We start from the raw sequence: 111,760 nt of genomic DNA, 5'->3' as shown, positions 1-111,760 counted from the left end.
GCGCCTCGTCTCCGATCTCGGCTCGCGGCTGCCCGCGCACTGCAGCGCACTGGGCAAGGCGCTGCTCGCCAGCCTTCCCGATGAAGAGGTCAACGCGATCCTGCCGCGCCAGCTTCCCGCAGTGACCGCCAACACCATCACGCGCAAGCAGGACCTGCTCGCGGCGCTCGCCGCGATACGCCGCTCTGGCCTCGCGCACGAGCGGGAAGAAGTGACGGCGGGGATTGCGTGCTTCGCGGCGTTCGTGGGCGTGACGGCGCTCGGCAAGCGCGTGGCGGTCAGCGCGAGCCTGCCGCTGGAGCGGCTGGATGCGCGCCGCGAGAAGCGCCTCGCCATCGCAGTGGTCGAGATGGCGCAGCGCATCGCCAAGGGACTTTGACGACGCTAATGCCGTCGCGCATTCGCGTGCTCAAGCGCTTTCGCGCGGCACGACTGTGTACTGAATGCGCGTTTTCACGGGATGCTGCGCGCTCGCGCCGTCCGCTACCGCGAGGGCGGCGACGATCGCCTCGCCCGTGCGCTGGCCAATGCCGTAGGCATCGACCGAAATCGTGGTGATCGCCGGATAGCAGCACGCCGCGACCTCGAAGTTGCCGAAGCCCGCAACCGCCATGTCGCGAGGCACGCTCAGGCCGCGCCGCTGGCACTCCATGATCGCGCCGAACGCCGACATGTCGCTCACGCACATCACGGCCTCTGTGTCGGGCCAACGCTCGAGCAACTCGGCCATGGCGGGCGCGCCGTGGCTCATCGTGACCGGCGAGTCGCCCAGTTGCACGACGCGATGCCTGTCGAGCCCGAGCGCCTTCATCTCCATCTGATAGCCCTTGAGACGGTCGAGGCCGCGCCGGTCCAGATCGCCCGCGCCACCAAGAAAACCGATGCGGCGATGGCCCTTGTCCGCGAGATAGCGCACCATCTCGCGCGCTGCGCTCACGTTGGAAAAGCCCACGGCCATGTCGATCGGCTCCGCGGGCAAGTCCCACATCTCGACGACCGGCACGCCCGAGCGCTGCAGCAGCGCGCGCGTGGCGTCCGTATGCTGCGCCCCCGTGAGCGCGATGCAGCGCGGCTGGTGGCGCAGCATCTGGCGCACGAGGCGCTCCTCGCGGTCGAGGAAGTAGTCGGTGTCGCCGATCAGCAATTCGAGCCCTTGCGGCTCGAGCACAGCCGTGAGGCCGCTCACGGTGTCAGAGAAGTTCGAGCTGGAAAGCGATGGCACGAGCACGGCGACGAACGACGAGCGCCCCGAGGAGAGCGCACCGGCCGCCGCGTCGGCCACGTAACCCAGTTCGTCGATGGCGCGCTGCACACGCTCGCGTGTCGCCTCCGACGCGCTGCGCCCCGCCATCACGCGGGACACCGTCATCTTCGAAACGCCCGCGAGACGAGCGACATCGGACATGCGGGGCGGCGTGGCTTTCGGAGCGCTGGTTTTGGACATCGCGGCTGGAAGGCAAAATAAAAAGAACGCATATCATAACGGCTGCGCCCTTCTTTTCCTCGTTTCGAGCCGTCGAATGCGATCGCCTTCGTAGGCATTCATTTAATTCGCCATCCTTATCTTTACGCGAAATCGCTGCGCACGCGCGTCCCGCTCGATTCGAGAATCCGCGAATTCGGTCACAATCGAAGATCGGCGCTACAGGATGCGCATTCCCGCGCGAACGCCCGCCGCCCACCCACGAGCCAGGAGGAGACTTGCCATGTCAGGACCCGCCCGCACCATTGCCGAGAAACGCGCCGAGTTTCGCGCGCTGCACGCCGCCGGTTGCTTCGTGCTGCCGAACCCGTGGGACGTGGGCAGCGCGCGCTATCTCCAGGGCCTCGGGTTCAAGGCGCTCGCGACCACCAGCTCCGGGTTCGCATGGTCACGCGGCCATGCCGACAACACCTTGCCGCGCGACGCGATCCTCGCGCACCTGCGCGAGATCGTCGCGGCCACCGACCTGCCCGTGAACGCCGACTTCGAAAGCGGCTTCGGCGCGGATCCCGCAGGCGTCGAAGCAAGCGTGGGCCTCGCGGTCGAGACCGGGGTCGCCGGGCTTTCCGTGGAAGATTCGACCGGCGACGAGGCAGCGCCGCTGCTGCCGATCGAGGTGGCCGTCGAGCGCATGCGCGCCGCTCGCCGCGCGATCGACGCGCGCGGCGGCGACACCGTGCTCGTTGGCCGAGCCGAGAACTTCATAGCGGGCGTGCCCAACCTCGACGACGCCATCGCGCGCTTGCAGGCGTATGCGCAGGCGGGCGCGGATTGCCTCTACGCGCCGGGCATCCAGACACGCGAGCAGATCGTGGCCGTCGTGACCGCTGTCGCGCCGAAGCCAGTGAACGTGCTGATTGGCGCGCAGTCTGCCTTCACGCTGGACGATCTCGCCGCACTCGGGGTGCGCCGCGTGAGCGTAGGCGGCGCGCTCGCCCGCACCGCATGGGGCGGCTTCATGCAAGCGGCGCAACAACTCGCCGAAGGGCGTTTCGACGGCTTCGGAGGCGCGGCGTCCGGCGCGACGCTCAACGCCGCTTTCCGTAGCGAGACCTAACTACGCGGCGTGCGTGATGCGCGCGGCTTGCGCGGAGAACGACGAACGCGAGGTGACGCCGGCGCCCCCGCCCCGGCGCCGTTGCCAGCCTCGCCAAAGCACGCCAGCGCCCACGCCACGAACGCGCGCTGCTTGGGCGCCTGCGCGCGGCGATCCGCGTAAAGCAGATGCATGGGCCGCACCGGCGCGGCATACGCCTCGAGCAGCGGCACGAGCCGCCCCGCCGCCACCGACGGCGCCAGGTTCGGCTCGCCCGCGAGCACGATCCCCACACCCGCTTCCGCGGCCGCGATCAGCGCGCGCGTGTCGTTGCTGCGCAGTTGGCCGCGCGGCTCGACTTCGATCTGCGTGTCGTCGTCCTTGAAGATCCACGTTTGGGGCGCCGGAAAGCTGTCGAATGCGTAATCGAGGCACACGTGCTGCGAAAGTTCGCGCGGATGCGCCGGCGTTCCATGCGCGGCGAGATAGGCCGGCGCGGCGCACGGCACGAGCCGATAGGGCGCGAGCGCTCGCGCGACCAGTTGCGAGTCGGGCAGCGCGCCGATGCGAAACGCGACATCGAAACCGTCCTGCAAGAGGTCGAACTGCCGGTCGCTCAGCACGAGATCGATTTTCACGTCCGGGCAATCCGCGAGAAAGGCCTTGATTTCATGCGCAAGCCGAAAGGCTCCGAACGCAACGGGCGCCGTCACGCGCAGCGTGCCTTGCGGGTGGGCGGTTTGCGCGAGCGCGACGGCATCCGCCGCAGCCGCCTCTTCGAGCACGCGCCGGCAGGCTTCGAAATAGGCGCGGCCCGCTTCCGTGAGTGCGTGCTTGCGCGTCGAGCGCTGGAGCAGGCGCACGCCGAGCGTCTTTTCCAGCGCGTCGACGTGCTTGCCCGCCATCTGCGGCGTCATTGCGAGCATGCGCGCCGCCGCCGTGAACGAACCGGATTCCGCTGTCTTCACGAACACGGTCATGCTGGTCAATTTGTCCACGATTAGAAACTCGTCATTTCAAGTGTTTCACTGGGATGACCGATTATCGCATGGGAGTTTCGGCGCTACGCTGAGGTCTCCATTACGAAACACGGGGATTCACATGAACGAAGATCGCGGACATCGATTGGCTGTCGGTATTCTCGGCGCGGGCGAGATCGGTTCGACGTTGGGCAAGCTTCTCGCGCAGGCGGGGCATGAGGTCATGCTCTCGTCGCGTCATCCCGAGGCGCGCGCGAGCGAGGCGGCGGCGCTGGGCTGCGGGATCGGCACGCTGGAGGAAGCCGCTGCGTTCGGCGAGATTGTGATCGTGGCGCTGCCGCTGTCCGCGCTCGGCGAAATACCGGTCGAAACACTCGCCGGCAAAGTCGTCATCGACACCATGAATTACTACCCGGCGCGCGACGGCGCCATCGCCGCGTTCGACGAATACCGCGCCGCCACGAGCGAGCGCGTTGCGCAACAGCTGAGTGGCGCACGCGTGGTCAAGGCGTTCAATGCGATTCTCGCGTACGACCTGCCGCGCGAAGAACGGCCGCCTGTCGAGGGCGGGCGGCGCGCGCTACCCGTCGCTGGAGACGATGAAGAGGCGAAGGCGCTCGTGGCCGCGTTGCATGCACAGCTCGATTTCGACGTGCTCGACGCGGGTCCGCTCGCCGATAGCTGGCGCTTCGAGCGCGCAAAACCGGCCTATTGCGTTCCACTGAACCACACGCAACTGCACGCCGCGCTCACCGCCGCCGAGCGCGATAAGGAGCTGCCGCATGGCTCATGGCGACGCAAACCGCGCCCGGATTGACTCTCATCGAAACCCGGACGATTGCCTGGCATACCGAATCAAACGGCGCGAATCAAACGGCGCGAACGCGTCATGACCCGGCACGCGGATCACGTCAAGCTCGAGGAGAGAGGAAGTGACGCGCGGGCCAGAACGGCCCGGCGAGCGCTGCCGCATGCGGCAGCGCGAAACAACGAGGCGCAGCGGCGCGTGGCCGCTGCGCCTTGCAAGCTGTGCTTAGTCGTAATGACGGTGCTTGTGGTGCTTGCCGTGATAGCCGCGCGAATAGTCGTCGGCGTAGGAGTTCGAACGCGAGACGTTGCCGCCGAGCGCCGAACCTGCGCCGCCGCCCACCGCCGCGCCGATCAGGCCGCCCGTGCGGCCGCCCATGGCGTTGCCCGCCGCGGTGCCTGCGCCGCCGCCGAGCGCGCCGCCGATGATGGCGCCCGTGCGCTCGCGACGATTCGAGGTGACCGCGCCACCCGCGCCGCCGCCCACCGCGCCGCCGATCACGGCACCGGTGCTACCGCCCACTGCGCCACCCAGAGCCGCGCCGGCGACGCCGCCGAGCGCGCCACCCAGTGCGTTGTTCATATCGCCGGCCAGCGCCGGCAGCGAGGCCGCAGCAGTCAGCGCAGCAACGGCAACCATCTGGATGAGTTTCTTCGACATAGTTGTTCTCTTACGTTTTTGAGACGGGACCGAGTATAGCGGCCAAAGTGAAAGCTCTTTGTAACGCCACAGGCCGCGCACCGTAAGAGGTGTAACAAAATGGTCTGACAGAACGGCTGCCGCTCACGTCTCGGGGTCACGCCCTAAAAATGCGACGCGATATGACACTCAATCCAGCCTGAACACCTTGACCGCGCTGGCGAGCAGTTCCGTCTGGTGATGCTGCTGCTTGACCTGCTCGACCGTGTCGGCGACGTGCGCCGCGTTTTCGCGTATCGCCGCGTCGATGCCCGCGATGTTCTCGCCCATCTGGTCGATGCCCGCGCGCTGCGCGCCGGCGGCAGTCGCCATCTCGTGAACGATGGCCGACAGGCGCGCGACGCCCTCGAGCACCTCGCCGACCGTGTTGCCCGCGCTTTCGACGAGACCATTGCCCGTGCGTGCGCGCTCGACCGACTCCCCGATTAGCGCCCGGATCTCCTTCGCGGCGGCGGCACTGCGCTGAGCCAGCGTACGGACCTCCTCCGCCACCACCCCGAACCCCCGTCCCTGATCGCCCGCGCGCGCAGCCTCGACCGAAGCGTTGAGCGCGAGAATGTTGGTCTGGAACGCGATGCCATCGATCACGCCGATGATGTCGGTAATGCGTTCGCACGAGCGATAAATCTCGCCCATCGTATCGATCACCGCCTTGATCGCGCCGCGCCCCTGGGTCGCGACCTCGCTCGCCGAGCCTGCCAGCGCGCTGGCCGCCATGGCGTGATCGACGCTCTCGTGCACGCTTTGCTTGAGTTGCTCCATGGCCGCGACCATGCCTTCGAGCGAACGGCGCTGCTGTTCGGTCCGATCCGAAAGGACGGCGTTGCGCGCGCTGGTGCCGGCTACCGACTCCGAAACCTCACCCACGCTGTCACGCACCTGCAGGAGCGTTTTGCGCACGGCCGCGAGCGTGGCGTGAAATGCGCTGGCCACGTCGCTCGCCGGCTGGCTCGCTTGCTCGCCCAGCGTGATGTAACCCGAAGCCTGCCCGATCCCCTCCGACATGGCTGCGAGTTCGCCTGCGATATTTGCGTCGCGCTCCTGGCGCGCCGAAATCGCCGCGATAAACAACGTCTGAAGCCAGAGAAACGCCCAGTGCTGCGCCACGACGTCGAAGCCCGTTTGCGAAAAGACTCTGACAGGCCAGCCCCACGCCTGAAAATAGTTGAACGCGAGTTGCTGAACGGAGATGAAAACGGTAGCGAGCAGCACGACCTGCACGTCGCGATAGGCGAGCAATAGCGAAAGCAGGATGAACACCACGAAGTGAAACTCGTCCTGTCCGCCTCCCACGTCGATCAACAGGGCCGCGCCGCCCATGAAGGTGAGCGCGGAACCCATTCTGGTGATCTTGAGCCCTGGCAAGGCCAGCGCGAGCACCGTGGAAACGAGCGCGAGAGGCAGCCCGACGACGAGCACGGGTGTCAGTGCGTCGAAATGCCAGCCGATCCCCAAAGCGCCCGCCAGAAGAATCCAGTTGACCAGCGCGCAAGCGCGATCGGCGCGTTTGCGCGCATTCGTGAGCGGGCTCTCGGCAACCGCCGCCCGGCGCGCACTGGCCGGGGCGTGCGCCCCGCCAAACGGGACTTCTACGAAACTGCTGGACATGGAATTCCCGACTCCTGATTGACAATGCAACTTATGGCTGGGGCGCAGCAGTGAGATCGAATCACACCTCGCAGTTATCGGCAGGCTAAACAGTGTCTACATAAGGGAAATCCACTGAATAATTATGGTTGACTTATCATCCAATATCATCTTGACGACCGCCGTTGTAACGGGGCCTGACAAAACCGCACTGGCCAGCGATGCTCTACAGCAGCGTTTTTGTGGCAGGCTTGGTTAATTCGACCTCTAAAAGGCCCCGACCATGTCCCGAACCCCGCACTCCGTTTCTGCGCTGTCCGTCACGGGTTCCACATACAGTCTGACGCTGCGCGTGCTGCACTGGCTGACCGCGCTATGCATGTTCGTAGTGATCCCGGTCGCGTGGTACATGACGACGATGGACCGTCATGCCCCGTCGCGCGGCAGTTGGGTGAACTTCCACAAATCGATTGGCCTGACCGTCCTGCTGCTCACGCTGATCCGCGTGGTGACGCGGCTTTCGGGCACTGCGCCGCCGCTGCCGCAACGTATTCCGGCCTTCGAGCAGACGCTCGCGCATATCGGTCATGGCTTGCTGTATCTGATTCTCTTTGCCATGCCGATCAGTGGATATATCAACTCGTATGGCGGCGGCCACCCAGTGAACTGGTTCTGGCTGTTTCAGGTGCCCGCCGTCGTGCCGGCAGACAAGGCGCTGGGCCATCTCGGCTCGAAGGTCCACTACTGGCTGGCGTACCTGACGTACGTCCTGATCGCCGGGCACGTGCTCGCGGTGATCTACCATCAACTGGTGCAGCGCGTGGACATCCTGGGACGCATGACGGGGCGCGCCGGAAAACGCTGAGGCGCCGGGTCGTCACAACACGCGTTCGATCGCCACGATCAGCGCCCTCAACACACCTTCGATCGGGCGCGAAAGCCGCCGCGCGCGCATCGTCATCACACACAGGTTGCGCTGGTTGAGCGTCGGTTCGTCGAAGCGCTTCGACACGAGCGAAAGATCGTCCGCGAGGCCCGAAAGCGAGAGCCGGCTGCCGAGCGTGATCGCGCCGGCCAGCGCGGCATCGACGTGACCGTATTCGGCGGCTTCACGCCCGCCATCGTCACGTGGATGCTGAGCGCGCCGCCCTACTGGCGGATCGCCACCGCCATGATCAGTTTGTCCGCGCTGGCGTACGTGAGCCGCGTGAAGGTCGCGGCCACGGTTACACAGCGGGCGACGGCGTAGATTGAACGCAGCCAGTGCGCCCCTGATCGATTTGCACGCCGGGCGCGCCGGTGACGATCGGCGGCAGCGCGATGTTGCCGCCGAACCAAAGCGTGAAGAGATCGCGCGAAAAGCACTGACAACCCTATTGAAAAGAGTGCCATCGCCCATATCGTATAATTCCGATATATGATTCGGACAGTTACGATGCAACCGCGATGAAGAACCCCACAACGCCTCCACCTCTGGACGTCGACGCGATCTGCAAGGCGCTCTCGAATCCCGTGCGCCGCGAGATCCTCGCGAGCCTGCGCGAGCCGCAGGTGCATTTCGGCGACCAGGCGCTGCCGCTCGAAAACGGCGTGTGCGCAGGCAAGATCGACGCGCATTGCGCGCTTTCGCAATCCACGGTGTCCGCGCATCTGGCCGTCTTGCAGAAGGCCGGACTCGTCACGTCCAAACGCGTGGGGCAATGGGTGTTCTTCAAGCGCAACGAGCCGGTCATCGAGGCGTTTATCGCCCATATGAACGCGCAGTTGTGATCCCTCAGCGACGAAACATCCGCTGAATACGCATCGTCCGTTTCGATTCCAGTATCGCTTTTCAGCCCGCGGGCCGTGCCCGCAGACAAGGTGACCCTACATGGCAACGCTTTTCGACCCCATCCAGATCGGCGACCTCACGCTGCCGAACCGCATCATCATGGCTCCGCTCACGCGTCAACGCGCGGGTGAAGTGCGCGTGCCCAACGCACTCATGGCGAAGTACTACGCCGAGCGCGCGACGGCCGGCCTCATCATCAGCGAAGCGACCTCGGTGACGCCGCAAGGCGTCGGCTATGCCGAAACGCCAGGCATCTGGTCGCAAGAGCAGGTGGAAGGCTGGAAGATCGTGACCGACGCGGTGCACGCCGCGGGCGGCCGCATCTTCATGCAACTGTGGCACGTGGGCCGCGTGTCCGACCCCGTGTTCCTGAACGGCGATCTGCCCGTCGCGCCCAGCGCCATTGCGCCGCAAGGCAATGTGAGCCTCGTGCGTCCGCAACGCGGCTTCGTCACGCCGCGCGCGCTCGACACCGAAGAAATCGCCGGCGTGATCGCCGCGTTCCGCCAGGGCGCGGTCTACGCGAAGGCCGCCGGTTTCGACGGCGTGGAGATTCACGGCGCGAACGGCTATCTGCTCGACCAGTTCCTGCAGGACAGCACCAACCAGCGCACGGACGCGTATGGCGGCTCGATCGAAAATCGCGCGCGCCTGCTGCTTGAAATCACCGACGCGTGTATCGACGTGTGGGGCGCGAATCGCGTGGGCATGCATATCGCACCGCGCGGCGACGCGCACACGATGGGCGATTCGAATCCGGCTGCGACGTTCAGCTACGTGGCGCGCGAGCTCGGCAAGCGCAAGATCGCGTTCCTCTTCGCGCGCGAATCGCTTGGCGATAACCGTCTCGGGCCGCAGTTGAAAGCCGAATTCGGCGGTCCGTTCATCGCGAACGAAAAGTTTTCGCTGGAATCCGCCCAGGCCGTGCTCGGTGCAGGCGAAGCCGACGCGGTCGCGTGGGGCCAGCTCTTCATCGCGAACCCCGATCTGCCGCGCCGTTTCGAATTGAACGCGCCGCTCAACGCACCGAATCCCACGACGTATTACGCGCGTGGCGAAACGGGCTACACGGACTATCCGTCGCTCGAAAGCGCGGCGTAAAAATTGCATGCGTGCGGCTCATGGCCGCACGGCAAATGGCGGCCGCGGCGCAGGCATTCTGCCTCGCCGTGGCCGCTTTTCGCTGGAAGGCCAGAAAATACAGGGGCGCGCGCGAGCGGCCGGTAGCGCTCAGACAGATCCCTCAGTCGACACAGCCGCGACGATATCGCTCGATAGGCGGATTCTATTGGTATCCCGGGCCCGGATATCCTTGAATTCAAACCCTGCCTGCCAACCCCCTCCTCGCTGACCGGAGCCAAGTCATGACGAAGACCGACGTTGCTGCGATCGTCCATACGATCGCCGAAGAAACCAACACGCCGGAAGAAACGGTCGCGCGCATCTACGCCGACACACTCGATGAATATCGCGCGCAAGCACGCATCCAGGACTATCTGCCGCTTTTCGCCGCGCGCAAGACGCGTGCGACGCTGCGGCAAAATGGCACGAAGCCGCACTAGTCGCCGTCTGTCAGGTTATTCAGGTTAGCTTCGCGCCGGCCGAGCAGGGCCGGCCGCTCCACTCGCCGCGTCTTGAGCGGTGTGCGCCCACACCGGGCGCGCGCCGCTACACCCATTGGGCCACTCGGCCGCACTCGCGCACACGCCGCCGAACTCCCTCTCTTAAGGTTGGTTTAATTCTTTGCTGCAACCATAGGCTCAACCCCTGTTGAGCCGCCGGAAGATCGGCGGCGTTTTTTTGCGCGGCAAGCTTAGGAGGAGCGAGGTCATGGTTGAAGACGATGTACTGGTGCACCTGCAGTCCCTGCTGCGCGACGGCGCGGCTTCGACGGTCGCGTCATGCCGGGTCTCCACGCCACTCCAGCACCCTTGGGGCCGCGCCTACCGGCTCGTCGAATGGACGACGCCGCTCGACGACAGCGCGCGACGCCAGGTCGTGCCCGCCGAGAGCACGGCGCTCGACATCGCCCGCCTCGTCGCGCAGCACGTGCCCGGCCGCCGCATTCTGCTGAACGGCGAACCCGCCGCAGTCGAACGCCCGCGCGCACGCCGCCGTCGTGCATCGAGCGCCGTGAACGCACGCGCGGCGCGCTAGAAGCGCCGCTTTCGGGCGGCGCGCACGCCGCATCTCATCCCGCCACGCCGCCTTCGCGCACGGACATCGTCAAACCACGAGCCGCGCCAGCGACGCCTCCAGTTCACCGCTCACGCGCGTCATCGGCGCACGCAGTTCATTGCGGATCAACCCCCACGCTGCAAGCCCCGCCTTCACCGGCCCCGGATTCGGCTCCGCGAACGCCGCGCGCACGAGCGGCACAAGCGTGTGCCAGATCGCGCGCGCATCGGCGAGACGCCCTTCCTGCAACGCGCGCGCCATCGCGACGAAACGCTCCGGCCGCCAATGCGCCGACGCCGCAATCGCCCCACTCGCGCCCGCGCACATCGCGCCAAACATGTCGATGTCCTCGCCGCAGAGCACCTGCAAACGACCGTCGAGAATCAGCGCGAGCGTCTTGTCGAGCGAGCCGCCGCAGTCCTTCACCGCGACGATGCGCTCGTGCGCGGCGAGTTCGAGCAGACTCGGCAATTCGATGCGCACGCCCGTGCGCGCGGGGATGTCATAGACGATCAGCGGCTTGCGGCTCGCATCGGCGAGCGCCGCGAAGTGGCCGATCACGCCCGCCTGCGCAGGATGGATGTAATAAGGCGCAGCCGCCAGCACGCCCGCGATGGGCCGCTCATTGAGCGCCGCGATGCGCTCGCAGACCTCCGCCGTGTGATTGCCGCTCACGCCCGCCACGACCGGCAGGCCGCCGGCCGACGCCAGCACGGTGGCGAGCACGTTGTCCGCTTCCTCGTCGCTTAGCGCGGCGGGCTCCCCGGTCGTACCGAGCGCGACGAAGCCAGCCACACCGGCCTCGACGTAACGGCGCACGAGCGCGTCGAGCGCAGCATGATCGACCGCGCCGGCATTGAACGGCGTGATGAGCGGAATCCAGATACCCGAAAATTCAGACATGACTTTCCTTTGAACTCGACCGTATGGAAGGTCCGTTCAGCGGTGCGCAGGAGGGAAGCAAGCCGGGGAATAACGCTGAGGGCAAGGAGCCGTCGACTGGCTGTTCCGTCGCACATCTGACGGAACAGCAGACTCCGGTCAGATGAGCGGCTGTTTTTTGGCTTTGGCTTTCACCCACACCGAAGCGGCCTGCGCGAGCGACGACACCGCGCGCGTGGCGGCGGTGGCATTCGGCAGATCGTGGCGGAGCGGGTTACTTGGCATGTCGCGCAGTGTAACCGAGATCGCGCATTTGCGGACCCGCGCCAGCAGGCGGCGTGCACCGCGCGCGGTACGCGCTCACTCGCGCGGCAGCACCTCGAGATGAGGCGGATCGAGCGGGGGGCTCTGAGCATCGCCGCTATTGCCGGGGTCGCGCCTCGTGAGCTTGCCGTCCACCGAAGCGCCGCAGTCCATCTGCAATTGCTGGTAGTAGATGTTGCCGATCACGTGCGCGTTCGACTGCAGTTCGACGAAGTGATCGGCGATCACGTCGCCCTGTATGCGCCCGTTCACCACGATGTCGTAGCCGTGCACGTTGCCCTCGATCGCGCCGCGCTCGCTCAGCACGAGCAGCGTTTTTGCGCCGTGCTTGCTGGCGACGTTGCCATGCACGCGGCCGTCGAGGCGCAGCCCGTCTGCGTATTCCAGGTCGCCCGTGATCGTGATGTCCTGCGCGACGAGCGTCGCCAGCTTGGTTTGCTCGATGCCGGGTTGTGGCTTTTTCTTGTTGCTGAACATGGAAAGCTACCGTGTGGTGTGAATGTCGATGAAGATGTGTGGCGCTCGTCGAGGCTCAGCGCGAACCGGCGCCATGGTTTCGCAGGAACAGGAGTTCGGCCTGCAGCTTCGCGATGGTGGTCTGCGCGCCTTCCACCGTGGTTTGCAGCGTGGCGCGCGCGGCGCGCTCCTGTTCGAGCCGCAATTGCATGTCGCTGAGTTCGCGGCTCAGGGCGTCGGGCGCGACCACGGGACAGCTCGCCTCGCCTTGCGGCTTGAGCAGCCACGCGGTCATGCCAGCGCCGGCCGTCGCGGCAAGTACGGCCCATAGCGTCGCGCAACCCACGCGCCACGCGAGCGAGCGCACCGGTTGCAGTTCGTAAGCGCGATCGGCATTCGTATGCGCGCGCGGGGTACGTCGCGGATCAGCCATTGACGGGCGCAGCAAAGAGCGCGAGATAGTCGGCGGGATTGACGGGCTGCCCGTTCACGAGCACTTCGAAGTGCAGATGCGGGCCGGTCGCGCGGCCGGTCGCGCCCACGTCGGCGATAGGCTCCTCGGGCATCACGATCTGGCCCACCCGCACGTCGATCTTCGAGGCATGGCCGTAACGCGTGACGAAGCCGTTGCCGTGGTCGATCTCGACTGCATTGCCGTAGCCCGCCTTCAGACCCGCGAAGATCACGCGGCCGCCTGCCGCGGCAAGGATGGGCGTGCCAGTCGGTGCAACCAGGTCCATGCCCGGATGAAAGCTCAGGCGCTGCGTGAACGGATCGATGCGATTGCCGAACGGCGAGCCGTTGCGCCCCCCTACGAGCGGGCGGCGCCCCGGGAACGCGTCCCACGCCGCCTCGTGCTCGGCGGTGGCCTGCTCGAGTGCGGAGAGCGTCGCGGCCATGCAGTCGATTGCGCCGCTGACGGCCCTCGCGTTCGCCGGCGCGGCGGACGCCTCCACGCAGCGCCGCGGCGCGAGTGCGGGGCCGCCCTCGCCGTCGTCGTCGTTGCCTTCATCGCCCGAGCGCGCGGGCGCGGCTGGCGTCACGGCGCCGCGCGCCGGTTGCGCACGCAGCCGCTGGTCGAACTGGCGCAATTGCGCGAGTTCCGCCGCGAGCCGCTCGATGCGCGGATCGAGCAAGGCGATGGAGGCGTCCATGCGCCCGATTTCGCCAACCACGTAGTGATGCTGATTCGCCCCGGCGGAACCGGAAACGGCCGGAGCGCGCGTGAAATGGCCGATCGCCACGCCGCCGGCGAGTGCAAGCACGGCCGCCGCGCACGCCGACGCAATCGCGGCGCGCCGCGCCGTCTCGTGCGTGACGAAGCGGACGTCGCCCTTGGTCAGGTCACGGGCAGAGCTGGACCATGGCAATTTCATGGCTGGCTCCGTGAGGACGGTGCGGGCTGCACGCTCGCACAGCGGGAGCGCAAAGAGGGAGATAAAGCGGACATCTTCGGCTGCCACGGCCGACGAGCGCCGGCCTGGAAAAATTCAAAGCGCCGATTATCGTGGCGTCGCAAAAAGCGCTATCCCAAATTAAGGGTCGCATAGCACACGCCAGCGCGCCCGGCCGTCGCACTCATGCGGCGACGTCTCTCGAGCACGCTTCCGACAAAAGAACTTGACTTCTCGCGCCGTCGAACTAATATACGCACCGCGTACATTAACCAGAAATCACGGGTGCCAGTATGAGCGTTCCGCAACAAGCCTTCCTCCGTGACGCCATGCGGCGTCTGAACATGACCCGCGATGCATTCGCAAGCCGCATCGGCGTGTCGCGTCGTGCGCTCGACACGTGGCTGCTGCCCGAGGAGTCGCAGGAATCGCGCGCCATGCCGGAGATCGTCGAGCGCTTCGTTTCGGAAATCGTCGGCAATGGCGAGCCGCGCGAAGACTATACGCAAAGCGTAGATTCGCGTTCGCTCGCCAGCCAGATGCAGTTCGAGGGCAAGCCGCAGTTGCTTTCCGTAGACCAGTTCTCGCGCGACTCCGTCGAAGCCCTGTTCCGCGTGGCCGACATCATGCAGCCCATTGCGCACCGCCGGAAAATCTCGCGCGTGCTAGAAGGTGCGGTGCTCGGCAACCTGTTCTTCGAAGCCAGCACGCGCACGCGCGTGAGCTTTGGCGCCGCGTTCTGCCGCCTGGGCGGTTCGGTGTGCGACACGACTGGCTTCACGTTCTCCTCGATGGCCAAGGGCGAATCGATCTACGACACGAGCCGCGTGATGGCCGGCTACGTGGATGCGATGGTGATTCGGCATCCTGATCAAGGCTCGGTGGCCGAATTTGCGCGCGCCGTGAATATTCCCGTGATCAATGGCGGCGACGGTCCCGGCGAGCACCCGAGCCAGGCGCTGCTCGACCTCTACACCATCCAGCGCGAGTTCTCGCGCCTCGGCAAGATCGTCGACGGCGCGCATATCGCGCTCGTGGGCGACCTGAAATACGGCCGCACGGTGCACTCGCTCGTGAAGCTGCTCGCACTGTATCGCGGCATCAAGTTCACGCTCATTTCGCCGCCGCAGCTCGAAATGCCGGCGTACATCGTCGACAAGATCTCGACCAACGGCCACGTGGTCGAGCAAACGCACGACCTGCGCGCAGGTCTGCGCGGCGCGGACGTGGTGTACGCCACGCGCATCCAGAAGGAGCGCTTCGCCGACGAATCGTTCGAAGGCTACACGCCCGAATTCCAGATCAACCAGGCAACGATGGACGAGTGCTGCAGCGCCGAAACGCTCGTGATGCACCCGCTGCCGCGCGACAGCCGCCCGGGCGCCAACGATCTCTCGACCGATCTGAACCACGATCCGCGCCTCGCGATCTTCCGCCAGACCGACAACGGCATTCCGGTGCGCATGGCGATCTTCGCGGTGCTGCTCGGCGTGGAGAACCTCGTGCAGCACTCGATGCGCGACGCCGTGTGGCGCCCGCCCGCATACCTCGGCCCGGACGACGCTGTGTTCCACGGCATCGACTAAACCCTTGTTGCGTTCGCAACGAAATCGGCCCGCAAGCGTCAGTCACGCTTGCGGGCCGATTGGCTTATGGAGCGTTCGCGCGCTTTACGACGTGCACACCGCAACGCACGTCAGCCCCTCGGCCTTTTCCGCCGCGTCGATCGCGGTCTCCAGCGCATCGAAGGCGTGGCGCTCGACTTCGATCGCATCGAGCGGCAACTGGCCCGACTGCACGAGCGCGATCAGCGCGCGGTAGTCCGCGTTGCTGTACATGAAGTGGCCCATCAACTCCCAATTGTTGATAAGCATCTCCCCATACCTGATTGGCAAATCCACCTCCATGCTGCCCATGAGCACCATGCGGCCGTTGCGTCGCAGGCTGCGCAGCGCGCTGAGCGTGGCGAGCGGGTCGGTGGCGTGGCCGACCATGTCGAAGGCGAGATCGGCCCCGCCATTCGCCGCGGCGCGGATGGCCTCCACGTCGCGCGCCATCTCGCCGCTGAGCGCCACGGTCACCACTCGGCCGCCGAGCTTCGCGAGCGGCGCCAGCGCGGCCGCGCGCCGGCCGAGCGCCACAACACGGCCCGCGCCGAGTGCTAGCGCATCGAGCACCGCCGCCGAGCCAAACGCGCCGGCTGCGCCGTTCACCACCACGGTTTCGCCTGCCGCAAGCCGGCCGCGCCGCAGGCCGCCGAACGGCACCACGAGCTTGCCGAGCGCCGCGAGCTGCGCCGAGGCCATGTGGTCGAGGCCGTCGAGCGGGAACACCGTCGAGGCCGGAAACTCGACCGCCTCGCGCAGCGTGCCGTGCGGGAAATCGCCGAGCATGGGCGCGCTGTCCGGGCTGATCGCGGTGAGCCCGATCAGCGCCTGGGCGGGCTCGCGCAGCGCCTCGTCGGCGATCCAGTAGGGGCTCAGCGCCACGCGCTGGCCGACGCGATAGCCATACACGCCTTCGCCGAGCGCAAGTACCCGGCCGATGCCGTTGGTCCCCGGCGAAAACGGACCCTGCGGGTAGCCGTAGGGCAGCTTGCCCTGCACGTACTGGCGCGTGTAGCTCAAGAGCGGCACGGCCTCCACGCTCACCAGCAACGCGCCGCGGCGCGGTTCGGGTTGCGCAACGTCGCGCAGCGCGAGCGGCTGGCCGGGTTGATCGAGCATCCAGGCTTTCATGACTTCTCCTAGTGGAAAGGGCTTTCACGGTTCATCTGATGGATTGAACTCTAGGCGAGCGAGACGTATTCTTGAAATCAATCACCGCCATTCCACCTATCACCGTGATTGATCTCTCCGGTATCGATCTGAACCTGCTCGTGTCGCTCGACGCCCTGCTGGCCGAATCGAACGTGACGCGCGCCGCCGCGCGCCTGAACCTCACGCAGCCGGCCGTTTCGGCACAGCTCGCGCGGCTGCGCCAGCTCTTTGACGACCCGCTGCTGATTCCCGCCGCCAATGGCCGCGGCATGACGCCCACGGCGCGCGCGCTCGAACTGATGGACCCGCTGCATGCGGCGCTCAAGACGCTAGAAACCGTGGTGCGCCGCGAACCCGTGTTCGATCCGCTCACCGGCACGCGGCGCTTTGTGGTCGCCGCGAGCGACCAGTGCGTGGCGGTGCTGGGCCTGCCGCTGATGATCGAGTGGCCTCGCCTCGCCGGGCCTGGGCTGCAGCTGGCGTTCATCGCCATTGAATCGGGCTCGCTCGCGGAGCGCTTCGAGCGCGGCGAAATCGATTTGCTGCTCGGCTCCGCGCAGCAGGTGCCCCCAACGCTGAAGGCCAGAAAGCTCTACAACGAACGCTTCGTCGTGGCGCAACGCAAAGGGCACCCGCGCGGCGCCGCCGCGTTCGACCTGGACAGCTATTGCGCGCTCGAGCACGTGCTCGTTTCGACCAGCGGCGCGAGCTTCTTCGGTTTCATGGACGAGCATCTCGAAGCGCTTGGCCGCCGTCGCCGCGTGGCGCACTCGGTGCAGCATTTCACGCTCGTGCCCGAGGTGCTCGCGCGCACGAACTACGTGGCGACGCTGCCTTACCGGCTCATCGCGCGCTACCAGGACCGCGTGGACCTGTTCGAGCTGCCGTTCGAGGCACGCGGATTTTCGATGCACGCGGCATGGCATCCACGCAATCACGCAGACCCCGCGCTCGTGTGGCTGCGCGAGACCGTGGCTGCGTTGACTACCGGCGACATGGTTAGCGATCCTCTCGATTAACGCTCGTGCGCAATTCATCAGTCAATTGACTCGCTGTACGACCAGGAAACCGTCTACACGCGCGCCAGCTATACTGCATCAGACGTTCCAAAAATGGCCGCGCCGCAACATAAGAGCACGGTCCCCGCGCCGCTGTCCCATCGTCGTTTCCTGCCTGCCCGCTATTTGCGAAGCCATGCTGACCCCAGACGAAATCCGCGCGGTCCCGCTTTTCTCCACGCTCCCCGAAGCCGAACTCGAACGCCTCGTCCAAACCTCCGCGGATCTGCATCTGAATCCTGGTGAATACGCCGTGCATGAAGGCGGCGAGCGAGCGCTGTATGCCGTGCTGTCCGGCAAGATGGAGGTCGTGAAGCTGCTCGACGGCATCGAGCGCACGCTTGGATGGCGCTTGCCCGGCACGATCTTCGGCGAAGTGCCGCTCGCGCTGAGCTCGCCCTTTCCGGGCGCGTATCGCGCGGCCCTTCCCTCGCGCGTCATGCGCGTGGACGCGCAGCACTACTACGCGCTCGCCGCCGCCTCGTCCGACGTCGCCACTCGCATGGGCGCGCTCGCGCGCGAACGCATAGGCGGCTTGCAGGGTCTCTCCGCGGAACCGCCGAAAGCGCGCGTCGCCCTCGTTGGCGCGCGCTGGGACCCGGCCTGCGCGAATCTGCGCCAGTTCCTCGCGCGCAACCAGATCAGCTGCGAGTGGATGACGCCCGATGCGCCCGAACTCAAAACGCGCTGGAGCGGGCCGTGCCCCGAAGAACAGGACTGCCCCGCTTTGCGCCTCGCCGATGGCACGTTGCTAAGCCGCCCCGCGACGCGCGACGTCGCGGAGCGCGTCGGGCTGCAAACTCAACCGCGTCTCACGGAATACGACACGTTGATCATCGGCGGCGGCCCGGCCGGGCTTGCCGCCGCTGTCTATGGCGCGTCTGAAGGACTCCGTACCATCGTGGTGGAGCGTGAAGCGCCGGGCGGCCAGGCCGGCACCTCATCGCGGATCGAAAATTATCTGGGCTTTCCTGGCGGCATTTCCGGCGACGAACTGGCGAGCCGCGCGTTGCAGCAGGCAAGGCGTCTCGGCGCGGAGATCCTCGTCACGCGCGCCGTCGCGCGTGTCGATACCGCCGCGCGCGAAGTCCATCTCGACGGCGGCGACATGGTGCGCGCGCACACGCTCATTCTCGCGACGGGTGTCACGTGGCGGCGCCTCGCGATCGAAGGCTTCGACCGCTTCATCGGCAAAGGCATCTATTACGGCGCGGCGCGCAGCGAAGCAAGCGGCACACACGGACTCGACGTGTATCTGATCGGCGGCGGCAATTCGTCAGGGCAAGCCGCGCTGTACTTCGCGAATCATGCGCGCGCCGTCACGCTCATCGTGCGCGGCGAATCGCTCGAGAACAAGATGTCGCGCTATCTCGTCGAACAGCTGACCGGGAAGGAGAATGTGCGCGTCGAACTGAATTCCGAAGTGGTCGGCGTGTACGGAGACACGCATCTCGACGCCATCGACGTGTTCAATACGGCCAACGAAAGCGTGAGCCGCCGCGAGTGCGGCGGCCTGTTCGTGTTCATTGGCGCAGACGCGGAAACGGGCTGGCTGCCGCCGGAGATCGCCTGCGACAAACGCGGCTACGTCCTGACCGGCGACGATGCCGTAAAAGCCGGGCGCTGGTCGCACCGGCGCGATCCGTACCTGCTCGAATCTAGCGTGCCCGGCGTCTTTGCCTGCGGCGACGTGCGTCTGAGCCCGGTCAAGCGGGTGGCTTCAGCCGTTGGTGAAGGCAGTATGGCGATCGCCTTCGTGCATCGTTATCTGCAGGAAGATCGCGCATAACGTTGCACCAAACAACTCGCCGCGCGCGATCTTTCAATCCGCTTTTTCCTCTTGCTGCATTGCCTTTCTGTCCACTGCGCCAGCTTCACGCCGGACTGGCGCCAGCCATGCGACAGCGTTGCGCCATCAAGCACTATGCAGCGAAAAATTCACACGTAAGCACTTTACTTTCGTGTTCGAGAAGTGCAATTTGCAGTTCTGCAATGCGTGGCCGAGCGAGCGCGGCATCGGAATTGCTTCACGAAAGTGGCGCCCCGCTGCGCGCCGATGCCCTGCGCAACCCCGCGCGGCCAGCGCGTGAAGTCCCGGCTTACGTTCTTTACGTTCCGTCTTCATCCTGGAGTCCGCAGATCGCCATGTCCAACGAACGTCCCCTCGATGCGCCGTGCGATTGCGACGACGCCTCCCAGGCTTCCCCCTCACGCGCGCCCGCCGACGTCGCGCGCCGCCGCTTCCTGCAATCGGCCGCTGCCGCCGCGGCACTGAGCGCAACGCCTCATCTGCATGCGCAGAACGCGCCGCCGGCCACCGCTCCAGCTGAAGCACCGCCGCCCGCACCCGCACAACCGGTCAGGCTCGATATCAACGGCCGCGAATATGCGCTGCATATCGAACCACGCGTCACGCTGCTCGATGCGCTGCGCGACTATGCAGGTCTCACTGGCACGAAGAAAGGTTGCGACCGCGGCCAATGCGGCGCATGCACGGTGCTCGTGGAAGGACGGCGCATCAACAGTTGCCTCACGCTCGCGGTGATGCACGAAGGCCAGCGCATCACTACGGTCGAAGGGCTCGCGAGCGCGGCCACGTTGAGCCCCGTGCAGCGTGCCTTTATCGAGCGCGACGCCTTCCAGTGCGGCTTCTGCACGCCGGGCCAGTTGTGTTCGGCAACGGCATGCCTGAGCGAATTCTCGGCAGGCACAGCGAGCGCCGCCACGCCCGACGTGCGCACGCGCCCCGCGCAACTGAGCGACGCCGAAATACGCGAGCGCATGAGCGGCAACATCTGCCGCTGCGGCGCCTATGTCAACATCGTGGCCGCTGTGCGCGACGCGCACACGGCCAGCGCATGAGTACGGAGGCACGAACATGGATGCCATCTCGTACCAGCGCGCCGCCGACGTGAACGGCGCGATCGCCGCCGCGCAGCGACCCGGAGCGGTGTTCATCGGCGGCGGCACGAATCTTCTCGATCTCATGAAAGGCGGCGTCGCGCATCCGGTGATGCTCATCGACATCACGCGCATCGAAACGCTCGATCAAGTCGAAACGCTGCCCAATGGCGGCCTGCGTATTGGCGCGCTCGTGCGCAACAGCGACGCGGCCAATCACACGCTCGTGCGCACGCGCTACCCGCTGCTCTCGCAGGCGCTGCTCGCAGGCGCTTCGCCGCAACTGCGCAACATGGCGACCGTGGGCGGCAATCTCATGCAACGCACACGCTGCCCGTACTTTTACGACACCGCTTTCACCCAATGCAACAAGCGCGCGCCCGGCAGCGGCTGTGCGGCGGTCGGCGGCTTCAACCGCATGCATGCGATCCTCGGCGCAAGCGCGCAATGCGTGGCCGTCAATCCATCCGATATGAGCGTCGCGCTCGCGGCGCTCGACGCCACCGTGCAGGTGAGCGGGCCGCGTGGCGCGCGTTCGATTCCGTTCGCGTCGTTTCATCGGCTGCCCGGCGATCGGCCCGAGCTCGACACGACACTTCAGTCAGGTGAACTGATCACCTCGGTCGACCTGCCTCCACCCTTGTTCAGCGAGCACTCGCACTATCTCAAGATCCGCGACCGCGCGAGCTATGCATTCGCGCTCGTCTCAGTAGCAAGCGCGCTGCAACTCGACGGTCACCGCATACGCACGGCGCGCATCGCGCTGGGCGGCATCGCGCATCGGCCCTGGCGCGCGAGCGTGGCGGAGCAGCATCTCGCAGGAAAAACGCTCAACGAGTCGACGCTACGCGAGGCCGCAGCGGCGGAACTCGCGCAGGCGAGACCGCTGAGCGGCAACGCCTTCAAGGTCGGGCTCGCGCAGCGCGCGATCATTCGTTCGACGATGCTCGCCGCCGCCGGCACGCAAGGTCAAACCACCGGAGAGGTTGCATGAGCACGCTGACCGGACAACCGATGGACCGCATCGATGGCATGCTCAAGGTCACAGGCGGCGCCCTCTACGCGAGCGATTTCCCCGAAACGCGGCTTGCCCATGCCGTGCTGGTCACCAGCACGATTGCGAGCGGCACGATCACATCGATCGACGCGAGCCGCGCGCAGTCCATGCCTGGCGTGCTGCTCGTCATGACGTACCAGAGCGCGATGCGCCTGCCCAACGGCGGCCGCTCGCCGCTCAAGCCGCCCGCAGGACGGCACCTCACGCTGCTGCAGGACAACGTCGTGCGCTACAGCAACGAGCCCGTCGCGGTCGTCGTGGCCGACACGCTCGAACACGCGACGGATGCCGCGCGCCACATCAACATCGCCTACGCGCCGACGCAGGCCACGCTCGACTTCAACCGTGCGAAGGGCGATGCGCACGCGCCGCCAAGCCCGATGGGCCGCCCGGTCGAATCGACGCGCGGCAACGTCGAGGCCGGCATGAACGAGGGTACGGTACGCCTCGACGCGGTCTACACGACGCCCACGCAGTTCCACAATCCGATGGAGCCGCACGCGACGATGGCCCGCTGGGACGGCCCCGACCTCACGCTCTACGACGCCACCCAGGGCGTGAGCGGCGCGCGCAACGCAGTGGCGGCTGTGTTCGGCATCCCGCCCGACAACGTGCGCGTGATCTCGCCGTTCCTCGGCGGCGGCTTCGGCTGCAAGGGGTCGTCGTGGTCGCACGTGAGCCTGTGCGCGATGGCCGCGAAGCAGACGGGACGTCCCGTGCGCCTCGCGCTCGCACGCCCGCAGATGTTCGGGTCGGTCGGCTCGCGCCCGCACACGGAGCAGCATCTCTCACTCGCCGCGCGCGCGGACGGCACGCTCACGGGCTTGCGCCACGACACGCTCGCCCACACGTCCTCGTTCGAAGACTGGCTCGAGATGTCTGGCCTCGTCACGCGCATGATGTACGCGGTTCCCAATTGCAGCACGAGCCATCGTGTCGTACCCCTGAATGTCGGCACACCGACATTCATGCGCGCGCCCGGAGAAACCACCGGCTCGTTCGCGCTCGAATCGGCAATGGACGAACTGGCGTGGCAACTGAAGATGGACCCGGTTGCGCTGCGCCTGAAGAACTACGCCGAAAGCGAGCCCCAGGACGGCAAGCCGTGGTCGTCGAAAGCGCTGCGCCAATGTTATGAAGCGGGCGCGCAACGCTTCAACTGGTCGCGGCGCATCGCCACGCCGCGCGCCATGCGCAACGGCAACACCCTCATCGGCCTTGGCATGGCAAGCGCGACGTACCCCGCGAATCGCAGCGAAGCCGCCGCCGTGGCGCGCATCCTGCCCGACGGCACCGCGATGGTCGCGTCGGGCACTCAGGACATCGGCACCGGCACCTACACCGTGATGACCCAGGTGGCCGCCGACGCGCTTGGCTTCCCACCCAATCGCATCCACTTTGCACTGGGCGATTCGACCTTGCCGCAAGCACCGGTTTCGGGCGGCTCACAGTCGGCGGCAAGCGTGTCGCCCGCCGTGCACGCCGCGTGCACAGCCGTGCGCGACAAGCTCGTCGCGCTCGCGCGCGCCGATCGCGGCTCGCCCGTCTACGGACTCGCCGACGACGACGTGACCGTGCAGGACGGCTGGGTGGTGAGCCGCAGCGACAACTCGCGCCGCGATCCAGCCGCCGCCGTCATCGCACGGGCGGGCGGCCAGCCGGTCGAGGCACAAGTCGCGACCAGGCCTGGCGCGGAAAAGCAGCAGTATGCGTTTCACTCATTCGGCGCGGTGTTCGCCGAGGTGCACGTCGATGCCGACACGGGAACGATCCGCGTGGCGCACATCGTCGGCGCGTACGACGTAGGACGCGTGCTCAACGAAAAGACGGCGCACAGCCAGTTGATGGGCGGCATGGTGTGGGGCGTGGGCACGGCCCTGCACGAAGAGGGACTTTTCGACACGCGCATGGGCCGCATTGCGAACAACAATCTCGCGGAATATCACGTGCCAGTGAACGCGGACATCGGCGAGCTGGACGTGCTGTTCGTGGGCGAGCCGGATCTGCGCTTCAATCCGCTCGGTGTGCGCGGCATCGGCGAGATCGGCATTACCGGTGTGCCGGCGGCCATTGCGAACGCCGTGTATCACGCCACCGGTGTGCGGGTGCGCGATTTGCCGATCACGCTCGACAAGGTGGTTCCGCAGATGAATTCGCTTGCGTGATCGGCACTGTGCGGCCTGCAACGGAGGTCCTGCACCCGCATAGTGCATGAGCGCTCGATCAATGCAGCGCCAAGCCTGCAAATAGCGCGCGCGGGGCTTGCCTCACGCGCGCTTGCGCCGCACAATCACTGCTCACCCTCTTCGCGGGCGTTCACACCCATGGCCTATGCTTCGTTCGCCACCGGCGTGTTGCTCGCCGCCGGCACCGGCTCGCGCTTCGATCCCAACGGTCTGCGCAACAAACTCCTCGCTCCCCTCCCGGAAGGCACGTGCGTCGCGCGCGAGTCTGCGCAACGGTTGCTGCGTGTCGTACCCAAAGTAATCGCCGTGGTGCGTCCTGGGGCGGAAACGCTCGCGCACGTGCTCAACGACGCGGGCTGCGACGTGGTGTTCGCGCCCGACGCCGCGCGCGGCATGGGCGCGAGCCTCGCTGCGGGCGTCGAAACCGATCATGAAGCGGAAAGCTGGATCGTCGCGCTGGCCGATATGCCCTGCATTGCCGTCGAATCGATCGAAGCCGTGGCGCGTGCGCTGGACGGCGGGGCATCGCTCGTCGCACCGTTTTATCGAGGGCAGCGCGGACATCCAGTGGGCTTCGGCTACCCGCATCGCGCAGAGCTCATCGCGCTCGATGGAGACGCGGGCGCACGCGCCCTGCTGAATTCGCACCCGCTCACGCGCGTAGAAGTCGACGATCCCGGCATTCTGCGCGACGTCGACACGCCAGCCGACCTCAACGGGCTTTGACTCCCGCGCTCCACGCGCAGCGATTATTCAATTGCGAGTGCCAGGCATGCAATCGATCGCCTAGGCTATAAGCTGACGCGCACCATTCAGCCACACGCACGGCCATACGCTTTAGCGCAAGAGGACCTCGCGATGATCTGCTCGCACACGAATCCGCTCCCCGATCCGCTCGCCGATCCGACGCGGGACCCCGAACGCGACCCGCTGAGCCCGCCGGCACCGGGCCATCACAACGACGAACCGCAGCAGCCCGAGGGGCCGCCGGACAAGGACCCCGTCTGATGGCACGCCCGGTCGCCACGGCCGGGTAACGCATCTCACGGCCGTAGGGGCGCCCGCGACGACAGTTCGCAAGCGCCGCGGCTCCCTTCTGCTCGCCCGCGCTCCTTCCGCCCCCCAAATCCCTGCCTTTCGCAAAGCTTGCGCCTTCGACGGTCGATCCGTAGAATGCAAACGATTCCTATTTGCAGTATTTTTCAAGATTGCCGTGAGCCCAATCGTCATCGCGTTCGCCCCCGCACGCCGGCCGGCGAGCCGAGGTCTCGCATGAGACCGCTGCTGGTCCGCCTGCACCGCTGGTTCGGTCTTGGCACCGCGGCCTTCCTGTTCCTCGCTGGACTCACCGGCGCGGTGATCGCGTGGGACCACGAACTCGACGCGCTACTCAACCCATCGTTCTTCCGTAGCGCGACGCCGGGCGCGCCGCTGCCCGCGCTCGAACTCGCGAAGCGCCTCGAGGCCGAGGAACCGCACGCGGTCGTGACCTACATGCCGCTTTCCGTCGAGCCCGGCCATACCTGGATCGCGATGGTGGCGCCGCGACTCGATCCCGCAAGCCAGGCGCCCTACGCGCTCGACTTCAACCAGGTCGCGCTCGACCCCGTAACGGGCGACGAGCAAGGCCGCCGCATGTGGGGCAAGGCATCGCTTGCGCGCCAGAACCTGATTCCCTTCCTCTACCAGCTCCACTACACGCTATTCATGCCGACGAAGATGGGCATCGACTTCGGCGTATGGACCATGGGCGTGGTGGGGATGGTATGGCTTCTCGATGGCTTTATCGCGATCGTGCTCGCGTTCCCGAACCTGAAAAGCTGGCGCAAGTCGCTCGCGTTTCGCGTGAAGCGCGGCGGCTACGCGCTCACGTTCGACCTGCACCGCTCGGGCGGCGTGTGGCTCTGGGGACTCCTGATCGTGGTGGCCGTCACCTCCATTTCGATGAACCTCGGCGCGCAGGTCGTGCGCCCTGTGGTCTCGGTTTTCTCGACGCTCGCGCCGGACCCCTTCCGCGTCGTCGCGCCGGGCTCCGCGCTCACGCCCGCGCAAGCCACGGCCGCGCGTGAACGTATCGTGGCCGAAGCCGCCGACGTGGGCCGCCGCGAAGGCATCGCGGCGCCGCCGGGCGGACTCTTCGGGCTGCCCACATCGGGCGTGTATGGCGTGGGCTATTACGCGGCAGGCAAGGATCACGGCGACGCGGGCCTCGGCAATGCGTGGCTCATGATGAACGCGCGCACGGGCGAAGTGCTCGGCAGGCAGATTCCCGGCAAGGGCAGCGCGGGCGACATCTTCATTCAGGCGCAGTTTCCGTTGCATTCGGGACGCATCGCCGGGCTACCGGGACGCATCGCTATCAGCTTTACCGGGCTCGTCGTGGCGATACTCAGCGTGACCGGCGTGCTCATCTGGCTGAAGAAAGCGCGTGCGCGGCGCAAGCCCGCGAAACAAACCAGGACGGCCAGCACAATCGGCACGCGCGAGCGCGCCACGAACTGACCCGCTGACGAACGCGCGTGCCAAAACAAAAGGCCTTGCAACGATCACTCGCTGCAAGGCCTTTTTCGTGGACGGGCTCGAAACCGCAGACCCGTCATGCTTACGTTCAACGCGTCACTTCATCGAATGCCGCCAGCAAGCGCTCGACATCGGCGGCGTGAATGTCGCCCATCGTCGAAATACGGAACAGTTCCACCGACAAGCCGCCCTGACCCGCATAGATCACGAAGCCGCTCGCCTTGAGCGCGTCATGCAGCAACGGATAATCGACGCCCGCGGGCAGGCGGAACGCGCGCAGCACCACCGACGATTCGTCCTTCGGCAGCACGCTCTCCATGCCGCGCGCGGCGAGCCCTGCGCGCACCTGCTCCGAAAGCGCCGCATAGCGCGCGTGACGCGCCTGCCAGCCGCCTTCATCGGCGAGTTCGCGCAGCGCCTCGACGAGCGCGTAATACGCGTGCACGGAAGGCGTAAACGGCGTGTTGCGCTGATCCTGCAGCGTGGCAAGCCGCTTGAGGTCGAGATAGTACGTGCGGCTATGCGCCGCTTCGAGCGCGGCGCGGCGCACCACCACGAAGGCCGCGCCCGGCACGCCGTGCAGGCACTTGTTCGCCGTCGCGGCCACCGCCGCGATGCTCGCGTCGCCGAAATCGATCGCTTCGGAACCGAAGCTGCTCACGCCGTCCACGAGCATTTGCACGCCGCGTGCGCGGCACGCTTCGCCGAGCGCGCGCAAATCGTTCAGGCGGCCCGTGGTCGTTTCGTGATGGATGATCGCAACGTGCGTGATCGACTTGTCGGCATCGAGCGCAGCCGTAATGCGCGCGAGGTCCGGTGCCTGCATCCAGTCGTGCTTTACGACCTCATGCGCGATGCCATACTGCTTCGCGATCGCGGTGATGCGCTCGCCATACACGCCGTTCTCGACGATCAGCAGCTTGCCGGTCGCAGGGACGAGCGTCGAGATCATGCTTTCGACCGCAGCCGTGCCGGAGCCCGTCATGAGCACGGCCTGCCACTGCGTGGGGTCGAGATCGTAGACGCCCACGAGACGCGTGCGCGCCTCTTCCTGCACGTCGAAGAACTCGCTTTCGCGATGGCACAGGTCTTCCTGGAGGAGGCTCTGGCGCACGCGTTCAGTCAGCGTGACCGGGCCGGGATTGAGCAGCAGCATCGGGAGTTCCTTATTAAGCGAGCGCACCGATGTGGCGCATGAGGCGCGTCTTCACATCGGGCGGCGTGATCGTGGGGCGCGGCAGGCCGTCCGGCGTGCCGCGGCGAATCATAAGGCATACGAAACGTGTGCCTTCGACACCCGAAGCGCCCTGCGCGCGTTCGCGCGCGGCGGCGAGCACGCTGTCGAGCGTGGCGAGATCGTCGCCTTCCACGGCGTCCGCGTAACCGCACGCAGCAGCCACGTTCGCGAACGACACCTGCCCCGACACGGTGGCCTGGCCACCCGTCGAATCGTGCGCGCCGTTGTCGAGCAGCACGTGCGTGAGGTTCGCGGGGCCATAGGCGCCGAGCGTGGCGAACACGCCCATGCGCATGAGCGCCGCGCCGTCGCCGTCGAGCGCGACCACGTTCAGGTCGGGGCGCGCAAGCGCGAGACCGAGCGCAAACGGCGTGACGCAGCCCATCGAGCCCACCATGTAGAGCTGGTTCGAGCGGTCGTCGAGCGCGTAGAGTTCGCGCCCGCAAAAACCCGTCGAGGCGACGACCACCGTCGACTCGGCAGGCGTGGCGGCGATCACGCGCTCGAGCGCCTGCGCGCGCGTGGGCAGTTCATCAGGAGTCCGTCCGGTCCATTTGAGCTGCGCGACGGGAAGCGCGTGCTTTGCCGGCATCGCGCCGCCGCCCTTGAGTTCGTATGGCGCGACACTCCCTTTTTGCATCACGAGCGCGTACGGACGGCCCGTTTCGTCCATATGCTTGATGGCGCGATCGAGCGCCGCAGCGATCTGGTCGGCTTCCGTTGGGAACGTCTCCCACGGAATTTCCATCGTTTCCAGCATTTGCGGCGTGACGGGGCCCATCAGCGCGTGCTGCGGCTCGTCGCTTACACCCGGCTGGCCGCGCCACGTCACGATCAGCAGTTGCGGCAGACGGAACGTCCACGTGAGCGAAGTGAGCGGACTCACGGCGTTACCGAGGCCCGAGTTCTGCATCATCGTGATGCCACGCTTGCCCGCGAGCGCCACGCCCGCGATGACCGCGACCGCGTCACCTTCGTTGGCCGCGCTCACGTAGTGCAGCGAGTCGTCTTGCAGCACATAGTTGATGAACGGCGTGAGGTACGAACACGGCACGCCCGCATACCACTCGAAGCCGCGCGAACGCGCCGCTCCGACGAACTGTGCAGCTTCGATCATGCCTGGCCCTCCGCGCCGAGCGGCGTTTGCGCGTGCGCGAAATCGCCAGCGCGACGGAAGTCTTCGAGGTCGTTCACACCGCGCCAGTGGCCATGCACGTATTGCACTTCGATTTTCTCGCCGTCCGCGATCAGCGCGTTCAGCAGCGCCGGCATGGCGAGCGTATCGAAGTCGGCGCGCGTTTGCAGTTGCGCGAGCTTCTTCGCGAGCTTTGCGCGGCCTGCGCCGCGCACGTTCACGAGACCGATCCAGCGGCCGTGCGCAGCCGCGCCATTCGCGGCGGCCTCGCTCGCCACGCGCTCGAGGAACACCTTGCTGCCGAACAGATCGCGCTCGTCGGCGGCCGAGCACCATGCGAAGTCGCGCGTGCTGCTGTTCTCCGAGTCAGGCGACGAATCCACCACCACGCTGAAGTCCGCTTCGCTTTCCACGAGATCGCGCAGGATGTAGCTGCGGAACACCAGGTCGCCGTACGAGATCACCGTGTCGTTGTCGAGCGCGCCAACCGCGCACGCGAGCGACGCGAGTTCGTTCGTCTGCGCGAATCGCTCGTTGCGCACGAGCTTGATGCCCGCCGTGTCGATAGCTTCGGCCTTGTAGCCGCCCACCACGGTGATGTCGTTGACCGACTGCTTCTTGAACGCGTCGACGAGCCAGCGCAGGAGCGGCTTGCCCGCCACGGGCAGCATGACCTTGGGCTTGTCTTCCGTGTAGGCGTCGAGGCCCGAGCCGCGGCTCGCGGCCAGCACGATCGCGGAGCCCGCGCCGCGCGACGAAGCGGAAAGGTAGCGGTCCTCGGCTTCGGAGTATTCGTCGGCGTCCTGCAGGCGGAAAATTTCGTTGACCGTAGCAATACGGTCTTCGACATCGACGAGCGTCTGCGTTTCGTAAATCGTCCGGGTCACGGCCTGCATGGCCGAAACGGCCGCGCGGATCTGATGGTTCGCCCAGATCACCGTGCTGATGCCCGCCTTGCGGAACACCTCGGTCGGCGTGCTGTAGTACTTGGTCGGCACGATCACGAGCGGGCCGCGGCCCGCCCACTCGCGCGCGAACGTGAGGATCTCGTCAGGCTTGGAGAGCTTGCTGTGGATGAGGATCGCATCCGCGCCGGCCAGGCGATACGCCTCGGCGCGCTTGAGCGCTTCGTCCATGCCCCAGCCCGCGATCAGCGCCTCGACGCGCGCGACGATCGAGAAGTGCTCGTCGGTTTGCGAGTCCTTGCCGGCCTTGATCTTGCCGCAGAACTCGTCCATGTCGGCGAGCGGTTGCGCCTCGCCCTTGATGAAGCTGTTGGTCTTCGGGAACTGCTTGTCTTCGATACACACGCCCGCAATGCCGCGCTGCTCCAGCTTGCGCACGAGACGGCGCACGTTGTTGAAGTTGCCGTAGCCGGTGTCGCCGTCGAGCAGGATGGGCAGGTCGCTCGCGTCGGCCATGAACTCGAGGTTGTCGACCACCTGGGTCCAGCTCGCCTCGTTGTTGTCGCGCACGCCGAACTGCGCGGAGATCGAGAGCCCCGAGCCCCAGATCGCCTTGAAGCCCGCCTCGCGCGCAATGCGTGCGGAAAGGCCGTTGTGCGCTTCCATCAGGAATTCGAGTTCGTTGCTGGTCAGCATCTGGCGCAGCCGTGCGCTGCGCGATGTGGCAATAGCGGCGGGGACCAGGGCGGGTTCGCGTGCGTTCATTCTTGTTACTCCAGTGGACGTCACGAGGGCGGCAGCGGGGGCTGCGCCGTGCGCGTCGCATCGTTGGGAAAAGTCCTTCGTCCCGGCGTCATCGCGGGCCTCGAAGACAGGCCGGCCGGGGGCAAAGTCGCGACTATATCGGAAATGATTCCTATCCGCAGTCGATCAACGCAAAGAGTGGCAAATCATGGAGTTACAGTGAAATTTGTGGCTTTTACCGGCGGGTTCGCGTGTGTTTCAGCGCCGCGTCATATGAGCCAGGTCAAAGATCTTTGTTTTGTATGAGGAAATCCTGCCTAAGCAGGGTTCCCCCTGGGTCTCGCGCACGTTTGCGGAGGCCGTAAACACACTCTGGCGGCAACGTATCGCCACGCTCCTGACCTGTGAATACCCGACCGACCATGCAGAACATGACCCTCAACAAGAAGCTCCGCTCGATGATCGCGATCCTCTGGATCGGCCTGCTGTTGATCGTCGCCTTTGGCGCCTGGCAAAGCCGCGAGTCGATGATCCGCGAGCGGCGCGCGCAGCTCACCACGCTCGTCGAAGAAGCGATGAGCGTCACGAACTATTACTACGGCCTCTCGCAACGCAACGCCCTGACCGAAGCCGACGCGCAGAAGCAGGCGCTCGCCGTGATCGGTTCGATCCGCTACGGCACGGACGGCTATCTGAGCATCAACGACTCGAATGCGGTCATGCTGATGCACCCGATCAAGCCCGAGCTGAACGGCAAGAAGCTCACGGACTTCACCGACCCCGCGGGCACCCATGTATTCACCGAACTCGTGAACGCAGCGAGCGGGCCGAATGGCGGCTTCCTCGACTACCTGTGGGCCAAGCCCGGCCATAGCGAGCCGGTGCCCAAGACGAGCTACGGCCGCCGCTTCGCACCGTGGGACTGGGTGATCGTGACGGGCATGTACATGGACGACGTGCGCGCCGAGTTCTACGGCAGCCTGCTGCGCTGGCTCGGCGTGACCTTCCTGCTGGGCGCCGCCGCCACCACCGTGATGGTGCTCGTGGTGCGCAGCGTGCGCAGCAGCATCGGCGGCGAGCTCGAAGGCGCCGTGGACGCAGCCAACCGCATCGCCGAGGGCGACCTCACCCTGCGCCTGCAGGTGCAGGGCACGAACGAGAGCAGCCTGATGCGTGCGCTCGCAACGATGCAGACGGCGCTCGTGCAAACCGTCTCGCGCGTGCGCAGCGGCGCGGAGAACATCAACGTGGGCGCGAACGAGATTGCGGCGGGCAACACGGATCTCTCGCAGCGCACCGAGGAACAGGCGGCGGCGCTCGTGCAGACCGCATCGAGCATGGATCAGATGACGGCGAACGTGCGCCAGAGCGCGGACAGCGCCCAGCATGCGGCGTCGCTCGCGAGCCAGGCTGCCGACGTCGCCACGCGCGGCAGCGCCGTCGTCGACGACGTGGTGCGCACCATGGGCGACATCACGACGAGCTCGCAGCAGATTGGCGACATCATCGGCGTGATCGACGGCATTGCGTTCCAGACCAACATCCTCGCCTTGAACGCGGCCGTGGAAGCGGCGCGCGCGGGCGAACAGGGCCGCGGCTTCGCGGTCGTGGCCGCCGAAGTGCGCAGCCTCGCGCAGCGCTCCGCCACCGCCGCCAAGGAGATCAAGGCGCTGATCGAAAAGTCGACTGGCACCGTGACCGAAGGCCAGCATCTCGTGACCAACGCGGGCTCGACGATGACGGAGATCGTGCAGTCGGTGCGACGCGTGCACGAGATCCTCGAAGAGATCAGCAACGCGTCGCGCGAGCAGAGCGCCGGCATCGAGCAGGTCAACCGCGCCGTGGGCGAGATGGATCAGGTGACGCAGCAGAATGCGGCGCTCGTGGAACAGGCTGCTGCCGCCGCCCATTCGCTCAAGGATCAGGTAAGCGTGCTGCGCGAGTCGATCGCGAGCTTCCGCTTGCCGGCGCACGCTTAAACCAGGGCGGCGCACCGCGGCGCGACTTCGCCGCCGGAGTATTCCCCTTCCCACCGGGCCGCTTTCGCGGCCCGGTTCGCTTGACGCCCCTCCCGTTCCCGCGCTCCCCCGCACCGTTCGCGCCGCATGACGGCGCGCAAGGCACGCCCAGTCGGCTCGCGGCCGCGCGCACCTATTATTTCAATTAAATTACATCATGTTTACAATATAGCTCTGCCAAGCCACCCCGCCTTGCCGATGATCCGTTCCAGGAAAGCGCCGCGCGACCCGCACGCCGCCGCGACGCGTCACCCAATGCTCGCGCCGCGCCTGCCCGCGTGGCGCTCGAAGTTCATCGTGTTCATCACGTTCGCGGCATTCGCTGCGCTGGCGGGGCGCGCGTTCTGGATTCAAATCGCGAATCACGGCTTTTACGTGAAGCAGGGCCAAAAACGCTACCAGCGCACGTTGGAGCTCGACGCCATACGCGGGCGCATTGTCGATCGCAACGGCGCGCTGCTGGCCGTGAGCCTCGCGACCTTCGAAGTCTGGGTGAATCCGCGGCTGCTCGACGCCGCCGCGCACGCGCCGCTCGCGCGCCTGCTCGACATGCCGCTCGCGGAACTGGACCGGCGCGTTGCCGGCGACCGATCCTTCGTGCTGCTCAAGCGCCAGGTGGACACCAACACCGCCGAGCACATCGACGAGATGGGCATGGGCGGCATCACCCTGATCGCCGACTCCAAGCGCTATTACCCCGAAGGCGAATCGGCTGCGCACGTGGTGGGCTTCACCGATATCGAAGACGCCGGCCAGGAAGGCGTCGAGCTTGCCGCGAACGCACGCCTGCGCGGCACGCCGGGCCAGCGCGAGGTGATCCGCGACCGGCTCGGGCGCGTCATCTCCGAGCCGAGCGAGCGCGTGCAGCCACGCAATGGCGATACCGTGCAGCTCACCATCGACCGCCGCGTCCAGCAGCTCGCGTACACGCAGCTCAAGGCCGCCGTGGCAAAAAACCATGCGGAAGCAGGCAGCGTCGTCGTGCTCGACGCGCAGAACGGCGAGATCCTCGCGCTCGCGAACTGGCCGTCGTTCGACCCGAACGACCGCGCGCGTCTCACGGGCAAGCAGTTGCGCAACCGCGCCGTGGTCGACACGTTCGAGCCCGGCTCGACGATCAAGCCCGTGGTCGTTTCGCTGGCCATGGACCTGCGCAAGGTCAACGCGAACACGCTCATCGACACCTCGCCGGGCACGTACCGCATCGGCCCCGCGACGATCCACGACACGTCTAATCACGGCCGCATGACCGTGGCCGAAGCGATCCAGAAGTCGAGCAACATCGCGCTCGCCAAGCTCGCACTGAATCTTCCCGCACAGACCATCTGGGACAAGTATCAGGAGTACGGACTCGGGCAGAAGCCCGGCGTCACGTTCCCGGGCGTGGCGCCTGGCCGCGTGCGGCCGTGGGCGCGCTGGCGCCCCATCGAGCAGGCGACGATGGCGTATGGCTACGGTCTTTCCACTTCGCTCCTGCAGATGGCGCAGATCTACACGGCCTACGCCGGCGACGGCACGCTGCATCCGGTCACACTGCTGCGCGATGCGGGCGGTTCAACTGCGTTGGCCACGCGCGCGGTCACGACACCGGCCACGGCCGCCGCCATGCGCGGGATGCTGGAAATGGCGACGAGCGACGGTGGCACGGGGCGCGCCGCGAATGTGGATGGCTATCGGGTAGGCGGCAAGACGGGCACCGCGCGCAAGCAGATCGGCGCGGGCTACGCGAAGAACCGCTATCGCGCGCTGTTCGTGGGCATGGCGCCGATGAGTGCGCCGCGCGTGATCGTCGCGGTGATGATCGACGATCCGGCGGGCAAGGCGTTCTATGGCGGCACGGTCGCGGGGCCGGTGTTCTCCGGTGTGACGGCCGGCACGCTCCAGTTGCTTGGCGTGCCACCCGATGTCGCGGCCGGACCCGAGAGTGCCAAGGGCACCAGCGGCACCAGCCGCACCAACGTTGGCTCAGGGCGCGGTTAGCGTCGCAATCAGTGGTGGCGATAAGCGGGCGGCGGCTCGCTGCCTGACACGGCGGCGGGCGCGCCGGCTTCGCCGTTCTGCGCAGGCGGCGCGCCGTAACCCGACTGCGCGACCTGCTCCTGCGCGAGGCGCGCTTCGTTGGCGCGTTTTTCGGCAAGCCTGTGCATGGCTCTCTGCACATCCTCCGGATAAGTGACGTCATTCGCCGAAGCCGGGTTGTACCCCACCGACTCCAGATCGATCAATTCCTGAAGCACCTGGGCGCGCGTCACCGGGCCGTTTTGCGGGCTATTGGCCTGGGCAAAAGACAGCGCCGGAACGATCGCAATCATCGAAACCAGCGCCGCGCGTAGCATTGCGTTTTTCACCTTGCTCTCCGTATGAACTCGATGAGCAAAGTCTACGCAGCGCGGCCACGCTTAAAAACCGGCTCGCGGGGGAGAGAGTTTTCTATTCCTCGCAAGATTGATAAGGACTTCTGCGGTCCTCAAATCTGGTCGCGGCCGAACGCGCGCAGCCCGTCTAGATCGAGCACGTCCACGCGGTTATAGGAGAGCGCGACGAGCCCCTGGCGCTCGAGCGTCTGCAGGGCCTGGTTGATCCGTTGCCTCGACGCGCCCGCCAGCATGCCGATCTCCTCCTGTGAGATGTCGAGCGCGCGCCCCGTCTCGGGGTAGAGATCGGGATTGAACATCTGCGCGAGCGACTGCGCAACGCGCGCATCCACGTCGAGCAAGCGGCTGTTCTGGATCAGCGCGATGAACTCGCCCATGCGGTTGTTGAGCTGATGGATCACGAAGCGGTTGAACGGCAGGCTGCAGTCCATAAGCCGATGGAAGGTCTCGGTGGCGACAGCCATGACGAGCGACGGCTGCAGCGCGATCACGTCGTACTTGCGCGGCTCGCGCTTGATGACGCTCCCCTCGCCGAACCAGCCGCCATGCGGCACGCCCGAAAATGTGCAGCCGCGCCCCGAAGCATTGAAAATCGCCAGCTTCACGAGGCCCGAACTCACGCCGAGCCACCAGTCGGAGGGGGCTTCGCGCGCGGCGACGATCGCGCCCGCGGCATAGCCCTGCGCATGCGAGGACGCCAGCACCCACTCGCGATGCTCGGGCGCAAGTGCGCGAAACCACACGCAGCGCTCGAACAGGGAGGCGAGGCGCGCGATGTTTGTGGCGTCGATGCGCTCGCCTTCGCGCCATGAATCGCGGGCAGGCGGTATCCCGGCCGGGGGCATAATGGATTGCGACATAGCGCTTTCCTGGAGTTAAGTCAAACTTTGGGTCGATCTTGTCGAGCGGATCGTGCTTCGCGGTCCGCTCTGTCGCGCCGGCGACAGACTGGCGTGCGCGGCCCTGCTACGGTAGCGCGAATCATACCTACAAACCTGCGACCGACCGATGCACGGCTCTGGGCCGGCATCGGCAATCGACACCGGAGACACCGCCATGTTGCACCCGTACGAAGAAGGGCTCGCGCAACGCGAAGCCAACTATGTGCCGCTCACGCCGATCGATTTCATCGCCCGCGCGGCCGAAGTCTATGGCGAGCGCCTCGCCGTCGTCCACGGCGACGTCCGCCGCACCTGGCGCGAAACGTACGCGCGCACGCGGCGGCTCGCGAGCGCGCTCACGCAGGCGGGCATCGGCCGCGGCGACACGGTGGCGGCCCTGCTGCCCAACATTCCCGCGATGGTCGAGGCGCATTTCGGCGTGCCCATGCTCGGCGCGGTGCTCAACACGCTCAACACGCGGCTCGACGTCGCAACCATGCTGTTCATGCTGCGCCATGGCGATGCGAAGGCGTTGATCGTCGATACCGAATTCGCGGCGCTCGCGCAGCGCGCCGCGCTCGAGTTCCCCAACCTCAAGATCATCAGCGTGGCCGACATCGCGGCCGCCGACCCCGAATTCTTCCCGCGCGCAACCGACTACGAGGCGTTCCTCGAACAGGGCGATCCCGAGTTCGCCTGGGCGCCGCCGCGCGACGAATGGGACGCCATTGCGCTGAACTACACCTCGGGCACGACGGGCGACCCCAAGGGCGTCGTCTATCACCATCGCGGCGCGTACCTCAACGCGGTGAGCAACATCCTCGAATGGGATATGCCGAAGCACGCCGTGTACCTCTGGACGCTGCCGCTCTTTCACTGCAACGGCTGGTGCTTTGCGTGGACCGTCGCCGCGCGCGCGGGCGTCAACGTGTGCCTGCGCAAGTTCGACGCGAAGCTCGTGTTCGACCTCATTCGTAGCGAGCACATCACACACTATTGCGGCGCGCCCATCGTGCAGGGCGCGCTCGCCGACGCCCCCGCCGAGTATCGCGAGGGCATCACGCACACCGTGCGCACGATGGTCGCCGGCGCGCCGCCCGCGCCGGCCGTGATCGCGAAGATGAAGGCGATCGGCATCGAGCTCACGCATGTCTATGGTCTGACCGAGGTGTACGGCCCCGCTGCCGTGTGTGCGGTGCAGGAGCGCTGGCAGACGCTGCCCGAAGAGGAGCAGGCGCGCCTGGCCGCTCGCCAGGGCGTGCGCTATCACCTGCAAAGCGGCGTGAGCGTGCGCAATGCGCAGACGATGGAGCCCGTGCCCGCCGACGGCGAAACGCTCGGCGAGATCATGTTCCGCGGCAACATCTGCATGAAGGGCTACTTGAAGAACGAGCGCGCGACCGAAGAGGCGTTCCGCGGCGGCTGGTTCCATACGGGCGACCTCGGCGTGATGACGCCCGACGGCTACGTGCGCATTACCGACCGCAGCAAGGACATCATCATCTCGGGCGGCGAAAACATCTCGAGCATCGAAGTCGAGGACACACTGTATCGTCACCCGGCCGTCGCACTCGCCGCCGTCGTAGCGATGCCCGACCCGAAGTGGGGAGAAGTGCCCTGTGCGTTCGTCGAACTGCGACCCGGCGCAAGTGCCACGGCCGAGGAAATCATCGCGCACTGCCGGCTCTTTCTCGCGCACTTCAAGGTGCCGCGCGCCGTGCGGTTCGGCGAGCTGCCGCGCACAGCCACGGGCAAGATCCAGAAATATGAGTTGCGCGCGCTACTAGGTTCGCAAAGCGCAATCGATCTGTCCGGCACGCAAGGCGCGCCGAAAACATCTCGGTAAGAACGACACCGGGACCCGCTGGCCGGTACAGATGACGCATTCGGGCGGCCCTCGCCGCCCGAATGTAACGCCAGTTGACAACCTGACCCTCCGGGGCTTGTTCCCGATTGTCAGGCACGGCGCTTAATCCTTTCTGCATCAAGGGCCAACCGTCAAAACAGCCCTTCGCTCATAAAGAATCGTACGAAACGAAACCTTACAAGTCGTCACGTATTCCTCCGCCTCGGACCGATAAGCTTTGAATCGTGGTCGCAACACAAAGGCATCCCGATGCCGCGTGACTGACGACGCAACCAAAGAGGAGGTAACTCATGAATACGAAGAACTGGAAGACCCCCGCCCGCGCCATCGCCGCAGCACTGATCGCCGGCGGCGCATTGATGGGCGCATCGAGCGCCTTCGCTCAATCCGCACCGTATGGGCTGCGTGCCGAGTCGGCGCCGCAATATGGCCAACCGCACATGATGCCGGTGGACGCGCATGTTTCGATTGGCTGGCACGATGACCGTTATTGGGACGGCCACCGTTATTGGGCACACGACGAGTGGATGCACCATCACCCGCACGATGCGGGTCCCCCGCACTACCGTGACGACGACCGTCGCCCGCCGCCGCCGCGTTACTGATCCACATGAAGTACGCGTGATCGACGGGCCGCCTTCTCTGGCGGCGCCGGAGGTGGCACACCGAGGCCGGTCTCCCGCTGGGGAGATCGGCCTCGGCGCATTTCAGCGCCTTACATCGCCATGTGCGTACCCTCGCGCAAAGATTATTCGGAATGCGAAACAATGTCACCACAATGCCCACTACACGCCGGTTCCGGCTTGCCACGCCGCGCACCGGGCGCAGCCAGAAAGGCATACGTCAGTAATTGCAGGTAATGCGCAAGTGTTGCCGGTAGCACGCCCCACGAGTAACGTTGTCGGGCGTTTCGTTCCCCGGAGCGCACGGTGTATTCTCATTGCCCGGCCAGAGATGGCCGGGATTTTTTTTGGTCACTCGTGAGAACACTAGCGCGCGTCGGACGCCACACGCACCAGGTTTTTTTTCCGATTGCGGACACAATTTTGCGGACGTAATCTGGAATTGCCTCTTGAGAACAGGCGAGCCTTATGACCCCCGGTCGTGACACAGTCCGACCGGGGATTTTTTTGGCTTCTGGGCGCTTGGGGAATCGCGTCGGCCGGAATGGCGCCGCGAGAGAAAGGACTATGACGGATCACCGAATGAGGAGTTCGGCTTCGCTCCAGCCAGAGCTAGATCCGTCATGCCGTGCATTATCCGGCCTGCAAGCCAGGGCGTCACTAGCCTCTGGCGCAAAGAACCATTACACAAACTGGCAAGATATAGGGACGGACATCGAAATCCGGCCAGTGCGCATCGGCTAACATGGTGGTTTCGCCTGCCGTGCCAACCCGCCTGTGCCAACTTTCACCCTCGCCCATCCCGTCACCGCGGAACTCGAGATCCGCAAGAGCCGCTTCATCGCGCACGCCATTCCCGTTGCCGACCGCGAAGCGGCCATGGCCGAAATCCGCCGTCTGCGCGACGAACACCCCACCGCCACGCACGTTTGCTGGGCCCTGCTCGCGGGCGGCCAGTCCGGCATGTCCGACGACGGCGAACCCTCCGGCACCGCCGGGCGCCCGATCCTCGAAGTGCTGCGCCACCACGACCTCGACGGCGTGCTCGCGGCCGTGGTGCGCTACTACGGCGGCGTGAAGCTCGGCGCGGGCGGCCTCGTGCGCGCCTATACCGACGCCATCGCCAGCACCCTGCAGGGAGCCGAGCGCGTCGAGCGCATCGCGCAGGCGCGCCTCACGGTCGAACTCGGCTACCCCGACGAAGCTCGTGTGCGCCACTGGATCGACCAGGAGCAGTTCACGCTCGTGGAGAGCCGATACGCCATGACAGTCCGCCTCACGATCCAGTTGCCCGCCACCGCCGTGGAAACCGCGCGCAACACGCTAACGGACCTCACGCAAGGCCGCTCCGGGTTTCCCGAGCACGTCTGAAGCGGGCGGCAGCCGCCGCGAGGACGAGGCACGAACTTTTCAAATTCTTTTCGATTCTTTCATAAAGTTTCATGAAAGCTTGCCGTAATGAAAGCATGACCGCGCATTCGCGCGTTCCGTCGACTCGACGCACCAGAACGAACGGACTTCTTTCATGGCAAGCACGATCACGAACACCACCGCCAGCGCGAACAGCGCGCTGAGCGACGCCGCCCAGTCGATCATCAGCGGCGCGACCAACTCCGCGCTCGACGTCAACCAGCTCGTCAAGGCGCTCGTCAACGCGAAGATCGCCGGGCCAAACGCCATCCTCAGTGCGAAGCAAACGGCCAGCAACACGACGCTCTCAGCGCTCGGCACGCTGAAGTCGGCGCTCGCTTCGCTCCAAACCGCACTCGAGCCGTTCAAGGACGGCGCCGCGCTGCAACGCTTCACGGTCACGACGAGCGAAAAGGACAAAGGCCTGAGCGCGGTGGCCGGCAAGAACGCGGTGGCGAGCAGTTTCACGGTCGAGGTCGATCACCTCGCGACGGCGCACAAGGTCACCTCGGATAGCTTCGACACAGGCGAGAAACTCGGGGAGGGCAGCCTCGACATTTCGATGGGCGGCAAGTCCATGCATCTGACGATCGCCGCGGGCAGCAACAAGCTCACCGATGTCGTCGCGGCGATCAACCGGGCGAAGGACAACCCCGGCGTCACGGCGTCGATCGTCAACGGCGCCGACGGTCAGCACCTCGTGCTGAGCGCGAACAAAACCGGCGCGGCCAACGCGATCGACGTGCAGGCGGGCCCGGGCGTCGATACACGTCTTGCCTCCTCGCAAATGCGCGAAGTCGAGGCAGCCGGCGACGCCGAACTGCGCATAGACGGTACGCGCGTCACGAGCGCGAGCAACTCGCTCGAAGGCGTGGTGAGCGACATCACGATCAAGCTCGAAAGCGCCTCGGTGGGCACGAAGCAAACACTCACCATCGCCCCCGACACCGAAGCGACGGGTACGTCCATCCGCGACTTCGTGAAGGCGTACAACAGCTACGTGGATGCCCTGAACGGGCTGACCTCCTACACGGCCGCCACGGGTTCGACCGGCGCACAAGCGGGCGCGCTGCTCGGCGACTCGATTGCGCGCACACTCGCATCGAGTTTGCCGGCAGTCATTTCGGCGGGCGTAAAGGGCAACGACGGCGTGACCCACTCGCTGGGCGAGATCGGCATCAAGCTCGACAAGAGCGGGAAGCTGGAAATCGACGACGATACGTTCAAGAAGGCGCTGCAACCGGGCAATAGTGCGATTGCGGCGCTGTTCGGCAGCGGCGGCATGAGCGCGAAACTCAATAGCGCCATCACGCCCTACGTGCAATCGAGCGGCATCATCGAGCGGCGCAGCACCGCCATCAACAAGGAGCTTGACGACATCAAGAAGCAGTCGTCGATGCTCGATGTGCGCGCAACCCAACTCACTGCGAAATTCAACCGCCAGTTCACCGCGCTCAATAACCTCATGTCGATCATGAACAACAACCAGCAATATCTGACGCAGCTGTTCGGCGGCGCAAACAGTGCGGGCGCCCTCGCGACCAATCACAAATAAGGCTTGAATGCGCGCGGCTCGACGCTAGCAAACGTCGAGTGCAGACAAAAAAAAAGGCCGCCGAAAGAATCGGCGGCCAACAGGGGACGTGAAGAACAACCGCGAATCGAACTATCAAATCGACCCGACCGCTCCATCATGGCGAGCCAAAATTAAGGCAAACTTAAACGCGCGCAAAAAACGATCAGACATTCCGGCGCGATAGCGCGCAGGCGAATGAAAGAACGCGTAATAATGGGCTGGCTATACTTCAACTGGTCAGGCTCGCTCATTCAACCGCGCCCGCATGACCGACTTCTACCCAACCCGGAAGAGCCGCCATGTTTGATCGACTGCATCGGTTTATGGAAGGCGCAGGTCCCGAGCGGCGCCATCGCGTCTGGAGCAAGGTGCGCATTTTCGTGGCCGCAATGGGCACGCTCGGCTCTGCCGCCGGCATCGCCATCGCGGTGATCGGTCTCATCAACTTCGACCACCAGAAGGTGATTACCGGCGTGGCCGTCATCATCGTCTGCACGGCGATCTACGTCTCGATCCTCGTGCGCGACCGCAATCGCGTGGACTAGCGCCTGGCACGCCGCCCACGGGTCAGTGCGTCACTGCAGGCCCTGACCGTCGCGCGTGACCTGTATCGCCGTCGCGCCCACATAGTCGGCGCGAATGCTGTCGCCCACCTTGATCGATTCGAGCGGCACGTCCGGCGGCGCGACGACCACGACCGTGCGACGCGGTCCGCGCAATGCGACCTTGCGGCTCTTGCGGTCGATCTTCTCCACCGTCGCAATCACCTGAACGCTACGCGCAGTAGACGCCACGCCACCGGAAGCGGGCGTGGTAACGACCGTATCGACGCGCGAGCGTATGCCCCTCGTCGCCACCTTTTCGGCACGCAGCAGCAGCGCCTCCTTGTAGAGGATATTCACGTGATCGCCAGGCTTGAGCTTGCTCACGTCGCCGATGGTGGGATCGACCGCGACCGTCACCAGGTTGCGCCGCGCGCCGCGCAGCGTGACCGAATTGGTCGCCGCGTCGATGCTCACCACCGTGGCCGTAGTCTGTACCTCGCCAATCTCCAGCGTGGCGTTAGGGGCGCTTTCAGGCGCGGCATCGGACGCCGTCTGCGCCCGCAGTGGCACGTGCGGCGACACACCGAGGGCAAGCACGAGAACAGCGCCGAGCAGCGGCGCAGAAGAACGATAGCGCGTGGACATGTGGCAACTCCTTCTGAGGATCGTCAATGGCAAGAGAACGACACTGCACCGCTCGCGCGCATCACGCGCCGTTCATGCAGGCTTCTTCGGCAGCACAGCGCACATAGTGGGCATACACACGCTCGCGTTCCTCGCTCGCGAGCTGACGCTTTTCGACAAGCCGCAGCATCCGATGCCGGTCCGCACCCAGCGTCGCGTAGTAACGCTCGGCATGCAGGCGCTTGAAGCGCGTATAAAAGTCCGGCCCGGGCAGGCCCGAATCGGTCGAGAGCAGCGACGCATAGTCGGCCTCGCGCGGCTCGCATAACGCAGCCGCGGCCGTCTCGAGCTTTTCATAACGCTCGCGCAACGGCACGTCGCCCGCGAACAGGGCGTGAAATGCGGCATACGGCACGAGCGAGCGGCGGCTCGCGGCACGACGCAACAACCGACCTACCTTTTCATCAAGTTCTTTATTCATCCGCAGCGGCCAGAAAGCGGGCCGCCACCCATGCCGCGCGTCGTTTGACGAAAAGCGCAAAGGCATTTGGCGGCCCGACAGGATTCAAGGATCCGTTTCGCTACGCGACACGTTGCGTGGCGAATCCGGCATTCTGCATTCGTTCATTCGAATCCAATCCACATTCGAATCGATTCGAAATGTTTGCGAAAAACATTCTGCACAAAAAAATCAAATCACTCCCCGAAATTGCCCCATCGTCATCGTCACCCTTGCTGAGCGGAGATTTTTACCGGGCAGTCGCCAGAAACGCTAACAAACATCTAAAGATCCAACTTCGCGATTTAATCCATATTGGATAGGGCCGATCCGGCGCAATATCCGCTGAACGGTGAATTAGTCATACAAAAACAATGCATAGCGTTGCTTTTCAATGATTGAGCAAATAAGTCAGGTTATCGGGCTGCAATGGGAGCAAACTTCGCATTGCGGGATTGATGCGAAATGGCAGCGCCCATTGTTGACCAAGGCGAACCGGTTGTTTTTCCCACTAGCTCAGGAATATCCACAAGTCAAGCAGACTATTTTTCCGCTAGCTATACACATTCCCTACAAAAACAATTATTAATATCCGCTGCGGAACACCGAGGCGTTTCGCAACAAGCGCCCTTCACCGGGCGTTGATTTCGCCGTCCGTCATGGCTCTCGCGTCACCGCACCGGCGCAAGGTCCATGGCAAGCGACAAGACCCGCTTGCAGGAAGGGTTACAGGAGCGGCACATCCGCAATGCCGCGTGTCCGGAATCTTTCGTCGACGAGTGAACACATGCTTACCCGAACCGAAAACCTGCCGAGCGTCGCGAGAAGAATGGCCGCCGGCCAGATGTTGATGGAAGGCGCGACCGTGAATAGCGTCGCCGACTCACTCCACCTTTCCGCCCAGACGGTGAGGCGCTACAAGTCCATCGTCGAGGACGGCGGGCTCGCCGCGCTCCAGCAGATGAGCGTGGGCGGCCGGCCTTCGGTGCTCGATCAGGCCGCGCTAGGCTGGATCGCGAGCGCCCTGCACGGCTCCGCGCGCGACCACGGCTTTCCAAGCGATGCGTGGACCAACAGCCGCGTGCGCGAGTTGATCGGCCGGCAGTTTGGCGTGCACTATTCGCGCGTCTATACCTGGCAGATCGTCTCGAACCTGGGCCTCGGCCACCGGCTGTCGAAATCCGCGCGCTGACCGGCATGGAGGGCGTCGCGCGCCGCGCGAGAAACCGGCGCGCCTCAGCCTCGAGTTGCGGGCGCATCGCGGCCTCGGGTTCCGTCTTCGGAATCCACCAGCGGCTGCGCCCCCTCTCCCGTCCATTGCTGCGACCGGACCTGATTGCGGCCGGCATCCTTGGCCTCGTACAGCAAGCGGTCGGCGGCGGCCAGCAGTTTAGCGGCGCTGCCGCCCACCGGTGGATTGCAGCTCGCACACCCCGCGCTCACCGTCACGCACCCGTCGTGCGTACCACTTAGCGTGAGATTGTCCGACTCGATGCGTTTGCGGATCTTCTCCGCAACGCGCGTTGCGGCGTCGAGCGCCGTGCCCGGCAGCACCACCGCGAACTCTTCGCCGCCAAAGCGCGCGGCGAGGTCGGTTGCGCGCCGCGATCCCGAAGCGATGCGTCCGGCCACGAAGGCCAGCACTTCGTCGCCGGCGGCGTGCCCGTAGGTATCGTTGAAGAGCTTGAAGTGGTCGATATCGAAAAACAGCACGGAAAGCGGCGTGCGCTCGCGCACCGCGTGATGCCATTCCGCCGCGAGACGGCTGTCGAGCGCGCGGCGATTCGCTAGCCCCGTGAGCGGGTCGGTAACAGCCAGGCGCATGAGCTCGCCCTCGGCCACCACCTTGTCGCGCAGCGCGAACGCGAGCACCCACGACACCAGCACCCACGCGCCACCGAACACCGTGGTCACCACCAGCGCAATATAGCTGCGCCGCCGCCAGCCGGCGAGCACATCCTCCACGGCGGGCGCCACGACGACGATGAACGGCGAGTTGACCACGTGCGAAAACGTGTAGATGCGCTCCACGCCGTCGAGCGCCGACTGCAGCGTATAGCTGCCGACGGCGCGGCGGGAAAAGATCGCGAAATTCGGCAGGTCCGCATAATTCGCCCCCGCGCCGCGCAGCGACGGCGGCTGGCTCGCGAGCAGCGTGCCGTCGCGCATCAATATGAAGAGGCGGCTGCCCTGCCCCAGATCGATACGCTCCAGAAGCTGCTGAAAGTAGTCGAGACGCACGCCGAGCAGCGCGACACCCGCGAATGTGCCGTCGGGCGCATTGATGCGGCGCGTGAGGCCGATGGTGAGCACGCCGCCGCGCAGGCGCGAACGGTACGGCTTCGAAAAGAAAAGGCCCGCTTGCGGGTCGCGCTGCTGCGCGATGAAGTAGTCGCGGTCGGCGAATGAAATGCTGGCGTCCGTTGCCTCGAGAGCGCTGCTGTGCGCGGCTTTCACATGGCCCGTGGCGTCGATCACATAAGCGCCGCCGAGCCTCGACGCCGCCGTCGCCCGGTCGAACAACACGCGCTGGCGCAGCGCCTCGGGCAGGCTCCAGGTCTGCGGCTGCTGCGCGGCCGTGACCACGGCCTGCAGCGACAGGTCGTAAATCTCGACGTTGCGGGCGATGTCGTTGCTGATGAGTTGCACGAGGTTGCGCGAGTTCTCCTGGGCGTGCCGCAACTCTTCGGCGCGACCTTCGTAGAGCGCCGCGTAGGTCAGGATTGCCATGACCGTCGCGACGAGCGTGCCGGAGAGACCCGCGAAAAAGGGATACTTGCCGATCAGGCGCGTCGCCGCCTTCGCCCGCGCGAAGGCCCAGCGGCGGACCAGGAGACGCAGCGAAAGAACCCGTTTTTGCATCTGCGCAATCCTCTTACTGATGGCGCGTGTCGATCGGGCGCCGACTTATCGGGAATGCATCAGGCATGGCTGGCACAAATCTGTCATCAAATGGACACCGGGGCGGTTCAGCATCGAAGGCGAAACCTCTGCCCACTCCCTCCCCTGGAGCCCGCCTGCCATGCCAGAATTTTCCCTGTCACCGCAACCGGGCGCTGCCCCCGCGCGCGGGCGTAATGTCAGCCTGCTCGCCTTCCTCATCGTCATCGCCATAGGCGCGGTGTACGTGGGGATGCATCTCGCCGACGACCTCTCGTCAGTGCGCGAAAGCTCGGCGATGCCTTGGCTCCTGCTCGGCATCGCGCTCATCATCGCGCTCGGTTTCGAGTTCGTGAACGGCTTCCACGATACCGCGAATGCGGTCGCGACCGTCATCTATACGCACTCGCTTTCGCCCAATATCGCCGTGATGTGGTCGGGCGCCTGGAATTTTCTCGGCGTGCTCACCTCCACCGGCGCGGTGGCCTTCGGCATCCTGCAACTGCTGCCGGTTGAACTGATCCTGCAGGTGGGCAGCAGCGCTGGCTTCGCCATGGTGTTCGCGCTGCTCATTGCCGCGATCATCTGGAACCTGGGCACGTGGTACTTCGGCCTGCCTTCGTCGAGCTCGCATACGCTGATCGGCTCGATCATCGGCGTGGGTCTCATGAACCAGCTCATGCACGGCGCCAACGGCACGAGCGGCGTGGACTGGAGCCAGGCGCTCGGCGTGGGCAAGTCGCTCCTCTTTTCGCCGATCGTCGGCTTTTTGCTGGCGGGCCTGTTGCTGCTCATCCTCAAGGCCGTCGTGCGCGTACCCGCGCTCTACTCGGAGCCGAAGGGCAAGGAGCCGCCGCCGTTCTGGATCCGCTCGCTGCTCATTCTCACCTGCACGGGTGTGTCGTTCGCGCATGGCTCCAACGACGGCCAGAAGGGCATGGGCCTCATCATGCTGATCCTGATCGGCACGGTGCCCACCGCCTACGCGCTGAACCGCGCCGTGACGGTCGAGCAGACGCAGACCTTCATCGCCGTCGCGCACGACGCCACGCGCGCGCTCGAGCGCTACACGAACGGCGTGGCCGCGCCCGCCGAGCCGCGCGTCGAAGTGGAGCGCTTCATCGGCAGCCGCACGATGTCGAGCACGACGGTGCCCGCGCTCGCCGCGCTGTCGAACCAGGTGGCCGACCAGGTGCACGGCTATGGCTCGCTCGCGGCGGTGCCTCAATCGGTCGTCGATAACGTGCGCAACAACATGTATGTGATTTCCGAAGCGATCCGCCTGCTCGAAAAGCAGAAGGCCGTGACCTTCTCAGCCGACGACGCGAAGGCCATCAGCAATTTCCGCAGCCAGATCGACCACGCCACGAAATTCATCCCGACGTGGGTGAAGGTGGCGGTGGCGATCGCGCTGGGTCTCGGCACGATGGTGGGCTGGAAGCGCATCGTGGTAACGGTGGGCGAGCGCATCGGCAAGCAGCACCTGACCTACGGCCAGGGCGGCTGCGCGGAAGTCGTGGCGATGGTGACGATCGGCGCGGCGGATGTGTACGGGCTGCCGGTCTCGACCACGCACGTGCTCTCCTCGGGCGTGGCGGGCACGATGGCCGCAAACGGCTCGGGGCTGCAATGGAACACCGTGCGCAGCCTCGTTATGGCCTGGGTGCTCACGCTGCCCGTTTCGATCGTGCTGGCGGGGGGGCTTTATTGGGTGTTCAGGCACCTGTTCTGAACACGGACGGACAAAAAAGCCGCGCTCCCCCGGAGGGGAGCGCGGCTTGCTCGCAATGTCTGGATTCAGACGATCGAGATTTTCAGCGTCTTGCCGCACGCCTGCGCGTATTTGCGCAATGTGTCGATAGAAGGCGAGTGCTCGCCTGATGCCAGCGCCCGTTCGAGACGCGTAATTGCCGGCGCTTTCGTGCCCATGCGCTCGGCGACCTGCGCCTGACTCAGTCCTGCTTTATGGCGGGCAGCCAACATCTGATCGAGCAGCGCAAACTCCTCCCGATTCAACCGGTCGTATTCCGCCCGCGCCTCGGGATCAGCGAGGACTCGGATAGCTCGTCAATAAATCTCCGGAATGATGATGTCCTCTGGCACCGGCTGTCGAATGTAATCCGGATGATGCACACGCGCAGGCAGCGTGACGTGCGGATGCTCGATTTCCTGATACGGCACCTGGCTCAGCAAATGGTGGATGCAGTTCAGGCGCGCGCGCTTTTTGTCCACGCCCTGCACCACCCACCACGGCGCCTCGGGGATGTGCGAGCGCTGCAGCATCACTTCTTTCACGTGCGTGTAAGCCTCCCAGCGGCGGCGGCTTTCGAGGTCCATCGGCGAGAGCTTCCACTGTTTGAGCGGATCTTCGATACGGCTCTGGAAGCGCACTTCCTGTTCGTCGTCGGTGATCGAGAACCAGTACTTGACGATCTGGATGCCGCTCCTCACGAGCATCTTTTCGAACTCGGGCACCGAGCGGAAGAATTCTTCGTATTCGTCGTCGGTGCAGAAGTTCATCACGCGCTCCACACCCGCGCGGTTGTACCAACTGCGGTCGAACAGCACCATCTCGCCGCCCGCCGGCAAATGCTGCACGTAGCGCTGGAAATACCATTGCGTGCGCTCGCGGTTGTTCGGCGCGGGCAACGCGGCTACACGGCACATGCGCGGGTTCAGGCGCTGCGTGATGCGCTTGATGACGCCGCCCTTGCCCGCCGCGTCACGCCCCTCGAAGATCACGACGAGCCGGTGCCCCGTGCTCACGATCCAGTCCTGCAGCTTCACGAGTTCGCCCTGCAGGCGGATCAGCTCGCGGAAATAGACGCGGCGCAGCGCGCGCGCCTCGTCGCTGATCTGCAGGCCGCTTTCCTGCAACCGGTCGTCGACTTCCATTTCGAGCTCTTCGTCGTAGGCGTCGATGAGCTCTTCATCCAGACGCCGGCGGCGATGCCGTTCGGCTTCCTGCAGTTCGGCTTCCTGCGGCTCCGCATCCCTTTGTTCGGTGTCCATCGTGCGGTCGAATTCATTCATGGCGACTCTCTCCTTGGTCGATATGCTGGCAACTCGCGCCACTATCGGCGCAGCGAGTGTCACGAATATTTCAAATGCATGGCTGCGGCTCAAGTGAGCGGCTTTGCGAAGCTCAGCTCGTGGCCGTCCGGATCGACGAGATGGAAATAGCGCTCGCCCCACGGCGCGTCGCGCGGCGCGAATTCGGGCTTCGCGCCGGCCGCGAGTGCGTGGGCGTAGAACGCGTCTACGTCGGCGACGTAAAGGATCACGCGGCCCCACCCGCTCACCGCGCCGTGCGGCCCCTCCAGCAGATTCAGATAGCAGACGCCCGCCGCACCGCCCAGCTCGAACGATGCGAAGCCAGGTATTGCGGGCCCGGCTTTCTGCACGAAGCCCAGCGCCTCATAAAAGGGCACCGACCGCGCAATATCGCTGACGGTCAGCGTCACGGCGCTCAATGCCACGATTTGCGCGGTGCGCTCGTCCATCGGTTCCTCCAGCTCTTGTGGCTATGCACTGCGCGCGGCCCGTGATGGGGTTCATCGATCCGATCAACCGACTTTAGCAGCGTTCGCCCGCCTCGCGCGAGCCGCTGGCTTTTGTTCCACGCTGCCCGGCGCCTTGCGAGCGGTTTTGCGCAGGATCTTACCCGCCTGCGCGGCCACCGGTGCGGCGCGCACAACATCGTCACCGGTTGGACCACTTTCCGGCCAGCCGATCTCGTCTCCCACCCGCGTGCGCACGAAGTCGATGTGCGTCTGCATCGCCGTGCGGGCCTCCTCGGGACGCCGCGCGACGATCGCATCGCAAAGCGTTCGATGCTGCAGCAGCAACTGATCCGGCGCGTCCTCGTTCTGCACGCGCAGCCCCGTGCCGTTGATCGTAATGTGCTCGCGCAGCACGCCCAGCACGCTCGTATGCAGATGCAGGAACATCGCGTTGTGGGACGCCTGAGCGATCACTTCGTGCAGCTTCGCGTCGGTGTCGGCCTCCGCGGCCTTGTCGTCCACTTCGCGCGTGCGCTCCAGTTCCTGCATCAGCGCGCGAATGCGCGCGAGGTCCTCGTCGCTCGCGCGCAGCGCCGCGAAATACGCTGTCGCCCCTTCAAGCACACGGCGAAACTCGAGGATGTCTTCGCGCAAGGCCGGATGATCGGCCACGAGTTGCCCCCAAGGCGACGCAAAGCCCGTGCGCAGCTGGTCGGTGACGAACACGCCCGCTCCCGGCCTGCTTTGCACGAGGCCGCGCGCGGCCAGGCGCTGGATCGCCTCGCGCACCGTGTTGCGCGCCACGTCGTATTCCAGCGCGAGCACACGCTCGGATGGCAGCTTCGCTCCCGCGCGCCAGGTGCCGTCAAGCAGCGACGTCTCCATCTGACGCATCACGGTTTCCACACGTCCGCGCGTCCCTGCCCTGTCCCTCATAGCCATCCCCGCGCCATCCCGAGTCTCGTTGTCGCTTGCAGCGGGTGGTCCAACCAGTTTGAACCGTTCGCCCGAAGCGGGAATTATGCGCCCAAACCCGCGCTTGTCTTCAACCTCCACGGCCATCCGGGCCAGCGGGGGCCGAACGCGAAAGCGCGCCAAGACACCGAGCGAGACATGAAGCCACGGCAATACCCCACCGAGCGCCCCACCGACGTCTATTTGTTCGCCACCTGCCTCGTCGACCTGTTCGTGCCGCAAGCCGGCCTCGACGCGGTGAAGCTGCTCGAACGCGAGGGCCTCACGGTCCACTTCCCGCGCAGCCAGAGTTGCTGCGGCCAGCCCGCGTATAGCAGCGGCAACCCGCGCCAGGCGCGCGAGGTCGCGCTCGCGCAGCTCGGCCTCTTCGACAAGCCGTGGCCCGTGATCGTGCCTTCGGGTTCGTGCGCGGGCATGATGCGCCACCACTGGCCCGCGCTGTTCGACGACGATGCCGCGAACGCCGCGCGCGCCCAGGGACTCTCGGAGCGCGTGTACGAACTCACGGAATTCCTCGTGCGCGTGCTGAACGTCGATTTCAATGCGTACGCAGCGAAGGGGTCCGTCCAGCAGCCCGAAGAGCGTGTCGTGCTGCATACCTCATGCGGCGCGCGGCGCGAGATGGGTACGCGCGTGCACGGTGTCGAAGTCGTCGATGCGCTGCCGGGCGTCACGCGCATCGACCACGAGCGCGAATCGGAATGCTGCGGCTTTGGCGGCACGTTCTCGCTGAAGCACCCCGACATTTCCGGCGCGATGGTCGCCGACAAGATCGCCTCGGCCTGCGCCACGGGCTGCGAGCGCCTCGTTTCAGCCGACTGCGGGTGCCTGCTCAACATCGGCCACGCGGCGGCGCACAAGGGCGCGCCGCTCGCCGTGGAGCACCTGGCCTCCTTCCTCTGGCGCCGTACCGGCGGGGAGGCCGCATGAGCGTCGATTCGATGAGCGCGCGTACGCGCATGCTGGAACGCCTGCGCGGCCATGCCCCTGCCGCGCCCGCCACGACGGTCGAAGCGCTCGATGCCCGCATCGACGCGCATTTCGCCGAGCGCCGGGCACACGCGCCGCTTGCACTGAACGACCGCATCGCGCAGTTCCGGAGCATGCTCGAAGCCGCGCACGCCGAGGTGATCTGCGCGAGCACCGCAACGTGGGCCGCCGATCTCGCCAGGCGGCTGGCCGCAGCCGGCGTGCGCAACCTGCTGCTCGACAGCACATGCGCCGAAGGGCAAGCGCTCATGGCAGCGCTCCCGGCCGCCGTACAGGCGCGCAGCTATGCGCAGCCGATCGAGCAGTGGAAGAGCGAACTCTTCGACACTATCGACGCTGGCTTTACGGTCGCGCGCTCGGGTCTCGCGGCGACGGGGACGCTCGTGGTCGTGCCCGACGCGAACGCGCCGCGCACGGTCTCGCTCGTGCCGCCGCTGCACGTGGCGCTGATCCACGCGTGCACCCTGCACGCCGACCTGCACGCCGCCGTGGCCGCGGAGCGCTGGCGTGATGGCATGCCCACCAATCTCGTGATGATTTCGGGCCCTTCCAAGACCTCGGACATTCAGCAGACCACCGCGTATGGCGCGCACGGCCCGCGCGCGCTGTGGGTCGTTGTCGTGACTGATGAGGATCACGAAACGAGTGCGCAGCACGGAGACGCCCAATGAGCACGGCCACGCAGACACCCCAGGAAAACACGCTCCACTTCGTCCCGAGCGCGGAATTCCGCCAGCGCGCACGCACGGCGCTCGACGACCCGCAGTTGCGCAAGAGCTTTCGCGGCGCGATGGACTTCCTGCAAGGCAAGCGCGCTGCGCAGTTCCCCGAGGCGGACGAACTCGAAGCCCTGCGCGATCTCGGCGAAGCCGTGCGCCAGCACGCGCTCTCGCGCCTGCCGGAATTGCTCGAGCAACTGGAAGCGAAACTGCGCGCGAACGGCATTCAGGTGCATTGGGCCGAGACCGCCGACGAAGCCAACCGCATCGTCCACGCTATCGCGCAGCGGCACGCGGCTACGCGAGTGATCAAGGGAAAGTCGATGGCGAGCGAGGAAATCGAGCTCAACCATTACCTTGCGGCACGCGGGGTCGACTGCATCGAATCGGACATGGGCGAGTACATCGTGCAGCTCGCGGGCGAGAAACCTTCGCACATCGTGATGCCCGCGATCCACAAAACGAAGGGCGACATCGGGCACTTGTTCGAAGCGCACATTCCCGATACGCCCTTTACCGAGGACGTGGACACGCTCATTCAAACGGGCCGCCGCGCGCTGCGCCGCGCCTTCGTGGATGCGCAGATCGGCCTCTCCGGCGTGAACTTCGCCGCCGCCGACACGGGCACACTCTGGCTCGTGGAAAACGAAGGCAACGGCCGCCTGTCCACCACGGTGCCCGACGTGCATATCGCGATCATGGGCATGGAGAAGGTGGTGGCGAAGCTCGAGCACATCGTGCCGCTTTCGAGCCTGCTCACGCGATCCGCCACAGGCCAGCCCATCACGACGTATTTCAACCTGATCAGCAGCCCGCGCCGCGAAGGCGAGAAAGACGGCCCGCGCGAAGTGCATCTCGTGCTGCTCGACAACGGCCGCAGCCAGGCTTACGCCGACGAGCAATTGCGCGCCACGTTGCAATGCATTCGCTGCGGCGCGTGCATGAACCACTGCCCGGTGTACACGCGCATCGGCGGGCATGCGTATGGCACGACGTACCCAGGGCCGATCGGCAAGATCATTTCTCCGCATCTGCTCGGTCTCGACGCGACCGCCGAGCTGCCCACGGCTTCCAGCCTGTGCGGCGCGTGTGGCGAAGTCTGCCCGGTGCGCATTCCGATTCCGCAACTGCTCGTGCGCCTGCGCACCGAAGCGAACCGCGACCCCGAGGAAAACGTCGCCCATCCACTGCGCGGCCAGGGCGCGAATCACAGCAGAAGCGAGCAATTCATCTGGCGCTTCTGGAGCGGCGCATTCGCGCATCCGCGTGCGTACCGCGCGCTGCGCTGGGCCGTGACGCGGCTGCGTGGGCTCGCGCCCTCGCAGCAAATGGGCTGGACCCAGCATCGCACGCCGCTCAAGCCCGCACCGCGCAGCCTGCACGACCTGCTGCGCGAACGCGGTCAGCCGCAATAGCGCTCATGTCGTCAGGCATGCGAAATAACTCGCAAAAGCGTGTCTGACGAATTTACAAAAATTTTCTAACCGCATCATCGGAGGAGACCGTAGTGCAACCCTGGTATCAGATCTACACACCGCTCGGCAGTTTGTGGCTATCCGCGCTCGTCGCCGCCATTCCCATTCTGTTCTTCTTCGTCGCGCTCGCCGGCCTGCGCATGAAAGGCCACGTCGCCGCCGCGATCACCCTACTGCTCGCGCTCGCCGTGGCGATCTTCGAGTACGGCATGCCCGTGCGCCAGGCGCTCGTTTCCGCGGGCTTCGGCTTTGCCTACGGCATCTGGCCGATCGCGTGGATCATCGTCACCGCGGTATTCCTCTACAAGATCGTCGTGAAGACGGGGCAATTCGAAATCATCCGCGCCTCGGTGCTCTCGATCACCGACGACCAGCGCCTGCAACTGCTGCTGATCGGCTTCTCGTTCGGCGCATTCCTCGAAGGCGCGGCGGGCTTCGGCGCACCGGTGGCGATCACCTCGGCACTGCTCGTCGGCCTCGGTTTCGAGCCGCTCTACGCCGCGGGTCTGTGCCTCATCGCCAATACCGCGCCGGTCGCGTTCGGCGCGATGGGCATCCCCATCATCGTCGCGGGCCAGGTAACGGGCATCGATCCGTTCCTGATCGGCGCGATGGCCGGCCGCCAGTTGCCGCTGCTCTCGCTGTTCGTGCCGTTCTGGCTTGTCTTCATCATGGACGGCAAGCGCGGCGTGAAGGAAACATGGCCTGCCGCGCTCGTGGCAGGCGGCAGCTTCGCTGTTACGCAGTACTTCACGTCGAACCACATTGGGCCTGAACTGCCGGACATCACCTCTGCGCTCGTAAGTCTCGTTGCGCTCGCCGCGTTTCTCAATGTGTGGCAGCCGCGTCGGGCAACGCAGGGCACAAGCGTAAAGGTGAGTGGCGGTGCAGCTACGCTGGGCGGTTTTGGCGGCGGCGCAGGTGGTTCAAACGCGGCCGCTTCGAGCCGCAAGGCTTCGCCGTATGGCATCGCGCAAACCGTGCGCGCGTGGTCGCCGTTCATTCTGCTCACGGCCATCGTGACTGTGTGGAGCGTAAAGCCGTTCAAGGCGCTCTTCGTGGCGAAGGGTCCGCTCGCGGGCACGATTCTGAGCCTGCACGTGCCGGGTCTCGATCAACTCGTCGTGCGCACGGCGCCGATCGTCGCCTCGCCCAAGCCCTATGAGGCCGTATTCAAGCTCGACTGGCTCTCCGCCGTGGGCACCGCGATCATGATCACGGCAATCCTTTCCGCAATCCTGCTGCGCATGAAGCCGCGCGCCGCCGTGGCCGCGTTCTTCGAGACGCTCGGCGAACTGCGCCGCCCCGTGCTTTCCATCGGCCTCGTGCTCGCCTTCGCGTTCGTCGCAAACTACTCGGGGATGTCGTCCACGCTCGCCCTCGCGCTTGCGGGCACCGGCGCCGCGTTCCCGTTCTTCTCGCCGTTCCTCGGCTGGCTCGGCGTGTTTCTCACGGGCTCCGATACGTCGTCGAACGCGCTGTTCTGCTCGCTGCAGCACACCACGGCGCATCAGATCAACGTGTCGGACACGCTGCTCGTCGCGGCCAACACCTCGGGCGGCGTAAGCGGCAAGATGATCTCGCCGCAATCGATCGCGGTGGCCTGCGCGGCAACGGGTCTCGTCGGCAAGGAGTCGTCGCTGTTCCGCTTCACTCTGCGTCACAGCCTGTTCTTCGCCGCTGTGGTGGGCGTGGTGACACTGATTCAGGCCTATGTGCTGACGGGCATGATTCCGCAGTGATTGCGCAGTCGCGGTCGCAACGCGCCGCGATGAAGTCATGAAGTCATGAAGGCCGTTTCCCGCCGCGCGCGGGCAACGGCCTTCTTTGCATCCACGCGCGAAAAGCACCGGCTTTAAGCGGTTTTTAAGCCGGCCTGCCTACGCTCGATTCGTCCGGTCAACGAATCGATGGAGGTGGAAAATGAAAGCACGCTCAACTCCGTGCATTGGCGCGGCGCTCGCGCTCGCCGTGATGTTCGGCGCGCCGGCCGCGTGGGCGGCAACCCCGGCAGCAGCCAATGCAGATGTCACGACCGCGACGGCTGGTGTCCTGCCGGCCGCCCAGCACAAGGGCGACATTGCGTATCTATCCGGCGGCATCGGCAGCGACCAGTCGGCGGCGTTCAAGTCGGCGATGCATCGATATCCGCTCTCACTCGAATTCGCGCGGCAATCGGCCGGCGGCAACGAGTATCTGGCGAACGTACCGGTGAAGATCGCCGACATGCACGGCACGCCGCTCCTTTCCACGCGCACGCGCGGCCCGTTCATGCTCGTTTCGATTCCGGACGGGCACTATGTGATTACCGCGAGTCACGGCGGCAATATCGAGCGGCGCACCGTGGACATCGGCAAAACGACACGCGCTCACGAGACCTTTGTCTGGCCGATGTGAAGATCATCGACGAGCTTGACGAGCCGCCAGGCCAGAGGACCTGACGCACGTTTCTTTCGCATGACACCCCGCGGCCGCATTCATGCCACATGAATGAACTCCGTCCCCGTTTGCGGCTATGATCGTGAACTGCGGCGCGCCGGCTCGGCGCCCTGCCGGATTCACGGGGAGTGTCGAATGGCAATGGGGTGGCTCGTCGTATTACCGTTCGTCGCCGCGGCGCTCGTCGCGTTCGCGAGGCGTCACGCGCCCGCCGCAGCCACGTGGGTCGCCTTCGCAGCCGCGATCTTCGGCCTCGGGCTGCTGGCCAGCGAACGCGTGGGCATGGCCACCCATGGTGTGCTGCACTGGCAAGCCGAGTGGATCCCCCAGCTCGGCCTCGCGTTCGCGCTGCGACTGGACGGCCTCTCGTTCATGTTCGCACTGCTCGTGCTCGCGATCGGCCTGCTCGTTTTCATTTACGCGCGCTACTATCTCGCGGGCAGCGAGTCGCTGCCCCGCCTTTACGCGCTGCTGCTGCTCTTCATGGGCGCGATGCTCGGCGTCGTGCTCTCGGACAACCTGCTGTTGCTCGTGATCTTCTGGGAACTCACGAGCATCGTGTCGTTTCTGCTGATCGGCTTCTGGCCTTCGCGCCCCGAAGCGCGGCGCGGCGCGCGCATGGCGCTTACGATCACGGGCGCGGGCGGTCTGTCGCTATTGGCGGCCGTGCTGCTGCTTGGCCACGTTTGCGGCAGCTATGACCTCGACGTCGTGCTCGCGCATGCGGGCCAGGTGCAGCGCAACCCGCTGTATCCCGCCATTCTCCTGCTCGTTCTTTTCGCGGCCTGCACGAAGTCGGCGCAGTTCCCGTTCCACTTCTGGCTGCCGCATGCCATGTCGGCGCCCACGCCCGTTTCCGCGTACCTGCATTCGGCGACCATGGTGAAGGCGGGCATTTTCCTTATCGCGCGCTTTTACCCCGTGCTCGAAGGCACCGACTGGTTCTTCTACGTGACGAGCCTGATCGGCCTCGTGACGCTCACCGGCGGCGCGGCCATGGCGCTCGTGCAGCGCGATCTCAAGGGGTTGCTCGCGTACTCCACCATCAGCCATCTCGGGCTCATCGTGCTGCTGTTCGGCCTCGACACGCAGCTCTCCACCGTCGCCGCGCTCTTTCACACCTTCAATCACGCAGTATTCAAGGCCTCGCTCTTCATGGCCGCGGGCATCATCGACCATGAAACGGGCACGCGCGATCTCGGCCGCTTGCGCGGCCTGCGCCGCTTCATGCCGCATACCGCCGCGCTAGCCACCGTGGCGTCGCTCGCCATGGCGGGCGTACCGCTCCTCAACGGCTTCCTCTCGAAGGAAATGTTTTTCGGCGAAACGCTTGCGCAAGGACTGCTCGGCGACTTCAACTGGATCATTCCCGGGCTGGCCGTTGTTGCGGCGGGGCTCTCGGTGGCGTACTCGCTGCGCTTCGTGTGGGGCGTGTTCTTCGACGGCGAGACGCCGCACGACCTTCCGCACTACCCGCCGCACGAGCCACCGCGCTTTATGAGGCTGCCCGTCGAGATTCTCGTCGTGATCTGTCTGCTCGTGGGGCTCGTGCCGCAGCAGACCATTGGCAAGATGCTCGAATCGGCGGCGTGGTTCGCACTGGGCGGCGTCGTGCCCACTTACAGCCTGAGCTTGTGGCACGGCATTAACCTGCCGCTACTGATGAGCTGCGTGTCGTTCGCGGGCGGCGCCGTGCTGTTCATCTATCGCCGGGACGCATTCCGCCATCATCGTTCGATGCTTTCCGAAATGAACGCGAGCGAAGGCTTCGACCGGTTCGTGCAGCAACTCGAAAAAGCCGCGGGCTTCGTGGTGAATCTCTTCGAAACGCGTTCGCTGCCGTCGTATCTCGCGTGGATGATCGCGGCGATGCTGATCGTGCCCGGCGCAGCGCTGCTCGCACTGCCGTCGCTGGACGGCGCGTATCGCTCGGCGCCGCTGGACGCGATGACGCTCGTCGGCCTCGTGCTGATGGCGCTGATGGCGGCGGGTGTCGTGCTCGTGCGCGCGAATACGCTCTATGCACTCGTGCTGCTGAGCACCTGCGGGCTGCTCGTCACGCTCGCGTTCGTGCGTTTTTCCGCGCCGGACCTCGCGCTCACGCAGATCTCCGTGGAAGTAGTCACGGTGCTGCTGCTCGTGCTCGCCATCTACTTTCTGCCTGTCGTGCAGCGCGCGGAACAACCTCCCGTCGCGCGGACGCGCAATGCGGTACTCGCACTCGCGGGCGGCGCGCTGATCGGCGGCGTGGCGTATGCGGTGATGACGCGTGCACCCGTCGATGGCGTCGGCCAGTTCTTTCTCGCGAACGCGCTGCCGGGTAGCGGCGGCCACAACGTCGTGAACGTGATCCTCGTGGATTTTCGGGGCTTCGACACGATGGTCGAGATCAGCGTGCTCGTGGTCGCCGGACTCGCCGTGAAGGCGCTGCTGCGCGGCCTGCGCCTGAAGTCGCCCGACACGGGGCCGGGCGGCCTGCCGTGGTCGTCGCAATCGCATCCGCTGCTGCTCGCCATTCTTGCGCGCCTCATGCTGCCGCTTACCGTACTCGTTGCCGTGTTCATCTTTTTGCGCGGCCATAATTTACCGGGCGGCGGCTTCATCGCCTCGCTCGTGATATCCATTGCGCTCCTGCTGCAATACGTGGCGAGCGGTGTGCTGTGGACCGAGTCGCGCATCCGCATCAACTACCGTGCGCTCGCGGGTCTCGGCATTCTCGTTGCGGCCGCAACGGGTGTGGGCGCGATCGTGCTCGGCCAGCCCTTCCTCACTAGCGCGTTCGGCCATCTGCATGTGCCGCTGATCGGCGAAATCGAATTGAGCACGGCCATGCTGTTCGACCTCGGCGTGCTCGGCGCCGTGGTCGGCACGACGCTCACGATCGTCTCGCACCTCGGCGTGCGCGACAAGGACATGCAATCCGTGGAGAAAAGCTGATGGAAGCCGCCTTCGCCATTACGCTCGGTGTGCTCTGCGCGAGCGGCATCTACCTGCTGCTGAGCGCGCGCGTGCTGCCGGTGATACTCGGCATCACGCTCTTCTCCTACGCGATCAACCTGTTCCTGCTCGGCATGGGCCGTCTCTCCACCGGCAAGCCGCCCGTGATCGCGCCGGGCGCCCACTATGCGGACCCCGTGCCGCAGGCGCTCGTGCTGACCGCCATCGTGATCGGCTTCGCCATGACCGCCTTCACGGTCGTGCTCGCGCTGCGCGCGCTCGCGATAGACGGCACCGACCACGTCGACGGCGACAACCCACACCTCAACGGCCTGGAGACGCGCGGCGAATGAACCACGCTCTCATCTTCCCGATCCTCATTCCGCTTTTCGCGGCTGGCGCGATCGTTGCGCTGCCGCTGCGCGCGAAGCGATTGCAGCGTGCGATCAACGTGATCGCCACGCTCGCGCTGCTGCCGATAGCGGTAGCGCTCGCCGAATTCGCGGCGCAGGGGCAGATTGCGAGCTATGCGCTCGGCGCGTGGCCCGCGCCATTCGGCATCGTGCTGCAGATCGACCGGCTCGGCGCGCTCATGCTCGTGCTGACCGCGCTGCTCGCATGCTGCTGCCTGCTCGGCACCACGAGCGCCGACGCGCGGCGCGGGCGCTACTATCGCGCGCTCGTGCAGTTCGAGCTGATGGGCCTGAACGGCGCGTTCCTCGCGGGCGATCTCTTCAACCTGTTCGTATTCTTCGAACTGCTGCTGATCGCCTCCTATGCGCTCCTGCTGCACGGCGGCGGACGCCGCCGCGTGCGCAACGGCCTTCACTACATGCTGCTGAACCTCGTGGGCTCGTCGTTCTTCCTGATCGCGCTGGGCGTGCTCTATGGCCTCACGGGCACGCTCAACATGGCCGACATGGGCGAGCGGCTCGCGCATCTGGACGCCGCGTCGCTGCCGCTCGCGCAGTTCGCGGGCGCGACGCTCATGCTTGTATTCGGCCTCAAGGCTGCCGTGTTCCCCATGTCATTCTGGTTGCCGCAGGCTTATCGCAGTGCAATCGGTCCGGTCGCCGCGCTGTTCGCGATCATGACCAAGGTGGGCATCTACGCGATGCTCCGTTGCGACGCGCTCGTGTTCGGCGCGTCGGGCGGCGTGCTCGACGCGTTCCTGCATCAATGGGCGTGGTGGCTAGCCATCGCGACGATTATTTACGGCGCGCTCGGCGCGCTTGCGGTATCGAGCCTCAAGACCACGACGGGCTTTCTCGTGCTGGTCTCGGTCGGACTGCTGATCGCCGCCGTCACGCTGCAAACCGTACTCGCGTGGAGCGCGCTGCTGTACTACCTCATCAGCACGACGCTATGCACGGGCGCACTGTTCATACTCGCCGATACACTGGAGTCCGAAACAACTGAATCAGCGGCCGCGCCCACTGCACCCGAGACACGCGAGCCCGCCTCGCTCGAATCGCTCGACGACGCCACCGCGCCCGCCATCACACCCGAGGCGGACGGCGAACCGGTCGCATCGCCTTCCAGGGTGGAGGCGCCTGAAAGGCTTCCCGCGCCCTGGCCCTCGAACATCGCCGGTGTGCTTTATCTAGCGGCAGCCGTGGGCGCGGTTGGACTGCCACCGCTCTCGGGCTTTCTCGGCAAGGCCATGGTGCTCGCCGCCACACCGCTTTCGCAAGCCGTCGTGCTCTGGCCCGCCGTACTGATCTCGGGGTTGCTGTCGATCGTCGCCTTGAGCCGCGCGGGCACGCGTCTGCTGTGGGCGATTCCCGCTGCACGGGCCTACGGCAGCGCGCCAACCGCCGCGCCGCGCGGCAGCCGCGCCAAGCTCGCTGCGTGCGCGCTGCTGCTGGCGGGCGTCGTGGCCGCGACGGTCTTTGCGGGCCCGCTCAAACAGTATCTCGACGCCACCGCCGCGCAGTTGCTCGATCGCGAAGCCTACGTTCATGCGATCCTGCCCGCGCAGGCACCGCAAAGGTCGCAGGGCGGAGGAAGCTGACATGCTCAAGAGGCTCTTTCCGCACCCCTGGCTCACGATCGTGCTGCTCATCTGCTGGGTATTGCTGATGAACGACGCAACGCCTGGCAACTTGCTGCTTGGCTTCGTACTCGGCGCCGTCATCGCCTTCGCCGTAGGCGAAGGGCTGTGGCTCACACCCGTGCGCTTCGGCAAACCGTGGCTGCTCGTGCGGCTCTTCGGGCACGTGCTCTACGACATCCTCGTGGCGAATCTCGAAGTCGCGCTGCTCGTGCTCGGCCCGACGCAACGCCTGCGCCCTGCCTTCATCGAGGTGCCGCTCGACAGCACGCACGAAATCGCGCTTTCGGCGCTCATCAGCATCGTCTCGCTGAGTCCCGGCACGCTGTGCGCCGAACTCTCCGACGATCGCACGCGCCTTGTCGTGCACGTGCTCGATCTCGAAGACGAAGACGCGCTCGTCGCGTTGATCAAGTCCCGTTACGAAGCCCCGCTCATGGAGATCTTCGCATGCTAGCCATCGTCATTCCGGTGTCCTTCGCGATCCTCGGGCTCGCGTTCCTGCTCACGCTCGTGCGCCTCGTGCGCGGCCCTTCACTGCCCGACCGACTCGTGGCGCTCGACACGCTGAATATCAATGCGATCGCGCTCATCGTCGTCTACGGCATCATGCTGCGCTCGACGGTTTTCTTCGAAATCGCGCTGCTCATCGCGGTGATGGGGTTCGTGGCGACCGTCGCGTTCACGAAGTACCTGCAGCGCGGCGACATCATCGAACTGAACTAGGGCGAGTTCGTCATGCAAACCGTCATCGAAGCGATTGTCTGTGTACTGCTCCTGCTCGGCAGCGCGTTCACGCTGATCGGCGCGATAGGCCTCGCACGCCTGCCCGACTTCTACATGCGCCTGCACGGACCCACCAAGTCGACCACGCTCGGCGTGGGCGGCGTCGTACTCGCATCCGTCGTCTACTTCAGCGCGCACAACAATTTCGCGAGCCTGCACGAAGTGCTGATTCCGGCGTTCCTATTTCTCACCGCGCCCATCAGCGCACATATGCTCACCAAGGCCGGTATCCAGCAACGCGTTTCGGTTTCATCCGTTACTCGCGGACGACCCGACGCCACCGTCGCCCGTGCAAGCGGCGAGAGTGCGCAAGACGCGGACCCGGACAACAACGCCGCACAGGACTCTTGAATATCGGCGTGGTCTTTCACGCCAGTAAAAGCTGCCATCGAACGTTGCAAAGGTCGCCCGCGTCGAGCTTCACATCGGCGCCCAATCGCATCACGCTCAGCCTCTCCTCATCCCGTTGCACGCGCAATCACCGCGTGGCTCGCCACGCGCGGCACACCAATTGCTGATCGTGCTCGCCCCCAAATGGAACATCGCGTCGCCGTCACGGCTCGCGAACGGGCGCAATAACAATGCGCGGCCGCAATCGAGGCCGTACACCGTGCAGCCTGAATGAAACAGATGAGGTGAACAATGAAGACGATACGCACTTTGCTCGCATTTGCGAGCGCAGCGGCCCTGCTCACGGCATGCGGCGGCGGCAGCAGCAGCAACGATGTCGGCAAGGAAATCGGCGTGCAGAACCCCGAAATCCATTTCGTGCATGCCCTGCCGGGCGGTCCGAACGTCGATTTCCTGGTCAACGGCAGCCCCCTGCAGACGAACATCGCGTACAAGCAGGTGACGAACTTCGCCAACATCAACACCGGCAACACGAACGTCTCGTATGCGAGCACCGGTACGACCACGGCGATCGCGAGCGGCAACTTCCCCGACGTGGCGAAGGGCCACGAGTACACCGTGCTCGCGTTGCCCGCGCTCACGGGCGGCGACATCGGCCTGATCGACGACCCGTTCGACAAGGGCCTGCTTTCCAGCAGCGCACGCCTACGCGCATTCAACGCCACCGTCAACGCGCAGAACCTCGACATTTACATTGTCGCGCCCGGCACGGATATCAACACCGTGCAGCCGACGTTGTCGGCCGTGGGATTCAAGAACGCCGTGCCCGCGAGCGGCCAGGACTCGATCTACATGAACGGTGGCAACTACGTGGCGATCGTGACGACAGCGGGCAGCAAGACGGCGATCTACGAGTCGGCTTCGTTCAACCTCGCGAACAACGCGGACTGGCTCATTACGACGGTGCCGATTTCGGGTACGCTCTCGCAACTCCTGCCGGGGCAGATTCACCTGCTCGTCGCACAGGGCGGCAACACCTCGCAGCCGGCCGTGGAGTACAGCAACACGCTCACGGGCCAATAGTTCGTTGCGCGTGCAACCGGTGCGGCGACTGAAGGGGTGCTCTACATACGATATGCGCCTCTTACGCGTGCTCGCCGCGCCCGGTCTTGCGTGCCTCGGCCAATACGTAATCGATGAATGTGGACGCCGCCCGCGTGTGATGCCGGTTCGGCATGTAGAGCATGTACATGTGCGTGCCGAAAATGCTCAAGCGCCAGGTATCGAGCGACGTGACGGCGGCGCCCTGGCGAATGTCGTCGTGCATCACGTAGTCGGGCACGATTCCTACGCCGAGTCCCGCCAGAATCGACTGCCGCAAAAATAGAAAGTTTTCCGAAATGATCGAAGGCTCGAGCAACACCTCGTGCCGGTCCTCGTTCAGATAGCCCGCAAGGCGCAATTGCCGCCCCACCACCGTTGCCGTGATGACGGGCGCGCGCGCCAGGTCTTCCAGCGTTTGCGGCATGCCGTGCCTTTCAGCCCACTCTGTACATGCGCACGCGATGTACTTCACCGGGCCCATGTCGCGCGCCACGAGATTCTGCGGCGGCTCGTGCATCACGCGCACGGCAATATCCACTTCGTCGCGCAGCAGGTCTTCCACGCGATTTTCGAACATCACGTCGAGCACGATGCCGGGGTACATGCGCTTGAACTGGATGAGCCAGTCCGACATGACGAGTTGCCCGTAGCCGCTCGGCACCGAAAGCCGCACGCGCCCCTGCAAGCTCTGGCCGAGGGTGGAGACCGACTCGCGCGCGGCGAGCAGCGCCTTCTGGATCGCGCGGCCGTGCTCGTAAAGCTTCAGGCCGATTTCAGTCGGTTCGACACGGCGCGTGGTGCGGCGCACGAGTTGCAGGCCGATCGACTTCTCCAGATGGTTGAGGTGGTAGCTGACGTTCGCGCGGCTCATCTTGAGCCGGCGCGCCGCTTCGCTCAGGTTGCCCGCGTCGAGAATCTCGACGAGCAGGGTCAGCGCATTGACGTCCATGGCACTTCCACTGTCAAAGATATTTTGACAGTCTGTCAACGACCCATGGGATTGTCAATTGCCCTTGACGCGCCGAGAATCGACGCGAACATGAAACATTGGCGTCTGGCCCACCAGCCCGGCCCTCATTATGGAGACAGCACCCCCATGGCATCCGATCCCGTGAACGCCTCCCCCGTCACTCACGAACTGCGCGGCAAGGTGCTGCTCGTTACCGTCGACAATCCGCCCGTCAACGCGCTGGGCGTGGACGTGCGCCGCGGCCTCGCTGCCGCCATCGAGCATGCCGAAGCGAATGACGCCGTGCAGGCCGTGCTGATCGTCGGCGCGGGGCGCAATTTCATCGCCGGCGCGGACATTCGCGAGTTCGGCAAGCCGCCGCAGCCGCCCGCGCTGCCCGACGTGTGCAACCGCATCGAGGCCTGCCACAAGCCGGTGATCGCCGCCATTCACGGCGCGGCGCTCGGCGGCGGCCTCGAAGTGGCGCTCGCGGCGCATTACCGGCTTGCCGTGGCCGGCGCGAAGCTCGGCCTGCCCGAAGTGCAACTGGGCCTGCTGCCGGGCGCAGGCGGCACGCAACGCACGCCGCGGCTGATCGGCGCCGAAGCCGCGCTCGCGCTCATGCTGAGCGGCCGTCACGCGAGCGCGCAGGAAGCGCACAAGCTCGGCCTGGTCGATCGCGTGGGCGCGAGCGACGACATTCTCGCCGAAGGCCTCGCCTACGCGCAGGAACTGCTCGCGGGCCATGCGCACGTGCGCCGCACGCGCGACGCCCAGGCGCTCGCGGACCGCACGCAAGCGCAGGCTGCGATCGATGCCGCGCGCGCCGACACCGCGAAGAAGTCGCGCGGTCTCTTTTCGCCGCTGAAGATCGTCGATTGCGTGCAGGCCGCGCTCGATCTTTCGTTCGATGAAGGCCTGCGCTTCGAGCGCAAGCAGTTCCTCGAATGCCTCGAAAGCCCGCAGCGCGCGGGCCTCGTGCACGCCTTCTTCGCCGAACGCGAAGTGCAGAAAGCCCCTGAAACGAAGAGCGCGAAGCCGCGCGCGATCGAAACCGTCGGCGTGATCGGCGGCGGCACGATGGGCGCGGGCATTGCCGTGGCCGTGCTCGACGCGGGCCTGCCCGTAACGATGATCGAGCGTGACGACGCCTCGCTCGCCCGCGGCCGCGCGCATGTGGAAAAGGTCTACGACGGCCTCATCGCCAAAGGCCGCATGAAGCCCGAAGCGAAAGCGCAGATCCTCGCGCGCTTCGACGGCAGCACCTCGTACGATGCGCTCGCGAACACCGATCTCGTGATCGAAGCCGTGTTCGAGGACATGGCCGTGAAGCAGGCCGTGTTCGCCGAACTCGACCGCGTCTGCAAACCCGGCGCCGTGCTCGCCACCAACACCTCGTACCTCGACATCGACGCCATCGCGGCCAGCATCAAGCGAGCGCAGGACGTGGTGGGCCTGCACTTCTTCTCGCCCGCCAACATCATGAAGCTGCTCGAAATCGTGGTGCCGAAGCAGGTGAGCGCCGATGTGGTCGCCACCGCATTCGAGCTGGCGAAGAAGCTGCGCAAAGTTCCGGTGCGCGCGGGTGTGTGCGACGGCTTCATCGGCAACCGCATTCTCGCCGTGTTCCGCACCGCTGCGGATCATCTGATGGAAGACGGCGCGTCGCCGTATCAGATCGACAAGGCTGTACGCGACTTCGGCTTTCCGATGGGCCCGTACCAGGTGGTCGATCTCGCGGGCGGCGACATTGGCTGGGCCACGCGCAAGCGCCGCGCCGCCACGCGCGACCCGAAGGCGCGCTACGTGCAGATCGCCGACCGCATTTGCGAGCGCGGCTGGTTCGGCCAGAAGACGGGCCGCGGCTTCTACCTCTACCCCGAAGGCGCACGCACCGGCACACCCGACCCCGAAGTCGAATCCATCATCCGCACTGAGCGCGAGCGCGCCGGCATCGAGCCGCGCAGTTTCAGCGACGAAGAGATCATGCGCCGCTACATGGCAGCGATGGTGAACGAAGGCGCGAACGTCGTGTTCGAGAAGATCGCGCTGCGCCCCCTCGACGTGGATGTCACGCTGCTCTACGGCTACGGCTTCCCGCGCTATCGCGGCGGCCCGATGAAATACGCCGATACCGTGGGCCTCGCCAACGTGCTCGCCGATATCCGCGAGTACGCGAAGGAAGATCCGCTGTTCTGGCGCCCTTCGCCGCTGCTCGTCGAACTCGTGGAGCGCGGCGAGAACTTCGCGAGCCTCAATCAATCGGCCTGATGGTGCAATAAGGAGCTTTTCACACATGGACCTCAAATTCACCGCCGAAGAAGAGGCGTTTCGCAGCGAAGTGCTCGCGTTCCTGAAGGAGCGCCTGCCGCAGCGCCTCGCGAACAAGGTGAGCAACGGCCGGCACCTCACGCGCGACGACATGGCGCAATGGCACGCCATCCTCCACGAAAAAGGCTGGCTCGCGAATCACTGGCCGAAGGAATACGGCGGCCCGGGCTGGACCGCCGTACAGAAGTTCATCTTCGAGAACGAATGCGCGATTGCCGGTGCGCCCCGCATCGTGCCGTTTGGCGTAAACATGCTCGGGCCCGTGCTCATCAAGTACGGCAGCGAGGCGCAAAAGCGCTACTGGCTGCCGCGCATTCTGGACGGCTCGGACTGGTGGTGCCAGGGCTATTCAGAACCGGGCGCAGGCTCGGACCTCGCCTCGGTGCGTACCACGGCAGTTCGCGACGGCGACCACTACGTGGTGAACGGCCAGAAAACGTGGACCACGCTCGGCCACTACGCGAACATGATCTTCTGCCTCGTGCGCACCGCCACCGACGTGCGCAAACAGGAAGGCATCAGCTTCTTGCTGATCGACATGAACACGCCGGGCATCGAAGTGCGCCCCATCGTCACGCTCGACGGCGAACATGAGGTGAACGAAGTGTTCTTCACCGACGTGCGCGTACCGGTGGCAAATCTCGTTGGCGAAGAAAACAAGGGCTGGACCTACGCGAAATATCTGCTCACGTACGAGCGTACGAATATTGCTGGCGTCGGATTTTCGGTGGCGGCGCTCGCGCGCCTGAAGCACGCCGCGCAAAAAATCACGCGCAACGGCAAGCCGCTCGCGCAAGACCCGCAGTTCGCCGCGCGTCTTGCGAAGGTCGAGATCGATCTGGAGAACATGAAGACGACGAACCTGCGCGTGATCGCAGCCGTCGCGGGCGGCGGCGTGCCCGGTGCGGAGAGCTCGATGCTGAAGATTCGCGGCACCGAAATTCGCCAGGAGATTTCCTCCCTGCTGCGTCGCGCGATGGGGCCGTATGCGGCGCCGTTCGTCGAGGAAGCGCTCGAGGAAGGCTACGCGGGCGAGGCAATCGGTCCTGATGAAGCCGCCAGCGCCGCCGCGCAATACTTTAACAACCGCAAGCTGTCGATTTTCGGCGGCTCCAACGAAATTCAGAAAAACATCATCTCCAAGATGATTCTCGGTCTTTGAGAGGCACGCCATGGACTTCCAGCACACAGAAGACCGCCGCATGCTTGCGGATACGCTCAACCGCTTCATTACGGAGCAGTACGGTTTCAATACGCGCGATACAATCGCGCGCTCCACGGAAGGCTTTAGCGCAGAGATGTGGCAGCGCTTCGCCGAACTCGGCGTGATCGGCGCGCTGTTCGACGAGGCCGATGGCGGCTTTGGCGGCGCGGGCTTCGATGTCGCGGTGGTGTTCGAAGCGCTCGGGCGCGGCCTCGTGGTCGAGCCGTTTCTCGATACGCTGATCGTCGGCCGCGCGCTCGCCCATGCGGGCAGCGAGGCGCAGCGCGCGCGCATTGCGTCGTTCATCGACGGTTCCCAAATCGCCGTGCTCGCGCACGACGAGCCGGGTTCGCACTATGAGGATGCGCGCGTGACGACCCGCGCAGAGAAAAGCGGAGAAGGTTGGGTGCTGCAAGGCGCGAAGGGCGTCGTGCAACATGCGGAACATGCCGATGCGCTGCTCGTTTCGGCGCGTACCGCGATTGACAAACCCGGCAATGAATTCGACGAAGCGGGCATCTCCCTCTTCCTCGTGCCGCGCGATGCAGCGGGCGTGAGCGTGCGTGGCTACCGCAAGATCGACGGCGGCCGCGCAGCGGAAGTGACGCTCGACAACGTGAAGGTGAATGCCGACGCGCTGATCGGCAGGCAAGGCGGCGGCTTCGCGACGCTCGAACACGCACGCGGCTACGGCATCGTGGCGCTCGCGTCGGAAGCAGTGGGCGCGATGGATATCGCACGCGACTTCACGCTCGAATACCTGCGCACGCGCAAGCAGTTCGGCGCACCCATCGGCAGTTTTCAGGCGTTGCAGCACCGCATGGCGGACGTCCTGCTCGAAATCGAGCAGGCGCGCTCGGCGGTCATCAACGCGGCAGCGGCAATCGACGCACCGCGCGCGCAACGCGAGCGCGCGCTTTCGGCGGCGAAGTACACGATCGGGCGCATTGGCGCGCGCGTGGCCGAAGAGGCGATCCAGCTGCATGGCGGCATTGGCATGACGTGGGAATTGCCGCTCGCGCACTACGCAAAGCGACTCGTCATGATCGATCATCAGCTTGGCGACGAAGATCATCATCTCGCGCGCTACATCGCATTGGGGCGTGAGGCGGCGTGAGCCATGAAGGAGGGCGACTGCGAACGGTTGCCCCAACAACGAACCAGGAGTGCCTGTCGATGCAGACGGACAAAAGCAGCTTGCCTCTATCGGGCGTGCGCGTACTCGATCTTTCGCGCGTGCTGGCCGGGCCGTGGAGCGCGATGGTGCTCGGCGACCTCGGCGCGGAAGTCATCAAGATAGAGCATCCCGACCGCGGCGACGACACGCGCGACTGGGGCGTGCGAGTCGGCAAGACCGAGACTGCGTATTTCAACAGCGTGAATCGCAACAAGCGTTCGATCACGCTCGATCTGCAAACGCCCGAAGGCCAGCAGATCGTGCGCGAGCTGGCGAAGAACAGCGACATCGTCGTTCAGAACTTCAAGTTCGGCGGCGTGGAGAAGCTCGGGCTCGGCTATGAGCAGTTGAGCGCGGAGAACCCGCGTCTCATCTATTGCTCGATTTCGGGCTACGACCGCACTGGACCCGAAGCAAAACGCCCCGGCTATGACCTCGTCGTGCAGGGTGAAACGGGCCTGATGGCAATGAACGGCGAAGCCCACCAGCCGCCGCTCAAATTCGGCGTGGCGGCCGTGGATCTCTTCACGGGCATGTATTCCGCCCAAGCGATGCTCGCCGCGCTATACGAGCGCGAGCGCACGGGACGCGGGCGCCATATCGAAATGGCGCTGTTCGACTGCGGCCTCATGATTACCGCTTACTACGGTCTCGAAGCGCTGCTGATCGGCGAAGACCCGCCGCGCTACGGCAACGCGCACCCGTCGATCGTGCCGTATGGCGTGTTCGATGCGGCCGATGGTCCGCTCGTCATCACCGTGGGCAACAACGCGCAGTTCGAGCGCTTTTGCCGCGAAGTGATCGAGCGCGCCGACCTCGCCGACGACGCGCGCTACAAAACCAACATCCTGCGCGGACAGAACCGCGAAACGCTCGTGCCGGAACTCACACGCGAGCTGGGCCGCCGTGAGCGCAAGCTCTTGCTCGAACGCCTCGCGCGCGCGGGCATTCCGTGCGGCGAAGTGGCGGGCTTGCGCGAGGCGCTGCTCTCGCCGCGCGCCACGCTTGGCGGGCTCGTCACGCAGCAGCCGCATCCGCATACCGAAAGCGGCACGACGCCCGTGCTCGCGCCGCCGTGGCGCTTCGACGGCGAACGCATGCCCGTGCGGCACGCGCCGCCGCAACTGGGCGAAGGCACGCAGGATGTCTTGCAGTCGCTGCTCGGCTATTCGGCGGAACAACTGGCCGGGTTGAAGGAAAAAGGCGTTATCTAGTCTAATCACGCTCATGCTCGAACTCGCTGGCGCAATCGGCTAACACGCCGCCAGTCAGCCGCCGGCCCTCCGCGTCGCCGCCGCGCGACGCGGCCCCGCCTTCGCCACCCCGCTCCGCGCCCCGCCCGGCCTCGCGTCGCACGTAGTTGCGCGCGCCCGGTTATATTGCGCCTGATGGTCCCGCACGCCGCTTGCACCCACTCGCGGACGGCCGGTCACGGACGGCCGGTTGCGGACGGCCGGTCACGGACGGCCGGTTGCGGACGGCCGGTCGCGGACCGGCACCCGCCCGATCTCGCGCCCTTCGCGCGAGCCCCAGTGAACGAACCCGCCCCGCTCATGGAGCACGCCTACGATCATCTGCTGCACCTGCTCGCCGCGCACGCGACGTGGACGCTTGCCTTTGTCGTGGTCGCCGCTTTCCTCGAATCGCTCGCGTTCATCGGCACGTTCATTCCCGGCAGCACGGCGATGTTCATTGCAGGCGCGTTCGCGGCCACGGGCACGATCAACCTTGGCTGGCTCTTCGTCTGCGCCATTGTGGGCGCCGTGGCCGGCGACGGCGTGAGCTTCTGGATCGGCCATCGCTATCGCGCCTCGCTTGGCCAGATGTGGCCGTTCAGCCGCCACCCCGGCATTCTCGAACGCGCGCAGGCCTACTTCGTGAGCCACGGCACGCGCAGCGTGATCCTCGCGCGCTTCATCGCGCCGCTGCGCGCCGTGGTGCCGATCGTCGCGGGCATGGCCGGCATGAAGCCCATGCGCTTCTTCATGATGAACGTGATCTCCGCGCTCATCTGGGCGCCCGCGCATATCGTGCCGGGCGTGGTGTTCGGCGCCTCGCTCCAGCTCGCGGGCGCGGTGTCGTTCCGGCTCGTGGTCGTCATCGGCATCGTTGCGTTCGCGCTCTGGCTCATCTGGCGCTTCGTACGCATGCTGCTCCTGCACATCGACAACTGGGCCGGTGCGTCGCGGCGCAGCGCGGCGCAGTGGGCGGCGCAGCATCCCGGGCGCGCCTCGAAGCGCATCGCCCGCCTGCTCGATCCGGCGCAGCCCGCGCTCGGCCCCATCATCGTGATCACGGGCCTCGTGCCGGTATGCGCGGCCGTGTTTTCCTATGTGCTCGGCAACGTGCTGCGCGGCGCGCCGCTCGTGCAGCTCGACCAGTCCGTGCGCCAGTTCCTGCAGTCGATCCGCACCACATGGGCCGACGCGACGCTCGCGCGCGTCGAAACGCTCGGCAGCACCTGGACACTGGCGGCGCTCATCGCGACGATGGGCGTATGGATGGTGCTGGAGCGGCGTTGGCGCACCATCGCTTACTGGATGATGGCGGGGGCCGTTTCGCAGCTGCTCATCCTCATCCTGCGCTTCGTGATCCACCACACGGCGCCGGGCGGCGGCCAGGCCGTCGAAGCCTATGTGTTCCCGAGCGACCGCGTGTCGTCGATGGTGATCGTCTACGGCTTCGTGATGTTCCTGCTCGTGCGCCGCGCGAGCATGCTGGAGGCCGCGCTCGTCGCCGCGCTCGGCAACGGGATTATCGTGGCCGTGGCGTTCGCGGGGCTCTACTTCGACCGCTTCCTGTTCTCGGACGCCATCGGCGGCGCAGCCTTCGCGGCGATCTGGGTGGCGATCGTCGTGCTCACCTCGCTCTGGCGCTACCCCAAGCGGCCGCCGCAACGCGCGTACGTGCCGCCCATCGTGCTCGTCGTGCTGGTCTGCGCCGTTCTCCTGCAGACGGTGCTGCCAGGGCGCGCACCCGCGCCGCCCACGACCGCCACGGCGGCGGCGCCCGTCGTCATCACGCAACTGCAGTGGAGCGACTCGCTGTGGAGGACGTTTGCGTGCTATCGCTTCGACATGAAAGGCGCGCGCCGCGAGCCGATGACGATCCAGTGGGCCGCAAGCGCCGACGACCTGCGCACGGCGCTGCGCGACGCGGGCTGGGCCGAGGGGCCGCAGATTTCGGTGAGAAGCGTGTTATCGCTCGTCGCACCGAACGTGGACGTGCTGTCGCTGCCGCTGCTACCGAAGCTGAACAACGGCCTGCCCTCCCCGCTCGTGTTCGCTCGCGCGCGCCTCGTAGAGAAGCCGGGAGACGCGGGCGAGCCGGGTAGCCGCCGCGACGTGCTGCGGTTCTGGCCTACCGGCTACGCGCTCGCGCCACGGCATGCTGGAAACGGCGACGGCAAGGCAGACGGCGGCGAGCCCACGCCGATCTGGGTCGGCTCGCTCGTGCACGAGCGGCTGCGCCGCGGGTCGTGGCCGTTCAACGTGGTCGCGAGCTACCCCGACGATGCCTCGGACCTCAGCGCCCCCGGCCAGCCGGCCGGCTGGCGCACGCTCACGCTGCCGGGCGAGGTGGGCTGCGAGGGGCGGGCGGTGAAGCTGGTCGTGCAGGGCGGCCGCTGAAAGGCGGATTGAAAGCTCAGGCCGTGCTCTCACCCCAGCTTCCCGTGGCATGGAAGCGGTCGATGCGCTTGCGCGCGTCCGCGTAGGCGGCGTCGAGCGCGGCGTTGGGGCCCGTGTAATTGCGCATCATGTCGTGAAAACGCACGCTGCGTCCTTCGACATGGGCGTCGGCGCCGTGGCGGCAGATGTAGCCGCTGTAGTGGAACAGCGGCTCGGGCGCGCGCGGCCCGAACGCCGGAATCGGCAGCACCCAGATCTCGAAGCCTTCATGCTCGGTGTGGTCCCACATGGTGTGTCTCCACTATGGCCATGATGCTCACTATCCTCGCACGGTCGGCCTCTCGCCTGCAAACCGCTCTTTTTTGCGACATTGGCTAAACTATGCGGGCACAGCGAAACTAACCCGACTTCCAGGCGATACCCCACACCATGACGCCGGCCTCTCTCACGCAGGAACCGCAGTCCGTCTCCAGCGCCGTCACGCGCAATGCCTTCTTCATCGTGGCCACCGTCAACGAAGACGCCGCGAGCCGCGCCACCGTACGCGCCTGGTGCGCCGACGTCGCCAACCTCGTGCGCGCGGTGGGCAAGCGCGTGCCGGCTGGCAATCTCTCGTGCGTGGTGGGCTTTTCGTCCGACGCATGGGACAAGCTGTTCGGCGAGCCGCGCCCGGCCGGCCTGCATCCGTTCCGCGAATTCGGCACGGGCGAGCGCAAGGCTATCGCCACGCCGGGCGACATCCTGCTGCACATCCGCGCCGACGAAACCGACCTGTGCTTCGAACTGGCCACCCAGCTCATGACGCGCCTGGAAGGCGCGGTCACGACCGTGGACGAAGTGCACGGCTTTCGCAACTTCGACATGCGCGCGATGATCGGCTTCGTTGACGGCACCGAAAATCCCACGGGCAACGAAGCCGTTCATTTCACGGTGATCGGCGAAAACGAAGATCCCGAATTCTGCGGTGGCAGCTACGTGCTCGTGCAGAAGTACATGCACGACATGAAAGGCTGGAACGCGCTTCCCGTCGAGGCACAGGAACACATCATCGGGCGCACCAAGCTCCAGGACATCGAACTGGACGAAGCCGTGAAGCCGAGCTGGTCGCACAGTTCGCTCACCACGCTCGAAGACGACGCGGGCAACGAGATCAAGATCCTGCGCGACAACATGCCGTTCGGCCGGCCCGGCTCGGCCGAATTCGGCACCTACTTCATCGGCTACGCGCGCTCGCCCGAGCCGATCGAACAGATGCTCGAAAACATGTTCGTCGGCCTGCCGCCCGGCAACTACGACCGGCTGCTCGACTTCAGCCGCGCCGTCACGGGCGGCCTGTTCTTCGTGCCTTCGCAGCCGCTCCTCGAAGCGCTCGCCGAAGTCGACCCGGGCGCCGCGCCCACCATGAATGTGAGCGCCGCCGATTCATCGGAAACAGACACCGAGCCTGCCGCTGCGCCCAGCGCGGACGGCTCGCTCGCCATCGGATCCCTCAAAGGAGCACCCCGGTATGAATAACCTCCATCGCGAGCTGGCGCCCATTTCCACGGCCGCGTGGTCGCAAATCGAAGAAGAAGTCGCGCGCACCTTCAAGCGCTCGCTCGCGGGCCGCCGCGTCGTGGACGTCGAGGGCCCCGGCGGCCCGGCGCTCGCGGCAGTCGGCACCGGCCACCAGAACGGCATCGAAGCGCCGCTGGAAGGCATCCGCGCACGCCAGCGCGAAGTGAAGGCGATCGTGGAATTGCGCGTGCCGTTCGAGCTTTCGCGCGACGCCATCGACGACGTGGAGCGCGGCGCCGAAGACTCCGACTGGCAGCCGGCCAAGGACGCGGCCACGCGCCTCGCGTTCGCGGAAGACCGCGCGATTTTCGACGGCTACACGGCTGCGCAGATCACGGGCATTCGCGAAGGCTCGTCGAACCCGATTCTGCCGCTGCCGGCCGATATCGCCGACTACCCCACGGTCATCGCCAAGGCGCTCGAACAGTTGCGTCTGCAAGGCGTGGACGGCCCGTATGCGGTGCTGCTCGGCTCCGATGCCTACACGGCGGTGAGCGAAGCGAGCGACCAGGGCTATCCGATTCTCGAGCACATTCGCCGTCTCGTGAATGGCGAGATCATCTGGGCGCCGGCCATTGAAGGCGGCGCGATCCTGAGTACGCGTGGCGGGGATTTCGCGTTCCACCTCGGGCAGGATGTGTCGATCGGCTACTCTTCCCATGACGACAGGAGCGTGAAGCTCTATCTGCAGGAGAGCTTCACGTTCATGATGCTGACTGCCGAGGCTTCGGTGGCGGTGAAGCCGGAGTGAGGCCGCGCTGATTCTTGCAGGCCACGAAAAAGGGGCGCTCCGTGACGAGCGCCCCTTTTTTCATGCGTTGCCGCTAGCGATCACTGATAGAAGTTCACCGTCACCACCGCGGAGCGGCCTGGCGCCCAGGTGGCGTAAATCGGGTACGCGCTCTGGTAGTACGCCTTGTCGAAGATGTTGTTCACGTTGAGCTGCAGATCGACCTTCTTCGACACACGCCACGTGGCCGAAGCATCGAAGCGCGCATAGCCCGGCGTCCATTTGCGCGAAGTCGCCGAAACCGATGCATACGTGAGGCTCGAAACCGTTGCGCCCGCACCCACCGTGAGCTTTGGCAACACGTCGTAGCTCGTCCACAGCGTGAAGTTGTGCTTGGGCACCATCACCATCGGCAGGCCGGAGAGCGCCGGGCTCGCCGGGCCGGCGTCGATCGTGATTGCATCGAGGTACGAATAGCCGCCGAACACAGACCACTTGTTCGTCACATTGCCCGCGAAACCAAACTCGAAACCGCGTACGCGCTGCGAGCCCGCGTTGATCGTGCCACCCAGGCCATCGCTCACGCGCGCGTTGGTCTTGTCGGTCTGGAACAACGCCGTGGTGAGCGAGAGGCGCTGATCGAGCACGTCCCACTTCGCGCCCACTTCGATGTTGCGCGAGCGCTCGGGCGCGAGATCCTTGTTGGTCGCCGTGATCTGGTCCGTGCCGCCGCCCAGGCCCGAATTCGAGCCCGGCGGATTCGCCGAGGTGCCGTACGACGCATAGAGGCTCAAGGTCGGCACCGGCTTGAACACGAGGCCGAACTGGTAGCTGAAAAGATTCGACGTATTCGACAGGTCGGCCACGCCCGCTTGCTGCGCGCTCACGTCATAGCGGTCGAAACGCAAGCCCGCGTTGAAGATCCAGCGCTCGGAAAGCTGCACGCTGTCGAACATGTACGCCGAAGCGATATTCGTCTGCGTATGCGTGGCAGGTCCCGGGAAGCTCTTGTCGCCGTTCAGGACGATGCTGCCCGTCCACGGATTGTTAGGATTCCAGTTGTTGATCGACGCGCAGTTGTACGCGATCGAGCACGGACCGCCCGAGCGGATGTTGTTGCCCGCTGAATCGGTCACGAGATAGCCCTCGTAAAGGTCCTGCTCGTGGCTGAATTCCACGCCCGCCGTGAACGTGTGGCGCATGCCGTAGAGGTCGAATTTGCCGGTCGCTTCCGTCTGGTTCGCAACGCTGTTGGTCGCGTACTTGCCGCTCTTGGCTTGCAGGCTCAGGATGTTCGAGGTCGCGTTCGTCAGCTGCGGATTGGTCGCGACGTAGTCGAGCGTCGAGCGGCCGAACATCGTCGTGTTCTTGATCTTCCACGCGTCGTTGATGCGGTGCTCCACCTTCACTTCGCCCGTGTCGGTCTGGCCGTAGCGGTAATCGCGCGTGTTCAGGCCGTAAAACTGGCCGCGGTTCGATGACACCGGCGTGCCGCCCGTCGAGCGGAACGGCACGCTGAAGTCGGGCATGTCGTAACTGTTCAGGTGGTAGTAGCTCACCGTGACCGTGGTCGGCGTGTTCAGGCCGAACGCGATCGACGGCGCCACGCCCCAGCGCTTGCTGTAGACGTCGGTGCGGCCCGCCTGGTCGGCGTCGTGGCCCATGGCGTTCAGGCGGAACGCGGTGGTGTCGTTGAGCGTCTGGTTCCAGTCGATGGTGGCGCGGCGGTAGCTATCGGTGCCGAGGCCCACGCTGCCGTTGATGAAGTTGTCGGCCTGCGGCGTTTTCGTCGTGATGTCGATGCTGCCGCCTACCGAGCCGCGCCCGGCATACACGGAGTCCGGGCCCTTGATGACGCTGATGTTCTGCACGTCGAAGGTTTCGCGGTTCTGCACGCCCGAGTCGCGCATGCCGTCCACGAAGATCGAGTTGCGCGACTCGAAGCCCCGAATCACAGGACGATCGGCGGACGGATTCGCCGCCGCGTCGCCACCCAGGAAGGTGATGCCGGGCACCGTGCGCAGCGCGTCCTGGAACGTCGTGACGTTCTTCTCCTTGAGCACTTCTTCGGGAATCACCGTGATCGAGCGCGGCGTGTCGATGAGGGGCGCCGTGAACTTGTACGAATCGAGCGCTTTGGTCTGCATGTCGGAAGGCGCCGAAACGACCTTCACGGCGGGCAGCGTGCTTTCCGCGGCGGCAGTGGACGATGCCGGCGAAGCTGCGGCTGGACTGTCGGAGCCGGGCGCGGTTTGCGCCTGAACGAGAGGCGATGCGAAGAAACCGGAGCAATAGAGCGCAGCGACGGAGGCGATAGCGCGCATCCGCGTCGGGAAATGGACGGACATGAGTGAGCGAGTTGGTCGGCGAATTGGCTTAGTTGCGAATGAACATGATTCTCATTTGTTATTGCGATTGTAATAACTTGTTATTTGTTTGTAAATATTCAATGAACAATTCGTCGAACGGCGCAGGCGCCAGGTGCCCACGCCAGGCGTAGAAGCCAAGCCCCCGCCGCGCCCGACTGCCGGTATGATGGCGGCCTCACCGCGGACGACGCGTCGTCCCGGCGCCCGATTCCATTCACGAAGACAGAGGAAGACCGCCATGACGGCAGCAGCACAATTCGACCAGGTTTCCGTAGTCAAACGCGCCAACGTCTACTTCGACGGCAAGTGCGTTTCGCACACCGTGCTGTTCGCCGACGGCTCGCGCAAGACGCTTGGCGTGATCCTGCCGGGCACGCTGAACTTCGGCACCGACGCTGCCGAGCTGATGGAAGTGCAAGCTGGCCAGTGCCGCATCCGCCTGGAAGGCATCGACGAATGGAAGACCTATGGCGCCGGCGAGTCGTTCTCGGTGCCGGGCAAGAGCCGCTTCGACATCGACGTGATCGAGACGCTCGACTACGTTTGCAGCTACCTGTAAGCGCTTAGCCTTGCCAAACGCCCGCCGAGTGGCTCGCGGCGGGCGTTTTCGCTTTTGCCTGGCGGTGCCGGGGCATGCCGGCCGCTCTGAACGTGCTGGACGCGCCGCCACCATGCCCTCGCTACAATGGGCGCCAGCCTGTCGCCCCGCGACCTTCACGCTCGCCTTTCCGCCGTGTCATCCCTCACTCCCCCTCCCGCGCCGCGCCCTCGCGCCAACGCCGATCGTCCGCCGCCACGCAGCCCGCTTGCCACGCTTGCGATCGTGACCGTGCTCACCGGCATCGGCGCGGGCCTGGGCGGCATGCTGCTCGCGCTGCTGCTGCACGCGATCCAGCACGCCGCCTACGGCTATGGCGCGGGGCACATCGTCGGCGAGGAGAGCTTTCTGCAGGGCGTGACGGATACCGCGCCCTGGCGGCGCGTGGCGGTGCTCGTGGCCTGCGGGTTGATCGGCGGAGGCGGATGGTGGGCGCTCTATCGCTACGCGCGTCCGCTCGTGAGCATCAGCGCGGCGATCAAGCCGGGCGGCAAGCGCATGCCCATTTTCGCGACCACCGTGCATGCGCTGCTGCAGATCGTGACCGTCGCGATGGGTTCGCCGGTTGGGCGCGAAGTCGCACCGCGCGAGATCGGCGCCGCATTCGCGAGCTGGCTCGCAAAGCGCACCGGCCTCACCGCCGCGGAGCGCCGCGTGATGATCGCGTGCGGCGCGGGCGCGGGGCTCGCGGCGGTGTACAACGTGCCGCTGGGTGGCGCGATGTTCGTGCTCGAAGTGCTGCTCGGCACGTTCGGCTGGTCGGTGGCGGTGCCGGCAATCACCACCTCGGCCATCGCGGCCGTGATCGCATGGATCGGTCTCGGCGATGCGCAGCAATACCACGTGCCAGCCTACGGTATCAATGCGCAACTCGTGGTGTGGTCGGTGCTCTGCGGGCCGCTGTTCGGCGCAGCGGCACACGGCTTCTCACGCGTGACGAGCCGCGCGCGCGATGCGTCGCCGAAGGACTGGCGGCTGCCGCTCTACACATTGGTGAATTTTGCGGGCATCGGCCTGCTGGCCATCTGGTTTCCGCAGTTGCTCGGCAATGGCAAGGGCCCGGCTGGCCTGAGCTTCGACGACAACCTCGGCATCGGCCTCGCGGCCACGCTGCTCGTGCTGCGCGTGTTCATCACGACGACCACATTGCGCGCGGGCGCCAAGGGCGGCCTGCTCACGCCGGGACTCGCGAACGGCGCGCTGCTTGCCATCGTGATCGCGGGGCTTGTGAATCACGTATGGCCCGGTCTTTCGCCGGGTGCCTTTGCGATCGTCGGCGCAGGCGCGTTTCTCGCGTCGTCGATGCAAATGCCTGTCACCGCGACCGTGCTGATTCTCGAATTCACGCACGTGAACCACGATCTGGCGATTCCGCTGCTGCTCGCCGTGGCAGGTTCTGTCGCCACGCTGCGGCTGCTCGCGCGCGCGCAGCGTCCTTCTCATGGCGCGCCAACGGTCAGCGCCGAGCGCGAACTGCGGCTCGCCGCGCTGCGCGAGCCGTCGGCGCGCGAGTCCTCCGACTAGACACCTATTCGCCGAGATCCGCCAGAGGATGCGCCTCGGCGCGCCACGGCGACGCAAGGAAATGCTGCACGCGTTCGGTCCGCACTTCGACGAGCGTGGCCGGCGCCCAGCGCGGCTTGCGATCTTTGTCGACGAGATGCGCGCGCACGCCTTCGCAGAAGTCGCCCTCCTCGATCGCCCGGCCCACGACACCAAGCTCCATGCGGAAGCACTCGGCGAGCGTCATCTGGCGGCCGCGCAGCAGTGCCTCGCGCGTGACTTCGAGCATCGTTGGCGAATAGTGCGTGAGCGCTTCGAGCGTGGCTTCGAGCCATGCGCGCTCCGCTTGCGAGTGGTCGTGTTCGAGGTCGGCGCGCAGCGATGCGACGATCTGCTCGACACGCAGGCGGCGGTCGAAATGCCGCACAACGAGCGGCGTAAGCGTTGCGAGCACGCCCTCGTTAGCCTCGTGACACGGCGCGACGAACACTTCGCGCAACGAAGCATGCACATCGCCTGACCATTGTGCGGCCAGGAGATGCGCCTCGTAGCCATCGAGCCATTCGCCCGGCACACAGGCATCGGCGAGGCCGCAATGCAGCGCGTCCGTGCCGCTGAGCATCGCGCCGGTCAGGCCCACGTATAGCGCCATCTCCACAGGCATCTTCGCGAGGAAGTGCGTCGCGCCCACATCGGGCAAGAGGCCGATGCGCGTTTCCGGCATGGCGATCTTCGTTCGCGAGGTCGCCACGCGCAACGACGCCGCCTGGCCGAGACCCATGCCACCGCCCATCGTCACGCCGTCGAGCAGCGCGACGAGCGGCTTGGCAAACGTATGCAGGGCGTAATCGAGGCGATATTCGTCGATGAAGAATTGCTGCCAGCCGTTCGCGCCCTCACGCGCTTTCTCGCGCGCCAGTTGGTAAATCGCGCGCACGTCGCCGCCCGCGCAAAAGCCCTTCGGGCCCGCGCCTTCCAGCACGAGCGCGACGATGCCGTCGTCCGTGCGCACGCGTTCCAGCAGCACGGCCAGCTCGCGCACCATGGCGTGCGAAAGCGCATTGAGCGCAGCCGGACGATTGAGCGTGACGATCGCCACGCGATTGACCACGCGAAACAGCACATCTTTTTCGGCTTGCGTTGCCGCCTGAGCGCAAGCGGGTGTTGCATTCATTGCTTAGTTCTCCGTTTCAATATGCCAGTGCGGTTTGCGCTTTTCCAGAAACGCGTTGACGCCTTCACGCTGGTTGTGCGAATCGAACAGATCGACGAAGCGCTCGCGCTCCACAGCGAGCGCCGCGCCGCGCGGCACGCCATTGCGCGCCTGATGGATCAGCGACTTGCTAAAGGTGACCGCTTGCGGGCTCAAGCCCGCAACACGCGCGGCCATGGTGAGCGCGGCCTCGCGCGCGCCGCCCGTTGCGACGACTTCTTCCACGAGACCGATGCGCAGCGCCGTTTGCGCGTTCACGCGCTCGCCCGTGAGGATGATGCGTTTGGCCCAGCCCTCGCCGACCAGCCAAGGCAAGGTCTGCGTGCCGCAGCCACAGGGCAGCAGCCCCACGGCGGTCTCGGGCAGCGCGAGTTGTGCATGCTCCTCGGCAATGCGGATATCGCACGCGAGCGCGCACTCCAGGCCGCCACCCATTGCATAGCCGTTGATCGCCGCGATGATCACGGGCCGCGCCTTCTGCAGCGCCTCGAATGCCGCGCCGAACGCGCTCGCCGCGGTGCGCGCGACCTCGCGCTCGCCGTTGGCGAAGGCATTGAGGTCGGCGCCCGCGCTGAAAAACTTCGGCCCGCTGCCTGTAATGACAACGGCGCGCACCTGCGGCTCGCGGTCGAACGCTTCGATGACCTGCTGAAGCTGCCGCAAACCGTCGATCGTAAAGGCGTTCGCCGGCGGCCGCGACAACGTGAGCAGGGCCACCGCGCCCTCGTGCGCGTACTCGAATTCGATCATTTCGGACTCCGTGTGGATATCAGCGCAGCTCGGGGAAATCTTCTTCCCAGTACTCGTCGGGCTGGCGCGCGGGCTCAGCGCTGCGCTCCATTTCGCGGCGACGGAGTTCCACGCGTCGAATCTTGCCCGAGATGGTCTTGGGCAAGTCGCTGAACTGCAGGCGACGAATGCGCTTGTACGGCGCGAGCTTTTCACGCGCGAAGCGGAACACCTCGCGTGCGAGTTCGGGGCTCGCTTCGTAGCCATGGCGCACAATGACGAAGGCCTTCGGCACCGAGAGACGCAGTTCGTCCGGACTCGGCACGACCGCCGCCTCGGCAATCGCCTCGTGCTCGATCAGCACGCTTTCCAGCTCGAACGGGCTCAAGCGGTAATCGGACGACTTGAACACGTCGTCGGCGCGGCCCACGTAGACGTAGTAGCCGTCGTCGCGGCGCAAGGCGACATCGGACGTGTGGTAGTAGCCGTTGCGCATGGCGTATTCGCTCGCCTTCGCGTTGTTCGCGTAGCCCGTCATGAGGCCGAGCGGACGATGCGCCGAATCTGGCCCAAGCGGCAGCGCGATCTCGCCTTCGCTCGCGGGCTGATCGTCGGCGTCGACGAGTTGCACGCGGTAACCCGGCAGCGGGCGCCCCATCGAGCCCGCGACCACGGGCTGGCCCGGCGAATTGCCGATCTGGCAGGTCGTTTCGGTCTGGCCGTAGCCGTCTCGAATCGTGATGTCCCACGCGTGACGCACGCGCTCGATGATCTCGGGGTTGAGCGGCTCGCCCGCACCCACGATCTCGCGCAGCTTCACCGCATACGTTGCGAGCGGCTCCTGCACGAGCATGCGCCACACCGTGGGCGGCGCGCACAGCGTGGTTACGCCGCATTGCACGAGCGCGGCGAGCGTGTCTTTCGGCACGAAGCGCGCGTAGTTGTAGACGAACACACACGCCTGCGCATTCCACGGCGCGAAGAAGCAGCTCCACGCATGTTTGGCCCAGCCCGGCGAACTGATGTTCCAGTGGATGTCGCCGGGCATGAGGCCGATCCAGTACATCGTCGATAGGTGGCCTACGGGGTAGCTCTCGTGCGTGTGCTCGACGAGCTTGGGCTTCGACGTCGTGCCCGAGGTGAAATAGAGCAGCAGTGTGTCGGTCGCGCGCGTCGGGCCGTCGGGTTCGAAGGCGGCGCTCGCTTCATACGCGCGCGAGAGATCGATCCAGCCTTCGCACGCATTGGGCGCCACGCCAACTGCAATACGCTTCACGCTTTTGTCGAGCGTATCGAATTTGCGGAGTTCGGCGGCGTCCACCACGACGTAGCGCGCGCCGCCCGTTTCCACGCGCTCGCGCACGTCGTCGGGCGAGAGTTGCGTCGTGGCGGGCAGCACGATCGCGCCCAGCTTCATCGCCGCCAGCATCACGTCCCACAGTTCGACGCGATTCGGCAGCATCAGCAGCAGGCGGTCGCCGCGCCCCACGCCCTGCTCCCGCAGGAAGTTCGCCATGCGCGACGAACGCTCGGACATCTGCGCGAACGAATAGCGCGTGCCGCCGTCCGCGAGGTCGTCGACGATCCAGAGCGCCGGGTTGTCGTTGCCGCGCGCCATCACGTCGAAGTAGTCGAGCGCCCAGTTGAACGTGTCGAGCTTCGGCCACGCGAACTCGTCATAAGCACGTGCGTAGTCGGTGCGGTGACGCAGCAAAAATTCGCGTGCGTCGATGAAGGCCTGCGCGGAAGGGGTGAACCCGGTCATCGTCGTCTCCTTATACCACGGCGCATACGCGCTTATATTTGCTTCGTCATCCTCATTACTTACTAAAGCTGCCGTGCGATCACCATCCGCTGCACTTCGCTCGTGCCTTCGTAAATCTGCGTGATGCGCGCATCGCGATAGTGCCGCTCCACCGGATAGTCGTTCAGAAAGCCATAGCCGCCGTGAATCTGAATGGCGTGCGAACACACCTCCTCGGCCATTTCAGAAGCGTAAAGCTTCGCCTGCGAAGCCTCGGAAAGACACGGCTTGCCTAGCGTGCGCAGCCGCGCCGCGTGATGCACGAGATGGCGCGCAGCGTTGATGCGCGTATGCATGTCCGCGAGCAGATTGGCCACGCTCTGATGCTTGATGATAGGTTCGCCGAACTGCACGCGTTCGTGCGCATAGGCGCGCGCCGCATCGAAGGCCGCGCGCGCGATGCCGAGCGCCTGCGCGGCAATGCCGATGCGTCCGCCTTCGAGATTCGCCAATGCGATCTTCAACCCTTCGCCGCGCTGGCCGAGCAGGTTCGCTTCGGGAATCGCGCAGTCCACGAGCGAAATCGGGCAGGTGTCCGAAGCACGGATGCCCATCTTCTTCTCGGGCGGCCCAACGTTGAAGCCCGGCGTATCGGTCGGCACGATGAACGCGGAAATGCCGCGCTTGCCCGCGTCGGGATCGGTCACGGCGAACACGATGGCAATATTCGCGCGCGAGCCGTTGGTCACGAACTGCTTGTTGCCGTTGAGCACCCACTTGCCGTCACGCAGTTCGGCGCGCGTGCGCAGGTTGTTCGCTTCGGAGCCCGCCTGCGGCTCGGTCAGGCAGAACGCGCCGATCAACTCGCCGCTTGCGAGCTTGCCGAGCCAGCGGTCCTTTTGCGCGTCGGTGCCGAACTGCAGGATCGGCCCGCAGCCCACCGAGTTGTGCACGCTGACGAGCGTCGCGCACGAGGCGCAGCCCGCCGCGATCTCCTCCATGGCGAGCGCGTAAGCCACGTAGTCGGTGTACGAGCCGCCCTGCTCCTGCGGCACGATCATGCCGAGAAAGCCCAGTTCGCCCAATTGCTTGACGACCTCGTCGGGCAGCTTGCTGTCGCGGTCCCATTGCGCCGCGTTCGGCGCCAGTTGCTCGCTTGCGAAGTCGCGCGCGGCGTCGCGAATCATGCGCTGGTCGTCGGTATAGAACTCGTCCATGTGTGTCCCCTTCCTGTGTCTCTTGCGCTTGCCTTCCACTGTGGCGCGATGCGGCCCCGGCTGCAAGGCTTGCGAAAAGTGTAGGCACGCAAACGACCGTATTCGATGCCCGTCACGCTCAAAGTCACTGATCGGATTTACCATATTGGCTTCCACACCCCGACAGGACGCGACTCCTTGCAATCGACGAAAGTTCATACACTGAGCGAAAAAGGCACAATCTCGATGAGCCTCGTGAACGAGACGCTCGCGCTGGCGCGCGCGGGCGGACTCGAAATCGCGCCGCTCACGGATGCCGCCGGCATCGCGCCGGCCGTGCTGCGCGCGCCCGAGGCCCGCGTGAGCGCGGCGCAGTACGGCCAGTTATGGTCGGGCATCGCGCGCGCGCTCGACGACGAATTCTTCGGCCAGGACTCGCACGCGATGAAAAGCGGCAGCTTCATCGCCATGACGCACTCGGCGCTCGGCGCCAGCACGGGCCGCCAGGCGCTGCAGCGTGCCGTGCGTTTCATGCGGCTCGTGCTCGACGATCTGGCGGGCGAGATCGACATCGACGCTACACGCGTGCGCGTCACGCTCTCGCATCGCGCGGGCAAACACACGCCCAGCATGTTCGCGTACGCCACCTGGTTCATCCTCGTCTATGGACTCGTGTGCTGGCTCGTGGGGCGGCGCATTCCACTTCTCGCGGCGCGCTTTCGCTGCGCGCAGCCGGACGCCGTGCACGAATACCAGCTCATGCTCTGCGACGACATGACGTTCGACCAGCCGGCCACGTGGTTCGAATTCGCGCCCGGCTTTCTCGAGTTGCCCGTGATCCAGACCGCCAGCTCGGCGCGGGCCTTCCTGCGCAACGCGCCGGGCAACTTCGTCGTGAAGTACCGCAATCCGGGCTCGTTCGCGGCGCGCGTGCGACGTGCGCTGCGCGCACTGCCCGTCACCGCCTGGCCCGATGCCGACGCCATCGCGCAACGCCTGAACGTGGCGCCCGCCACGCTGCGCCGACGCTTGAGCCAGGAGGGCCACAGCTGCCAGTCGATCAAGGACGAATTGCGCCGCGACCTTGCGATCGCGGCGCTGCAGGAGCCGGGCCGCTCAGTCGCCGACGTCGCGGCAGCCGTCGGTTTTGCGGAGCCGAGCGCGTTTCATCGGGCGTTGCGCAAGTGGACCGGACAGCGCCCGACCGACTTCCGCGCAACGCGCGCTCGCAGCAGCAAGGGATAGTCTCGATCCACCTTTCAGTTATCGAGATAGCGCCTATAATTTTAGGGATATCCCTAATACGAAAGGCCTTGCCATGAACTCCCTTCCGCGTGTAGCGCTCGGCATCCTGGCCGCGGCGTGTTGCTTCGCGTCGGCTGCGGCTGTGGCCCAACCGTACGATCCCTCGCAACCGCTGACTCGCGCCCAGGTCCGTGCGGATCTGGTCGAATGGCGGCAGGCGGGCTACGACCCGCTCGACTGGATCGACTACCCGGAAAACGCTCAACGCGCGGGCGCGATCGTCGCGCAACGGCGTGCGGCGCGCGCCGGATATGGCGCTCCAGCCGGTCAAATGACGCAGTAATCGCTTGATTGCAGCACGGCCGCAGTGAAGCGGCACCGGGCGACGCAACGCCCGGCGCCCGTGAGCGCTCGTGCCCATTTCCTGCCGCCACGGGCGCATTCGCCGCCCTCGTCCACGCTTGCCGCCTCAGCGCGCGCTGTTGTACCCGTTCCACGCTCACAACGGCTTTTCTGCGCTCGACGAACAATTGTTTACAATCGCGCCCGTAGCCACGCGCTACGGCAGGCGCGCGCGTGCATCGGCACGTCAACGACCTGCCGACGCCAGCTGCACGCAAGAAACCACACAAACAAGCAGCGAACAACCCGCTCGACTCTCAAGGGCCCGATCTTCATGGACGCCATCAAACGCTATTTCGGTTTCGAAGAAGCAGGCACCAACCTGCGCACCGAACTGCTCGCCGGTTTCACCACCTTCCTCACGATGGCCTACATCATCTTCGTGAACCCGGCCATCCTCGGCGACGCCGGTATGCCGAAGGAAAGCGTATTCGTCGCCACCTGCCTCGTCGCGGCGCTCGCCTCGCTCATCATGGGCCTCTACGCGAACTACCCCATCGCGCTCGCGCCCGGCATGGGCCTGAACGCGTATTTCGCCTATACGGTCGTGAAGGGCATGGGCTTCACCTGGCAAGCCGCGCTCGGCGCGGTGTTCATCTCCGGGTGCCTGTTCTTCGTCGTCACGCTGCTGCGCGTGCGCGAAGCCATCGTCAATGGCATTCCGCATTCGATTCGCGTGTCGATCACAGCGGGTATCGGCCTATTCCTCGCGATCATCTCGCTCAAGACCTCGGGCGTCGTGGTCGGCAGCCCGGCCACGCTCGTCGAACTCGGCAACCTGCACGATGCGCACACGATCCTCGCGATCATCGGCTTCTTCGCGATCGTCACGCTCGACGTGCTGAAGGTGCGCGGCGCGATCCTGATCGGCATCGTGGGCGTCACGGTCCTGTCGTTCTTCTTCGGCGGCAACCAGTTCCACGGCATCTTCTCCCCGCCGCCGTCGATCACGCCGACGTTCGCGCAGCTCGACATCAAGGCGGCGCTCTCCACGGGCGTGCTCAATGTGGTGCTCGTGTTCTTCCTCGTCGAGCTGTTCGATGCGACCGGCACGCTGATGGGCGTGGCCAACCGCGCGGGCCTGCTCGTGCACGGCAAGATGCACCGCCTGAACCGCGCGCTGCTCGCAGATAGCACCGCGATTCTCGCGGGCTCGGTGCTCGGCACCTCGTCGACCACGGCTTATATCGAAAGCGCCTCGGGCGTGCAGGCGGGCGGCCGCACCGGCATGACCGCGTTGACGGTTGCCGCGCTGTTCCTCGCGTGCCTGTTCGTCGCGCCGCTCGCGGGCGTCGTGCCGGGCTACGCCACGGCGCCGGCGCTGCTCTACGTCTCGTGCCTGATGCTGCGCGAACTCGCCGATCTGCCTTGGGACGACGCGACCGAAGTGGTGCCCGCTGCCCTCACGGCGCTCGCCATGCCGTTCACCTACTCGATCGCCAATGGCGTGGCGTTCGGCTTCATCTCGTATGCGGGCCTGAAGCTCCTCACGGGCCGCGTGCGCGACGTGAAGCTGATCGTGTGGATCATCGCCGCCGTGTTCCTGTTCCGGTATTTCTATCTCGGCAACGCGTAAAACATAAAGGGTGGCTTCGAGCCACCCTTTTTGCTTTATCTGCTTTATCGGCCCGTTCGCCAGCAACGCGCCTCTTTTTCGTCGCCGCCACCCCGCGGAATCAAACTTCCCAGCCGCATGGCTGCCCGGCGCGGCGCGTCCTCCTTATCATAGGGAGCTATCGCCAGATCCCCCGCATACAGGAGCCGCCACGTGGCAACTTACCCCGCCGCAACCGAACGCTACACGAAGCCCGCCATCTTCTTTCACTGGGCCATCTTCGTGCTCGTCGCGCTCGCCTATCTCGCGATCGAGGTGCGCGGCCCCAAGGGCACGGACAGTCGCGTGTTCTGGAGCAGCGTGCACTTCTGGGCGGGCTCGCTCGTGCTCATGCTTGCCGTGCTGCGCCTCGCGTGGCGTTTGTGGCGCGGCGCGCCCGCGGACATCGACTCGAACGCGTTACTTTCGTTTCTCTCGCGCCTCGTGCATCTCGCGCTCTACCTGTTCATCTTCGTGCAGCCGCTCCTCGGCATTCTGATGATCAACACGGGCGGTCATCCGGTCACGCTCGCGGGACTCGATCTGCAGATCACACTCGTTGGCCCCGATCCGGCCGCGCGCAAGTTCCTCAAGGATGCGCACGTGCTGATCGGCAATCTGTTCTACTGGGTGATCGGGCTGCACGCGCTCGCGGCCATCGCGCATCACTTCGTATTCCGCGACAACACCCTGCGCCGCATGATCTAGCGGCACACGCGTAAACGAAGCCGCGCCCCTGGGGGCGCGGCAAGAAAGTTCAGTTGTACGGAAAGCGCCCGCGTCTTGCGGGCGCTTTTGGGTTGACTACGCGCTGGCGTGCGCCTGCACGAAACGCACGTAGCCGCTGCGCAGCACGAGACACTGCGCACGCGTTTCGGAGAGCAAGCGGCGCGCGCAAGCCTCGATGCGGTCGCGATGATGGTCGAACGCGCTGAGCATGTCTTCGGCGCGCGGCGAGGCCGCCCCGAAGTGATCTTCCAGCGCCGCCGCCGTGATCAGACACTCCACCCGCTCTCCATCGATCATCGCCGGAAACGCCAAGGTCAGGTCTGGGCCCGAGTATTCGGGCACCTCATTCGGAAACATGATCTGCATGGGGGTCGCCTTTGGTAGAGGGTGAAATGGCCGCGTTCAACCTTCTCGGGCTGCCCCGACTCAGTGCCTGGGCACACCCCGATCCGGCACGCGCGGATCAACGTCAACCATCGCGAATGAAACGTTCGCGCAGGTTGATTTGATTCACTTTAGACGACTTCCTGCCGCCCGCAAGGTCGACGTTGTCACACGCCTGAAATAGCCTACGAAAGCCTTGTCTGCGCCCCGCTTTGGTCCCTGCTTTGGTCCCTTTTTCGCGGGTGCAGCATTCGCAGCTGCCGTAGCGCGCGCAAACATTCCTCCCCGGCCCTGCGCCAACGCGCTGCGCCGGTTGCCGCATCGCACCATGCGCGCCGCTCGGGCACGTCAGGATTCGCGATGCCGGTGCTGATCGAGATGTTCGAGGTCTTTGGGGTGCAAGGTGAGCATCACCACGAACGCGACGATCCCAAGGGCCACGGTCACCATTCCGGACAGCACGACGTTGTTCTCGTCGAAGAGCAATCCATCAATCGCATACCCGAGGCCAAAGAGCGCAACGAACGTGGCGAGCACCGCCACCACGATCCTCAATTCGCCGTGCACCATGACGAACTCCACTACGCAGCGGGCGGCGCAGTTGCGAACCGCAGTTGCCAACAACACCCGCTGCCGGGGGGCGCGACGTGAATGCGCCCTCACCTTCATCATGGCACCCGCGCCAGGAAACTCAAGGCGCAGTTGCGTTGGTACGCCCCGGCTTCAACCCGGCTTCAACCCGGCTTCAACCCGAATTGGCAGCCGCCGCGGATCCTGTACCATGGACTGCCGCAGAGGCGCCGCTCACGCTATTGACGTGCATTTGTCAGGCTGCGCCGCAGCGTAGCACCCAAAACGACTGGAGACACGAGTGACCCGACGCCCCGTCACGCCGCATGACGCGGCCCGCGCGGACGCCATCGCGCAGGCTCACGCGCGCTCGCGCGCACTCGGGCTGCGCGTCACCGAGGCGCCCGAATTCGACGCACTGGCCGCCGCGGACCTGCGCGAGCTGATCGACACGAACCGCACGCTCTATCACCAGGCGCGTCCCGTGATGGACGCCTTGCACGCGCAGATCGTCGATACGCAGAGCATGGTGCTGCTCACCGACCGCAACGGCGTGATCCTGCATAGTTTCGCCGACAGCGACTTCGTCGAGAAAGCGCAGCGCGTGGCGCTGCGCCCGGGCGTGTCGTGGGCCGAGCAGCATCGCGGCACGAACGCCATCGGCACGGCGCTCGTGGAAGGCCAGCCGACCACGGTGCATGCGGGCGAGCACTTTCTGCGCGCCAATCACATCCTCACCTGCTCGTGCGCGCCGATCGCGGATCCGTACGGGCGCACGCTCGGCGCGCTCGACGTGAGCGGCGAGTCGCGCGGCTTTCACAAGCACACGCTCGCGCTCGTGCGCATGTCGGCGCAGATGATCGAGAACCATCTGTTCAACACCGAATTCGCCGATGCCATCCGGCTCCAGTTTCATGCGCGCGCGGAATTCATTGGTACGCTGTACGAAGGATTGGCCGCCTTCTCCGCCGACGGCACGCTGCTGTGCGCCAACCGCAGCGCCCTGTTCCAGTTCGGCGCGCCGCTCGCCGAACTGCAGCAGCGCGAGTTCGCGGCGCTCTTCGGCCAGCCGTTCGCGGCGTTCATGCAGCAGCTCATGCGCGCGAGCGGCGAACCGCTCATGCTCACGCTGCCAAGCGGCGTGCGCGTGATCGCGCGCGCCTCGTCGCGCGTCGCTACGCTCGCGCGAACCGCTGCGCCCGAAGCGTCGCGCACGCCCCACACGCCTGCGCCCGTCCAGGCGAAAGCGCCCAACGCCGACACGACACCGCAGCCCACGCTCACTGAACTCGATACGGGCGACGAGCGGCTCGCCGCCGCCCTCCAGCGCGTGGCGCGCGTGCGCGGCCGCGACATCCCCGTGCTCGTGCTCGGTCGCACCGGCACCGGCAAGGAATGGCTCGCGCGGGCGCTGCATCGCGATTCGCCGCGCCGCGATGGACCGTTCGTCGCGCTCAACTGCGCGGCGCTGCCCGACACGCTGATCGAAGCGGAACTATTCGGCTACGAGGACGGCGCGTTCACGGGCGCGAAGCGCCGCGGCAGCGCCGGCAAGATCGCGCAGGCGCATGGCGGCACGCTCTTTCTCGACGAGATCGGCGACATGCCCCTCGCGCAACAGGTGCGGCTCATGCGCGTGTTGCAGGAGCGCGCCGTCGTGCCGCTCGGCGGTACGCGCGCGGTGCCGGTGGATTTACGCATCGTCTGCGCGACGCACCGCGATCTGCGCGCAATGATCGTCGAAGGCACGTTCCGCGAGGATCTCTACTACCGCATCAACGGCCTCGTCGTCACGCTGCCGTCACTGGCCGAGCGCACCGACCTCGACGCGCTCGTCGCCCGCATGCTCGCAATCGTGCGGTGCGAGGTGCCGGGCGCGCCCACGCGCCTCACGCCGGCCGTTCGGGCATGCTTCGCGCGCTGCCGCTGGCCGGGCAATCTGCGTCAGCTCGCCAGCGCGCTGCGCACGGCGGCGATCATGGCCGAAGGCGAAGACGCCATCGACATGGATCACCTGCCCGAAGACCTCATGCACGACTGCGACCCCGCGAGCGAATGCGCGCAGCAGTCCGGCGATGCCACGCCTGAGGAAGAAGCGAGCGACGCAGAGCGCGAACCTGCGCGCCTCTCCGTCTGGCAGTCGCGGCTCATCGAAGAGACCCTCGCGCGCCATAGCGGCAATGTTTCGGCGGCGGCTCGCGAACTCGGGCTCGCGCGCAACACGGTCTATCGGCATTTGCGTCAGCGCCGCTGAGCGCACCGGCCAAGCCGGGTCGCGGCGCGGCTTCTGACCACAGCGGCGCCAGGGTAAGCTTGGCGGATCGCTTCCCGCACCGCGCCCCATGGCCTCCGTCCAGGAAATCAACCGCTTCCGGCGCAACCTCGCCGACGAACTCGACAGCGCCGCCGTCTACGACACGCTATGCGCGGTAGAAAAAGACGACGAGCGCCGCCGCATCTTCGCCGAACTCGCCGCCTCCGAGCGCGAGCACGCGAGCGTCTGGCGCGACAAGCTCACGGCCAACGGCGTCACGCCCCGGCCGCACCGGCGCAGCGCGAAGACGCGTCTGCTGCAAACGCTCACGCGCACCTTTGGTCCTTCGCTCGTGCTGCCCACGGTCGCCGCCGCGGAATACGCCGACCGCGACCGCTACGCGCGCGAACCCGGCGCCGAGAAGCTTTCCGCCCAGGAACAGCAGCACGCCACCATCGTGCAGGCGATCGTCGCAAAAAAACGCGAGACCGAACACGGCCACGGCGAAACGATCGGCGCGGCCGAGTCGTGGCACAAGCGCGCGACGTCGGGTAACGACCTGCGCGCGGCGGTGCTGGGTGCGAACGACGGGCTCGTCTCGAACTTCTGCCTGATCATGGGTGTGGCGGGCGCAGGCAGCGTCAATCGCACGATTTTGCTCACGGGGCTTGCAGGCCTCGTGGCCGGCGCATGCTCCATGGCGCTCGGCGAATGGCTCTCGGTGACCAACGCGCGGGAGCTTGCGCGCACGCAACTCGCGAAGGAAGCCGACGAACTCGAACACACGCCCGACGCCGAGCGCCACGAGCTCGCGCTCATCTATCAGGCGAAGGGCGTCGATCCCGAAGAAGCGCGCCGCGTGGCCGCCCAGATCATGCGCAACAAGGACGAGGCGCTCAACACGCTCGCGCGCGAGGAACTTGGCATCGATCCGAAGGAGCTGGGCGGCAATCCATGGTCGGCCGCCGCTGTCTCGTTTTGCCTCTTCTCGCTCGGTGCAGTGTTTCCGACTGCCCCGTTCCTGTGGGCGCACGGCGTCACGGCGATCGCGCAGTCGGTCGCGCTGAGCGCGTGCGGGCTCGCCCTCGTCGGCGTGTTCACGTCGCTCTTCAACGGGCGCAGCGCAACGTTCTCAGCGCTGCGGCAAATCGTGATCGGGCTCGCCGCGGCGGCGTTCACGGCGGGCGCGGGGCGGCTGCTCGGGGTGTCGCTTTCATGAGCGACATGAGCCACGAAGACTTGCAGGACGGGCCGCCGCACGTGCCCGTCGTTCGCGTGGAGCCGCTCGGGCGCAGCTTCGAAGCGCCGCCCGAGCTGACCTTGCTCGAAGCGGCGGCGTTCGAGGGCATCCGCCTGCCGCGCATGTGCCGCAACGGCACATGCCGCGCCTGCCTGTGCCGCGTGGTGAGCGGCGAAGTGAGCTTCACGATCGAGTGGCCCGGTTTGAGCCGCGAAGAAAAAGCCGATGGCTATGTGCTGACCTGCGTGGCCGTCGCGCGCACGGATCTCGTGCTCGACGTGCCGGAGGCAGAAGAGATGTAGCGGCTACTGAACGGGGAGCGCAGATGCGAAACGGCCCGCGAAGCGAAGTCGCGGGCCGTTTCGCATCTGCTGACTGCCGACGGGCTTATTGACCGCCGAAGTACACCGATTGCGGACCCGTGCGCGCCGCTTCCGACACGTAGCGGCCACCGGCCGACGTCGAGTTGCTCACGCCACCGAACGAACCATCGGTCTGGGCGACCGGTGCGGCCGTCTGGGCGGCGACCGCACCCTGATCGCGGCTCGTTTGCTGGAATTCGACGAGTTGCTCGCGCACTTGCTCGCGGGTCAGACCTTGATCGGCCTGAGCGAAAGCGGCTAGCGGAGCGGCCAGAGCAACGGTAAGCGCAACAGCCTTGAGAAGCGACTTCATGATCACAACCTCCGAAATTTTTTAACGTCGATGCGCAATGACGGTGCACATCGTGTCGTGCTCGGCCGGCTCGCTGCAATCGCCGCAACGGCTGGCTGTGAGTGGATTCTAGGCAAGCGGGCCGGCCGGATACAGACTGATTCAGGCGAATTGGAATTACAGATTTCGCAATAATCGGTAAGTTTTTAGGGCCAGACAATCTGCAGCCTTTCGGCCTTATTGCAGGCGCGGGGCGCAATACTTCAGGAGATTTCGAATCCGATTGTTGTCACCAGGAGAACACTGAATTCGTCTTCTAAGTATTTACCCTGACCCTCCGTCCGCATACATTGTCGACATGGGCCGCGCCGATGCGATGGCCACTCACAAAAGATATCGGAGGTTAGTCATGAAGTCGTTTCTGAAGGCAGCTGTGCTTGCCGCCATCGTCGCTGTGCCTGCCGCTGCATTCGCACAGGCACAAACCCAGCAACAACCCGTGACCCGCGCCGAGGTTCGCGCCGATCTCGCACAACTGCGCGCCGCCGGCTACGATCCGAGCGACTGGATGCACTACCCGGAAAACATTCAGGCTGCTGAAGCCAAGGTCGCTGCGCAGCGCGCGACGGCGTACGGCCCTTCGACGAACGGCACGTCGCAGTCGAGCCAGTAAGTTTCGCGGCAACCCCGGCTGTGACGCCGGGTTCCCGCGCAAAGCATTAGGCCCGCCCTCGTGAGAGTGGCAGGCCTGATTCGTTTTGAAGCGGATTTCCGGCGTAGGGCGGAGCATGGCGGCGCCATAGACTCCGCGCCGATGCGCGTGGCAAGCCCGCATCACCGGCCGGCGCCCGAACCGCCGCCACCGTGACCGCCACCGCCGTGGCCTCCGCCGCCATGGCCGCCGCCGGGGCCACCTCCATGACTGCCGCCCGGCGCCCCCCAGGGTCCGCCGTGACCGCCGCCGTGACCGCCAGGACCGCCCGGACCGCCACCGTGCCAGCCACCGCCGCCGCCGTGCCAGTCGCCGCCGTGATGATCGCGATCGCCCCCACCGCCCCAGACGCCGATGTTGACGCTGCCATATGCCGGCGCATAGCCCGGTGCGTAGCCGCTGTAGTAGCCGGTGGAGTACGGCTGGCCATAGCCGCCGTAGCCATAGTCGTAGCCGGGGGCCACCGCGCACCCGGCAAGGAGCGCGACGGCGCCTGCTGTGAGAACGAACTTGAACATTGCTAACTCTCCTTTCCATTTGTAAGAAAGAAAAATCAGCGTTAAGTTCTTATTGAATTGTGAGCGTGAATTACGGTTGTAACGCGGAACGGGCCTCCGCGCCGCGCATAGGCGCCCACTGCGAAATTTAGCCGCGGCGGCCGAGTGCGTCCTCTATTTTCCGGTCGGTCTTGTACTGGCTGAGCGAATACACGGCCCAGATCGCGGCGGGAATCCAGCCGATCAGCGTGATCTGCAGGATCAGGCAGACAATGCCCGCAATCGGACGCCCAATGGTGAAGAACAGGAGCCAAGGCAGGATCAGCGCGATCAGTAAACGCATTGGGCAAGACCTCTAAAGCGTGGAAAAAGACGAGTGTGGAAAGAATCAGTTGACGGGCGCGAAGCGCGGCACGAGCCCGCCTTCGTACTCGACGAGTTCGAAGAACACCGTGGAGGGTCGCGTCCAGATCGTACCGTTCGCCGCGCGATACACGATCATCGTGACGGAAGGATCCGATTCGAGCGTCGCCTCGCATACCAGTTCGTAAATGCCACCCTTGTAGTGCCTGTAGCGCACCATCGTGTTCCCCTCTTCGAGTGCGCAAGCCGTCCCTGCGCGACTGCGCCAGTGTAACAAGGGAAAGTGGTGTACGGACCTGTGCCGCAGGCGCCGTCCAACGGCGTTCAGCGTGACATCACTTCGTGCGCCGCCGCGCCGCGCGCGCATCGGCCGCAGCCGGCGCTTCGCCGCAGATCAGCGTGACGCCCGCCACTGCCATGGCGCGCAGTGAGGCGCGCGAATCGCCGGCGCGCGCGCGCAGCGCCATGCTGTGCAATACCGCCGACGCGAGGCGCGCAAGCATCGGTGCGCTGGCACTGGGCTGCAGTTCGCCTTGCGCGAGCGCCACGCGCAGACGCCGCTCGAACGCCTTGTCGAATGTGCGCAATCCCGCGGCAAGACGCTCGCGTATCGCTTCGTCGTTGACGGCTTCCACCGCCGCCGTGCCGATCAACAGGCAGCCGCGTGCCGCGTCGTGCGCCGGCAAATACCAGCCGAGCGCGCCGTCGAATACGCGCATCAGCGCCTCGCGCAGCGGCAATGCGCTGTCGAGCGCGGACTCCATCGCCACGCGCCCCGCTTCCACATAGCGCTCCATGGTTTGCAGATAGAGCGTGTGCTTGTCGCCGAATGCGCCGTACAGGCTCGGCCGGTTCATGCCGGTCGCCTCGCTCAGGTCGTCGAGCGATGTGCCTGTGTAGCCATTGCGCCAGAACGTATCGCGCGCGCGGGCAAGCGCCTCCTCCGGATCGTAGGCGCGCGGGCGCCCACGCGGGCGGCTATCCTTTTTTGTACTGGATTGCATAGAAATATTGGATCGGCAATTTTTGTTCACTATAGTACAGAAATCAGAAAAGCCCGCAAACCCGCAAAGGAGGATGACGATGGATCTGTATTTCGCCCCGCTGGCGTGCTCGCTCGCCACGCGCATCGCGCTCTACGAGGCAGGCGCACAAGCACGCTTTATTCAGGTCGATACGCTCACGAAACAGCTCGCCGAAGGCGGCGACTTCTTCGCCGTCAACGCACTCGGCCAGGTGCCGGTGCTGCGCGAGGACGACGGCTGGACGCTCACCGAAAACTCGGCGGTGCTGCCGTGGGTGGCCGACCGTTTTCCCGAGGCGCGGCTCGCCCCGCCAGCGGGCACGCGCGAGCGCGCGCGCCTGCATCAGTGGCTGGGCTTTATCGGCACCGAGTTGCATAAGGCCGTGTTCGTGCCGCTGCTCGGCAAGGACGTGGACGAGGCCGTCAAGGACTATGCGCGCGGCAAAATCGCGCGCCGCTTCGACCTGCTCGCGCATCACCTCGAATCGCGCACGTTCCTGCTCGACGCGTTCAGCGTGGCGGACGCCTATCTCGTGACCGTGCTGAACTGGGCGCCGTACGTGGGCATCGATGTTTCGCAATGGCCGGCGATCGCGATTTATGCGCAACGCGTGCGCGAGCGGCCCGCCGTTGCGCGGGCGTTCGCCGAGGAGTATGAGCTCTTCAAGCGCACGCCGCACTGAGGCGCGCGAGCCGGGCAGTTTTTCCCGCCCGGTTCGCGCATTTTTGTCGTGCTTTTTGTCGTGAGATAACGTTGCGGTCGCCACATTCGCCGGAGCCGCACAATGGCCACGCTCGAAGCCTTCCGCATCGTCCTCGACGACCCGCATACGCCCGAAATCATCCGCAATCACGTCATCGATTCATTGCAGTACGCGCTGCGCAATCACGGCCAGGTGTTCGCCGCAAAAGAGGTCGAATGGCTCGCCACGTGGGACGATGCGCGCATTCCGCTCGCGGCTTCGAAGGAATTGCGCCGGCGAGTAGGCGAAGGCTGACGCGTACCCTGAGGGCTCAGCCGTTCGCGAGATCCGCGAACACCGCCCTGAGATCGCGCCCGGCGCGTGCACGCGCCTGCTGCACCACCCGCTCTTCCAGCTCGGTTAGATGCGCGCGCATCGTGGCGAGCGCCGCCGTCAGGTCTGAAGCCTCAAGCGCTTCGATGATCTGCGCGTGCTCGTCGGGCGCGCACATCGACGCCTTCGACGGATCGAACAACGCCTTGTAGAGCTCCGTTTTCGCGACCAGTTGCGCCAGCGCATCCACCAGTTCGGCGCCGCCCGCCTGCTCGGTCAGCAGCAGATGAAACTGCCCCGCGAGGCGCACCGCTTCGTCCACGCGCGCCTCGCGCAACGCCTTTTTCTCGCTGCGCACATGGGCCGCCAGCTTGCGCCGCATCGCGGCATCGAGCTTGCCGCACAGGCACACCATCACGCCCGCTTCGGCCACCTGACGCGCGCGGTACACAGCGCGGATGTCGCCCTCCGAGGGCGACGGAACGAATGCGCCGCGATTGGGTTCGAGCACGAGCTTGCCCTCGTAGCCGAGGCGCGCCAGCACCTTGCGCAGCGCGCCGCGCGTGCAGCCGAACGCCGCCGCGAGTTCGCGCTCCACCAGTTGCTGGCCCGGCGCGAGCTTGCCCTCTAGCAGCGCGGAAGAAATCGACGCATAGACATGCGCTTCGACATCGGACGGTTCGTCGGTGTCGCGGGGCGGAGCGAGGCGGGAGGATTGGGCCATGGAAAGGCGCGCTGGCTGAGTCGGGTCGCTGGGTCAGGTCGCATTGTAGCGAGCGGCATGGCGAGGCGATATAGACCCGTGCCCATACTCGATCCCCGATGCCGGACATAGCGAGCCTTGCCAGATTGTTGACAATTATTTTATATAATGGTCAACCATACGGCAGTAAAAAGGTTGACCGCATTGAACCCTCAAAACCGCTCCATTCGTTCCCAAACGCCGTCCGGCGAGTCCGCCAGCGCGCTTGCGTGGTATGCCGCGATCGTCGCGATCGGCCTCAATCTGCGGCCGTTGCTCACCTCGATCAGCCCGCTCATGACAACCATCCGCAACGACACCCGCCTGAGCTTCTACGGCGCTTCGCTGCTCACGAGCCTGCCCGTCGTCGCGATGGGGCTCGGCGCGTTCGGCGCCGGCCTGCTCGCGCGCCGACTCGGCGAGACGCGCGGCGTCGCGCTCGGGCTCGTGGCGATTGCCGTGGCATGCGCAGCCCGCGCGTTCGCCGCCAGCGGCGGCGCGCTCATGCTCACGGCGGCCGCGGCCGGCGCGGGCGTCGCGGCCATCCAGGCGCTGCTGCCCGCCGTCATGAAGCAACGCTTCGCCGCGCGGGTGCCGCTCGCAATGGGGCTGTTCTCGGCGTCGATCATGGGCGGCGGCGGCCTCGGCGCGAGCCTGAGTCCGCTCGTCGCGCGCATCGCCGGTTCGTGGCATGCGGGGCTCGCCGTGTGGGCGCTGCCCGCGCTGGCCGCACTGGCGATCTGGGGGACGTTGAACGGCGGCTTCGGCGCCGGCCGGCGCGCGCAGCAGGCCGCCGCTGCGCCCTCGCAGGAGCATGCCAAAGCGACAACGGTGCCGGTCTGGCGCAAGCGCCGGGCGTGGACGCTCGGACTGCATTTCGGGCTCGTCAACGGCGGCTATACGAGCCTCGTCGCGTGGCTGCCCGCCTACTATCAGCAGCACGGCGCGAGCGTGGAAGCGAGCGGTTCGCTGCTCGCCGCGATGACCGTGTTCCAGGCCGCCAGCGCGCTGCTCCTGCCGCTTGCCGCAGCAGCATTCACGGACCGGCGTCCGTGGCTCGTTCTGGGCCTGTGCGCCCAGGTGTTCGGCGTGATCGGCCTCGCCGCGTGGCCCGAGGCCGCGCCGCTGCTGTGGGTCGCGGCGGCGGGCGCGGGGCTCGGCGGCGTGTTCTCGCTCACGCTCGTCACCGCGCTCGACCATTGCGCCGACCATCGCGTGGCCGCGCGCCTCGTTGCCTTCGTTCAGGGACTGGGCTTCGTGATCGCCGCGCTCGCTCCCATCGTGGCCGGGCGCGTGCGCGACCTCACGGGCGGCTTTACCGGTGCGTGGATCATGCTCGCTGTATCGATCAGCGCGATGATCGTGCTCACGTTCGCGTTCTCGCCGCGCAGCTACGGACGCTGGCTCGGTGCCCACGGCCCGGCCGCGTCTGCCTCGACGGCGGACGGCGCGGCGAACGGCGCAGTCGCGCAAAGCCGGACCGCGCTCGACGCCTGAACCTCCCGCGCACGTGAGATTGAGCACTGGCGCGAGCCCGCTTGGGCGCCCCGCCGGGCGCGCCGCGCCCGTGCAACAGATCGCCCGCAGCGCGTCGTGAAACGTTTGCATAAGCGCCTGTATGAATGTACAGTGCGTGGCAGCCGGCCGTTCGTGCCACCCGGTCCGCAGTACCGGGTGGCGCCGCCCCATCGCACATTGCTGCATGGCGTGGCCCCGGCCTGTACATCGAAACGGAGAACACGACGTGCGATTCTTCATCACGGGGACCTTGTTGGGCGTCCTCGCGTCCACCGCGCTCGCCGGGGAACACTACATCGAGATCTGGAATCCGCCGGAAGCGCGCACGCCCTCGGCGCATGCGAGCAATGCCGGCAAGAAGGCGCATCGCGGCACGAAGCACAAGCTCGCCTCCGCCGACAAGCTCACCACACGCAAGGTCGCCGAACCGGCCGTACGCGCCCCCGCGCCCACGCTGCCGGCCATGCCGGGCGTGCCCACGCGCACCACGCCTGGCAACGGGACCCTGCCGGAAATTCCGCCGCAAATCGGCCCCGACGGCAACGTACTCATGGTGTGAGCCTGCGCACGGCCGCATCGAGCAGCCGATAGCACGACATAGAGCGCGGGGCGAACCTGCCGCGATCCTGGCCTCGAACACCTCGAAGCGCCGCTCCTTTCCGTCTCCAGAAAAAAAACAGCCCCGTCACCGGAGAAGTGCGGGGCCGAATCCCATGTCAAGGAGATGTCATGGAGGAGACGGATTCATCTTAGCCATGGGCCGCCGCGCGTCCAACCAATGCTTTCGCATATGCATTTCGGGCCCGATGGCGCAGCGCAACGTAGCGCTGCCGGCATATGGTTAGAACAAAAAGTCGTTTCGCGCCACGCGGCACGCTCTCTAAGATGACCCTTTTCAGGTTTCGTGGCTGCGCGGCCGGATAACGCGCGAGCCAGGCCTCATCGCATTTCAGGGAGCCCCCTTGAGCCTTTCCGATTCGCAACGCCGCCCGCTCGTGGTGGGTATTGGCGGCACCACGCGCGCCGCTTCGTCGACCGAGCGCGCGCTCGCCTTCGCCCTGCGCGGCGCCGAAGAAGCCGGCGCGCGCACGCAACTGTTCGGCGGCACGTTCCTGCATACCCTGCCGCACTACGCGCCCGAAGACCCGGCCCGCACCGACGCTCAACTCGAGCTGATCGAAGCCGTGCGCGCCGCCGACGCCGTCATCATCGCGACGCCGGGCTATCACGGTGGCGTTTCCGGGCTCGTGAAAAACGCGCTCGACACGCTCGAAGAACTACGCGCCGACAACCGCCCGTACCTGGACGGCCGTGCCGTGGGGTGCATCGTCACGGCCTATGGCTGGCAGGCCGCGGGTTCCGTGCTGACCTCGTTGCGCTCGATCGTGCACGCGCTGCGCGGCTGGCCAACGCCGTTCGGCGCGGGCATCAACACACTCGAGACGCGCTTCGAGAGCGCGCAGCAGTGCTCCGACGCTAAGGTCGCCGAACAACTCGCCACGGTCGGCCGCCAGGCGGCGCAATTCGCACTCGCGTTTGGCGGCCAGGGCCAGCACGCGGCGTCGTTTGCGAGTGCCGCGAGCGCCGCGAACGGCGTTGGCGGCGCACAGGTCGCCAACGCACCGCGCACTGAAAAGCGCCTGAGCCTCGCAGTCTGACGCGCTAGCCGACCTTTCCGGCTTGCACACCCGCTCGTCGCCGCGCGCGCGGGGCGAGAAACGTTCCCTAACCCACATTGCCCGTGTCGCGTGGCGCGCATCGCGTGCGCCACCCCACAGACTGCGCATGCCGCCAGGTCCACATTGAAGCCGGATTCACCCCTCGCCTCATCCGGATCATTCTGCTGACTGTTCCAGGCCACACGTGATTTGCTTGCGACGAATGATTGGTTCCATCGACACACGACGGCCCGTACGCTGGTCCGTGTCGGCACAGTGGGTGGGCAGCAAAACGCACGCACCACCCAGAAAGAGAACCCGAGCAAATCAGCAGTAGATCAGCAGGAAGCGCGGCCATGAACACACCATTACGCTACAAAGGCTACGTCGTCGCCCCCAGCGCGCAGCAACTCCCAAACGGCCTTTTCGCCGCCAATCTCACCATTGGCACGCAGCCGGGCGCGCAGCATTCGTTCGACGAACTCGATTACTTCTTCGAAGAGAGACACGCACTCGCCTACGCCTGCCGCTGGGCGCGCATGTGGATCGACCAGCAGCGCCACTGCGCGTGAGCGCGCATGCTTCCTTACGCTTGTGACAGAATAGGAGTCATACCCCGTTCAACGTTAGATGCTCATGTCCGAAACCTTGACGCATCCGGACGAAGGCGCAGCCTTCATCTCCGAGCAGGACGCCGCGCTGCGGCGCTGGACTCACGCCAGGCCAGGGCCCATCAAGATCGGATCGGACGAACACTGCAAGATGTTCTGCCGGATGCTGCTCGACACCCACGATCCGTACCGCCCCGCCGTGCTCGACTGGCCAAAGCTCGAGCCCGACGCGCTCAGGCGCCTCACGTCGCTGCCGATCTGGGATATCGCGGTGCAGACCGAGGGCCGCGCCTCGATCCGCGTGCAGACTTATGCGCAAACCCTGAACGACCCGCTGCTGCGCGAAGCGATCGAAATGGACGCCGCCGAGGAGGCGCGCCACAAGGTCGTGCTCTCGCACCTCGTGCAGGCCTATGGCATCGAACTTGCGCCGGAACCCGCCTACCCGCCGCCCAAAAAGGCGGAGTGGGCGTGGATGTTCACCGGCTATAGCGAGTGCATCGACAGCTTCTTCGCGTTCGGCCTGTTTCGCTCGGCGCAGCGCTCAGGCTTTTTTCCGGCAGACCTCGTCGAAACCTTCGAGCCAGTGATCCAGGAAGAGGCGCGCCATATCCTCTTCTTCATCAACTGGGTGGCGTGGTATCGCAAGACCATGCCCTGGTGGCGCAGACCGTGGCACTCCGTGCGCGTAGCCGCGATCTGGTTCATGCTGGTGTGGGAACGGCTCGCTATCGCTCGAGGTATCGACGCAAATGGCCACGCTCGCGACTCGAACTTCCTGCCGGCGAACCGCGAGGTGCTGGGCGATTCGCTCGAACCGCGCGAGATGATCGAACTCTGCCTCGAGGAAAACGACGCGCGCATGAGCGGCTACGACGCGCGCCTGTTGCGGCCGACGCTCGTGCCCACACTCGCACGCTTCGCGCTGCGCCTCTTGAAGAAGTAGCGCCACAACGTCTTACGCGTTTGTGGCATGGCCGCATGGCCGCACGTGGAGAACGCTGCATGACCTGGACTGTCGACCAGCAACTGGAATTGAGCGCGACGCAAGCCGTCGAAGCCATCCAAGCCGGGCAACTGAAAGCCGCCGACTACGTCGCCACGCTGCTCGCGCGCGCGCAAGCGCTCTCCAACCTCAACGCGTTCACCGTGCTCGACGTGGAAGGCGCGCTCGCCGCCGCGCAACGCATCGACGCGCTAGGCGCAAGCGAGCGCGCGCGTCTGCCACTCGCGGGCCTGCCCGTGATCGTGAAGGACAACATCAATACCCGCGGTCTGCAAACCTCGGCGGGCACGCCCGCGCTCGAAGGCTTCCTGCCCGCGCGTCACGCGCCTTCGGTGCAGCGCCTCGTCGATGCCGGCGCGATCATACTCGGCAAAGCCAACATGCACGAGCTTGCGTTCGGCATCACCAGCACGAATCTTGCGCCACATGCGGGACCAGTACGCAACCCCTGGGACCCCGAACGAATTCCTGGCGGCTCGTCGGGTGGCACGGCGGCCGCCATTGCGGCGCGCATCGTGCCTGCCGGACTCGGCACCGACACCGGCGGCTCCACGCGCATTCCCGCCGCGCTGTGTGGCGTTGTCGGCTTGCGCCCGAGCGTGGGCGACGGCGGCACGCAACGCCGCTATCACGATCCGCAAGCCGTGGTGCCGATCAGCCATACACGCGACACGGTCGGGCCGATGGGGCGCACGGTAGCCGATGTCGCGCTGCTCGACGCCGTGATCACGGGGCACGGTCCGCTCTCGCCGGCCGCCGTGACGAATCTGCGCATTGGCCTGCCCGCGCCGCTGTGGGAAGGCCTCGAAGCCGCGCTCGAAGACGTGGCGCGCGCCGCGCTCGCGAAGCTCGAAGCTGCGGGCGTCACGCTCGTGCCCGTGGAAATGAGCGAGCTGCTCGCGCTGAACGACCGCGTGAGCTACGCGATCGCGCTACACGAGCCCATCGAGGATCTCGCCGCGTGGCTAGTTGCGAACCACGCGCCCGCGCAAACCGTGGCCGACGTCGCCGCGCGTATTGCGAGCCCCGACGTACGCGCGGCCTACGACGCCGTACTTGCCGACGCGCGCGGCGGCGACTACCACGCCGCGATGACGGTGTGGCGGCCGCGCCTGCAGCAGCTCTACGCGCAAACCTTCTCGGCCAGCGGCCTGGACGCGCTGCTCTTTCCCACGACGCGGCTCACCGCCGTGCCGATCGACGAGCTGAACGGTTCGTCTCGCGTGTCGATCGACGGCGCGGCGCCAATCGACGAGATGGAGGCATATCTGCGCAACACCGATCCCGCGAGCAACGCCGGCATCCCTGGGCTCGCGCTTCCTGCGGGCCTTGTCAACGCGCGCTTGCCAGTTGGGCTCGAACTCGACGGACCGGCCGGCGGCGACCGCAGGCTGCTCGCGATCGGTCTCGCGTTCGAAGCGATTCTCGGGACGCTGCCTGCGCCTGAGATTTGAGCGGACGACGCAACCTGCCAACGAAGCTGTGGCGCAACGCATTCTTGCATTGAAGAGACTGTCACAGGCATTGCGCTACACTGCGCGCTGCGTCGTCGCGCCGCGACGCGTCCAGGCTTCGCACCGCGGCGCGTTTGATCGAATGACTCCAGACACCTCGTGCCAATGCGATCCTTGCGCCTTGTCCCTTTCATGCGGATGTCCCGCGTTGCCATCGCCACGGCGGCGGTCGTTACGCTCGCCGCCACCGGCGCCTGCGTGCGCCTCTCCGCGGTCGACTCCGACGGTCTCTGGAAAGTCGTGGGCGGCCAGTGCGTGCCGAACATGCGCGACAAGGGCCAGCCCGGCCCCTGCACCACTGTCGACTTCCAGAAGCGCTATGCGGTGCTCAAGGACATCGCGGGCCGCGCGCAGTATCTCGTGATTCCCACCGACCGCGTGGCCGGCATCGAGAGCCCTGAGATTCTTTACGGCGGCGCACCCGAGTACTGGGTAGGCGCATGGGGAGCAGGACGCTTCGTGGAAGCGAAACTCGGCATGCCGCTCGCCGGCAACCAGCTCGGCCTGGAGATCAATTCCTCGGAACGCCGCACGCAGAATCAACTGCACATCCACGTCGATTGCATGCGCCCCGACATTACGAAAGCGCTCGCGCCGTATGCCGACATGGCGCCGGGCACGTGGCGGTGGACGACACTCGACGGCTCGCCCTACCGCGTCACGCGCGTGACCAGCCTCTCGAATCGCAACAATCCGTTTCGCGTGGTCGAGCGCGATCTCGGCCCGAAAGAAACCATGGCCGTGCAGACGATACTCGTGACGGGCGCAGGCCCCGATACACAGCGCGACGGCTGGCTCGTCGTGAATAGCGGGCTCGATGTCGATGGCGGAACGGGTACAGCGGAAGGCCTGCTCGACCATTCGTGCAGCCTCACGCAACAGAAAAGCGCCTCTCAATAGCACTTAGCTGGCGTCGTCCTCGCGCGCGACGCTCACTAACCAGCGCCGTATCACCTGCTCCTCTTCGGCCGTGAAGCCCACGGCCATGCGCGCCTCCAGCTTCTTCACACGCGCGCGGCACTGCCTGAGCAGCGTCTCGCCTCCATCGGTTACGTCGATCTGCTGAATGCGCCCATGCACCGCGTGCGGGCGACGCACAATCGCGCCGCCGCGCTCGAGATTCGCGACGATCACGCTCACCGTTTGCGGCGTGAGCGCCGCGAGCCTCGCTAGATCGGCGCCCGAAATGCCGGGGTAGGCGGCCAGCATGGTCAGCACGACGAATTGCGGCGGCGTTATGCCGAGATCGTCGAGCGCGCGTTCCATGCGCAAACGGTGGGCCGCACCCGCCTGGCGCAGCAAGTAGCCGAAATAGCCCGACTCGCCTCGCTTGCCCTCGCCGACCTCCGGAATGGCTGGCACGTGCTCCCCCCTCTTCATGGTCGGGTCTTTCTTCGCTGTCTTGCGCATAATGTCAGAGTTCGAATATTATGTTCGTGCTCTGATATTAACGGCCGAACTTCGCGAGGTCCAGTCATGTCCAGCGCTTCTACCCGTATTGCTTACGAAACCTTTGTGCGCGACGCCGCCCCCGTGGCCGCAGCACTCTCCGCCATGAGCAAAGCCGTCGACGCATCCGGGCTCGAAAAGTCGCTCACCGAGCTGCTGAAAATCCGCGCCTCGCAAATCAACGGCTGTGCCTTCTGCATTCAGTACCACCTCAATATTGCGCGCGAAAAAGCCGTGCCGCGCGTCAAACTCGATCTCGTGGCCGCATGGCACGAGGCGCCGGAATCCTTCAGCGAGCGCGAACGCGCTGCGCTGGCTTACACCGAGGCGCTGAGCGCGAAACTCCATGAAGGCGTGAGCGATGCGCTTTACGAAGACGTTGCGCGGCAATTTCCCGGCGAGCAAATGGCGTTCTTGACCGCCGCCGTGGCAAATATCAATGCGTGGAACCGCATTGCCGTGGCGCTGCGTTTTGCGCCGCCGGTGCGCGACGAAGCAGCCTGATAGCACGCTGAGGAAAGGAAAGGTAAGGATTGCGCGAGATTCTTACCTGAACTCTTTCCTCCAATTACAAAGCCGCCCCCTGCAGTGAAAGACGACATACGATTGCGCCGACTGAGTGGCCTGACCAGCCGTCTCGGTCGGGCATCGACCATATCGCACATTCACCGGGGGGTTAAACATGTCGATAAGCGCGTTATCCAACTCAAACTCGCTGTATTCAACCTGGGCGGCTTACCAGGCGGACGGGCAAACCACGAGCAACAGCCAGATGTCGGGCATGCCCATGGTTTCGGATGCCTCGTCGGACTCGAACAACGTCAATCCGCTGGCTGCCGCCATCGCCTCGGCGCTCTCGGCGCTCGGCTTCACCACAGACAGCACGGCCAGTACGTCCGCGAGCACCACCAGTTCCGATTCATCGTCGAGCTCCACCGACTCGACGTCGAGCACGTCGGCCACTTCGCCCGACGCACTTGCCGCCGCGCTTCAGCAATTCCTCGGCGCGCTTTTCCAGGCCGCCGCGCAACAAAGCGGCGTCACCGCGACGGGCACGGACGACAGCAGCGACAGCAGCACGGTTTCGTCGGCAAGCGCTACGTCTGCGACGACCGCGGCTTCGAGTTCCAGCATGTCGTCCACGTCGAGCGATTCGAGCGACGCGAGCAGTGCGGCAGCGATGATGCCGCCGCCTCCACCGCCTCCGCCCTCGTCGGCGGGCGGCTACGGAAGCGATCTCGCCTCGGCAATCTCGAATCTCGCTCAGTCGCTATCGTCGGCTTCGAGCAGCGCGTCCTCCGATTCGAGCACGGCGAGCAATTCATCGAGCAGCAGTAGTTCGGATAGCGAATTGACGTCTGACTTCCAGAACCTCCTGACGGCCATGGGCGCATCGTCGAGCAGTTCCTCCAGCGACACGACGTCCGAGCTTCAGCAATTCCTCACGACGCTCGCGAGCAACCTGCAACAGCAGGGCTCGGGCGCCGCGAGCGGCCTGTTCGTGAGCACGACGGCCTGACCCAATCCGTCCACAAGCGCCCGCTTTTTAAGCGTTGGCACGTTTGCGCGCCGGTCCGCGAGGGCTCGGCGCGCGCTTTTTTGTGGTGGCGTATCAGTTGTGAGTGACAGGGAAGCTGAGCTGCACGAGCAGGCCGCCCTCTGGATGGTTATCGACGTCGCAATGGCCGCCGCTGTCGCGCGCAAGCCGCGCGACGATGGCCAGCCCGAGGCCGCAGTGGCCTTCGCCGCCGCGCGCCGCATTCAGGCGTACGAATGGCCTCATGGCAGCCGGAATCCGCTCACGCTCGATACCGGCGCCGTGATCGCGCACGCGTATCCGGCACGATCCGTTTTCGATCGCCGTTGAGATTTCGACCGGCGGTGCGCCATACTCGAGCGCGTTGTCGACCAGATTTGTGACGAGCCGGTCCAGCGTGACCTGCGGCAGCTTGAATCGAGGACCAGCCCGCAAATCGAGCACGAACAGCGGCCTGTCTCCGCCCTCGATTTCATCAGGATTGCCAAACTGGCTTTGCAGAAAGCCGTCGACGCTCAACAGCCTGCCCGCATCGGGCGACTGTTGCGCGAACTCGAGAAACTGCTGGACGATGTGGGTGAGCGAATCGACGTCGCGCAGCATGCCATTGCGCTCCGACTCCTCGGCCATCAGGGTCGCGCGCAGCTTCAGCCGTGTAAGCGGTGTCTTCAGATCGTGCGCAATGCCACTCAGCATCACCACGCGGTCGTCTTCGGCCTCGTTCACGCAGCGCATCATGTCGTTGAACGACGCACTCACGTCGCGCAGTTCGCGTGGCCCCTTGCCTTCGAGCGGCGCAATGCGCTCCCCCGTGCCGAATCGGCGCGCCGCGTGCGCGAGACTCGCAAGTGGTTTCTGGATCTGCCAGGCAGCAAGGAACGACAGCGTGAGCGCGGCCAGCAGCATCGAAATCCCTTCGATGACAAAACGCGGCGGCGGCGGAATATCGACAGGCACGACGACCCAGGTCGTGCTGCCCGGAAAGCGCACCCACAGTTGCGGCGGCCGTGCATCGTCCACGGCGAACTGCGTGCCGGGCGGCAATTGCTCACGCAGATGGCGCGTCAGATCGACTAGCGGCCGGCGCGTCGGTTCGTGCAGATGAACGTCCTTGGGCACGTTCCACACCGGCACGCGGTGCACACGCAGCACGTCGCTCAGGTCGCCGTCCTTCGGCGGCTCGAGAGAGCCGCCCAGGTGCACCGGGGGCGGCAGCGTGCCGCCCCCGACGTGCTCCTCGCTAGCCACGCGCAGGGCGAGCAGAACGCCGCGCGCGAAACCATCGACTTCATGGCGCGGCGGCTGGCGGGCAAGCAGCAAAAACCAGCCGAGCTGCATGGAAAGCAGAACGGCCGCCGAGAGCAACGCCATGCGCCCGAACAGCGTATTCAACGGACTTCTCACTGAATTGCTGCGCCGTGCGCCTCCGAATAATTCGCCGGATCCGGCACGAATACATAGCCCTTGCCGCGCACCGTCTGGATGTGGCGCGGATTCGACGGATCAGCCTCGATCACGCGGCGCAGGCGCCATATCGGCACGTCGAGGCTGCGTTCGTGAAACTCGCGCTCGTCGCGGTGCACGATATCGTGGATCAGCGTACGCGAAAGCACTTTGTAGGGATGCGTGGCGAATACCTTCAGCAACGCGAATTCGCTTTCCCTCAGGGGGATTTGCGTGCCGCCGCAGGAGAGCGTGCGCATCGTGAAGTCGAGCTCGAAGTCGCCGAACCGGTAGCGCCGGCGCGCTTCTGGCGCGCTGGCGGTGGACGGGCCGCGCCGACGCAGAATGTTCTGGATGCGCACGAGCAGTTCGTGCGGATCGAAGGGCTTCGGCAAATAGTCGTCCGCGCCCAGCGAGAGCCCGCGAATGCGGTCGCTCACCGCGCCACGCGCCGTGACGAAAATGACGGGAATGTCGTCGCCGGCCGCGCGCAAGGCGGCGATGGCCTCGAGACCGTCGGTCTCGGGCATCATGATGTCCAGCACCACAATGGACGGACGTTCGCGCTCGAGGCGGCGCTGGAGGTGGACGCCGTCGTGCAGCACGGCCGTATCGAAGTTATGCGAGCGCAAAAAGCGGCTCAGCAGATCGCGCACGACGGGATCGTCGTCGACAATGAGGACGCTGGGATTCATGCCGCGATTTTAAAGCAGTGGGGCGGGCGGAACCTTCCAGCGTTTCTTACCATTCCTTTCCTTGCACCACCCTTGAAAAAGGGCAGAATCATCGGATCGCGCCCAATCAATATGAAATCTTGCTATGGAGCCGGTACGTTCTCACAGATCGTTCAATTCTCCTATGCAATAGGGCAGTCCTTCAAAGCGCGAGTTCCTGCGCGCCTGGAGCCGCCTGATTCGGTATCGAATCGGTTGCCCACGCACCCAGTTGCGCGGCGCCAACGCGCTCGCGCAGCCACGCGCCGAAGGTCTCCCGCAACTCCGCATGCCGCAGGGCGAAATCAACGGTCGCCTGAACATAGCCGAGCTTGGTTCCGCAATCATAGCGCTTGCCAACGAAATGGTAGGCCAGCACCTGCTCTCCCTCGCGCATTGAATGAATTGCGGGCGTCAGTTGAATCTCGCCATTCAAGTCTGGCTTCACCGCACGCAAATGCTCGAAGATACTTGGCATAAGCACATAACGTCCGGCAACCCCGAAGCTCGATGGCGCCAGTTCAGGCGATGGCTTCTCAATGATGCGACTGACGTTGATGACCCGTTCGTCCCAATGGCGGCCATCGATCACGCCGTGAGTCGTGGACTCCCACGATTCGAACTCCTCCACAGCGAGAACAGAGGAATCGTAGTGGCTGAATATATGCACCATCTGCGCGAGAACCGGGGGCGTTCCATCGAGCAGATCGTCAGCGAGCACGATTGCAAACGGCTCGTCGCCAATCAGCTTTTCCGCGCAGAGTATGGCGTGGCCGAGGCCAAGAGGCTCGGCTTGCCGAACGTAGATGCACTCGACGTTGGCCGGCTTGATGTTCTGCACGAGCTCGACGAGATTGTGCTTGCCTCGCGCCCTCAGTCGATGTTCGACCTCGTAGGATTTGTCGAAATGATCCTCGATGACACGCTTTCCGCGGCCCGTGACGAATATCAGTTCCGTAATGCCTGCGGCTATGGCTTCTTCAACAGCATATTGAATGAGCGGCTTGTCGATGACCGGCAGCATCTCCTTCGGGCTCGCCTTCGTTGCCGGCAGAAAGCTCGTATCGATTCCCGCCACCGGGAACACAGCTTTACGAACACCAAGCATGTTGACCTCACCTGTCTGGTAGAGGAGCGTGACGACCATGGCGAAGGGTGTGGGATTTGCATTCCGACCCCGGATCTCCCCATGAGGCGAATCAGCTCGGCGACAGGTTCCCAGGTTCGGCCGGAAAGGTCTGCCGAAAAGCCAAACTCCATGATCGCACTGTTTATGCGCGAAGTGCGCGTCAATGAAGACGGCCACAGGCTGCACACGCTGGGCACGCCATTCCTGCGCCGCGCGGCGATTACATGGCATGTAATTGGCGGACCGCGCCTTCGCTTCTACTCTTCGGCTATCGCGTCGCCAATCCGGTGGCGCTCAACACCCAGGAGTCAGCATGTCCACCTATCCTCAACACACGATCGAGTCCGCACCCGAGCAATCGCAACCCGTGCTCCAGCAACTGCAGCAGACGTTCGGCATGATCCCGAACCTCGCGGCGAAGATGGCCACCTCGCCAGTGCTGATCAGCAGCTTCCTGAGCGTCTTCCAGCGCGTCCACTCGAGCAGCCTGACCGAGCCGCAGATCCAGACGCTGCTGCTGACCAACGCGGTCACGAATGCAGCCGAATGGCCCGTTGCGTTTCATACGGCGTTAGCCTTGAAGGAAGGCGTAAGTCGCGCCGATGTCGAAGCGATGCGCCACGGCCGCTTGCCCGCCGATGCGCAACTGGCTGCCTTGTCGACGCTTGCGCGTTCGCTGATCGAAAAGCGCGGCCGCATTTCCGGCGAAAACCAACAGCGCTTTCTCGATGCAGGGTTCAGCGCCGAACAGACGCTGGAGGTCATCGCGGCGGTCGCCGCATCGGCCATCACGAACTACACCGCGAGCGTGACACACCCGGCACTCGAAGCGCAGTTCGAGCAATTCGCCTGGCGTGCGAACGCGGCGTGAGTCCGCTATCGTTGCTTACTTCAACCACGGAGAACCGATGAACCCCACGCGCCCCGACCAACACGCGCCGCAAAGCGAACTAGGCACCCTGTTGCGCTATTGGCGGGATGCGCGTGGCGTGAGTCAACTCGATTTGTCGCTGGATGCGGGGATCTCCCAGCGGCAGATCAGCTTTATCGAAAGCGGGCGCAGCGTGCCGGGCCGTGACACGCTGCTAACCCTTGCACAGACACTCGATGTGCCGCTGCGCGAGCGCAACGCCCTGCTGCTCGCGGCTGGATACGCGCCCGTTTATTCGGAAGCCGCCTGGAACGCGCAGGAAATGCAGCACGTCGTGCGCGCGCTGGAGCGCGTCATTCGCCAGCACGATCCGTTTCCGGCCATCGTCATGGACCGGCACTGGAACGTGCTGATGACCAACGACGCCGCACCGCGCTTCTTCGGCCACTTCATCGACATGGCGGCGCGCGCAGGCCGGCGCAACATGCTGCATTTGATGTTCGATCCTCAGGGCATGCGCCCGTTCCTCGCGGACTGGGAGAACGTTTCGCGAAGCCTGCTGCAGCGTGTCTATCGCGAAGCAGTCGGCCACGTGATTGACGATGAAACACGCACGCTTCTCGACGAATTGCTTGCGTACCCCGGCGTGCCGGGCGACTGGAAAGCGCATCACGGATCGACTGGCACGCCGTCCATGCCGGTAATTCCGCTGAGTTTCGTCAGCGACGGCAGCGTGCTTCGCTATTTTTCGATGGTGACGAGCGTGGGTACGCCGCAAAACGTCGCGGCCCAGGAATTGCGCCTCGAATGCATGTTCCCCGCCGACGACGCCACCGAAGCGCGACATCGGGAACTGCTTGCGGCGCATGCGAAGGAACGCTGAGCGTTTCCTGGCCGCAACCGAAAAAAAGGGCGCTCCGCCACAGCAGAGCGCCCCAGGGCAAAACTCTCACGTTGTTCTCCGGCTACAGGGAAGCCGGGAGGAACTCATCGGCCCTACAAGTCAAAGCTCTTCAAGCATCTTCAAGCGGCTTCGAGCACGAGCAATTGCGCGCCGTCCGCCACCTGATCGCCTACACCGTACAATACTTCGGTTACCTTACCAGCCGACGGCGCGCCGATCGTGTGCTCCATCTTCATCGCCTCCATGACGATGAGCGGCGCGC

110 protein-coding genes and 2 pseudogenes (2 of these 112 only partly in view) are annotated in these 111,760 nt (G+C 65.6%); 69 read left to right on the top strand and 43 right to left on the bottom strand.

Annotated elements, in window-relative coordinates; all coding sequences use genetic code 11:
- Positions 1–379, top strand: the 3' portion of a protein-coding gene (locus JMY28_RS19410; RefSeq protein ID WP_201697515.1) for an IclR family transcriptional regulator. Its footprint begins 368 nt before the window's first position; the window shows 379 of its 747 coding nt (coding positions 369–747); its start codon lies off the left edge, out of view; its stop codon occupies positions 377–379.
- Positions 380–409: 30 nt separating this feature from the next.
- On the opposite strand, the gene JMY28_RS19405 is transcribed toward JMY28_RS19410, so the two are convergent.
- The gene (locus JMY28_RS19405) at positions 410–1,405 is read right to left on the bottom strand and encodes a LacI family DNA-binding transcriptional regulator (RefSeq protein ID WP_201697514.1); all 996 of its coding nucleotides are present in this window, start codon (positions 1,403–1,405) and stop codon (positions 410–412) included.
- A 301-nt stretch (positions 1,406–1,706) separates the two neighbouring features.
- Between JMY28_RS19405 and JMY28_RS19400 the strand changes: the two genes are divergently transcribed.
- On the top strand, positions 1,707–2,540 hold the full coding sequence (locus tag JMY28_RS19400; RefSeq protein ID WP_201697513.1) for an isocitrate lyase/PEP mutase family protein: 834 nt from the start codon (positions 1,707–1,709) through the stop codon (positions 2,538–2,540).
- Here JMY28_RS19400 and JMY28_RS19395 read toward each other — a convergent pair.
- Positions 2,537–3,517 (bottom strand): LysR family transcriptional regulator, encoded by a 981-nt coding sequence (locus JMY28_RS19395; RefSeq protein ID WP_201697512.1) that lies wholly within the window; start codon positions 3,515–3,517, stop codon positions 2,537–2,539. The genes JMY28_RS19400 and JMY28_RS19395 overlap by 4 nt on opposite strands.
- Positions 3,518–3,620: 103 nt before the next feature.
- Here JMY28_RS19395 and JMY28_RS19390 point away from each other — a divergent pair, with 103 nt between their 5' ends.
- Positions 3,621–4,316 carry an NADPH-dependent F420 reductase gene (locus JMY28_RS19390; RefSeq protein WP_201697511.1) on the top strand — a complete coding sequence of 232 codons (696 nt, stop codon included), beginning with the start codon at positions 3,621–3,623 and terminating at the stop codon, positions 4,314–4,316.
- 216 nt (positions 4,317–4,532) lie between these two features.
- Here JMY28_RS19390 and JMY28_RS19385 read toward each other — a convergent pair whose 3' ends face one another.
- A complete protein-coding gene (locus JMY28_RS19385) occupies positions 4,533–4,967 on the bottom strand; it encodes a hypothetical protein (RefSeq protein ID WP_201697510.1) in 435 nt (144 codons plus the stop codon).
- A gap of 168 nt (positions 4,968–5,135) precedes the next feature.
- Entirely contained in the window at positions 5,136–5,723 is a 588-nt protein-coding gene (locus JMY28_RS39640; RefSeq protein ID WP_456238747.1) for a methyl-accepting chemotaxis protein, read from the bottom strand.
- Positions 5,724–6,876: 1,153 nt separating this feature from the next.
- Here JMY28_RS39640 and JMY28_RS19375 point away from each other — a divergent pair.
- Positions 6,877–7,458: a cytochrome b gene (locus JMY28_RS19375; RefSeq protein WP_201697508.1), complete on the top strand. Its 582-nt coding sequence runs from the start codon at positions 6,877–6,879 to the stop codon at positions 7,456–7,458.
- A 12-nt stretch (positions 7,459–7,470) separates the two neighbouring features.
- On the opposite strand, the gene JMY28_RS39370 is transcribed toward JMY28_RS19375, so the two are convergent.
- Positions 7,471–7,605, bottom strand: a complete 135-nt coding sequence (locus JMY28_RS39370) for a hypothetical protein (RefSeq protein WP_268960647.1) — start codon at positions 7,603–7,605, stop codon at positions 7,471–7,473.
- 78 nt (positions 7,606–7,683) lie between these two features.
- Between JMY28_RS39370 and JMY28_RS19370 the strand changes: the two genes are divergently transcribed.
- The 5 genes and pseudogenes from JMY28_RS19370 to JMY28_RS19350 form a co-directional block, all read left to right on the top strand.
- Entirely contained in the window at positions 7,684–7,842 is a 159-nt protein-coding gene (locus JMY28_RS19370; protein ID WP_201697507.1) for a hypothetical protein, read from the top strand.
- Between the two features lie 197 nt (positions 7,843–8,039).
- Positions 8,040–8,363, top strand: coding sequence for an ArsR/SmtB family transcription factor (locus JMY28_RS19365; protein ID WP_201697506.1), 324 nt, complete (start codon positions 8,040–8,042; stop codon positions 8,361–8,363).
- Positions 8,364–8,463: 100 nt separating this feature from the next.
- Positions 8,464–9,525 (top strand): alkene reductase, encoded by a 1,062-nt coding sequence (locus JMY28_RS19360; RefSeq protein WP_201697505.1) that lies wholly within the window; start codon positions 8,464–8,466, stop codon positions 9,523–9,525.
- A gap of 263 nt (positions 9,526–9,788) precedes the next feature.
- The gene (locus JMY28_RS19355) at positions 9,789–9,986 is read left to right on the top strand and encodes a DUF3562 domain-containing protein (RefSeq protein ID WP_201697504.1); all 198 of its coding nucleotides are present in this window, start codon (positions 9,789–9,791) and stop codon (positions 9,984–9,986) included.
- Positions 9,987–10,254: 268 nt separating this feature from the next.
- Positions 10,255–10,485: pseudogene (locus tag JMY28_RS19350) on the top strand (DUF2866 domain-containing protein); the annotation flags it as partial.
- Between the two features lie 165 nt (positions 10,486–10,650).
- Here the strand turns inward: JMY28_RS19350 and dapA are convergent.
- From dapA to JMY28_RS19330, 5 genes are all read right to left on the bottom strand, one after another.
- A complete protein-coding gene (gene dapA, locus JMY28_RS19345) occupies positions 10,651–11,505 on the bottom strand; it encodes a 4-hydroxy-tetrahydrodipicolinate synthase (protein ID WP_201697502.1) in 855 nt (284 codons plus the stop codon).
- 138 nt (positions 11,506–11,643) lie between these two features.
- The gene (locus JMY28_RS39365; RefSeq protein WP_268960646.1) at positions 11,644–11,769 is read right to left on the bottom strand and encodes a hypothetical protein; all 126 of its coding nucleotides are present in this window, start codon (positions 11,767–11,769) and stop codon (positions 11,644–11,646) included.
- A gap of 75 nt (positions 11,770–11,844) precedes the next feature.
- Positions 11,845–12,285 (bottom strand): bactofilin family protein, encoded by a 441-nt coding sequence (locus tag JMY28_RS19340; RefSeq protein WP_201697501.1) that lies wholly within the window; start codon positions 12,283–12,285, stop codon positions 11,845–11,847.
- Positions 12,286–12,340: 55 nt separating this feature from the next.
- On the bottom strand, positions 12,341–12,697 hold the full coding sequence (locus tag JMY28_RS19335) for a hypothetical protein (protein ID WP_201697500.1): 357 nt from the start codon (positions 12,695–12,697) through the stop codon (positions 12,341–12,343).
- Entirely contained in the window at positions 12,690–13,640 is a 951-nt protein-coding gene (locus JMY28_RS19330) for a M23 family metallopeptidase (RefSeq protein ID WP_201697499.1), read from the bottom strand. Before JMY28_RS19330 ends, JMY28_RS19335 begins: the two co-directional genes overlap by 8 nt.
- Positions 13,641–13,951: 311 nt before the next feature.
- Between JMY28_RS19330 and JMY28_RS19325 the strand changes: the two genes are divergently transcribed.
- Positions 13,952–15,244 carry an aspartate carbamoyltransferase gene (locus tag JMY28_RS19325; protein WP_201697498.1) on the top strand — a complete coding sequence of 431 codons (1,293 nt, stop codon included), beginning with the start codon at positions 13,952–13,954 and terminating at the stop codon, positions 15,242–15,244.
- A gap of 84 nt (positions 15,245–15,328) precedes the next feature.
- On the opposite strand, the gene JMY28_RS19320 is transcribed toward JMY28_RS19325, so the two are convergent.
- Positions 15,329–16,396, bottom strand: coding sequence for a zinc-binding dehydrogenase (locus JMY28_RS19320; protein WP_201697497.1), 1,068 nt, complete (start codon positions 16,394–16,396; stop codon positions 15,329–15,331).
- A 71-nt stretch (positions 16,397–16,467) separates the two neighbouring features.
- On the opposite strand from JMY28_RS19320, the gene JMY28_RS19315 reads away from it, so the two are divergent.
- The 8 genes from JMY28_RS19315 (at position 16,468) to JMY28_RS19280 (ending at position 26,121) form a co-directional block, all read left to right on the top strand.
- Positions 16,468–17,436, top strand: coding sequence for a LysR family transcriptional regulator (locus JMY28_RS19315; RefSeq protein ID WP_201697496.1), 969 nt, complete (start codon positions 16,468–16,470; stop codon positions 17,434–17,436).
- 175 nt (positions 17,437–17,611) lie between these two features.
- The gene (locus JMY28_RS19310; protein WP_201697495.1) at positions 17,612–19,264 is read left to right on the top strand and encodes an FAD-dependent oxidoreductase; all 1,653 of its coding nucleotides are present in this window, start codon (positions 17,612–17,614) and stop codon (positions 19,262–19,264) included.
- 356 nt (positions 19,265–19,620) lie between these two features.
- Positions 19,621–20,337 (top strand): (2Fe-2S)-binding protein, encoded by a 717-nt coding sequence (locus JMY28_RS19305; protein WP_201697494.1) that lies wholly within the window; start codon positions 19,621–19,623, stop codon positions 20,335–20,337.
- Between the two features lie 16 nt (positions 20,338–20,353).
- Positions 20,354–21,370, top strand: a complete 1,017-nt coding sequence (locus JMY28_RS19300; RefSeq protein ID WP_201697493.1) for an FAD binding domain-containing protein — start codon at positions 20,354–20,356, stop codon at positions 21,368–21,370.
- A complete protein-coding gene (locus tag JMY28_RS19295; RefSeq protein ID WP_201697492.1) occupies positions 21,367–23,598 on the top strand; it encodes a xanthine dehydrogenase family protein molybdopterin-binding subunit in 2,232 nt (743 codons plus the stop codon). The genes JMY28_RS19300 and JMY28_RS19295 overlap by 4 nt, the downstream gene beginning before the upstream one ends.
- A 159-nt stretch (positions 23,599–23,757) precedes the next feature.
- Positions 23,758–24,345: a nucleotidyltransferase family protein gene (locus JMY28_RS19290; RefSeq protein WP_201697491.1), complete on the top strand. Its 588-nt coding sequence runs from the start codon at positions 23,758–23,760 to the stop codon at positions 24,343–24,345.
- A gap of 132 nt (positions 24,346–24,477) precedes the next feature.
- A complete protein-coding gene (locus tag JMY28_RS19285; RefSeq protein ID WP_167337693.1) occupies positions 24,478–24,627 on the top strand; it encodes a hypothetical protein in 150 nt (49 codons plus the stop codon).
- Between the two features lie 264 nt (positions 24,628–24,891).
- On the top strand, positions 24,892–26,121 hold the full coding sequence (locus tag JMY28_RS19280) for a PepSY-associated TM helix domain-containing protein (RefSeq protein ID WP_201697490.1): 1,230 nt from the start codon (positions 24,892–24,894) through the stop codon (positions 26,119–26,121).
- A gap of 106 nt (positions 26,122–26,227) precedes the next feature.
- Here JMY28_RS19280 and JMY28_RS19275 read toward each other — a convergent pair whose 3' ends face one another.
- The 3 genes from JMY28_RS19275 to aepX are packed head-to-tail and all read right to left on the bottom strand — an operon-like array spanning position 26,228 to position 30,181.
- The gene (locus tag JMY28_RS19275; protein ID WP_201697489.1) at positions 26,228–27,295 is read right to left on the bottom strand and encodes a 2-aminoethylphosphonate aminotransferase; all 1,068 of its coding nucleotides are present in this window, start codon (positions 27,293–27,295) and stop codon (positions 26,228–26,230) included.
- A 13-nt stretch (positions 27,296–27,308) separates the two neighbouring features.
- Positions 27,309–28,493, bottom strand: a complete 1,185-nt coding sequence (gene aepY / locus JMY28_RS19270) for a phosphonopyruvate decarboxylase (protein WP_201697488.1) — start codon at positions 28,491–28,493, stop codon at positions 27,309–27,311.
- A complete protein-coding gene (gene aepX, locus JMY28_RS19265; RefSeq protein ID WP_201697487.1) occupies positions 28,490–30,181 on the bottom strand; it encodes a phosphoenolpyruvate mutase in 1,692 nt (563 codons plus the stop codon). Before aepX ends, aepY begins: the two co-directional genes overlap by 4 nt.
- 410 nt (positions 30,182–30,591) lie before the next feature.
- Here aepX and JMY28_RS19260 point away from each other — a divergent pair, with 410 nt between their 5' ends.
- Both JMY28_RS19260 and JMY28_RS19255 read left to right on the top strand, forming a co-directional pair.
- The gene (locus JMY28_RS19260) at positions 30,592–32,139 is read left to right on the top strand and encodes a methyl-accepting chemotaxis protein (protein WP_201697552.1); all 1,548 of its coding nucleotides are present in this window, start codon (positions 30,592–30,594) and stop codon (positions 32,137–32,139) included.
- Between the two features lie 237 nt (positions 32,140–32,376).
- Positions 32,377–34,158, top strand: coding sequence for a peptidoglycan D,D-transpeptidase FtsI family protein (locus tag JMY28_RS19255; protein ID WP_201697486.1), 1,782 nt, complete (start codon positions 32,377–32,379; stop codon positions 34,156–34,158).
- 8 nt (positions 34,159–34,166) lie between these two features.
- Here the strand turns inward: JMY28_RS19255 and JMY28_RS19250 are convergent, their stop codons facing one another.
- Together JMY28_RS19250 and JMY28_RS19245 are read right to left on the bottom strand one after the other, a co-directional pair.
- Complete coding sequence (locus JMY28_RS19250) at positions 34,167–34,514, bottom strand: DUF4148 domain-containing protein (protein WP_407945517.1); 348 nt, start codon at positions 34,512–34,514, stop codon at positions 34,167–34,169.
- Between the two features lie 131 nt (positions 34,515–34,645).
- Complete coding sequence (locus JMY28_RS19245; protein WP_201697484.1) at positions 34,646–35,413, bottom strand: Crp/Fnr family transcriptional regulator; 768 nt, start codon at positions 35,411–35,413, stop codon at positions 34,646–34,648.
- Between the two features lie 196 nt (positions 35,414–35,609).
- On the opposite strand from JMY28_RS19245, the gene JMY28_RS19240 reads away from it, so the two are divergent.
- From JMY28_RS19240 to JMY28_RS19220, 5 genes are all read left to right on the top strand, one after another.
- Positions 35,610–37,280, top strand: coding sequence for an acyl-CoA synthetase (locus JMY28_RS19240; protein WP_201697483.1), 1,671 nt, complete (start codon positions 35,610–35,612; stop codon positions 37,278–37,280).
- A gap of 311 nt (positions 37,281–37,591) precedes the next feature.
- On the top strand, positions 37,592–37,906 hold the full coding sequence (locus tag JMY28_RS19235; protein ID WP_201697482.1) for a hypothetical protein: 315 nt from the start codon (positions 37,592–37,594) through the stop codon (positions 37,904–37,906).
- Positions 37,907–38,701: 795 nt separating this feature from the next.
- Entirely contained in the window at positions 38,702–39,295 is a 594-nt protein-coding gene (locus tag JMY28_RS19230) for an IMPACT family protein (protein WP_201697481.1), read from the top strand.
- Between the two features lie 154 nt (positions 39,296–39,449).
- Positions 39,450–40,889, top strand: a complete 1,440-nt coding sequence (fliD, locus tag JMY28_RS19225) for a flagellar filament capping protein FliD (protein WP_201697480.1) — start codon at positions 39,450–39,452, stop codon at positions 40,887–40,889.
- Between the two features lie 320 nt (positions 40,890–41,209).
- A complete protein-coding gene (locus JMY28_RS19220; protein WP_236596933.1) occupies positions 41,210–41,455 on the top strand; it encodes a DUF2964 family protein in 246 nt (81 codons plus the stop codon).
- A 30-nt stretch (positions 41,456–41,485) separates the two neighbouring features.
- Here the strand turns inward: JMY28_RS19220 and JMY28_RS19215 are convergent, their stop codons facing one another.
- Together JMY28_RS19215 and JMY28_RS19210 are read right to left on the bottom strand one after the other, a co-directional pair.
- Positions 41,486–42,100 carry a hypothetical protein gene (locus tag JMY28_RS19215; RefSeq protein WP_201697479.1) on the bottom strand — a complete coding sequence of 205 codons (615 nt, stop codon included), beginning with the start codon at positions 42,098–42,100 and terminating at the stop codon, positions 41,486–41,488.
- 61 nt (positions 42,101–42,161) lie between these two features.
- Complete coding sequence (locus JMY28_RS19210) at positions 42,162–42,560, bottom strand: hypothetical protein (RefSeq protein ID WP_201697478.1); 399 nt, start codon at positions 42,558–42,560, stop codon at positions 42,162–42,164.
- Between the two features lie 805 nt (positions 42,561–43,365).
- Here JMY28_RS19210 and JMY28_RS19205 point away from each other — a divergent pair.
- On the top strand, positions 43,366–43,770 hold the full coding sequence (locus tag JMY28_RS19205) for a helix-turn-helix domain-containing protein (RefSeq protein ID WP_028209627.1): 405 nt from the start codon (positions 43,366–43,368) through the stop codon (positions 43,768–43,770).
- A 44-nt stretch (positions 43,771–43,814) separates the two neighbouring features.
- On the opposite strand, the gene JMY28_RS19200 is transcribed toward JMY28_RS19205, so the two are convergent.
- Complete coding sequence (locus JMY28_RS19200) at positions 43,815–45,440, bottom strand: GGDEF domain-containing protein (RefSeq protein ID WP_201697477.1); 1,626 nt, start codon at positions 45,438–45,440, stop codon at positions 43,815–43,817.
- A 160-nt stretch (positions 45,441–45,600) separates the two neighbouring features.
- Here JMY28_RS19200 and JMY28_RS19195 point away from each other — a divergent pair, with 160 nt between their 5' ends.
- Complete coding sequence (locus JMY28_RS19195; protein WP_201697476.1) at positions 45,601–47,190, top strand: inorganic phosphate transporter; 1,590 nt, start codon at positions 45,601–45,603, stop codon at positions 47,188–47,190.
- Between the two features lie 65 nt (positions 47,191–47,255).
- On the opposite strand, the gene JMY28_RS19190 is transcribed toward JMY28_RS19195, so the two are convergent.
- From JMY28_RS19190 to JMY28_RS19175, 4 genes and pseudogenes are all read right to left on the bottom strand, one after another.
- Positions 47,256–47,519, bottom strand: a complete 264-nt coding sequence (locus JMY28_RS19190; RefSeq protein WP_201697550.1) for a helix-turn-helix domain-containing protein — start codon at positions 47,517–47,519, stop codon at positions 47,256–47,258.
- Positions 47,520–47,525: 6 nt separating this feature from the next.
- A complete protein-coding gene (gene ppk2 / locus JMY28_RS19185) occupies positions 47,526–48,470 on the bottom strand; it encodes a polyphosphate kinase 2 (protein ID WP_201697549.1) in 945 nt (314 codons plus the stop codon).
- A gap of 110 nt (positions 48,471–48,580) precedes the next feature.
- Positions 48,581–48,961, bottom strand: coding sequence for a VOC family protein (locus JMY28_RS19180; RefSeq protein WP_201697475.1), 381 nt, complete (start codon positions 48,959–48,961; stop codon positions 48,581–48,583).
- 240 nt (positions 48,962–49,201) lie between these two features.
- A pseudogene (locus JMY28_RS19175) lies at positions 49,202–49,897 on the bottom strand (FadR/GntR family transcriptional regulator); the annotation flags it as partial.
- 177 nt (positions 49,898–50,074) lie between these two features.
- Between JMY28_RS19175 and JMY28_RS19170 the strand changes: the two are divergent.
- The 12 genes from JMY28_RS19170 (at position 50,075) to JMY28_RS19115 (ending at position 62,769) form a co-directional block, all read left to right on the top strand.
- Complete coding sequence (locus JMY28_RS19170) at positions 50,075–50,866, top strand: (Fe-S)-binding protein (protein ID WP_201697473.1); 792 nt, start codon at positions 50,075–50,077, stop codon at positions 50,864–50,866.
- Positions 50,867–50,877: 11 nt separating this feature from the next.
- The gene (locus tag JMY28_RS19165; protein WP_201697548.1) at positions 50,878–51,597 is read left to right on the top strand and encodes a LutC/YkgG family protein; all 720 of its coding nucleotides are present in this window, start codon (positions 50,878–50,880) and stop codon (positions 51,595–51,597) included.
- Positions 51,594–53,060 (top strand): LutB/LldF family L-lactate oxidation iron-sulfur protein, encoded by a 1,467-nt coding sequence (locus tag JMY28_RS19160; RefSeq protein WP_201697472.1) that lies wholly within the window; start codon positions 51,594–51,596, stop codon positions 53,058–53,060. Before JMY28_RS19165 ends, JMY28_RS19160 begins: the two co-directional genes overlap by 4 nt.
- Before the next feature lie 92 nt (positions 53,061–53,152).
- The gene (locus JMY28_RS19155) at positions 53,153–54,862 is read left to right on the top strand and encodes a lactate permease LctP family transporter (RefSeq protein ID WP_201697471.1); all 1,710 of its coding nucleotides are present in this window, start codon (positions 53,153–53,155) and stop codon (positions 54,860–54,862) included.
- A 181-nt stretch (positions 54,863–55,043) separates the two neighbouring features.
- Positions 55,044–55,517, top strand: coding sequence for a carboxypeptidase regulatory-like domain-containing protein (locus JMY28_RS19150; protein ID WP_236596931.1), 474 nt, complete (start codon positions 55,044–55,046; stop codon positions 55,515–55,517).
- Positions 55,518–55,694: 177 nt separating this feature from the next.
- Positions 55,695–58,496 carry a monovalent cation/H+ antiporter subunit A gene (locus JMY28_RS19145; RefSeq protein ID WP_201697470.1) on the top strand — a complete coding sequence of 934 codons (2,802 nt, stop codon included), beginning with the start codon at positions 55,695–55,697 and terminating at the stop codon, positions 58,494–58,496.
- Positions 58,496–58,849: a Na+/H+ antiporter subunit C gene (locus JMY28_RS19140; RefSeq protein WP_201697469.1), complete on the top strand. Its 354-nt coding sequence runs from the start codon at positions 58,496–58,498 to the stop codon at positions 58,847–58,849. The genes JMY28_RS19145 and JMY28_RS19140 overlap by 1 nt, the downstream gene beginning before the upstream one ends.
- Positions 58,846–60,510, top strand: coding sequence for a monovalent cation/H+ antiporter subunit D (locus tag JMY28_RS19135; protein WP_201697468.1), 1,665 nt, complete (start codon positions 58,846–58,848; stop codon positions 60,508–60,510). Before JMY28_RS19140 ends, JMY28_RS19135 begins: the two co-directional genes overlap by 4 nt.
- 1 nt (position 60,511) lies before the next feature.
- Complete coding sequence (locus JMY28_RS19130) at positions 60,512–61,006, top strand: Na+/H+ antiporter subunit E (RefSeq protein WP_201697467.1); 495 nt, start codon at positions 60,512–60,514, stop codon at positions 61,004–61,006.
- A complete protein-coding gene (locus JMY28_RS19125; RefSeq protein ID WP_069261755.1) occupies positions 61,000–61,275 on the top strand; it encodes a K+/H+ antiporter subunit F in 276 nt (91 codons plus the stop codon). The genes JMY28_RS19130 and JMY28_RS19125 overlap by 7 nt, the downstream gene beginning before the upstream one ends.
- A 12-nt stretch (positions 61,276–61,287) precedes the next feature.
- A complete protein-coding gene (locus JMY28_RS19120; protein WP_201697466.1) occupies positions 61,288–61,686 on the top strand; it encodes a Na+/H+ antiporter subunit G in 399 nt (132 codons plus the stop codon).
- Positions 61,687–61,977: 291 nt separating this feature from the next.
- Positions 61,978–62,769: a DUF4397 domain-containing protein gene (locus tag JMY28_RS19115; RefSeq protein WP_201697465.1), complete on the top strand. Its 792-nt coding sequence runs from the start codon at positions 61,978–61,980 to the stop codon at positions 62,767–62,769.
- Between the two features lie 61 nt (positions 62,770–62,830).
- Here JMY28_RS19115 and JMY28_RS19110 read toward each other — a convergent pair whose 3' ends face one another.
- Complete coding sequence (locus JMY28_RS19110; RefSeq protein ID WP_201697464.1) at positions 62,831–63,739, bottom strand: LysR family transcriptional regulator; 909 nt, start codon at positions 63,737–63,739, stop codon at positions 62,831–62,833.
- Between the two features lie 147 nt (positions 63,740–63,886).
- Between JMY28_RS19110 and JMY28_RS19105 the strand changes: the two genes are divergently transcribed.
- The 5 genes from JMY28_RS19105 to JMY28_RS19085 all read left to right on the top strand — a co-directional run bounded on the left by JMY28_RS19105 (position 63,887) and on the right by JMY28_RS19085 (position 72,080).
- Complete coding sequence (locus JMY28_RS19105) at positions 63,887–66,010, top strand: 3-hydroxyacyl-CoA dehydrogenase NAD-binding domain-containing protein (protein ID WP_201697463.1); 2,124 nt, start codon at positions 63,887–63,889, stop codon at positions 66,008–66,010.
- Positions 66,011–66,035: 25 nt separating this feature from the next.
- Positions 66,036–67,232 (top strand): acyl-CoA dehydrogenase family protein, encoded by a 1,197-nt coding sequence (locus tag JMY28_RS19100; RefSeq protein ID WP_201697462.1) that lies wholly within the window; start codon positions 66,036–66,038, stop codon positions 67,230–67,232.
- A gap of 10 nt (positions 67,233–67,242) precedes the next feature.
- Entirely contained in the window at positions 67,243–68,391 is a 1,149-nt protein-coding gene (locus JMY28_RS19095; protein ID WP_201697461.1) for an acyl-CoA dehydrogenase family protein, read from the top strand.
- A gap of 59 nt (positions 68,392–68,450) precedes the next feature.
- Positions 68,451–69,665, top strand: a complete 1,215-nt coding sequence (locus JMY28_RS19090; RefSeq protein WP_201697460.1) for a CaiB/BaiF CoA transferase family protein — start codon at positions 68,451–68,453, stop codon at positions 69,663–69,665.
- Between the two features lie 318 nt (positions 69,666–69,983).
- Positions 69,984–72,080, top strand: a complete 2,097-nt coding sequence (locus tag JMY28_RS19085; RefSeq protein WP_236596930.1) for a VTT domain-containing protein — start codon at positions 69,984–69,986, stop codon at positions 72,078–72,080.
- Between the two features lie 16 nt (positions 72,081–72,096).
- Here the strand turns inward: JMY28_RS19085 and JMY28_RS19080 are convergent, their stop codons facing one another.
- A complete protein-coding gene (locus JMY28_RS19080; RefSeq protein WP_201697459.1) occupies positions 72,097–72,369 on the bottom strand; it encodes a hypothetical protein in 273 nt (90 codons plus the stop codon).
- A 140-nt stretch (positions 72,370–72,509) separates the two neighbouring features.
- On the opposite strand from JMY28_RS19080, the gene JMY28_RS19075 reads away from it, so the two are divergent.
- Positions 72,510–73,595: a Dyp-type peroxidase gene (locus JMY28_RS19075; protein WP_201697458.1), complete on the top strand. Its 1,086-nt coding sequence runs from the start codon at positions 72,510–72,512 to the stop codon at positions 73,593–73,595.
- On the top strand, positions 73,588–74,388 hold the full coding sequence (locus JMY28_RS19070; protein ID WP_201697457.1) for a family 1 encapsulin nanocompartment shell protein: 801 nt from the start codon (positions 73,588–73,590) through the stop codon (positions 74,386–74,388). Before JMY28_RS19075 ends, JMY28_RS19070 begins: the two co-directional genes overlap by 8 nt.
- An 80-nt stretch (positions 74,389–74,468) precedes the next feature.
- On the opposite strand, the gene JMY28_RS19065 is transcribed toward JMY28_RS19070, so the two are convergent.
- Entirely contained in the window at positions 74,469–76,715 is a 2,247-nt protein-coding gene (locus JMY28_RS19065) for a TonB-dependent receptor (RefSeq protein ID WP_201697456.1), read from the bottom strand.
- A gap of 259 nt (positions 76,716–76,974) precedes the next feature.
- Here JMY28_RS19065 and ppnP point away from each other — a divergent pair, with 259 nt between their 5' ends.
- A complete protein-coding gene (ppnP, locus tag JMY28_RS19060; protein ID WP_201697455.1) occupies positions 76,975–77,295 on the top strand; it encodes a pyrimidine/purine nucleoside phosphorylase in 321 nt (106 codons plus the stop codon).
- 174 nt (positions 77,296–77,469) lie between these two features.
- Positions 77,470–78,858, top strand: coding sequence for a chloride channel protein (locus JMY28_RS19055; protein ID WP_236596929.1), 1,389 nt, complete (start codon positions 77,470–77,472; stop codon positions 78,856–78,858).
- Positions 78,859–78,862: 4 nt separating this feature from the next.
- Here the strand turns inward: JMY28_RS19055 and JMY28_RS19050 are convergent, their stop codons facing one another.
- From JMY28_RS19050 to JMY28_RS19035, 4 genes are all read right to left on the bottom strand, one after another.
- Positions 78,863–80,011, bottom strand: coding sequence for an enoyl-CoA hydratase/isomerase family protein (locus JMY28_RS19050; protein ID WP_201697453.1), 1,149 nt, complete (start codon positions 80,009–80,011; stop codon positions 78,863–78,865).
- A gap of 3 nt (positions 80,012–80,014) precedes the next feature.
- Positions 80,015–80,800 carry an enoyl-CoA hydratase gene (locus JMY28_RS19045; protein WP_201697452.1) on the bottom strand — a complete coding sequence of 262 codons (786 nt, stop codon included), beginning with the start codon at positions 80,798–80,800 and terminating at the stop codon, positions 80,015–80,017.
- 19 nt (positions 80,801–80,819) lie between these two features.
- Complete coding sequence (locus tag JMY28_RS19040) at positions 80,820–82,544, bottom strand: AMP-binding protein (protein ID WP_201697451.1); 1,725 nt, start codon at positions 82,542–82,544, stop codon at positions 80,820–80,822.
- 62 nt (positions 82,545–82,606) lie between these two features.
- On the bottom strand, positions 82,607–83,740 hold the full coding sequence (locus JMY28_RS19035; protein WP_201697450.1) for an acyl-CoA dehydrogenase family protein: 1,134 nt from the start codon (positions 83,738–83,740) through the stop codon (positions 82,607–82,609).
- Between the two features lie 225 nt (positions 83,741–83,965).
- On the opposite strand from JMY28_RS19035, the gene JMY28_RS19030 reads away from it, so the two are divergent.
- The 4 genes from JMY28_RS19030 (at position 83,966) to JMY28_RS19015 (ending at position 87,668) form a co-directional block, all read left to right on the top strand.
- Positions 83,966–84,964: an AraC family transcriptional regulator gene (locus JMY28_RS19030; protein WP_236596928.1), complete on the top strand. Its 999-nt coding sequence runs from the start codon at positions 83,966–83,968 to the stop codon at positions 84,962–84,964.
- 73 nt (positions 84,965–85,037) lie between these two features.
- Positions 85,038–85,307: a DUF4148 domain-containing protein gene (locus JMY28_RS19025; protein WP_158759261.1), complete on the top strand. Its 270-nt coding sequence runs from the start codon at positions 85,038–85,040 to the stop codon at positions 85,305–85,307.
- Between the two features lie 333 nt (positions 85,308–85,640).
- A complete protein-coding gene (locus tag JMY28_RS19020; RefSeq protein WP_201697448.1) occupies positions 85,641–86,942 on the top strand; it encodes an NCS2 family permease in 1,302 nt (433 codons plus the stop codon).
- Positions 86,943–87,134: 192 nt separating this feature from the next.
- A complete protein-coding gene (locus JMY28_RS19015) occupies positions 87,135–87,668 on the top strand; it encodes a cytochrome b (protein WP_201697447.1) in 534 nt (177 codons plus the stop codon).
- A 96-nt stretch (positions 87,669–87,764) separates the two neighbouring features.
- Here JMY28_RS19015 and JMY28_RS19010 read toward each other — a convergent pair whose 3' ends face one another.
- Together JMY28_RS19010 and JMY28_RS19005 are read right to left on the bottom strand one after the other, a co-directional pair.
- A complete protein-coding gene (locus tag JMY28_RS19010; RefSeq protein WP_028202589.1) occupies positions 87,765–88,055 on the bottom strand; it encodes a DUF1488 family protein in 291 nt (96 codons plus the stop codon).
- Between the two features lie 366 nt (positions 88,056–88,421).
- Positions 88,422–88,745, bottom strand: coding sequence for a DUF2964 family protein (locus JMY28_RS19005; protein WP_236596927.1), 324 nt, complete (start codon positions 88,743–88,745; stop codon positions 88,422–88,424).
- A gap of 199 nt (positions 88,746–88,944) precedes the next feature.
- On the opposite strand from JMY28_RS19005, the gene JMY28_RS19000 reads away from it, so the two are divergent.
- From JMY28_RS19000 to JMY28_RS18990, 3 genes are all read left to right on the top strand, one after another.
- Complete coding sequence (locus tag JMY28_RS19000; protein WP_201697446.1) at positions 88,945–90,897, top strand: sigma-54-dependent Fis family transcriptional regulator; 1,953 nt, start codon at positions 88,945–88,947, stop codon at positions 90,895–90,897.
- Positions 90,898–90,985: 88 nt separating this feature from the next.
- Complete coding sequence (locus tag JMY28_RS18995) at positions 90,986–92,116, top strand: VIT1/CCC1 transporter family protein (RefSeq protein WP_201697445.1); 1,131 nt, start codon at positions 90,986–90,988, stop codon at positions 92,114–92,116.
- 5 nt (positions 92,117–92,121) lie between these two features.
- Complete coding sequence (locus JMY28_RS18990) at positions 92,122–92,439, top strand: 2Fe-2S iron-sulfur cluster-binding protein (RefSeq protein WP_201697544.1); 318 nt, start codon at positions 92,122–92,124, stop codon at positions 92,437–92,439.
- Positions 92,440–92,524: 85 nt separating this feature from the next.
- On the opposite strand, the gene JMY28_RS18985 is transcribed toward JMY28_RS18990, so the two are convergent.
- On the bottom strand, positions 92,525–92,812 hold the full coding sequence (locus JMY28_RS18985) for a DUF4148 domain-containing protein (RefSeq protein ID WP_201697444.1): 288 nt from the start codon (positions 92,810–92,812) through the stop codon (positions 92,525–92,527).
- Between the two features lie 388 nt (positions 92,813–93,200).
- Here JMY28_RS18985 and JMY28_RS18980 point away from each other — a divergent pair, with 388 nt between their 5' ends.
- Positions 93,201–93,464, top strand: a complete 264-nt coding sequence (locus tag JMY28_RS18980) for a DUF4148 domain-containing protein (RefSeq protein ID WP_201697443.1) — start codon at positions 93,201–93,203, stop codon at positions 93,462–93,464.
- A gap of 161 nt (positions 93,465–93,625) precedes the next feature.
- Here JMY28_RS18980 and JMY28_RS18975 read toward each other — a convergent pair whose 3' ends face one another.
- The 4 genes from JMY28_RS18975 to JMY28_RS18960 form a co-directional block, all read right to left on the bottom strand.
- The gene (locus tag JMY28_RS18975; RefSeq protein WP_201697442.1) at positions 93,626–94,021 is read right to left on the bottom strand and encodes a hypothetical protein; all 396 of its coding nucleotides are present in this window, start codon (positions 94,019–94,021) and stop codon (positions 93,626–93,628) included.
- A 127-nt stretch (positions 94,022–94,148) separates the two neighbouring features.
- A complete protein-coding gene (locus JMY28_RS18970; protein WP_028209664.1) occupies positions 94,149–94,343 on the bottom strand; it encodes a YqaE/Pmp3 family membrane protein in 195 nt (64 codons plus the stop codon).
- Between the two features lie 45 nt (positions 94,344–94,388).
- Positions 94,389–94,583, bottom strand: a complete 195-nt coding sequence (locus JMY28_RS18965; protein ID WP_069261725.1) for a DUF1653 domain-containing protein — start codon at positions 94,581–94,583, stop codon at positions 94,389–94,391.
- Between the two features lie 115 nt (positions 94,584–94,698).
- Complete coding sequence (locus JMY28_RS18960) at positions 94,699–95,367, bottom strand: TetR/AcrR family transcriptional regulator (protein WP_201697441.1); 669 nt, start codon at positions 95,365–95,367, stop codon at positions 94,699–94,701.
- A gap of 79 nt (positions 95,368–95,446) precedes the next feature.
- Between JMY28_RS18960 and JMY28_RS18955 the strand changes: the two genes are divergently transcribed.
- Entirely contained in the window at positions 95,447–96,070 is a 624-nt protein-coding gene (locus JMY28_RS18955; RefSeq protein WP_201697440.1) for a glutathione binding-like protein, read from the top strand.
- A gap of 102 nt (positions 96,071–96,172) precedes the next feature.
- Positions 96,173–96,385, top strand: coding sequence for a hypothetical protein (locus tag JMY28_RS18950; RefSeq protein ID WP_201697439.1), 213 nt, complete (start codon positions 96,173–96,175; stop codon positions 96,383–96,385).
- 16 nt (positions 96,386–96,401) lie between these two features.
- Here the strand turns inward: JMY28_RS18950 and JMY28_RS18945 are convergent, their stop codons facing one another.
- A complete protein-coding gene (locus JMY28_RS18945) occupies positions 96,402–97,127 on the bottom strand; it encodes a GntR family transcriptional regulator (protein WP_201697438.1) in 726 nt (241 codons plus the stop codon).
- Positions 97,128–97,310: 183 nt separating this feature from the next.
- Between JMY28_RS18945 and JMY28_RS18940 the strand changes: the two genes are divergently transcribed.
- From JMY28_RS18940 to JMY28_RS18910, 7 genes are all read left to right on the top strand, one after another.
- Positions 97,311–98,642, top strand: a complete 1,332-nt coding sequence (locus tag JMY28_RS18940) for a cyanate transporter (RefSeq protein ID WP_236596926.1) — start codon at positions 97,311–97,313, stop codon at positions 98,640–98,642.
- A 247-nt stretch (positions 98,643–98,889) separates the two neighbouring features.
- Positions 98,890–99,222, top strand: coding sequence for a hypothetical protein (locus tag JMY28_RS18935; RefSeq protein ID WP_201697436.1), 333 nt, complete (start codon positions 98,890–98,892; stop codon positions 99,220–99,222).
- 403 nt (positions 99,223–99,625) lie between these two features.
- On the top strand, positions 99,626–100,321 hold the full coding sequence (locus JMY28_RS18930) for an NADPH-dependent FMN reductase (RefSeq protein WP_201697435.1): 696 nt from the start codon (positions 99,626–99,628) through the stop codon (positions 100,319–100,321).
- 356 nt (positions 100,322–100,677) lie between these two features.
- Positions 100,678–100,893, top strand: coding sequence for a transcriptional regulator (locus tag JMY28_RS18925; RefSeq protein ID WP_201697434.1), 216 nt, complete (start codon positions 100,678–100,680; stop codon positions 100,891–100,893).
- Between the two features lie 64 nt (positions 100,894–100,957).
- On the top strand, positions 100,958–101,878 hold the full coding sequence (locus JMY28_RS18920) for a ferritin-like domain-containing protein (RefSeq protein ID WP_201697433.1): 921 nt from the start codon (positions 100,958–100,960) through the stop codon (positions 101,876–101,878).
- Between the two features lie 59 nt (positions 101,879–101,937).
- Positions 101,938–103,392, top strand: a complete 1,455-nt coding sequence (gene iaaH / locus JMY28_RS18915) for an indoleacetamide hydrolase (RefSeq protein WP_201697432.1) — start codon at positions 101,938–101,940, stop codon at positions 103,390–103,392.
- Positions 103,393–103,584: 192 nt separating this feature from the next.
- Positions 103,585–104,352, top strand: coding sequence for a CDP-diacylglycerol diphosphatase (locus JMY28_RS18910; RefSeq protein ID WP_328809428.1), 768 nt, complete (start codon positions 103,585–103,587; stop codon positions 104,350–104,352).
- 3 nt (positions 104,353–104,355) lie between these two features.
- Here the strand turns inward: JMY28_RS18910 and JMY28_RS18905 are convergent, their stop codons facing one another.
- Entirely contained in the window at positions 104,356–104,832 is a 477-nt protein-coding gene (locus JMY28_RS18905; RefSeq protein WP_236596925.1) for a MarR family winged helix-turn-helix transcriptional regulator, read from the bottom strand.
- Between JMY28_RS18905 and JMY28_RS18900 the strand changes: the two genes are divergently transcribed.
- Together JMY28_RS18900 and JMY28_RS18895 are read left to right on the top strand one after the other, a co-directional pair.
- On the top strand, positions 104,815–105,405 hold the full coding sequence (locus JMY28_RS18900; protein WP_236596924.1) for a carboxymuconolactone decarboxylase family protein: 591 nt from the start codon (positions 104,815–104,817) through the stop codon (positions 105,403–105,405). The genes JMY28_RS18905 and JMY28_RS18900 overlap by 18 nt on opposite strands.
- A 268-nt stretch (positions 105,406–105,673) precedes the next feature.
- Positions 105,674–106,420, top strand: a complete 747-nt coding sequence (locus tag JMY28_RS18895) for a hypothetical protein (protein WP_201697429.1) — start codon at positions 105,674–105,676, stop codon at positions 106,418–106,420.
- Positions 106,421–106,513: 93 nt separating this feature from the next.
- On the opposite strand, the gene JMY28_RS18890 is transcribed toward JMY28_RS18895, so the two are convergent.
- From JMY28_RS18890 to galU, 3 genes are all read right to left on the bottom strand, one after another.
- Positions 106,514–107,842, bottom strand: coding sequence for an ATP-binding protein (locus tag JMY28_RS18890; protein ID WP_201697428.1), 1,329 nt, complete (start codon positions 107,840–107,842; stop codon positions 106,514–106,516).
- The gene (locus JMY28_RS18885; protein ID WP_201697427.1) at positions 107,839–108,576 is read right to left on the bottom strand and encodes a response regulator; all 738 of its coding nucleotides are present in this window, start codon (positions 108,574–108,576) and stop codon (positions 107,839–107,841) included. Before JMY28_RS18885 ends, JMY28_RS18890 begins: the two co-directional genes overlap by 4 nt.
- A 181-nt stretch (positions 108,577–108,757) precedes the next feature.
- Complete coding sequence (galU, locus tag JMY28_RS18880) at positions 108,758–109,702, bottom strand: UTP--glucose-1-phosphate uridylyltransferase GalU (RefSeq protein ID WP_201697542.1); 945 nt, start codon at positions 109,700–109,702, stop codon at positions 108,758–108,760.
- Positions 109,703–110,036: 334 nt separating this feature from the next.
- Between galU and JMY28_RS18875 the strand changes: the two genes are divergently transcribed.
- Complete coding sequence (locus tag JMY28_RS18875) at positions 110,037–110,594, top strand: carboxymuconolactone decarboxylase family protein (protein ID WP_201697426.1); 558 nt, start codon at positions 110,037–110,039, stop codon at positions 110,592–110,594.
- Between the two features lie 37 nt (positions 110,595–110,631).
- Positions 110,632–111,477 (top strand): helix-turn-helix domain-containing protein, encoded by an 846-nt coding sequence (locus tag JMY28_RS18870; protein WP_201697425.1) that lies wholly within the window; start codon positions 110,632–110,634, stop codon positions 111,475–111,477.
- A gap of 140 nt (positions 111,478–111,617) precedes the next feature.
- Here the strand turns inward: JMY28_RS18870 and JMY28_RS18865 are convergent, their stop codons facing one another.
- A protein-coding gene (locus JMY28_RS18865) for an acetyl/propionyl/methylcrotonyl-CoA carboxylase subunit alpha (RefSeq protein ID WP_201697424.1) crosses the window boundary here: on the bottom strand, positions 111,618–111,760 show its end. 1,867 nt of this gene lie beyond the right edge of the window; the window shows 143 of its 2,010 coding nt (coding positions 1,868–2,010); its start codon lies off the right edge, out of view — the gene reads right to left on this strand; the stop codon is at positions 111,618–111,620.

Source organism: Paraburkholderia hiiakae, assembly GCF_904848665.1.
Taxonomy (GTDB): domain Bacteria; phylum Pseudomonadota; class Gammaproteobacteria; order Burkholderiales; family Burkholderiaceae; genus Paraburkholderia; species Paraburkholderia hiiakae.
The sequence above is the reverse complement of the archived record's forward strand: the minus strand, read 5'-3'. Positions and strand labels throughout refer to the sequence as shown.

Coding starts and splice junctions, on each gene's coding strand:
- JMY28_RS19125 (WP_069261755.1), top strand. CDS start 61,000: ATGCTAGCCATCGTCATTCCGGTGTCCTTCGCGATCCTCGGGCTCGCG.
- JMY28_RS19040 (WP_201697451.1), bottom strand. CDS start 82,544: ATGACCGGGTTCACCCCTTCCGCGCAGGCCTTCATCGACGCACGCGAA.
- JMY28_RS19090 (WP_201697460.1), top strand. CDS start 68,451: ATGCAGACGGACAAAAGCAGCTTGCCTCTATCGGGCGTGCGCGTACTC.
- JMY28_RS18960 (WP_201697441.1), bottom strand. CDS start 95,367: ATGCAATCCAGTACAAAAAAGGATAGCCGCCCGCGTGGGCGCCCGCGC.
- JMY28_RS19390 (WP_201697511.1), top strand. CDS start 3,621: ATGAACGAAGATCGCGGACATCGATTGGCTGTCGGTATTCTCGGCGCG.
- JMY28_RS19405 (WP_201697514.1), bottom strand. CDS start 1,405: ATGTCCGATGTCGCTCGTCTCGCGGGCGTTTCGAAGATGACGGTGTCC.
- JMY28_RS18995 (WP_201697445.1), top strand. CDS start 90,986: ATGGCCTCCGTCCAGGAAATCAACCGCTTCCGGCGCAACCTCGCCGAC.
- JMY28_RS19045 (WP_201697452.1), bottom strand. CDS start 80,800: ATGATCGAATTCGAGTACGCGCACGAGGGCGCGGTGGCCCTGCTCACG.
- JMY28_RS19035 (WP_201697450.1), bottom strand. CDS start 83,740: ATGGACGAGTTCTATACCGACGACCAGCGCATGATTCGCGACGCCGCG.
- JMY28_RS19095 (WP_201697461.1), top strand. CDS start 67,243: ATGGACTTCCAGCACACAGAAGACCGCCGCATGCTTGCGGATACGCTC.
- JMY28_RS19245 (WP_201697484.1), bottom strand. CDS start 35,413: ATGTCGCAATCCATTATGCCCCCGGCCGGGATACCGCCTGCCCGCGAT.
- JMY28_RS19070 (WP_201697457.1), top strand. CDS start 73,588: ATGAATAACCTCCATCGCGAGCTGGCGCCCATTTCCACGGCCGCGTGG.
- JMY28_RS19375 (WP_201697508.1), top strand. CDS start 6,877: ATGTCCCGAACCCCGCACTCCGTTTCTGCGCTGTCCGTCACGGGTTCC.
- JMY28_RS19235 (WP_201697482.1), top strand. CDS start 37,592: ATGAATACGAAGAACTGGAAGACCCCCGCCCGCGCCATCGCCGCAGCA.
- JMY28_RS19320 (WP_201697497.1), bottom strand. CDS start 16,396: ATGAAAGCCTGGATGCTCGATCAACCCGGCCAGCCGCTCGCGCTGCGC.
- JMY28_RS19385 (WP_201697510.1), bottom strand. CDS start 4,967: ATGTCGAAGAAACTCATCCAGATGGTTGCCGTTGCTGCGCTGACTGCT.
- JMY28_RS18980 (WP_201697443.1), top strand. CDS start 93,201: ATGAAGTCGTTTCTGAAGGCAGCTGTGCTTGCCGCCATCGTCGCTGTG.
- JMY28_RS19240 (WP_201697483.1), top strand. CDS start 35,610: ATGTTGCACCCGTACGAAGAAGGGCTCGCGCAACGCGAAGCCAACTAT.
- JMY28_RS18875 (WP_201697426.1), top strand. CDS start 110,037: ATGTCCACCTATCCTCAACACACGATCGAGTCCGCACCCGAGCAATCG.
- ppnP (WP_201697455.1), top strand. CDS start 76,975: ATGACGGCAGCAGCACAATTCGACCAGGTTTCCGTAGTCAAACGCGCC.
- JMY28_RS19025 (WP_158759261.1), top strand. CDS start 85,038: ATGAACTCCCTTCCGCGTGTAGCGCTCGGCATCCTGGCCGCGGCGTGT.
- JMY28_RS19115 (WP_201697465.1), top strand. CDS start 61,978: ATGAAGACGATACGCACTTTGCTCGCATTTGCGAGCGCAGCGGCCCTG.
- iaaH (WP_201697432.1), top strand. CDS start 101,938: ATGACCTGGACTGTCGACCAGCAACTGGAATTGAGCGCGACGCAAGCC.
- JMY28_RS19100 (WP_201697462.1), top strand. CDS start 66,036: ATGGACCTCAAATTCACCGCCGAAGAAGAGGCGTTTCGCAGCGAAGTG.
- JMY28_RS19305 (WP_201697494.1), top strand. CDS start 19,621: ATGTCCAACGAACGTCCCCTCGATGCGCCGTGCGATTGCGACGACGCC.
- JMY28_RS19150 (WP_236596931.1), top strand. CDS start 55,044: ATGAAAGCACGCTCAACTCCGTGCATTGGCGCGGCGCTCGCGCTCGCC.
- JMY28_RS19325 (WP_201697498.1), top strand. CDS start 13,952: ATGAGCGTTCCGCAACAAGCCTTCCTCCGTGACGCCATGCGGCGTCTG.
- galU (WP_201697542.1), bottom strand. CDS start 109,702: ATGCTTGGTGTTCGTAAAGCTGTGTTCCCGGTGGCGGGAATCGATACG.
- aepY (WP_201697488.1), bottom strand. CDS start 28,493: ATGATCGAAGCTGCACAGTTCGTCGGAGCGGCGCGTTCGCGCGGCTTC.
- JMY28_RS18975 (WP_201697442.1), bottom strand. CDS start 94,021: ATGTTCAAGTTCGTTCTCACAGCAGGCGCCGTCGCGCTCCTTGCCGGG.
- JMY28_RS19250 (WP_407945517.1), bottom strand. CDS start 34,514: ATGCTACGCGCGGCGCTGGTTTCGATGATTGCGATCGTTCCGGCGCTG.
- JMY28_RS19005 (WP_236596927.1), bottom strand. CDS start 88,745: ATGATGAAGGTGAGGGCGCATTCACGTCGCGCCCCCCGGCAGCGGGTG.
- JMY28_RS19360 (WP_201697505.1), top strand. CDS start 8,464: ATGGCAACGCTTTTCGACCCCATCCAGATCGGCGACCTCACGCTGCCG.
- JMY28_RS19160 (WP_201697472.1), top strand. CDS start 51,594: ATGAGCACGGCCACGCAGACACCCCAGGAAAACACGCTCCACTTCGTC.
- JMY28_RS19340 (WP_201697501.1), bottom strand. CDS start 12,285: ATGTTCAGCAACAAGAAAAAGCCACAACCCGGCATCGAGCAAACCAAG.
- JMY28_RS18965 (WP_069261725.1), bottom strand. CDS start 94,583: ATGGTGCGCTACAGGCACTACAAGGGTGGCATTTACGAACTGGTATGC.
- JMY28_RS19310 (WP_201697495.1), top strand. CDS start 17,612: ATGCTGACCCCAGACGAAATCCGCGCGGTCCCGCTTTTCTCCACGCTC.
- JMY28_RS19260 (WP_201697552.1), top strand. CDS start 30,592: ATGACCCTCAACAAGAAGCTCCGCTCGATGATCGCGATCCTCTGGATC.
- JMY28_RS19275 (WP_201697489.1), bottom strand. CDS start 27,295: ATGCTGCTGCTCAATCCCGGCCCGGTCACGCTGACTGAACGCGTGCGC.
- JMY28_RS19205 (WP_028209627.1), top strand. CDS start 43,366: ATGCTTACCCGAACCGAAAACCTGCCGAGCGTCGCGAGAAGAATGGCC.
- JMY28_RS19355 (WP_201697504.1), top strand. CDS start 9,789: ATGACGAAGACCGACGTTGCTGCGATCGTCCATACGATCGCCGAAGAA.
- JMY28_RS19285 (WP_167337693.1), top strand. CDS start 24,478: ATGATCTGCTCGCACACGAATCCGCTCCCCGATCCGCTCGCCGATCCG.
- JMY28_RS19080 (WP_201697459.1), bottom strand. CDS start 72,369: ATGTGGGACCACACCGAGCATGAAGGCTTCGAGATCTGGGTGCTGCCG.
- JMY28_RS19335 (WP_201697500.1), bottom strand. CDS start 12,697: ATGGCTGATCCGCGACGTACCCCGCGCGCGCATACGAATGCCGATCGC.
- JMY28_RS19200 (WP_201697477.1), bottom strand. CDS start 45,440: ATGCAAAAACGGGTTCTTTCGCTGCGTCTCCTGGTCCGCCGCTGGGCC.
- JMY28_RS19365 (WP_201697506.1), top strand. CDS start 8,040: ATGAAGAACCCCACAACGCCTCCACCTCTGGACGTCGACGCGATCTGC.
- fliD (WP_201697480.1), top strand. CDS start 39,450: ATGGCAAGCACGATCACGAACACCACCGCCAGCGCGAACAGCGCGCTG.
- aepX (WP_201697487.1), bottom strand. CDS start 30,181: ATGAACGCACGCGAACCCGCCCTGGTCCCCGCCGCTATTGCCACATCG.
- JMY28_RS19020 (WP_201697448.1), top strand. CDS start 85,641: ATGGACGCCATCAAACGCTATTTCGGTTTCGAAGAAGCAGGCACCAAC.
- JMY28_RS19195 (WP_201697476.1), top strand. CDS start 45,601: ATGCCAGAATTTTCCCTGTCACCGCAACCGGGCGCTGCCCCCGCGCGC.
- JMY28_RS18990 (WP_201697544.1), top strand. CDS start 92,122: ATGAGCCACGAAGACTTGCAGGACGGGCCGCCGCACGTGCCCGTCGTT.
- JMY28_RS19065 (WP_201697456.1), bottom strand. CDS start 76,715: ATGTCCGTCCATTTCCCGACGCGGATGCGCGCTATCGCCTCCGTCGCT.
- JMY28_RS19255 (WP_201697486.1), top strand. CDS start 32,377: ATGATCCGTTCCAGGAAAGCGCCGCGCGACCCGCACGCCGCCGCGACG.
- JMY28_RS19165 (WP_201697548.1), top strand. CDS start 50,878: ATGAGCGCGCGTACGCGCATGCTGGAACGCCTGCGCGGCCATGCCCCT.
- JMY28_RS19120 (WP_201697466.1), top strand. CDS start 61,288: ATGCAAACCGTCATCGAAGCGATTGTCTGTGTACTGCTCCTGCTCGGC.
- ppk2 (WP_201697549.1), bottom strand. CDS start 48,470: ATGGACACCGAACAAAGGGATGCGGAGCCGCAGGAAGCCGAACTGCAG.
- JMY28_RS19105 (WP_201697463.1), top strand. CDS start 63,887: ATGGCATCCGATCCCGTGAACGCCTCCCCCGTCACTCACGAACTGCGC.
- JMY28_RS18945 (WP_201697438.1), bottom strand. CDS start 97,127: ATGGCCCAATCCTCCCGCCTCGCTCCGCCCCGCGACACCGACGAACCG.
- JMY28_RS19010 (WP_028202589.1), bottom strand. CDS start 88,055: ATGCAGATCATGTTTCCGAATGAGGTGCCCGAATACTCGGGCCCAGAC.
- JMY28_RS19140 (WP_201697469.1), top strand. CDS start 58,496: ATGGAAGCCGCCTTCGCCATTACGCTCGGTGTGCTCTGCGCGAGCGGC.
- JMY28_RS18925 (WP_201697434.1), top strand. CDS start 100,678: ATGAACACACCATTACGCTACAAAGGCTACGTCGTCGCCCCCAGCGCG.
- JMY28_RS19290 (WP_201697491.1), top strand. CDS start 23,758: ATGGCCTATGCTTCGTTCGCCACCGGCGTGTTGCTCGCCGCCGGCACC.
- JMY28_RS18970 (WP_028209664.1), bottom strand. CDS start 94,343: ATGCGTTTACTGATCGCGCTGATCCTGCCTTGGCTCCTGTTCTTCACC.
- JMY28_RS18870 (WP_201697425.1), top strand. CDS start 110,632: ATGAACCCCACGCGCCCCGACCAACACGCGCCGCAAAGCGAACTAGGC.
- JMY28_RS18910 (WP_328809428.1), top strand. CDS start 103,585: ATGCGGATGTCCCGCGTTGCCATCGCCACGGCGGCGGTCGTTACGCTC.
- JMY28_RS39640 (WP_456238747.1), bottom strand. CDS start 5,723: ATGGCGGCCAGCGCGCTGGCAGGCTCGGCGAGCGAGGTCGCGACCCAG.
- JMY28_RS19130 (WP_201697467.1), top strand. CDS start 60,512: ATGCTCAAGAGGCTCTTTCCGCACCCCTGGCTCACGATCGTGCTGCTC.
- JMY28_RS18950 (WP_201697439.1), top strand. CDS start 96,173: ATGGCCACGCTCGAAGCCTTCCGCATCGTCCTCGACGACCCGCATACG.
- JMY28_RS19170 (WP_201697473.1), top strand. CDS start 50,075: ATGAAGCCACGGCAATACCCCACCGAGCGCCCCACCGACGTCTATTTG.
- JMY28_RS19210 (WP_201697478.1), bottom strand. CDS start 42,560: ATGAATAAAGAACTTGATGAAAAGGTAGGTCGGTTGTTGCGTCGTGCC.
- JMY28_RS19180 (WP_201697475.1), bottom strand. CDS start 48,961: ATGGACGAGCGCACCGCGCAAATCGTGGCATTGAGCGCCGTGACGCTG.
- JMY28_RS18985 (WP_201697444.1), bottom strand. CDS start 92,812: ATGAAGTCGCTTCTCAAGGCTGTTGCGCTTACCGTTGCTCTGGCCGCT.
- dapA (WP_201697502.1), bottom strand. CDS start 11,505: ATGTCTGAATTTTCGGGTATCTGGATTCCGCTCATCACGCCGTTCAAT.
- JMY28_RS18895 (WP_201697429.1), top strand. CDS start 105,674: ATGTCGGGCATGCCCATGGTTTCGGATGCCTCGTCGGACTCGAACAAC.
- JMY28_RS19135 (WP_201697468.1), top strand. CDS start 58,846: ATGAACCACGCTCTCATCTTCCCGATCCTCATTCCGCTTTTCGCGGCT.
- JMY28_RS19295 (WP_201697492.1), top strand. CDS start 21,367: ATGAGCACGCTGACCGGACAACCGATGGACCGCATCGATGGCATGCTC.
- JMY28_RS19110 (WP_201697464.1), bottom strand. CDS start 63,739: ATGGACGTCAATGCGCTGACCCTGCTCGTCGAGATTCTCGACGCGGGC.
- JMY28_RS19030 (WP_236596928.1), top strand. CDS start 83,966: ATGAGCCTCGTGAACGAGACGCTCGCGCTGGCGCGCGCGGGCGGACTC.
- JMY28_RS19145 (WP_201697470.1), top strand. CDS start 55,695: ATGGCAATGGGGTGGCTCGTCGTATTACCGTTCGTCGCCGCGGCGCTC.
- JMY28_RS19280 (WP_201697490.1), top strand. CDS start 24,892: ATGAGACCGCTGCTGGTCCGCCTGCACCGCTGGTTCGGTCTTGGCACC.
- JMY28_RS19220 (WP_236596933.1), top strand. CDS start 41,210: ATGTTTGATCGACTGCATCGGTTTATGGAAGGCGCAGGTCCCGAGCGG.
- JMY28_RS19050 (WP_201697453.1), bottom strand. CDS start 80,011: ATGAATGCAACACCCGCTTGCGCTCAGGCGGCAACGCAAGCCGAAAAA.
- JMY28_RS18885 (WP_201697427.1), bottom strand. CDS start 108,576: ATGAATCCCAGCGTCCTCATTGTCGACGACGATCCCGTCGTGCGCGAT.
- JMY28_RS19075 (WP_201697458.1), top strand. CDS start 72,510: ATGACGCCGGCCTCTCTCACGCAGGAACCGCAGTCCGTCTCCAGCGCC.
- JMY28_RS18920 (WP_201697433.1), top strand. CDS start 100,958: ATGTCCGAAACCTTGACGCATCCGGACGAAGGCGCAGCCTTCATCTCC.
- JMY28_RS19330 (WP_201697499.1), bottom strand. CDS start 13,640: ATGAAATTGCCATGGTCCAGCTCTGCCCGTGACCTGACCAAGGGCGAC.
- JMY28_RS19215 (WP_201697479.1), bottom strand. CDS start 42,100: ATGTCCACGCGCTATCGTTCTTCTGCGCCGCTGCTCGGCGCTGTTCTC.
- JMY28_RS18955 (WP_201697440.1), top strand. CDS start 95,447: ATGGATCTGTATTTCGCCCCGCTGGCGTGCTCGCTCGCCACGCGCATC.
- JMY28_RS18905 (WP_236596925.1), bottom strand. CDS start 104,832: ATGAAGAGGGGGGAGCACGTGCCAGCCATTCCGGAGGTCGGCGAGGGC.
- JMY28_RS39365 (WP_268960646.1), bottom strand. CDS start 11,769: ATGCCAAGTAACCCGCTCCGCCACGATCTGCCGAATGCCACCGCCGCC.
- JMY28_RS19400 (WP_201697513.1), top strand. CDS start 1,707: ATGTCAGGACCCGCCCGCACCATTGCCGAGAAACGCGCCGAGTTTCGC.
- JMY28_RS19300 (WP_201697493.1), top strand. CDS start 20,354: ATGGATGCCATCTCGTACCAGCGCGCCGCCGACGTGAACGGCGCGATC.